At 36.3% G+C, this 114381-nt stretch carries 132 protein-coding genes, 1 pseudogene, 1 riboswitch and 1 other annotated feature (2 of these 135 only partly in view); of the genes and pseudogenes, 96 read left to right on the forward strand and 37 right to left on the reverse strand.

The window, feature by feature from the left end:
- The 4 genes from MRBLBA3_RS01285 to MRBLBA3_RS01300 all read left to right on the forward strand — a co-directional run.
- On the forward strand, positions 1–376 hold the 3' portion of the coding sequence (locus MRBLBA3_RS01285) for a hypothetical protein (RefSeq protein ID WP_363379571.1). Its footprint begins 347 nt before the window's first position; only the last 376 of its 723 coding nucleotides appear in the window; the start codon falls outside the window, past its left edge; its stop codon occupies positions 374–376.
- Positions 373–771, forward strand: coding sequence for a hypothetical protein (locus MRBLBA3_RS01290; RefSeq protein ID WP_363379573.1), 399 nt, complete (start codon positions 373–375; stop codon positions 769–771). The genes MRBLBA3_RS01285 and MRBLBA3_RS01290 overlap by 4 nt, the downstream gene beginning before the upstream one ends.
- 422 nt (positions 772–1193) lie before the next feature.
- Positions 1194–1316, forward strand: coding sequence for a sporulation initiation factor Spo0A C-terminal domain-containing protein (locus tag MRBLBA3_RS01295; protein WP_390829288.1), 123 nt, complete (start codon positions 1194–1196; stop codon positions 1314–1316).
- A 251-nt stretch (positions 1317–1567) separates the two neighbouring features.
- A complete protein-coding gene (locus MRBLBA3_RS01300; protein WP_000727129.1) occupies positions 1568–2140 on the forward strand; it encodes a PRK06770 family protein in 573 nt (190 codons plus the stop codon).
- A gap of 148 nt (positions 2141–2288) precedes the next feature.
- Here the strand turns inward: MRBLBA3_RS01300 and MRBLBA3_RS01305 are convergent, their stop codons facing one another.
- Positions 2289–2435 carry a YycC family protein gene (locus tag MRBLBA3_RS01305; RefSeq protein ID WP_001247671.1) on the reverse strand — a complete coding sequence of 49 codons (147 nt, stop codon included), beginning with the start codon at positions 2433–2435 and terminating at the stop codon, positions 2289–2291.
- Positions 2436–2485: 50 nt separating this feature from the next.
- On the opposite strand from MRBLBA3_RS01305, the gene MRBLBA3_RS01310 reads away from it, so the two are divergent.
- Positions 2486–3214 (forward strand): glycerophosphodiester phosphodiesterase, encoded by a 729-nt coding sequence (locus tag MRBLBA3_RS01310; RefSeq protein WP_000172552.1) that lies wholly within the window; start codon positions 2486–2488, stop codon positions 3212–3214.
- A gap of 51 nt (positions 3215–3265) precedes the next feature.
- On the opposite strand, the gene MRBLBA3_RS01315 is transcribed toward MRBLBA3_RS01310, so the two are convergent.
- Entirely contained in the window at positions 3266–3499 is a 234-nt protein-coding gene (locus MRBLBA3_RS01315; RefSeq protein ID WP_001190193.1) for a DUF2627 domain-containing protein, read from the reverse strand.
- Positions 3500–3636: 137 nt separating this feature from the next.
- Here MRBLBA3_RS01315 and MRBLBA3_RS01320 point away from each other — a divergent pair, with 137 nt between their 5' ends.
- From MRBLBA3_RS01320 to MRBLBA3_RS01405, 18 genes are all read left to right on the forward strand, one after another.
- Positions 3637–5709: a sigma 54-interacting transcriptional regulator gene (locus tag MRBLBA3_RS01320; protein WP_328021278.1), complete on the forward strand. Its 2073-nt coding sequence runs from the start codon at positions 3637–3639 to the stop codon at positions 5707–5709.
- 195 nt (positions 5710–5904) lie between these two features.
- Complete coding sequence (gene yqiS, locus MRBLBA3_RS01325; RefSeq protein WP_044737766.1) at positions 5905–6804, forward strand: phosphate butyryltransferase; 900 nt, start codon at positions 5905–5907, stop codon at positions 6802–6804.
- Positions 6805–6839: 35 nt separating this feature from the next.
- Positions 6840–7940 (forward strand): leucine dehydrogenase, encoded by a 1101-nt coding sequence (locus tag MRBLBA3_RS01330; protein ID WP_000171358.1) that lies wholly within the window; start codon positions 6840–6842, stop codon positions 7938–7940.
- Positions 7941–8027: 87 nt separating this feature from the next.
- Entirely contained in the window at positions 8028–9131 is a 1104-nt protein-coding gene (buk, locus tag MRBLBA3_RS01335; RefSeq protein ID WP_000056192.1) for a butyrate kinase, read from the forward strand.
- Positions 9132–9135: 4 nt separating this feature from the next.
- On the forward strand, positions 9136–10557 hold the full coding sequence (gene lpdA / locus MRBLBA3_RS01340; protein WP_001051283.1) for a dihydrolipoyl dehydrogenase: 1422 nt from the start codon (positions 9136–9138) through the stop codon (positions 10555–10557).
- 27 nt (positions 10558–10584) lie between these two features.
- Positions 10585–11586 carry a 3-methyl-2-oxobutanoate dehydrogenase subunit alpha gene (bfmBAA, locus tag MRBLBA3_RS01345; protein WP_000852551.1) on the forward strand — a complete coding sequence of 334 codons (1002 nt, stop codon included), beginning with the start codon at positions 10585–10587 and terminating at the stop codon, positions 11584–11586.
- Positions 11587–11599: 13 nt separating this feature from the next.
- Entirely contained in the window at positions 11600–12583 is a 984-nt protein-coding gene (gene bfmBAB, locus MRBLBA3_RS01350; RefSeq protein ID WP_000290070.1) for a 3-methyl-2-oxobutanoate dehydrogenase subunit beta, read from the forward strand.
- A 15-nt stretch (positions 12584–12598) separates the two neighbouring features.
- Positions 12599–13915 (forward strand): dihydrolipoamide acetyltransferase family protein, encoded by a 1317-nt coding sequence (locus MRBLBA3_RS01355; RefSeq protein ID WP_363379579.1) that lies wholly within the window; start codon positions 12599–12601, stop codon positions 13913–13915.
- 340 nt (positions 13916–14255) lie between these two features.
- Positions 14256–15434: an FtsW/RodA/SpoVE family cell cycle protein gene (locus MRBLBA3_RS01360; protein WP_000831206.1), complete on the forward strand. Its 1179-nt coding sequence runs from the start codon at positions 14256–14258 to the stop codon at positions 15432–15434.
- 107 nt (positions 15435–15541) lie between these two features.
- Complete coding sequence (locus tag MRBLBA3_RS01365) at positions 15542–16240, forward strand: DUF421 domain-containing protein (protein WP_000546914.1); 699 nt, start codon at positions 15542–15544, stop codon at positions 16238–16240.
- A gap of 70 nt (positions 16241–16310) precedes the next feature.
- Positions 16311–16769 carry an NUDIX hydrolase gene (locus tag MRBLBA3_RS01370; RefSeq protein WP_000542547.1) on the forward strand — a complete coding sequence of 153 codons (459 nt, stop codon included), beginning with the start codon at positions 16311–16313 and terminating at the stop codon, positions 16767–16769.
- 143 nt (positions 16770–16912) lie between these two features.
- Complete coding sequence (locus tag MRBLBA3_RS01375; RefSeq protein WP_002015097.1) at positions 16913–17326, forward strand: BrxA/BrxB family bacilliredoxin; 414 nt, start codon at positions 16913–16915, stop codon at positions 17324–17326.
- A 248-nt stretch (positions 17327–17574) separates the two neighbouring features.
- Positions 17575–18357, forward strand: coding sequence for a transporter substrate-binding domain-containing protein (locus MRBLBA3_RS01380; RefSeq protein ID WP_000735477.1), 783 nt, complete (start codon positions 17575–17577; stop codon positions 18355–18357).
- Between the two features lie 36 nt (positions 18358–18393).
- Positions 18394–19053: an amino acid ABC transporter permease gene (locus tag MRBLBA3_RS01385; protein WP_001046912.1), complete on the forward strand. Its 660-nt coding sequence runs from the start codon at positions 18394–18396 to the stop codon at positions 19051–19053.
- Positions 19046–19768 (forward strand): amino acid ABC transporter ATP-binding protein, encoded by a 723-nt coding sequence (locus MRBLBA3_RS01390; RefSeq protein WP_000598460.1) that lies wholly within the window; start codon positions 19046–19048, stop codon positions 19766–19768. The genes MRBLBA3_RS01385 and MRBLBA3_RS01390 overlap by 8 nt, the downstream gene beginning before the upstream one ends.
- Positions 19769–19868: 100 nt before the next feature.
- Complete coding sequence (locus MRBLBA3_RS01395) at positions 19869–20837, forward strand: aromatic acid exporter family protein (protein WP_000488397.1); 969 nt, start codon at positions 19869–19871, stop codon at positions 20835–20837.
- Between the two features lie 16 nt (positions 20838–20853).
- Positions 20854–21414, forward strand: coding sequence for a L,D-transpeptidase (locus MRBLBA3_RS01400; protein WP_001146552.1), 561 nt, complete (start codon positions 20854–20856; stop codon positions 21412–21414).
- 213 nt (positions 21415–21627) lie between these two features.
- Positions 21628–21867 (forward strand): DUF3894 domain-containing protein, encoded by a 240-nt coding sequence (locus MRBLBA3_RS01405; RefSeq protein WP_000281171.1) that lies wholly within the window; start codon positions 21628–21630, stop codon positions 21865–21867.
- A 91-nt stretch (positions 21868–21958) separates the two neighbouring features.
- On the opposite strand, the gene prli42 is transcribed toward MRBLBA3_RS01405, so the two are convergent.
- Positions 21959–22051, reverse strand: coding sequence for a stressosome-associated protein Prli42 (gene prli42, locus MRBLBA3_RS01410; protein WP_000549036.1), 93 nt, complete (start codon positions 22049–22051; stop codon positions 21959–21961).
- Positions 22052–22239: 188 nt separating this feature from the next.
- Between prli42 and MRBLBA3_RS01415 the strand changes: the two genes are divergently transcribed.
- Together MRBLBA3_RS01415 and MRBLBA3_RS01420 are read left to right on the forward strand one after the other, a co-directional pair.
- Positions 22240–22785: a GNAT family N-acetyltransferase gene (locus tag MRBLBA3_RS01415; protein ID WP_033656621.1), complete on the forward strand. Its 546-nt coding sequence runs from the start codon at positions 22240–22242 to the stop codon at positions 22783–22785.
- Between the two features lie 127 nt (positions 22786–22912).
- Positions 22913–24031: a tripeptidase T gene (locus MRBLBA3_RS01420; RefSeq protein ID WP_000609796.1), complete on the forward strand. Its 1119-nt coding sequence runs from the start codon at positions 22913–22915 to the stop codon at positions 24029–24031.
- A gap of 46 nt (positions 24032–24077) precedes the next feature.
- Here the strand turns inward: MRBLBA3_RS01420 and MRBLBA3_RS01425 are convergent, their stop codons facing one another.
- Positions 24078–24284 (reverse strand): hypothetical protein, encoded by a 207-nt coding sequence (locus MRBLBA3_RS01425; protein ID WP_328021264.1) that lies wholly within the window; start codon positions 24282–24284, stop codon positions 24078–24080.
- A gap of 142 nt (positions 24285–24426) precedes the next feature.
- Between MRBLBA3_RS01425 and MRBLBA3_RS01430 the strand changes: the two genes are divergently transcribed.
- Positions 24427–25665 carry a DNA polymerase IV gene (locus MRBLBA3_RS01430; protein ID WP_001208846.1) on the forward strand — a complete coding sequence of 413 codons (1239 nt, stop codon included), beginning with the start codon at positions 24427–24429 and terminating at the stop codon, positions 25663–25665.
- Between the two features lie 154 nt (positions 25666–25819).
- Here MRBLBA3_RS01430 and MRBLBA3_RS01435 read toward each other — a convergent pair whose 3' ends face one another.
- Positions 25820–26071, reverse strand: coding sequence for a DUF3932 family protein (locus MRBLBA3_RS01435; RefSeq protein WP_000656495.1), 252 nt, complete (start codon positions 26069–26071; stop codon positions 25820–25822).
- 188 nt (positions 26072–26259) lie between these two features.
- Between MRBLBA3_RS01435 and rnz the strand changes: the two genes are divergently transcribed.
- From rnz to sdaAA, 4 genes are all read left to right on the forward strand, one after another.
- Complete coding sequence (gene rnz / locus MRBLBA3_RS01440) at positions 26260–27183, forward strand: ribonuclease Z (protein ID WP_000397460.1); 924 nt, start codon at positions 26260–26262, stop codon at positions 27181–27183.
- Between the two features lie 561 nt (positions 27184–27744).
- Positions 27745–27882, forward strand: coding sequence for a hypothetical protein (locus MRBLBA3_RS01445; RefSeq protein ID WP_232290577.1), 138 nt, complete (start codon positions 27745–27747; stop codon positions 27880–27882).
- Between the two features lie 45 nt (positions 27883–27927).
- Complete coding sequence (gene sdaAB / locus MRBLBA3_RS01450) at positions 27928–28587, forward strand: L-serine ammonia-lyase, iron-sulfur-dependent subunit beta (RefSeq protein WP_000877440.1); 660 nt, start codon at positions 27928–27930, stop codon at positions 28585–28587.
- Between the two features lie 18 nt (positions 28588–28605).
- Positions 28606–29484: an L-serine ammonia-lyase, iron-sulfur-dependent, subunit alpha gene (sdaAA, locus tag MRBLBA3_RS01455; RefSeq protein ID WP_000489469.1), complete on the forward strand. Its 879-nt coding sequence runs from the start codon at positions 28606–28608 to the stop codon at positions 29482–29484.
- A gap of 57 nt (positions 29485–29541) precedes the next feature.
- Here the strand turns inward: sdaAA and proI are convergent, their stop codons facing one another.
- Entirely contained in the window at positions 29542–30381 is an 840-nt protein-coding gene (gene proI, locus MRBLBA3_RS01460; RefSeq protein WP_363379586.1) for a pyrroline-5-carboxylate reductase ProI, read from the reverse strand.
- A 165-nt stretch (positions 30382–30546) separates the two neighbouring features.
- Between proI and MRBLBA3_RS01465 the strand changes: the two genes are divergently transcribed.
- Positions 30547–31500: an MBL fold metallo-hydrolase gene (locus tag MRBLBA3_RS01465; RefSeq protein ID WP_044737773.1), complete on the forward strand. Its 954-nt coding sequence runs from the start codon at positions 30547–30549 to the stop codon at positions 31498–31500.
- A 9-nt stretch (positions 31501–31509) separates the two neighbouring features.
- Positions 31510–32304: an SDR family oxidoreductase gene (locus tag MRBLBA3_RS01470; protein ID WP_000147785.1), complete on the forward strand. Its 795-nt coding sequence runs from the start codon at positions 31510–31512 to the stop codon at positions 32302–32304.
- A gap of 29 nt (positions 32305–32333) precedes the next feature.
- Here the strand turns inward: MRBLBA3_RS01470 and MRBLBA3_RS01475 are convergent, their stop codons facing one another.
- Positions 32334–32519 (reverse strand): YqzH family protein, encoded by a 186-nt coding sequence (locus MRBLBA3_RS01475; protein ID WP_044737774.1) that lies wholly within the window; start codon positions 32517–32519, stop codon positions 32334–32336.
- A gap of 224 nt (positions 32520–32743) precedes the next feature.
- Here MRBLBA3_RS01475 and argC point away from each other — a divergent pair, with 224 nt between their 5' ends.
- The 7 genes from argC to MRBLBA3_RS01510 all read left to right on the forward strand — a co-directional run bounded on the left by argC (position 32744) and on the right by MRBLBA3_RS01510 (position 39043).
- The gene (gene argC / locus MRBLBA3_RS01480) at positions 32744–33781 is read left to right on the forward strand and encodes an N-acetyl-gamma-glutamyl-phosphate reductase (protein ID WP_000861260.1); all 1038 of its coding nucleotides are present in this window, start codon (positions 32744–32746) and stop codon (positions 33779–33781) included.
- 10 nt (positions 33782–33791) lie between these two features.
- Positions 33792–35015 (forward strand): bifunctional glutamate N-acetyltransferase/amino-acid acetyltransferase ArgJ, encoded by a 1224-nt coding sequence (gene argJ, locus MRBLBA3_RS01485; RefSeq protein ID WP_363379589.1) that lies wholly within the window; start codon positions 33792–33794, stop codon positions 35013–35015.
- 11 nt (positions 35016–35026) lie between these two features.
- Positions 35027–35794 (forward strand): acetylglutamate kinase, encoded by a 768-nt coding sequence (argB, locus tag MRBLBA3_RS01490; protein WP_044737775.1) that lies wholly within the window; start codon positions 35027–35029, stop codon positions 35792–35794.
- Positions 35791–36951 (forward strand): acetylornithine transaminase, encoded by a 1161-nt coding sequence (locus MRBLBA3_RS01495; protein WP_000200537.1) that lies wholly within the window; start codon positions 35791–35793, stop codon positions 36949–36951. Before argB ends, MRBLBA3_RS01495 begins: the two co-directional genes overlap by 4 nt.
- 12 nt (positions 36952–36963) lie before the next feature.
- Complete coding sequence (argF, locus tag MRBLBA3_RS01500; protein ID WP_363379591.1) at positions 36964–37914, forward strand: ornithine carbamoyltransferase; 951 nt, start codon at positions 36964–36966, stop codon at positions 37912–37914.
- Between the two features lie 300 nt (positions 37915–38214).
- Positions 38215–38766 carry a DUF2062 domain-containing protein gene (locus MRBLBA3_RS01505; RefSeq protein ID WP_142344322.1) on the forward strand — a complete coding sequence of 184 codons (552 nt, stop codon included), beginning with the start codon at positions 38215–38217 and terminating at the stop codon, positions 38764–38766.
- A gap of 58 nt (positions 38767–38824) precedes the next feature.
- Positions 38825–39043: a hypothetical protein gene (locus MRBLBA3_RS01510; protein ID WP_212087964.1), complete on the forward strand. Its 219-nt coding sequence runs from the start codon at positions 38825–38827 to the stop codon at positions 39041–39043.
- 24 nt (positions 39044–39067) lie between these two features.
- Here the strand turns inward: MRBLBA3_RS01510 and MRBLBA3_RS01515 are convergent, their stop codons facing one another.
- Together MRBLBA3_RS01515 and MRBLBA3_RS01520 are read right to left on the reverse strand one after the other, a co-directional pair.
- On the reverse strand, positions 39068–39514 hold the full coding sequence (locus MRBLBA3_RS01515; RefSeq protein WP_000445823.1) for a MarR family winged helix-turn-helix transcriptional regulator: 447 nt from the start codon (positions 39512–39514) through the stop codon (positions 39068–39070).
- Positions 39515–39586: 72 nt separating this feature from the next.
- A complete protein-coding gene (locus MRBLBA3_RS01520) occupies positions 39587–40366 on the reverse strand; it encodes a GDSL-type esterase/lipase family protein (protein ID WP_363379594.1) in 780 nt (259 codons plus the stop codon).
- Between the two features lie 272 nt (positions 40367–40638).
- Here MRBLBA3_RS01520 and cpdB point away from each other — a divergent pair, with 272 nt between their 5' ends.
- On the forward strand, positions 40639–43050 hold the full coding sequence (cpdB, locus tag MRBLBA3_RS01525) for a bifunctional 2',3'-cyclic-nucleotide 2'-phosphodiesterase/3'-nucleotidase (protein ID WP_363379596.1): 2412 nt from the start codon (positions 40639–40641) through the stop codon (positions 43048–43050).
- Positions 43051–43101: 51 nt separating this feature from the next.
- On the opposite strand, the gene nhaC is transcribed toward cpdB, so the two are convergent.
- Positions 43102–44475 (reverse strand): Na+/H+ antiporter NhaC, encoded by a 1374-nt coding sequence (gene nhaC / locus MRBLBA3_RS01530; RefSeq protein WP_363379598.1) that lies wholly within the window; start codon positions 44473–44475, stop codon positions 43102–43104.
- Between the two features lie 277 nt (positions 44476–44752).
- Positions 44753–44972 (reverse strand) — a binding site (T-box leader).
- 142 nt (positions 44973–45114) lie between these two features.
- On the opposite strand from nhaC, the gene MRBLBA3_RS01535 reads away from it, so the two are divergent.
- The 8 genes from MRBLBA3_RS01535 (at position 45115) to MRBLBA3_RS01570 (ending at position 51878) form a co-directional block, all read left to right on the forward strand.
- Positions 45115–45471 carry a hypothetical protein gene (locus MRBLBA3_RS01535; protein ID WP_002094419.1) on the forward strand — a complete coding sequence of 119 codons (357 nt, stop codon included), beginning with the start codon at positions 45115–45117 and terminating at the stop codon, positions 45469–45471.
- A gap of 122 nt (positions 45472–45593) precedes the next feature.
- Complete coding sequence (bioA, locus tag MRBLBA3_RS01540; protein ID WP_000217824.1) at positions 45594–46982, forward strand: adenosylmethionine--8-amino-7-oxononanoate transaminase; 1389 nt, start codon at positions 45594–45596, stop codon at positions 46980–46982.
- A complete protein-coding gene (gene bioD, locus MRBLBA3_RS01545; protein WP_044737782.1) occupies positions 46982–47710 on the forward strand; it encodes a dethiobiotin synthase in 729 nt (242 codons plus the stop codon). Before bioA ends, bioD begins: the two co-directional genes overlap by 1 nt.
- Complete coding sequence (gene bioF / locus MRBLBA3_RS01550) at positions 47676–48863, forward strand: 8-amino-7-oxononanoate synthase (RefSeq protein WP_363379601.1); 1188 nt, start codon at positions 47676–47678, stop codon at positions 48861–48863. Before bioD ends, bioF begins: the two co-directional genes overlap by 35 nt.
- Complete coding sequence (locus tag MRBLBA3_RS01555; protein WP_044737783.1) at positions 48860–49600, forward strand: alpha/beta fold hydrolase; 741 nt, start codon at positions 48860–48862, stop codon at positions 49598–49600. Before bioF ends, MRBLBA3_RS01555 begins: the two co-directional genes overlap by 4 nt.
- A complete protein-coding gene (gene bioC, locus MRBLBA3_RS01560) occupies positions 49566–50375 on the forward strand; it encodes a malonyl-ACP O-methyltransferase BioC (protein ID WP_363379603.1) in 810 nt (269 codons plus the stop codon). Before MRBLBA3_RS01555 ends, bioC begins: the two co-directional genes overlap by 35 nt.
- 1 nt (position 50376) lies before the next feature.
- Positions 50377–51375: a biotin synthase gene (bioB, locus tag MRBLBA3_RS01565; protein WP_000815853.1), complete on the forward strand. Its 999-nt coding sequence runs from the start codon at positions 50377–50379 to the stop codon at positions 51373–51375.
- A gap of 182 nt (positions 51376–51557) precedes the next feature.
- Positions 51558–51878 carry a hypothetical protein gene (locus tag MRBLBA3_RS01570; protein WP_000280031.1) on the forward strand — a complete coding sequence of 107 codons (321 nt, stop codon included), beginning with the start codon at positions 51558–51560 and terminating at the stop codon, positions 51876–51878.
- 23 nt (positions 51879–51901) lie between these two features.
- Here the strand turns inward: MRBLBA3_RS01570 and ribH are convergent, their stop codons facing one another.
- From ribH to MRBLBA3_RS01595, 5 genes are all read right to left on the reverse strand, one after another.
- Positions 51902–52363 carry a 6,7-dimethyl-8-ribityllumazine synthase gene (ribH, locus tag MRBLBA3_RS01575; RefSeq protein ID WP_000230895.1) on the reverse strand — a complete coding sequence of 154 codons (462 nt, stop codon included), beginning with the start codon at positions 52361–52363 and terminating at the stop codon, positions 51902–51904.
- Positions 52364–52381: 18 nt separating this feature from the next.
- Entirely contained in the window at positions 52382–53575 is a 1194-nt protein-coding gene (gene ribBA, locus MRBLBA3_RS01580) for a bifunctional 3,4-dihydroxy-2-butanone 4-phosphate synthase/GTP cyclohydrolase II (RefSeq protein ID WP_000469015.1), read from the reverse strand.
- A 12-nt stretch (positions 53576–53587) separates the two neighbouring features.
- Positions 53588–54232, reverse strand: coding sequence for a riboflavin synthase (ribE, locus tag MRBLBA3_RS01585; RefSeq protein WP_044737785.1), 645 nt, complete (start codon positions 54230–54232; stop codon positions 53588–53590).
- Positions 54214–55326 carry a bifunctional diaminohydroxyphosphoribosylaminopyrimidine deaminase/5-amino-6-(5-phosphoribosylamino)uracil reductase RibD gene (gene ribD / locus MRBLBA3_RS01590; RefSeq protein ID WP_363379607.1) on the reverse strand — a complete coding sequence of 371 codons (1113 nt, stop codon included), beginning with the start codon at positions 55324–55326 and terminating at the stop codon, positions 54214–54216. Before ribD ends, ribE begins: the two co-directional genes overlap by 19 nt.
- 309 nt (positions 55327–55635) lie before the next feature.
- Positions 55636–55779: riboswitch (FMN riboswitch) on the reverse strand.
- A gap of 188 nt (positions 55780–55967) precedes the next feature.
- Positions 55968–56174 carry a CDGSH iron-sulfur domain-containing protein gene (locus MRBLBA3_RS01595; protein WP_001151582.1) on the reverse strand — a complete coding sequence of 69 codons (207 nt, stop codon included), beginning with the start codon at positions 56172–56174 and terminating at the stop codon, positions 55968–55970.
- A 139-nt stretch (positions 56175–56313) separates the two neighbouring features.
- Between MRBLBA3_RS01595 and MRBLBA3_RS01600 the strand changes: the two genes are divergently transcribed.
- Positions 56314–56559, forward strand: a complete 246-nt coding sequence (locus MRBLBA3_RS01600) for a YqkC family protein (protein ID WP_000358701.1) — start codon at positions 56314–56316, stop codon at positions 56557–56559.
- A 10-nt stretch (positions 56560–56569) separates the two neighbouring features.
- Here MRBLBA3_RS01600 and MRBLBA3_RS01605 read toward each other — a convergent pair whose 3' ends face one another.
- Positions 56570–57493 carry an alpha/beta hydrolase gene (locus MRBLBA3_RS01605; protein WP_044737787.1) on the reverse strand — a complete coding sequence of 308 codons (924 nt, stop codon included), beginning with the start codon at positions 57491–57493 and terminating at the stop codon, positions 56570–56572.
- An 82-nt stretch (positions 57494–57575) separates the two neighbouring features.
- Here MRBLBA3_RS01605 and MRBLBA3_RS01610 point away from each other — a divergent pair, with 82 nt between their 5' ends.
- Entirely contained in the window at positions 57576–58052 is a 477-nt protein-coding gene (locus MRBLBA3_RS01610; RefSeq protein WP_363379610.1) for a GNAT family N-acetyltransferase, read from the forward strand.
- A 114-nt stretch (positions 58053–58166) separates the two neighbouring features.
- A complete protein-coding gene (locus MRBLBA3_RS01615) occupies positions 58167–59093 on the forward strand; it encodes a LacI family DNA-binding transcriptional regulator (RefSeq protein ID WP_363379612.1) in 927 nt (308 codons plus the stop codon).
- 25 nt (positions 59094–59118) lie between these two features.
- Here the strand turns inward: MRBLBA3_RS01615 and MRBLBA3_RS01620 are convergent, their stop codons facing one another.
- Positions 59119–60438: a Na+/H+ antiporter family protein gene (locus tag MRBLBA3_RS01620; RefSeq protein ID WP_000994775.1), complete on the reverse strand. Its 1320-nt coding sequence runs from the start codon at positions 60436–60438 to the stop codon at positions 59119–59121.
- Between the two features lie 116 nt (positions 60439–60554).
- Positions 60555–61556: an alpha/beta fold hydrolase gene (locus tag MRBLBA3_RS01625; RefSeq protein ID WP_000898959.1), complete on the reverse strand. Its 1002-nt coding sequence runs from the start codon at positions 61554–61556 to the stop codon at positions 60555–60557.
- Between the two features lie 131 nt (positions 61557–61687).
- Between MRBLBA3_RS01625 and MRBLBA3_RS01630 the strand changes: the two genes are divergently transcribed.
- Positions 61688–62164 carry a ribbon-helix-helix domain-containing protein gene (locus MRBLBA3_RS01630; RefSeq protein ID WP_328021232.1) on the forward strand — a complete coding sequence of 159 codons (477 nt, stop codon included), beginning with the start codon at positions 61688–61690 and terminating at the stop codon, positions 62162–62164.
- Positions 62165–62210: 46 nt separating this feature from the next.
- Here the strand turns inward: MRBLBA3_RS01630 and MRBLBA3_RS01635 are convergent.
- From MRBLBA3_RS01635 to MRBLBA3_RS01645, 3 genes and pseudogenes are all read right to left on the reverse strand, one after another.
- Positions 62211–62489, reverse strand: a pseudogene (locus tag MRBLBA3_RS01635) (ferritin family protein); the annotation flags it as partial.
- Between the two features lie 137 nt (positions 62490–62626).
- Positions 62627–62812, reverse strand: a complete 186-nt coding sequence (locus tag MRBLBA3_RS01640; RefSeq protein WP_002099563.1) for a hypothetical protein — start codon at positions 62810–62812, stop codon at positions 62627–62629.
- A 165-nt stretch (positions 62813–62977) separates the two neighbouring features.
- A complete protein-coding gene (locus MRBLBA3_RS01645; protein ID WP_363379615.1) occupies positions 62978–64567 on the reverse strand; it encodes a bifunctional metallophosphatase/5'-nucleotidase in 1590 nt (529 codons plus the stop codon).
- 201 nt (positions 64568–64768) lie between these two features.
- Here MRBLBA3_RS01645 and MRBLBA3_RS01650 point away from each other — a divergent pair, with 201 nt between their 5' ends.
- The 3 genes from MRBLBA3_RS01650 (at position 64769) to MRBLBA3_RS01660 (ending at position 66582) form a co-directional block, all read left to right on the forward strand.
- On the forward strand, positions 64769–65032 hold the full coding sequence (locus MRBLBA3_RS01650; protein WP_000727554.1) for a YqkE family protein: 264 nt from the start codon (positions 64769–64771) through the stop codon (positions 65030–65032).
- 68 nt (positions 65033–65100) lie between these two features.
- Entirely contained in the window at positions 65101–65625 is a 525-nt protein-coding gene (locus tag MRBLBA3_RS01655; protein ID WP_001227196.1) for a GrpB family protein, read from the forward strand.
- 129 nt (positions 65626–65754) lie between these two features.
- On the forward strand, positions 65755–66582 hold the full coding sequence (locus MRBLBA3_RS01660; RefSeq protein WP_000548010.1) for an aldo/keto reductase: 828 nt from the start codon (positions 65755–65757) through the stop codon (positions 66580–66582).
- A gap of 29 nt (positions 66583–66611) precedes the next feature.
- Here the strand turns inward: MRBLBA3_RS01660 and lolS are convergent, their stop codons facing one another.
- Together lolS and mciZ are read right to left on the reverse strand one after the other, a co-directional pair.
- Positions 66612–67526: an aldo/keto reductase gene (gene lolS, locus MRBLBA3_RS01665; RefSeq protein WP_000747238.1), complete on the reverse strand. Its 915-nt coding sequence runs from the start codon at positions 67524–67526 to the stop codon at positions 66612–66614.
- Between the two features lie 72 nt (positions 67527–67598).
- Complete coding sequence (gene mciZ / locus MRBLBA3_RS01670) at positions 67599–67733, reverse strand: Z-ring formation inhibitor MciZ (protein ID WP_044737793.1); 135 nt, start codon at positions 67731–67733, stop codon at positions 67599–67601.
- Between the two features lie 74 nt (positions 67734–67807).
- On the opposite strand from mciZ, the gene MRBLBA3_RS01675 reads away from it, so the two are divergent.
- A complete protein-coding gene (locus tag MRBLBA3_RS01675; protein WP_363379618.1) occupies positions 67808–68347 on the forward strand; it encodes an NUDIX hydrolase in 540 nt (179 codons plus the stop codon).
- Between the two features lie 25 nt (positions 68348–68372).
- Here MRBLBA3_RS01675 and MRBLBA3_RS01680 read toward each other — a convergent pair whose 3' ends face one another.
- A complete protein-coding gene (locus MRBLBA3_RS01680; RefSeq protein WP_000803499.1) occupies positions 68373–68924 on the reverse strand; it encodes a GNAT family N-acetyltransferase in 552 nt (183 codons plus the stop codon).
- Between the two features lie 126 nt (positions 68925–69050).
- On the opposite strand from MRBLBA3_RS01680, the gene spoIIM reads away from it, so the two are divergent.
- The 9 genes from spoIIM to corA all read left to right on the forward strand — a co-directional run bounded on the left by spoIIM (position 69051) and on the right by corA (position 77083).
- Positions 69051–69698, forward strand: a complete 648-nt coding sequence (gene spoIIM / locus MRBLBA3_RS01685) for a stage II sporulation protein M (protein WP_000269098.1) — start codon at positions 69051–69053, stop codon at positions 69696–69698.
- 106 nt (positions 69699–69804) lie between these two features.
- Positions 69805–70260: a Fur family transcriptional regulator gene (locus MRBLBA3_RS01690; RefSeq protein ID WP_000392654.1), complete on the forward strand. Its 456-nt coding sequence runs from the start codon at positions 69805–69807 to the stop codon at positions 70258–70260.
- Positions 70261–70363: 103 nt separating this feature from the next.
- Positions 70364–70594 (forward strand): YqzK family protein, encoded by a 231-nt coding sequence (locus MRBLBA3_RS01695; protein WP_001250436.1) that lies wholly within the window; start codon positions 70364–70366, stop codon positions 70592–70594.
- Between the two features lie 6 nt (positions 70595–70600).
- The gene (gene xerD, locus MRBLBA3_RS01700) at positions 70601–71491 is read left to right on the forward strand and encodes a site-specific tyrosine recombinase XerD (RefSeq protein WP_363379620.1); all 891 of its coding nucleotides are present in this window, start codon (positions 70601–70603) and stop codon (positions 71489–71491) included.
- 143 nt (positions 71492–71634) lie between these two features.
- On the forward strand, positions 71635–72363 hold the full coding sequence (locus MRBLBA3_RS01705; RefSeq protein ID WP_363379622.1) for a FixH family protein: 729 nt from the start codon (positions 71635–71637) through the stop codon (positions 72361–72363).
- A gap of 365 nt (positions 72364–72728) precedes the next feature.
- The gene (deoB, locus tag MRBLBA3_RS01710) at positions 72729–73913 is read left to right on the forward strand and encodes a phosphopentomutase (protein WP_001046076.1); all 1185 of its coding nucleotides are present in this window, start codon (positions 72729–72731) and stop codon (positions 73911–73913) included.
- 12 nt (positions 73914–73925) lie between these two features.
- A complete protein-coding gene (locus MRBLBA3_RS01715; protein WP_001078440.1) occupies positions 73926–74747 on the forward strand; it encodes a purine-nucleoside phosphorylase in 822 nt (273 codons plus the stop codon).
- A 7-nt stretch (positions 74748–74754) separates the two neighbouring features.
- The gene (locus tag MRBLBA3_RS01720; RefSeq protein WP_001243088.1) at positions 74755–76059 is read left to right on the forward strand and encodes a pyrimidine-nucleoside phosphorylase; all 1305 of its coding nucleotides are present in this window, start codon (positions 74755–74757) and stop codon (positions 76057–76059) included.
- Between the two features lie 61 nt (positions 76060–76120).
- Positions 76121–77083 (forward strand): magnesium/cobalt transporter CorA, encoded by a 963-nt coding sequence (gene corA, locus MRBLBA3_RS01725; RefSeq protein ID WP_002094422.1) that lies wholly within the window; start codon positions 76121–76123, stop codon positions 77081–77083.
- Positions 77084–77114: 31 nt separating this feature from the next.
- Here corA and MRBLBA3_RS01730 read toward each other — a convergent pair whose 3' ends face one another.
- On the reverse strand, positions 77115–78404 hold the full coding sequence (locus tag MRBLBA3_RS01730; protein ID WP_000676230.1) for an NCS2 family permease: 1290 nt from the start codon (positions 78402–78404) through the stop codon (positions 77115–77117).
- Between the two features lie 134 nt (positions 78405–78538).
- Positions 78539–79210 (reverse strand): SIMPL domain-containing protein, encoded by a 672-nt coding sequence (locus MRBLBA3_RS01735; RefSeq protein WP_001190569.1) that lies wholly within the window; start codon positions 79208–79210, stop codon positions 78539–78541.
- Between the two features lie 160 nt (positions 79211–79370).
- Between MRBLBA3_RS01735 and MRBLBA3_RS01740 the strand changes: the two genes are divergently transcribed.
- Together MRBLBA3_RS01740 and MRBLBA3_RS01745 are read left to right on the forward strand one after the other, a co-directional pair.
- Positions 79371–79790, forward strand: coding sequence for a MarR family winged helix-turn-helix transcriptional regulator (locus MRBLBA3_RS01740; protein ID WP_001004995.1), 420 nt, complete (start codon positions 79371–79373; stop codon positions 79788–79790).
- A 100-nt stretch (positions 79791–79890) separates the two neighbouring features.
- A complete protein-coding gene (locus tag MRBLBA3_RS01745) occupies positions 79891–80436 on the forward strand; it encodes a hypothetical protein (protein WP_044737794.1) in 546 nt (181 codons plus the stop codon).
- A 24-nt stretch (positions 80437–80460) separates the two neighbouring features.
- Here MRBLBA3_RS01745 and MRBLBA3_RS01750 read toward each other — a convergent pair whose 3' ends face one another.
- The 4 genes from MRBLBA3_RS01750 to MRBLBA3_RS01765 are packed head-to-tail and all read right to left on the reverse strand — an operon-like array spanning position 80461 to position 83855.
- Positions 80461–81525, reverse strand: coding sequence for an ABC transporter permease subunit (locus MRBLBA3_RS01750; protein WP_212087942.1), 1065 nt, complete (start codon positions 81523–81525; stop codon positions 80461–80463).
- Between the two features lie 12 nt (positions 81526–81537).
- Positions 81538–82599 (reverse strand): ABC transporter permease, encoded by a 1062-nt coding sequence (locus MRBLBA3_RS01755; RefSeq protein ID WP_000468543.1) that lies wholly within the window; start codon positions 82597–82599, stop codon positions 81538–81540.
- Positions 82589–83470, reverse strand: coding sequence for an ABC transporter ATP-binding protein (locus MRBLBA3_RS01760; RefSeq protein ID WP_097810837.1), 882 nt, complete (start codon positions 83468–83470; stop codon positions 82589–82591). The genes MRBLBA3_RS01755 and MRBLBA3_RS01760 overlap by 11 nt, the downstream gene beginning before the upstream one ends.
- The gene (locus MRBLBA3_RS01765; RefSeq protein WP_000548047.1) at positions 83436–83855 is read right to left on the reverse strand and encodes a GntR family transcriptional regulator; all 420 of its coding nucleotides are present in this window, start codon (positions 83853–83855) and stop codon (positions 83436–83438) included. The genes MRBLBA3_RS01760 and MRBLBA3_RS01765 overlap by 35 nt, the downstream gene beginning before the upstream one ends.
- Positions 83856–84022: 167 nt before the next feature.
- Between MRBLBA3_RS01765 and dacF the strand changes: the two genes are divergently transcribed.
- From dacF to MRBLBA3_RS01835, 14 genes are all read left to right on the forward strand, one after another.
- A complete protein-coding gene (gene dacF, locus MRBLBA3_RS01770) occupies positions 84023–85213 on the forward strand; it encodes a serine-type D-Ala-D-Ala carboxypeptidase DacF (protein ID WP_000831978.1) in 1191 nt (396 codons plus the stop codon).
- A 165-nt stretch (positions 85214–85378) separates the two neighbouring features.
- Positions 85379–85729: an anti-sigma F factor antagonist gene (spoIIAA, locus tag MRBLBA3_RS01775; RefSeq protein ID WP_000059128.1), complete on the forward strand. Its 351-nt coding sequence runs from the start codon at positions 85379–85381 to the stop codon at positions 85727–85729.
- Positions 85730–86170 carry an anti-sigma F factor gene (spoIIAB, locus tag MRBLBA3_RS01780; RefSeq protein ID WP_001243400.1) on the forward strand — a complete coding sequence of 147 codons (441 nt, stop codon included), beginning with the start codon at positions 85730–85732 and terminating at the stop codon, positions 86168–86170. It begins immediately after the preceding gene.
- Positions 86171–86182: 12 nt separating this feature from the next.
- Positions 86183–86941, forward strand: a complete 759-nt coding sequence (gene sigF, locus MRBLBA3_RS01785) for an RNA polymerase sporulation sigma factor SigF (protein ID WP_000350730.1) — start codon at positions 86183–86185, stop codon at positions 86939–86941.
- A gap of 138 nt (positions 86942–87079) precedes the next feature.
- Complete coding sequence (locus MRBLBA3_RS01790) at positions 87080–88606, forward strand: sodium-dependent transporter (protein WP_044737798.1); 1527 nt, start codon at positions 87080–87082, stop codon at positions 88604–88606.
- Positions 88603–88704 (forward strand): methionine/alanine import family NSS transporter small subunit, encoded by a 102-nt coding sequence (locus MRBLBA3_RS01795; protein WP_002094424.1) that lies wholly within the window; start codon positions 88603–88605, stop codon positions 88702–88704. The genes MRBLBA3_RS01790 and MRBLBA3_RS01795 overlap by 4 nt, the downstream gene beginning before the upstream one ends.
- Positions 88705–88819: 115 nt before the next feature.
- Complete coding sequence (locus tag MRBLBA3_RS01800) at positions 88820–89440, forward strand: stage V sporulation protein AA (protein WP_000438373.1); 621 nt, start codon at positions 88820–88822, stop codon at positions 89438–89440.
- Positions 89433–89849, forward strand: a complete 417-nt coding sequence (spoVAB, locus tag MRBLBA3_RS01805; RefSeq protein WP_000572940.1) for a stage V sporulation protein SpoVAB — start codon at positions 89433–89435, stop codon at positions 89847–89849. Before MRBLBA3_RS01800 ends, spoVAB begins: the two co-directional genes overlap by 8 nt.
- Before the next feature lie 14 nt (positions 89850–89863).
- Complete coding sequence (gene spoVAC / locus MRBLBA3_RS01810; RefSeq protein WP_000918878.1) at positions 89864–90322, forward strand: stage V sporulation protein AC; 459 nt, start codon at positions 89864–89866, stop codon at positions 90320–90322.
- 13 nt (positions 90323–90335) lie between these two features.
- The gene (spoVAD, locus tag MRBLBA3_RS01815; RefSeq protein WP_044737799.1) at positions 90336–91352 is read left to right on the forward strand and encodes a stage V sporulation protein AD; all 1017 of its coding nucleotides are present in this window, start codon (positions 90336–90338) and stop codon (positions 91350–91352) included.
- Between the two features lie 3 nt (positions 91353–91355).
- A complete protein-coding gene (spoVAE, locus tag MRBLBA3_RS01820; protein ID WP_000345912.1) occupies positions 91356–91706 on the forward strand; it encodes a stage V sporulation protein AE in 351 nt (116 codons plus the stop codon).
- A 5-nt stretch (positions 91707–91711) separates the two neighbouring features.
- Positions 91712–92281, forward strand: coding sequence for a stage V sporulation protein AE (locus tag MRBLBA3_RS01825; protein ID WP_001254419.1), 570 nt, complete (start codon positions 91712–91714; stop codon positions 92279–92281).
- Positions 92268–93740, forward strand: a complete 1473-nt coding sequence (gene spoVAF / locus MRBLBA3_RS01830) for a spore germination protein SpoVAF (RefSeq protein ID WP_016130216.1) — start codon at positions 92268–92270, stop codon at positions 93738–93740. The genes MRBLBA3_RS01825 and spoVAF overlap by 14 nt, the downstream gene beginning before the upstream one ends.
- A 96-nt stretch (positions 93741–93836) precedes the next feature.
- Positions 93837–94640, forward strand: coding sequence for a Cof-type HAD-IIB family hydrolase (locus tag MRBLBA3_RS01835; RefSeq protein ID WP_044737824.1), 804 nt, complete (start codon positions 93837–93839; stop codon positions 94638–94640).
- Positions 94641–94670: 30 nt separating this feature from the next.
- Here MRBLBA3_RS01835 and MRBLBA3_RS01840 read toward each other — a convergent pair whose 3' ends face one another.
- Positions 94671–95537, reverse strand: a complete 867-nt coding sequence (locus tag MRBLBA3_RS01840) for a DUF1002 domain-containing protein (RefSeq protein WP_044737825.1) — start codon at positions 95535–95537, stop codon at positions 94671–94673.
- Positions 95538–95724: 187 nt separating this feature from the next.
- Between MRBLBA3_RS01840 and MRBLBA3_RS01845 the strand changes: the two genes are divergently transcribed.
- Positions 95725–96162, forward strand: a complete 438-nt coding sequence (locus MRBLBA3_RS01845) for a peptidylprolyl isomerase (RefSeq protein WP_000853785.1) — start codon at positions 95725–95727, stop codon at positions 96160–96162.
- 484 nt (positions 96163–96646) lie between these two features.
- Complete coding sequence (ribT, locus tag MRBLBA3_RS01850) at positions 96647–97015, forward strand: GNAT family N-acetyltransferase RibT (RefSeq protein ID WP_000908403.1); 369 nt, start codon at positions 96647–96649, stop codon at positions 97013–97015.
- Between the two features lie 20 nt (positions 97016–97035).
- Here the strand turns inward: ribT and MRBLBA3_RS01855 are convergent, their stop codons facing one another.
- Both MRBLBA3_RS01855 and MRBLBA3_RS01860 read right to left on the reverse strand, forming a co-directional pair.
- Positions 97036–97554 carry a DUF309 domain-containing protein gene (locus tag MRBLBA3_RS01855; RefSeq protein WP_000283579.1) on the reverse strand — a complete coding sequence of 173 codons (519 nt, stop codon included), beginning with the start codon at positions 97552–97554 and terminating at the stop codon, positions 97036–97038.
- 99 nt (positions 97555–97653) lie between these two features.
- On the reverse strand, positions 97654–97749 hold the full coding sequence (locus tag MRBLBA3_RS01860; protein WP_000510193.1) for a YjcZ family sporulation protein: 96 nt from the start codon (positions 97747–97749) through the stop codon (positions 97654–97656).
- Between the two features lie 169 nt (positions 97750–97918).
- Here MRBLBA3_RS01860 and scpA point away from each other — a divergent pair, with 169 nt between their 5' ends.
- From scpA to phnF, 6 genes are all read left to right on the forward strand, one after another.
- Positions 97919–98662, forward strand: coding sequence for a segregation/condensation protein A (scpA, locus tag MRBLBA3_RS01865; RefSeq protein ID WP_001199766.1), 744 nt, complete (start codon positions 97919–97921; stop codon positions 98660–98662).
- A 158-nt stretch (positions 98663–98820) separates the two neighbouring features.
- The gene (gene scpB, locus MRBLBA3_RS01870; protein ID WP_000375161.1) at positions 98821–99393 is read left to right on the forward strand and encodes an SMC-Scp complex subunit ScpB; all 573 of its coding nucleotides are present in this window, start codon (positions 98821–98823) and stop codon (positions 99391–99393) included.
- A 78-nt stretch (positions 99394–99471) separates the two neighbouring features.
- A complete protein-coding gene (locus tag MRBLBA3_RS01875) occupies positions 99472–100374 on the forward strand; it encodes a ComEC/Rec2 family competence protein (RefSeq protein WP_001215093.1) in 903 nt (300 codons plus the stop codon).
- 207 nt (positions 100375–100581) lie between these two features.
- Positions 100582–101724, forward strand: coding sequence for an N-acetylglucosamine-6-phosphate deacetylase (gene nagA / locus MRBLBA3_RS01880; RefSeq protein WP_044737826.1), 1143 nt, complete (start codon positions 100582–100584; stop codon positions 101722–101724).
- Between the two features lie 4 nt (positions 101725–101728).
- The gene (gene nagB / locus MRBLBA3_RS01885; RefSeq protein ID WP_001024197.1) at positions 101729–102517 is read left to right on the forward strand and encodes a glucosamine-6-phosphate deaminase; all 789 of its coding nucleotides are present in this window, start codon (positions 101729–101731) and stop codon (positions 102515–102517) included.
- Positions 102447–103178, forward strand: a complete 732-nt coding sequence (gene phnF, locus MRBLBA3_RS01890; RefSeq protein ID WP_098764788.1) for a phosphonate metabolism transcriptional regulator PhnF — start codon at positions 102447–102449, stop codon at positions 103176–103178. The genes nagB and phnF overlap by 71 nt, the downstream gene beginning before the upstream one ends.
- A gap of 73 nt (positions 103179–103251) precedes the next feature.
- On the opposite strand, the gene MRBLBA3_RS01895 is transcribed toward phnF, so the two are convergent.
- Positions 103252–104058: a Cof-type HAD-IIB family hydrolase gene (locus tag MRBLBA3_RS01895; protein WP_000594218.1), complete on the reverse strand. Its 807-nt coding sequence runs from the start codon at positions 104056–104058 to the stop codon at positions 103252–103254.
- A gap of 165 nt (positions 104059–104223) precedes the next feature.
- Here MRBLBA3_RS01895 and glcT point away from each other — a divergent pair, with 165 nt between their 5' ends.
- From glcT to ptsP, 4 genes are all read left to right on the forward strand, one after another.
- On the forward strand, positions 104224–105072 hold the full coding sequence (gene glcT, locus MRBLBA3_RS01900) for a glucose PTS transporter transcription antiterminator GlcT (protein ID WP_000073853.1): 849 nt from the start codon (positions 104224–104226) through the stop codon (positions 105070–105072).
- Positions 105073–105412: 340 nt separating this feature from the next.
- Positions 105413–107476: a PTS glucose transporter subunit IIABC gene (ptsG, locus tag MRBLBA3_RS01905; protein ID WP_044737828.1), complete on the forward strand. Its 2064-nt coding sequence runs from the start codon at positions 105413–105415 to the stop codon at positions 107474–107476.
- A 135-nt stretch (positions 107477–107611) separates the two neighbouring features.
- Positions 107612–107875 carry a phosphocarrier protein HPr gene (gene ptsH, locus MRBLBA3_RS01910; RefSeq protein WP_000411079.1) on the forward strand — a complete coding sequence of 88 codons (264 nt, stop codon included), beginning with the start codon at positions 107612–107614 and terminating at the stop codon, positions 107873–107875.
- Complete coding sequence (gene ptsP, locus MRBLBA3_RS01915; RefSeq protein ID WP_000174202.1) at positions 107875–109587, forward strand: phosphoenolpyruvate--protein phosphotransferase; 1713 nt, start codon at positions 107875–107877, stop codon at positions 109585–109587. The genes ptsH and ptsP overlap by 1 nt, the downstream gene beginning before the upstream one ends.
- 87 nt (positions 109588–109674) lie before the next feature.
- Here ptsP and MRBLBA3_RS01920 read toward each other — a convergent pair whose 3' ends face one another.
- The 3 genes from MRBLBA3_RS01920 to MRBLBA3_RS01930 all read right to left on the reverse strand — a co-directional run bounded on the left by MRBLBA3_RS01920 (position 109675) and on the right by MRBLBA3_RS01930 (position 111303).
- Complete coding sequence (locus MRBLBA3_RS01920; protein WP_044737829.1) at positions 109675–110034, reverse strand: DUF3915 family protein; 360 nt, start codon at positions 110032–110034, stop codon at positions 109675–109677.
- Between the two features lie 196 nt (positions 110035–110230).
- Positions 110231–110449, reverse strand: coding sequence for a hypothetical protein (locus tag MRBLBA3_RS01925; protein WP_044737830.1), 219 nt, complete (start codon positions 110447–110449; stop codon positions 110231–110233).
- Positions 110450–110685: 236 nt separating this feature from the next.
- Complete coding sequence (locus tag MRBLBA3_RS01930) at positions 110686–111303, reverse strand: nitroreductase family protein (RefSeq protein ID WP_000183653.1); 618 nt, start codon at positions 111301–111303, stop codon at positions 110686–110688.
- A gap of 331 nt (positions 111304–111634) precedes the next feature.
- Between MRBLBA3_RS01930 and MRBLBA3_RS01935 the strand changes: the two genes are divergently transcribed.
- The 3 genes from MRBLBA3_RS01935 to MRBLBA3_RS01945 form a co-directional block, all read left to right on the forward strand.
- Positions 111635–112927, forward strand: coding sequence for a GGDEF domain-containing protein (locus MRBLBA3_RS01935; RefSeq protein WP_001023180.1), 1293 nt, complete (start codon positions 111635–111637; stop codon positions 112925–112927).
- A 91-nt stretch (positions 112928–113018) separates the two neighbouring features.
- A complete protein-coding gene (locus MRBLBA3_RS01940) occupies positions 113019–114149 on the forward strand; it encodes a serine hydrolase domain-containing protein (protein ID WP_000727169.1) in 1131 nt (376 codons plus the stop codon).
- Between the two features lie 4 nt (positions 114150–114153).
- Positions 114154–114381, forward strand: partial view of an NAD(P)-dependent oxidoreductase gene (locus MRBLBA3_RS01945; protein WP_000428552.1) — the 5' end (the start) only. Its footprint extends 651 nt past the window's final position; only the first 228 of its 879 coding nucleotides appear in the window; the start codon lies at positions 114154–114156; its stop codon lies off the right edge, out of view.

The raw sequence follows: 114381 nt of genomic DNA on the forward strand, positions 1-114381 counted from the left end.
TGAGCTAAACACTTCTAATAGGTACTTTGAACTATTAGATACGGCTGAAAATGGTGCGGACATTGACGTATTAACAGGACTAGCTGAAGCTCCTCAGAGTGACAATCCTTATAAAGCAGGATTCGATAAGGAAGCTTGGAAGCATTACGCTACAGCAGAGGATAGAGCATCAATGGTACCTTCAGGAGTTCGCAACCATATGAAGAATCGCTCAGAGGAAACATATGTGGAACTATCTAAGAAGCTATTTGCTCTAGAGGATCAACTACAAGCAAGCATCAACTCAAATGAGATTGCACCATATGTAGAAGTGGTAACTGGTGTGGATGCTCTTGCTAACTTAGGACAAGCTTCAGAGGGAGATTCAGCCGAATGATTACCGTAAATAACAATGATAATAACAACGTAAATGAATTACTCTTCCCTGTACAATCAACTGAAGGCTATAACTTTATAGTTCCTCAATATGAATACCTCAAATTGAAACCTTCCATTAATTCTTCAAAGACATTCTCAGAGCTTCTATTCTACAGAGATATAATCCTATCAGATCGAAAACGGATGAGCCGAGAACTTAAAAGAGGGTACAAGCCTTTAAGGGTTCTAGAGGAGAATGATTTACTCCTATGGTTTGTACGCAAGGAACTCTTTAAAGAGACTGTAGCAGTTGATATCCGAGAGCGAATTGATTTCACTTATGAAGATAGATTAATTCTTGCAGGTGTCATGGATGAGCAAACAAATAAAATACTCTCAAAAGGTCTCCAGTAATGGAGGCTTTTTTTATAGACAAAGTCAAATTGCATTTAAATAGGAAGAAACATGATTAAGTAAATTAATCCCGCAAAAGGGGTTGTAATGGTTTGCGAAATACAATATTGATATCTTATAAAGTAAATATACTAAGCCTTCAAAGGAAAGCGGATCAGGAAGATGTGTAGCGACCCTTGAAGCTAGTGGCACACCCGATCATCCCTCATCCTCCTTTTGGTTTATATTATGAATTCTAACAGTTAAAGAAGAAAGAGAATTTGAGGAAGTCTTAAGAGAGTGCTTTGTGTGAAAATTTGAAACATATAAGTATTGACTCATTAGTAATAGGGAGTTAAACTGTTTTTAACGGGTAGAGAAAGCTAACCTATAAAGTATAAAGTTGTAAGCTGATAAACTACTGAAAGAACGGAAAAGATAAATTGCTTGAAAACGTTAATGTAACAATGCCTTATACAGTATCCATGTCAAAAGCAAAACCTACGAATTCTGAGTTTATCGCAATGGTTGCGGATAAGCTAATACTTGAACATAAGGCTAGTTGAGAGTAGTATATTCAAAATAAATTTTTTTTATAAAAGATCAAGGAGTTTAAAACACTCGTTGATCTTTTATTTTGTTATAAGAATAATATTGAAGTCGTATTTCATAAGAAATATGATTATGACACATTCAAAGGTGATTTATTGATTTATATGGAAAATAAAACATATATTTAGTAAAATTATCTATAAAGGGATATTTCTTGATATAGAATTTGTTAAGGAACAAACTAGAAATATTTGGGGGTATTTATATGAAAAAGAAAATTTTAATTTGGATTGGATGTGCAATAGGCTTAGTCGGGCTTACTGCTGGTATAACTTTTGGAATGTTGGAACTTGCAGATAATCCGGCGGAAAAACAAGCTAGTGCTGAAATAGATACAAGCGAATATAAAACAGTTCCAAAAGAAAAAGAAGCGCAGTTTGGTGAGATTGGTGGTGCAAGTGCGAAACTCCAAATTACAAAAGATTCTACTGAAGAAGAAGTAGTTAAAGCGATGCACAGTATGACCCACCAAAAAGTAATAGCTGAGCAAAAATGGGGAGCAATCCCGATGTCTAAAGAGAATGCTGAAAAAGTAAGAAGTATCTTAAATGAGAGTGCTTTTGAAACGAAAGAAGAACTTTTAGCGATTGCTGAAAGATGGATAAACAAAGATTTTAGTAAAGTTGTGGACGATCATAACTACTTTTGGAAACTGCAAGGTGGTAATATCGGAAAAGCGATAGGAGTTATGGACTCGCTAGAAGAGCAAACTTTTTCTTTAAACAATTTTGGAGATGTAGTAACAGGTGAATTACATAAATCTGGAGACCTTCAATAGATTGGTGGAACTTAAAATTGCAATTTGTGGAAAAAGGCTTCTCTATAGAGGCTTTTTATTTTGTTGTTCCATGCATTCATAATTTTAGTGGGTAAGTTATCCATGATATAATAGATGATAATAAAAAGCCCTGCAAAACAGGACTATATTATTCTTCGTCTTTATTTTGTTTTTCTAATTCAACTAACTTTTGGATTAAAATATGCTGTGGCATATGCATAAGTTGTTCAAGTGGAACACCTAACGCTTTTGATAGGCGGACTGCAGTGTCTGGAGAAATTTGTAATGGTCTCATAGAAGTACCTCCTTTTTCGTATAGTATAGCATAAGATTGGGGGAGTGAGGATGACTCTTATATTTGCACATCGTGGTGCAGCGGGAACATATCCGGAAAATACAATGATTTCATTTGAAGCGGCGGAGGCTTTCGGAGCAGATGGAATTGAACTCGATGTTCAATTCACGAAAGACGGAAAAGTTGTCGTCATTCATGATGAAACGGTGGATCGGACAACAAATGGAAAAGGTGCGGTTCGAAATTATTTATATGAAGATTTATGTAAGTTGGATGCGAGTTATAAATTCGGTGACAAAGTAGGTTTTTGCAAAATACCTCTTCTAGAAGAGGTGTTAGAATGGCTCGCAAAAACGACATTGCTACTCAATATTGAACTGAAAAATAATAAAATCCCATACAGAGGTTTAGAAGAAGAGGTTATAACACTTGTACGTAAGTTTAGTCTAGAGGATCGGATTGTATTTTCTTCTTTTAATCACTACAGTATGAAGCGATGTCATATGATGGCTCCTGATATTCAAACAGCTATTTTATATCGTGAAGGTTTGCATAGCCCGTGGGCATATGCAAAAAAGATGGGTGCTACTGCAGTACATCCGAATTATCGTTATCTTCAAGATGCTATCGCTGAATTAACGATGGAAAGTGGTGTGGAGGTTCGTCCTTACACGATAAATGAAGAAACGCTTATGCGTAAATATTTTGATATGAATATATCAGCGATTATTACTGATTATCCTGAAACAGCAAGAACTTTATTACCGATAAAAAAATGAGACCTAATATAATGGTCTCATTTTTTATTTATGATATGTGAAAACTTTGTTTTATCTTCTGAAGCGTGCTTGTACTTTATTTCTCTTACGATCTCTGTGTAAGACGAAGCCGCCGAAGATATAAAACCCGAGTGCGAAGCAAAGAGCGCCGATTAAAAATTGTAACCATAATATAGGGATTGGGGAGAACAAAATCCCAAATACAGTATCTCTCATTAGTTTAATACCAAGCACGGCTAATGAAATGGGGATGAGTGCTAATAATAGAGCGAGGTAACGCTGCATACATAACGCTCCTTTTCAGATTATTTTGTTTATTTTAATGATGTTATATGGAATGGGGGTTTGTCAAGAGGTTGCTGAACGAGTAAGATAAGAATGTGAAAAATTTTGCAGAGATACTTCGAGAGGAAGTGTAATGTATGAAACAAAAAGTGTTAATTGTTGGAGCGGGTGAAGGTGGGAGTACACTGCTGAGTCTGTTGCAAAATTCGAATATATTTCAAATTATAGGGGTTATTGATATTAATCCAATTGCGAAAGGATTACAAATCGCAAAGGAATATGGGGTTCCGATTGGTGATAGTGTAACTCCGTTTCTTTCTATGCATATTGATGTAATGTTTGATATGACAGGTGATTATGATTTACATAAAGTGTTATTGGGAAGTAAGCATAAAGATACTCTTCTTATACCAGGGGATATTGCGAAAATTGTTACGAGATTAGCGCATGAGAAGGAAGGTTTGATCGGACAGCTAGAGGAACAAACGCAACAAGGGAATTTAATTTTAAATTCAACGCATGACGGTATGATTGTTATAGACCAAGAGGGACAAGTTCGTCTGTTTAATAAAAGTGCAGAGCGTATTATCGGATATAAGAAAGAAGAGGCGATAGGAAAATATATTTTAGAAGTTATTCCAACGAGTAAGTTGCTTCGTATTATACGCACGAAAAAAATAGAAGTGAATCATGAACTGACGTTAGAGAATGAGAAAAAGATTATTACAACGCGTATTCCGATATTAAAAGAAGGCGGAGAGGTTCAAGGGGCATTTGCGATTTTTAAAGATATTACAGAAGTTGTAGATTTAGCGGAAGAAGTTACAGACTTAAAAGAAATTCAAACGCTACTTGAGGCGATTATTAACTCATCTGAGGAAGCGATTTCGGTTGTTGATGAGAAAGGAAGAGGACTAGTTATAAACCCTGCTTATACGAAGTTAACGGGTTTGACGGAAGAAGATATTCTTGGGCAGCCAGCTACAACTGATATTGTAGAAGGTGAAAGTATGCATATGAAAGTACTTCGGACGCGCCGAGCAGTACGAGGGATACATATGAAGATTGGGCAAAAAAAGCGAGATGTAATTGTAAACGTAGCGCCGGTTATTGTTGATGGAATATTGAAAGGAAGCGTCGGGGTAATTCGCGACGTATCAGAAATTCAAAAGTTAACAAATGAATTGAATAGGGCAAGACAAATTATTCGAACGTTAGAAGCGAAATATTCATTTGATGATATTGTTGGCGATTCAGATGAAACGACGGCAGCTATTGAACAAGCAAAACTTGGAGCGAATACACCAGCAACGGTATTACTTAGAGGGGAATCAGGTACAGGGAAAGAGTTGTTTGCACACGCAATTCATAATGGTAGTAATCGAAAATACAATAAGTTCGTCCGAGTAAACTGTGCTGCTATTTCCGAGACGTTATTAGAAAGTGAATTATTCGGTTATGAGGAAGGTGCGTTTTCTGGAGCGAAAAGAGGCGGGAAACGAGGGTTCTTTGAAGAAGCGAATAATGGAAGTATTTTTTTAGATGAAATCGGAGAGTTGTCTGCAAATACGCAAGCGAAGCTTCTTCGTGTACTACAAGAAAAAGAAATTGTGAAAGTAGGGGGAACGAAAGCGATACCTATTAATGTTCGAGTGATCGCTGCGACGCATGTGAATTTAGAAAAAGCTATTTTAGAAGGAAAGTTCAGAGAGGACTTATATTATCGTTTAAATAAAATCCCGATTCAAATTCCTTCCCTTCGTCAGCGTAAAGGAGACATACCAGCGATTGCAGAAAGGTTAATTCAAAAAATTAATCAAGATTATGGTCGTAATGTAGAAGGACTCACTAATTCAGCCATTTCGTATTTACAATCATATGAATGGCCAGGAAATGTTAGGGAACTTGAAAATATTTTAGGACGAGCCATTATCTTTATGAATTATAACGAGATATATATTGACGTACATCATTTACCGCCTTTACATAAAGAAGAACAAGTAGAGACGAAACAAAATAATTTATTACCTGAATTAGAAGAGAAGGCACTTGAACACCTAGTGACAGAATTTGAGGGGAATATTATCCGTGAATATTTAGATAAATTTGATGGGAACAAAACGAAGACTGCAAAAGCGTTAGGAATTTCAGTTCGAAACTTATATTACAAGCTAGAAAAGTACGACTGTGCAAAAAATAGCATGCAATAAATTGCGTACCGTGCAATTTATTGCATGGTATACAAAAAGCGACAAAACAAGACAGAATATTGCGTTGTTTTCCAAAGTATTGATTTTACTGCATTTTGAATGCGTTTTCATTATTGGTAAGACCACTTTGAAAAGTTGGCACGGTATTTGCTTTATAAATAAACGAGGGACGACGGAAAGGGTTGATTACAAAATATGAAGTTAGAACACTTAATTGATCAAGCAGCAGGACAGCCTAAAAAAACTGTAGCTGTAGCAGTAGCTGAAGATCATGAAGTAATTGAAGCTGTAGCGAAAGCGATTAAATTACAGCTAGCTCAATTTCGTCTATATGGAAATCAAGAAAAAATAATGGGGATGCTACAAGAGCATGGATTACAAACTTCAGAACACATTGAAGTGATCGCAGCAGCGTCAAATGCTGAGGCTGCAGAGCTTTCTGTTAAATCTGTGAGAAACGGTGAAGCAGACGTGCTTATGAAGGGCAACATCCCGACAGCAAATATTTTAAAGGCTGTGTTAAATAAAGAGTGGGGGTTACGTAAAGGTAGCGTACTTTCACATGTAGCAGCATTTGAAGTTCCAAATTACGATCGTCTTATTTTCGTTACAGATGCAGCGATGAACATCGCGCCTGATGTAACACAAAAAGCTGCCATTATACAAAATACTGTAGAAGTTGCCCGGGCAATAGGAATAGATTTGCCGAAGGTAGCGCCAATTGCAGCGGTAGAGGTTGTTAATCCTGCGATGCAAGCGACAATTGATGCAGCGATGTTAACTCAAATGAATCGCCGCGGACAAATTAAAAATTGTGTCGTTGATGGACCACTTGCTTTAGATAATGCAGTATCACAAATTGCAGCAGAACATAAAGGCATAGTAAGTGATGTTGCAGGTAAGGCAGACATTTTACTCGTCCCAACGATTGAAGCTGGAAATGTGCTATATAAATCACTCGTATACTTTGCAGATGCAAAAGTAGGAGCTATGATTGCTGGCGCTAAAGCACCGATTGTTTTAACATCACGTGCTGATTCAGCAGAAACAAAAGTATATTCATTAGCATTGGCAGTTGCGACTGCTTCAAAATAAACCAAATAGGGTAAAACAATTAGGGGGAAACGACAATGACATTAGAAATCTTCGAATACTTAGAAAAATATGATTATGAGCAAGTGGTATTTTGTCAAGATAAAGAATCTGGTTTAAAAGCAATCATTGCAATCCATGATACAACACTTGGACCAGCTCTTGGTGGAACAAGAATGTGGACATATGATTCTGAAGAAGCGGCGATTGAAGATGCATTGCGTCTTGCAAAAGGGATGACATACAAAAATGCAGCAGCTGGTTTAAACTTAGGTGGTGCAAAAACAGTAATTATCGGTGATCCACGTAAAGATAAAAGCGAAGCGATGTTCCGTGCATTAGGACGCTACATTCAAGGACTAAACGGACGTTACATTACAGCTGAAGATGTTGGTACAACAGTAGATGATATGGATATTATCCATGAAGAAACTGACTTTGTAACAGGTATTTCACCTTCATTCGGTTCTTCTGGTAACCCATCTCCAGTAACTGCATACGGTGTTTATCGTGGTATGAAGGCAGCTGCAAAAGAAGCGTTCGGTACAGATAACCTAGAAGGAAAAGTAATTGCCGTTCAAGGTGTTGGTAACGTAGCATATCACCTATGCAAACATTTACACGCTGAAGGAGCAAAATTAATCGTAACAGATATTAATAAAGAAGCTGTACAACGTGCAGTAGAAGAATTCGGTGCATCAGCAGTTGAGCCAAATGAAATTTACGGTGTTGAATGTGATATTTATGCACCATGTGCATTAGGCGCAACAGTTAACGATGAAACTATTCCACAACTTAAAGCAAAAGTAATCGCAGGTTCTGCAAATAACCAATTAAAAGAAAATCGTCACGGCGACCTCATTCATGAAATGGGTATTGTATACGCACCAGACTATGTTATTAATGCAGGTGGCGTAATTAACGTAGCAGACGAATTATATGGATACAATAGAGAACGTGCACTAAAACGTGTTGAGTCTATCTATGACACAATTGCAAAAGTAATCGAAATTTCAAAACGCGATGGCATAGCAACTTATGTAGCAGCAGATCGTCTAGCTGAAGAGCGCATTGCAAGCTTGAAAAACTCTCGTAGCACATACCTACGCAACGGTCACGACATTATTAGCCGTCGCTAATCATTCATATATAACTTTTACAAAAGGTGTGGTTACCTCTTATGAGGTTTCCACTTCCTTTTGAATTTATTAGTGGAGGTAGCAACAGTGTCTTTAAATCGAATTCTTGTTATTAATCCGGGTAGTACATCCACAAAAATTGGTGTTTTTGATAATGAAAGACCTGTTTTAGAAGAAACTATTCGTCATGACGAAGAACAAATTGGAAAATATAAACGAATTATCGATCAATATGAGTTTCGTAAAGAAACGATTTTAGAAGTTCTACATTCTCACGGTATTAACATTTCAAAATTGAACGCTGTTTGTGGACGTGGTGGATTACTTCGTCCAATCGAAGGCGGTACGTATACAGTAAACGATTCAATGTTAGAAGATTTAAAAAAAGGATTTAGCGGTCATCACGCTTCAAATCTTGGAGGCATTTTGGCTTATGAAATTGCTTCTGGATTAAACATTCCGGCATTCATTGTGGACCCTGTCGTTGTAGATGAAATGGATCCGATTGCTCGTATTAGCGGTATTGCTGGTATGGAACGTAAAAGTATTTTCCATGCATTAAACCAAAAAGCAGTTGCTCGTAAAGTGGCTGAACAATTAAATCACAAATATGAGGATTTAAATTTATTAGTTACACATATGGGCGGAGGCATTACAGTTGGTGCTCATAAAAAAGGAAAAGTTATCGATGTTAACAATGGCTTAAACGGAGAAGGACCATTTAGTCCAGAACGTGCTGGTACAGTACCAGTAGGACAACTAGTTGAAATGTGTTTCTCTGGTGAGTATTACCGAGACGAAATGGTTAAAAAACTTGTCGGACAAGGTGGACTTGTAAGTCTTATCGGTACAAACGATGCAATTAAAGTAGAACAAATGGTTGAAAAAGGTGATCCTGAAGCAACGCTTATTTATAAAGCAATGGCATATCAAGTTGCAAAAGAAATTGGCGGAGCTAGTGCTGTACTTCACGGGAAAATCGATGCAATCGTATTAACTGGTGGACTTGCATACAGTAAAATTCTTGTCGATGAAATAAAAGAACGAGTAGATTGGATTGCAGATGTTATCGTGCATCCAGGAGAAGATGAATTACAAGCATTAGCAGAAGGGGCACTTCGTGTATTACGTGAAGAAGAAGCTCCAAAAGAATATGTTGTACGTGAAAAAGAAACGGTAGCTAGGGGTTGAGATAATGGCAAAAGAATATGATTTAGTCATCGTTGGCGGCGGTACTGGTGGATATGTTGCTGCTATTCGTGCATCACAACTAGGTTTAAAAACTGCACTTGTTGAAAAAGAAAATCTTGGTGGTACTTGTTTACACAAAGGATGTATTCCTAGTAAAGCTCTTTTACGTAGTGCGGAAGTATACGCAACTGCTAAAAAAGGAGAAGAGTTTGGGGTTATTGCAAGTAATGTAGAACTAAACTTTGCTAAAGTACAAGAGCGTAAAGAGAAGATTGTAACGCAGCTTCATAAAGGCGTTCAACACTTAATGAAACAAGGTAAAATTGATGTGTTTGAAGGTATTGGCCGTATTCTTGGCCCATCTATTTTCTCTCCGATGCCAGGGACAATTTCAGTTGAACTTGCAAGTGGAGAAGAAAATGAAATGTTAATTCCGAAAAATGTACTTGTTGCTACAGGTTCTCGTCCAAATTCATTACCAGGATTAGAGTTAGACGGAGAGTATGTAATGTCTTCAGATCATGCTTTAAAAATGGAAACGCTTCCTAGTTCGATCATTATTGTTGGTGGCGGTGTAATTGGTATTGAGTGGGCATCTATGCTTGCTGACTTCGGTGTAGAAGTTACTGTATTAGAATATGCGAAAAACATATTACCACTAGAAGATAATGACGTTTCAAAAGAAATGCAACGTCTATTCAAGAAAAAAGGTATTAAAGTGGTAACTGGTGCAAAAGTATTACCAGAAACATTGGTAAAAGATAATGGAGTAACAATTCAAGCTGAACATAACGGTGAGAACAAAGCATTTAAAGCAGAAAAAATGCTTGTATCTGTAGGAAGACAAGCAAATACGCAAAATATGGGCTTAGAGAACACAGATATTGTTGTGGAAAAAGGATACATTCAAACAAATGAGTTTTATCAAACGAAGGAATCTCATATTTACGCAATTGGAGATGTAATCGGTGGCTTACAACTTGCTCACGTTGCTTCTCATGAAGGAATTGTAGCAGTAGAACATATCGCTGGTAAAGAAGTTACACCAATTGATTATTCTATGGTATCAAAATGCGTATATAGCAGTCCAGAAGTTGCTTCTGTAGGCTTAACAGAACAAGAAGCGAAAGAAAAAGGCTATAAGTTAAAAGTAGGTAAGTTCTCATTCCGTGCAATCGGAAAGGCGCTTGTATACGGAGAATCAGATGGATTTGTAAAACTTGTAGTTGATGAAGAAACAAATGACATTCTTGGTGTTCATATGATTGGACCACATGTAACAGATATGATTTCTGAAGCTGGTCTTGCAAGAGTACTTGATGCAACACCTTGGGAAGTAGCACATACAATTCATCCGCATCCATCATTATCTGAGGCGATTGGTGAAGCTGCACTTGCTGTAGATGGAAAAGCGTTACACGCATAAAAATGTGGATTTAGGAGGTTATGAAAAATGGCAGAAGTAAAAGAAAAGCGCCATGAAGAGCTTGGCTTAAGTGATGAGCAAGTATTAGAAATGTTCCGTACGATGTTACTTGCACGTAAAATCGACGAACGTATGTGGTTATTAAACCGTGCAGGTAAAATTCCATTCGTAATTTCTTGTCAAGGACAAGAGGCTGCACAAGTTGGAGCAGCATTCGCTCTTGATAGAGAGAAAGATTATGCATTACCATACTACCGTGATATGGGTGTTGTACTAGCGTTTGGCATGACAGCTAAAGAGCTTATGTTGTCTGCTTTCGCGAAAGCTGGGGATCCAAACTCTGGTGGTCGTCAAATGCCTGGTCACTTCGGTCAAAAGAAAAATCGTATTGTGACAGGATCATCTCCAGTAACAACGCAAGTACCACATGCAGTTGGTATTGCATTAGCTGGAAAAATGGAAAAGAAAGATTTAGTAACGTTTGTTACATTTGGAGAAGGTTCTTCAAACCAAGGTGACTTCCATGAAGGGGCAAACTTTGCTGGTGTACACAAACTACCTGTTATTTTCATGTGTGAAAATAATAAATACGCAATCTCTATTCCAGTTGAAAAACAATTAGCATGTAAAAACGTATCAGATCGTGCAATTGGTTACGGTATGCCTGGGTATACAATAGACGGAAACGATCCGCTTGCAGTATATAAAGCTGTAAAAGAAGCAGCAGACCGCGGCCGACGTGGTGAAGGCCCAACTTTAATTGAAACAGTATCATATCGTTTAACAGCACATTCTAGTGACGATGATGATCGTGTTTATCGTGATAAAGAAGAAGTAGAAGAAGCAAAGAAAAAAGATTCAATTATAACATTTGCAGCTTATTTAAAAGAAGCAGGCGTGTTAACTGAGGAATCTGAAAAACAAATGTTAGACGAAATTATGCATATCGTAAACGAAGCAACAGAATATGCAGAAAATGCTCCGTATGCAGCACCTGAAGATGCATTGAAGCACGTATACGCAGAATAGGGGGGAACGTTTCATGGCTGTAATGTCTTATATTGATGCTATTACATTAGCAATGCGCGAAGAAATGGAACGCGATGAGAAAGTATTCGTTTTAGGAGAAGATGTTGGTAAAAAAGGTGGCGTATTTAAAGCGACACACGGATTATATGATCAATTTGGTGAAGATCGTGCGCTTGATGCACCGCTTGCAGAATCTGCAATCGCTGGTGTAGCAATTGGTGCAGCAATGTATGGTATGCGTCCAATCGCTGAAATGCAGTTTGCTGATTTCATCATGCCAGCAGTAAACCAAATTGTTTCTGAGGCAGCAAAAATTCGTTATCGTTCTAATAATGATTGGACTTGTCCAGTTACAATTCGTGCGCCATTTGGTGGGGGTGTTCACGGTGCGTTGTATCATTCACAATCTGTAGAAGCGATGTTTGCAAACCAACCAGGTTTAAAAATTGTTATCCCTTCTACACCATATGATGCGAAAGGCTTATTAAAAGCTGCAATTCGTGATGAAGATCCAGTATTATTCTTTGAGCATAAACGTGCATACCGCTTAATTAAAGGTGAAGTGCCAGAAGATGATTACGTATTACCAATTGGAAAAGCAGATGTAAAACGTGAAGGTGATGATATTACTGTTATCACATACGGATTATGTGTTCATTTTGCTCTTCAAGCAGCTGAAAAGTTAGCACAAGATGGTATCTCTGCACACATTCTTGATTTACGTACTGTATATCCATTAGATAAAGAAGCAATCATTGAAGCAGCTTCTAAAACAGGTAAAGTTCTTCTTGTAACAGAAGACAATAAAGAAGGAAGTATTATAAGTGAAGTGGCAGCAATTATTGCTGAAAATTGTCTGTTTGATTTAGATGCACCAATTGCACGTCTTGCAGGCCCAGACGTTCCGGCAATGCCATATGCACCAACAATGGAAAAATTCTTTATGGTAAATCCAGATAAAGTTGAAAAAGCAATGCGTGAACTTGCGGAATTTTAATCGGGGGGACTATACATGGCTGTAGAAAATATTACAATGCCTCAGCTCGGGGAGAGCGTTACAGAGGGCACAATTAGTAAATGGCTCGTTAATGTTGGCGATCACGTAAATAAGTATGATCCGCTTGCAGAAGTAATGACTGATAAAGTAAATGCTGAAGTACCATCTTCTTTCACTGGTATTGTGAAAGAGTTAATCGCTGGTGAAGGTGATACGTTAGCTGTAGGTGAAGTAGTTTGTGTTATTCAAGTAGAAGGCGCAGATGAAGTAGCAGCAACAGCTGTTGAGGAAAAAACAAAAGAAGAACCAAAGGTAGAAGTAGCTACGCCTGAAAAGGCACCGAAAGCAAGACAACCAACTGATGGAAAACCACGTTTTTCACCAGCTGTGTTAAAACTTGCGGGTGAGCATAACGTTGATTTAGATCTAGTAGAAGGTACGGGAGCAAATGGCCGTATCACTCGTAAAGATATTTTAAAACTAGTGGAATCTGGAAATATTCCGCAAGCTGGTGCGAAAAAAGAGGAAGCGGTAGCAGCAGTAGTAGAAGCGCGTCCAGAAGCACCAAAAGCAGCGCCAGTAGCACAAAAAGTAGAAGCTGCGAAACCAGTTTCTGTACCAACAATGCCTGGCGATATCGAAATTCCAGTAACAGGTGTGCGTAAAGCAATTGCAGCGAATATGTTACGTAGTAAACATGAAGCGCCACATGCTTGGATGATGATTGAAGTAGATGTGACAAACCTTGTGTCATATCGTAATTCAATTAAAGGTGATTTCAAAAAGCGCGAAGGTTTTAACTTAACGTTCTTTGCTTTCTTCGTAAAAGCAGTAGCACAAGCGTTAAAAGAATATCCTCAAATCAATTCAATGTGGGCTGGCGATAAGATCGTTCAGAAGAAAGATATTAACCTTTCTATCGCTGTTGCAACAGAGGACGAACTGTTTGTACCAGTAATTAAACACGCGGACGAGAAGACGATTAAAGGTATCGCTCGTGAAATTACAGAGCTTGCAGGAAAAGTACGTACGAAATCGTTAAAAGCGGACGAAATGCAAGGCGGAACATTTACAATTAATAACACAGGATCATTCGGTTCTGTTCAATCTATGGGTATTATTAATTACCCACAAGCGGCTATTTTACAAGTTGAATCAATTGTAAAACGCCCAGTAATTATGGATAATGGTATGTTCGGTGCTCGCGACATGGTTAACTTATGTTTATCACTTGATCACCGTGTACTAGATGGCTTAATTTGTGGTAAGTTCTTAGGACGTGTAAAAGAAATTTTAGAAAATACGTCAGAAAACAATACATCTGTATATTAATAAAAAGCTCGCTTATGCGAGCTTTTTATCATCTTATTTCTTCATCTGCATCCTACTATATGTACAAAACTTTTCCCAGTAATCTTACAATGAATGATTATGTATTAGGAATTTACGAAAATACATTGCTGATATATGGTATATAGATATAAAATAAGAAAAGAATAATTTTTTTGGCAAATCTTACTGATGAAACTGTAGTATAATATATTGTATTGTATGAAAAAGAGAGTTATTCTATATAAGTGTTTTATAGATAATGTGTAATCAGTCGTCAAAACATGAAGAATGTTGACTCCTGGTTTTTTATTTTGCTGTAACAATGTTTCAGGAGGATGTCATGAAAAGAAGTACCGAGTTTCTAAGAAGTTTAGATGTAAAATTAATTTTAATTCTGTGTGCACTATGTGTTACGAGTATAGCTGCTATATATAGCAGTCAGCAAACTGGACAGTATGGAGAGGCAAACTTTGCTATGAAGCAGGGAGTTAACTACATAATTGGGGTTGTATTGTTACTTCTTGTTGCTAGCATCGACTTAGATCAGTTGCAAAAATTGTCTTGGCCGCTTTATATTGCTGGGTTTGCTTCACTTATTCTTTTGAAAATATTACCACCATCAGGTTTCACACCTGAAAAATTAGGGGCAAAAAGGTGGTTTGTTTTTCCAGTAGCTGGACAAATTCAACCATCTGAATTTTTTAAGATTGCATTGCTTCTCGTAGTAGCAAGTATAGCAGTGAAGCACAATGCACAGTATATGGCAAGGACATTCCAAACGGATTTAAAATTAGTAGGTAAAATTATGCTAGTATCACTTCCGCCTATGGCTGTTGTATATAGCCAACCGGATACAGGTATGGTGTTCTTATATGCTGCTGCCATTGCATGTATTTTATTTATGTCAGGTATTCAGAAGAAATTGATAGCGTTATGTACAGTTATTCCGGTTACCATATTATCCGCGTTAATATTTATTTACGTAAGGTATGAGGATTTCTTCTTTAATAATTTAGTTACTTTACTAAAACCTCACCAACAGTCGCGTATTGTAGGTTGGTTAAATCCATTTGAAAATGCAGATCAAGGTTATCAAACGCAGCAATCGATTTTAGCTGTAGGTAGTGGAGGTATGGAAGGGAAAGGGTTTGGCGAAGGGAACGTCTATATCCCGGAGAAACATACTGACTTTATTTTCGCTACAATTGCCGAAGAAGGTGGATTTATAGTAGCAGCGTTAGTCGTGTTCTTGTTCCTATTACTACTATATCGAACAATTATTATCGGTTATTCTGCTGATAATTTATTTGGTACATTATTATGTGCTGGATCAATAGGAATACTAACGGTTCAAATATTCCAAAATATTGGTATGATTGTTGGATTAATGCCTGTAAAAGGTATCGCATTACCTTTCTTATCGTATGGGGGAAGTTCCTTATTCTCGAATATGATTATGATGGGGCTTATATTATCGGTACGGAAAACGTATAAAAAATATATGTTTTCAGTTAAGTAAAAAAAGCTGGTTCGTTAAAAAACGAATCAGCTTTTTTACATATATGCCCTTAAACGTTGCAAACTAAGACAGAATTGTAGTTTGCGACGTTTAAGGAGTGCAAAGTTATGCATATTTTTGAAGGAGCACGGCATCTTTCTAATGGCGAATGGGTTATCCGAGCGATTATAGCTTATATATTTTTAATTCTTGTTGCGAAAGCGATGGGGCAAAGGTCCATTGCGCAACTAAGATTTTTAGACGTTGTATTAGTGCTATTATTAGGGGGGAATATTTCTAACGCATTATCTGATGAAAAGGTTGGATTACTCGGTTCAATGATTACAACGTTCATACTCGTTGTATTACATATTGTAAGCTCTGTTTTAATGTTGAAATGGGATAGATGGAGACGCTTTTTAGAGCCAGCACCTATTATTCTTATACACAATGGTTCCATTGATTTTAGCAATTTGAAAAAAGCGAGAATTACGGTGGAATATTTATTTTCGGAACTTCGCATGCGAAATGTGAGCGATATTCAAACGATTAAATTAGCATTATGGGAAGCGAGCGGTGTTGTTTCTCTATTTCAGTATCCAGAATATGAAGCAGTTTCGCGGCTTGATCTTAAAGTGGCGGGAAAAAAATCTCCAGTTTCTTTTGTATTAGTAAAGGATGGGAGGATTCAGCAAGATGTTCTTGCTTTATTAGGAAAAACAGAAGAGTGGGCGAGAAAATTTCTAGAGGAGAGTACAGAAGTCGAATCTATTATGTTAGCTACAGTAGATGAAGCACATAAAATAAATATTTTGTTAAAAAAATGAAAAATATACGCATTTTGTCGTTTCATACATATGATACAATAGTGTGGACAACGAAAAAGGAGGCGATACGATGGGATATGTAGAAGAATTACGAAAAATAGTTGGTCATCGCCCTTTAATTTTAGTTGGTGCTGTTGTACTCGTTATAAATGAAAATGGATATGTATTATTACAGCAACGAACAGAGCCGTACGGAAAATGGGGGCTGCCTGGCGGGCTCATGGAACTTAGTGAATCACCAGAAGAAACAGCTTACCGCGAAGTATATGAAGAGACAGGGATAGAAGTGAAGAACTTACGATTAATTAATGTATTTTCTGGAGCGAACTATTTTACAAAATTAGCAAACGGTGATGAATTTCAATCTGTAACGACAGCTTATTATACCGATGAATATGAAGGGGACTTTGTTATGAATAAAGAAGAAGCGGTTCAGCTTAAATTCTTCCCAGTAACAGAACTACCTGACTATATTGTAGGATCGCATAAAAAAATGATTGGTGAATATATGAAGATTATGGAAAAGTGACAAAAAGGTGTTAGAGCAGGACTCTAACACCTTTTCTATGCCTAAATACAAGTAAACTTACTTGTATTTCATAAACATTAACTGGTAAGATACAAATAGGTAGTTTTAGAGGAGGGAAAAGATTGATTAATTTTAACTTTTTTATGAATGATGTTGTCCGCCAAGCGCGTGAAGAGATTGTCTCTGCTGGATATACAGAATTGACGACGCCGGAAGCAGTAGAAGAAGCATTTAAAAGAAATGGAACAACACTTGTAATGGTAAACTCTGTATGTGGTTGTGCAGGTGGCATTGCTCGCCCTGCTGCTGCACATTCCGTACATTATGATAAACGTCCTAACCACCTTGTAACGGTATTTGCGGGGCAAGATAAAGAAGCAACAGCAAGAGCTCGTGAATATTTTGAAGGGTATCCACCTTCATCTCCATCATTTGCTTTATTGAAAGATGGAAAAATTGTAACGATGGTAGAACGTCATGAAATTGAAGGACATGAACCAATGCAAGTAATTGCAAAACTACAATCTTACTTCGAAGACAATTGCGAAGAACTATAAGGAAGAGAAAAAGCGGTACGTTCACGAACAAGTGGACGTACCGCTTTTTTATTTAGTTTTTATAATGATTAGACATGCATAGGATTGTTATTTTATGCATGTTTTTATGCAGCTAAAACGAACTTAATAATGTTTTTGTGTTTATTTTTATTTTAAATGTTGCATAAAAATAAAAGTGCTGATACAATACAAACATCGAATAAATATTCTATTAAACTTTTAAATATACATTATTAGGGGGAAGAAATATGAAGAAGTTATTATCAATATCATTTGCACTTATTTTAATCGTAAGTATGTTCAGTGCTTGTAGTAATGGGGAAGAAAAGTCGGCGGATAGCAAAAATAAAAAAGTACTCGTTATGGGGACTTCAGCAGACTATAAACCGTATGAATACGTGGAAGCTTCAAAAAGTGATGAAATTATCGGTTTTGATGTTGATATTGCCAAATATATCGGAAAAGAACTTGGATACGAAGTGAAAGTGAAAGACATGGATTTTGGCGGATTATTAGCATCTCTTAATTCAGGAAAAGTTGATTTCGTTATGGCGGGAATGACGCCAACTGCAGATCGTAAAAATAATGCTGATTTCACAGATATATATTTTGTTGCAAAAAATATGATTGTTTCAAAAAAGGGCTCTAATATTAAATCGTTAGAAGATTTAAAAGGGAAAAAAGTAGGGGTACAAACAGGGTCAATTCAAGAAGAAAAGGCAAAAGAATTTCAGAAACAAGTCGATTTCAAAGCTGAGGGACGTGACCGTATACCAGAAATCGTACAAGAAATTAAAGCTGGTCGTTTTGACGCTGCAATTATAGAAGACACGGTTGCAAAAAATTATTTAGAAAAAATGAAAGAACTACAAGGAATTGAAATTCAAGAAGCACCAGAAGAAGTAGGTGCAGCGATTGCTCTTCCAAAAAATAGTGATAAAACAGAAGAATTTAATAAAGTAATTAAGAAAATGCAAGAAAATGGAGAAATGGATAAATTAGTGAAGAAATGGTTTGGCAGCGGAAAATAAGCTGCCTTTCACTTTTCTGTGAGGGGAATGAAAAGGATGAATTTAGATTTTTCGGCAATTACGCCTTCAATACCATATATATTAAAGGGCTTAGAAGTTACATTAAAAATTGTAGCTGCATCAGCTCTAGCAGGATTTATTTTAGGGACGTTATTAGCGCTTTGCAAAATTGCTAGAATCCGAGCATTAAATATTGCAGCAGATATATATACTTCAATATTTCGTGGTACACCGCTAGTATTGCAATTAATGATTATTTATTTCGGTGTTCCGCAAATGATTGGATATGAGATACCAGCCTTTTTAGCAGCTGTACTTGCATTTAGTTTAAATTCAGGTGCATATATGTCAGAAGTAATTCGTGCCGGCATTCAAGCGGTTGATAAAGGACAAACAGAAGCAGCTATGGCTTTAGGGATTCCTTACGGGAAAATGATGAGAAATATTATTTTTCCTCAAGCTTTAAAAAATATATTACCAGCACTTGTAAATGAATTTGCGACTCTTACGAAAGAATCGGCTGTAGTAACTGTAATTGGAGCAACAGATTTAATGCGCCGTGCTTATATTGTAGGCGGTGAAACGTTTAAATATCTTGAACCATTACTGTTTGTTGGACTTATTTATTATATATTAGTAATTATTCTTACATTAGTCGGGAAAGCCATTGAAGGGAGAATGAAGAAAAGTGATTAAAGTTGAAAACCTTCATAAGTCATTTGGAAAAAATGAAGTATTAAAAGGAATTACGACAACGATTGAAAAAGGAGAAGTTGTTGCAATTATCGGACCGTCTGGATCTGGAAAGTCAACATTTTTACGCTGTATGAATGTACTAGAAGCACCGACAAATGGTCACATTTGGATTGGAACGGAAGAAGTAACGAATCCGAAAACAAATATTATGCACGTTCGTGAAAATGTCGGAATGGTATTTCAACATTTTCACTTATTCCCTCATATGACTGTATTAGAAAATATTACGTATGCTCCTATTAATGTAAAAGGAGTAACGAAGCAAGTGGCTGAGAAAAAGGCTCAGGAACTTTTGGATAAAGTAGGACTGCTTGATAAGAAAGATTCATATCCAAATCGTCTTTCAGGGGGACAAAAGCAACGTGTAGCAATAGCGAGAGCGTTAGCGATGGAACCAGAAGTGATGTTATTTGATGAACCAACATCTGCGCTAGATCCAGAGATGGTGAAAGAAGTGTTAGAAGTTATGAAATCATTAGTTACGACAGGAATGACGATGGCAATCGTTACACATGAAATGGGATTTGCAAAAGAAGTAGCAGACCGCGTTCTCTTTTTAGATGATGGAAAGCTTGTAGAAGATAGTGCGCCAGCAGAATTTTTTGCAGCACCGAAAAGTGAGCGTGCGCAACAATTTTTACAAAAAATATTGTAATATGTCAAGGTTACGTGAATAATAAGTAGAAAAGGATGACATTGTGTCATCCTTTTTTTATACTAACTGTAAATACGTTTATACATATAGGAGCAATGCTATGTTCAGAATTGGATACCGTACAGTAAAAACAGCAATAGGGACAGGCGCCGCAGTTTTTATTGCTCAGTTATTAGGGTTAGAATTTTATAGTTCAGCGGGTATTTTAGTTATATTATGCGTGCAAAATACGAAACGAAAATCCGTTCAAGTATCGTTGCACCGTTTTTTAGCTTGTGTATTATCAATGGTATTTGCGTTTTGTATTTTTGAAACGATTGGTTATACACCACTTGCGATTAGCGTATTACTACTTACCTTTATTCCGACTGCAGTTATGTGCAAAATTCAAGAAGGCATTGTCACGAGTTCGGTTATTGTTATGCATCTGTATTCATTAAAGCAAATTACATGGTCTATAGTTGGTAATGAAATTGCTATACTAACGATTGGAATTAGCGTCGCTTTATTAGTAAACATGTACATGCCAAGCAGTGAGAATAAACTGAAAGAGTATCAAGAAAAAATAGAAGAGCATTTCAGAACAATTTTGTTTGAAATGGTCGTTTATTTACGAAATCGAGATAGTAATTGGAGTGGAGCCGAATTAATTGAAACAGAAAGGATGCTGAAAGAAGCAAAAGATTTATCATTTAAAAAACTTGAGAATGAGTTTATGCGTGAAGATGACTATTATTATCGTTATTTTGATATGCGCATGCAACAATTTGAAATTTTGGAGCGCATGATACCATTAGCTGCGTCACTATCTTGGACGTATGAACAAGCCGATATGATTGCAGATGTAATTGAGAATATAGGGAACTCTATTCGTCCTGAAAGTACAGGGGTCATTTCGTTAAGACAACTTCAAGAAATGCGAGAATTATTTAGAGACATGCCATTGCCAGTTACACGTGAAGAATTTGAGATACGTGCGAAACTTGTTCAACTTGTGTATGAAATGGAGCAATATTTACTCATTAAAAGTCGCTTTAAGGGAAAGGATAATATAAAAGAACTTATATAGAAGGTAGGAATTACATATGCCGTATCTTCTCTCTTTCATATTATGTCTTTCTTTATCACCGATCTGGCCTCTTGGTGATAATCCGCGTACCGGAGATCCTTTTATTATTGTAAATAAAGCGACGAATAAGTTAGCTTATATTGACGATGGGAAAATCCAAAAGGTTTTTCCAGTAGCGACAGGAAAAACGAATGAATTAACCCCAGAGGGAACTTTTGATATTGTAATGAAAGCAAAGGATCCGTATTATATTGCGAAGGATATTCCAGGTGGATCACCGAAAAATCCACTTGGGTCAAGGTGGATTGGATTTAATGCACGAGGAACTGATGGGAGTAAATATGGAATACATGGAACAAACCAACCTAGTTCAATTGGAAAGTATATTTCACAAGGATGTATAAGAATGAAGAAAAACGATGTGGAGTATTTATTTGATCGTATTCCAATTGGAACGAAAGTATGGATTGTGAAATCGAAAAAATCATTTCAGCAATTGGCAAAAGAAAAAGGAGCCATTGCATATGAAAAAGCCGACACAAAAGTTGGCTTTTTCTTTTATTATAAGTTGTCTTGACATGTGTACATAACCATGCGTTAATGAAAATATAGAAAGATAAAGTGAAACTTTAATCAGTGGGAGGTTATTACCCGCTGATTATTAGTTGAACCAATCGGGCATTTACGGGCAGTTGATCTCTCGCCTAACTGCTTTGCCCTAGCCAAATTTTGAGGTGGGAGTCTTACTGCCCGTTAATGCGGGATAAAAATAGGTAAAGGGGTTGCTCATATGTACTTGAATCCGAGAATTTCTTATATGCAGTTTTTTGTGGGTTTTCTATTTGTTATTACATTCATATTGGCAACTTTTAATATATGTTCTTACGTTGTAGCGATTGTATTTATGGCATTACTCAATCTTACTTTTGTTATTGGGGCATTTCAGCAGAAACAATATACAAGCTTTGTAATAGCGCTTGTAATGGCTTTTTCCTTTAGTATTGTAGCAGTTGTACTATATATAAAATAAAATATTCATTAGAAGATAGACTATCTCGATTTCGAGATGGTCTATTTTGTATGTGTAAAACAGTAAAAAAAGGACGAGTGAATCGTCCTTTTTACCAAAACATACTTGCGCCAGTAAGTAGTGTTGTTACAAGCATAGAAATTAGCATTATATAAACCATAATTTTTTGAGCTTTTTTATGCATCGTTAAACCTCCTTGCAAATCAGTACAATTTCATTGTAACGAGAAATGAAATTGTGGACAAGGGGAGAGAAAGGACAAAATTCGGGAAGGGGGTGCAAAATATAACAGGAAATTTGAGCATACGTAGAGAATATGTTAAAAGGTAGATTATTAGTTTTTGTTATGCGAGCATGAAGAATGGAGATACGATGATGAAAATATACGAAACAGAGCGTTTACATTTAAGGGAAATTGATGAGTCGTATGCGGAAAAAGTTCTTCAATATTACGACAAAAATCGTGATTTTTTAAAAGCGTGGGAAGAGTATAGACCGGATGATTTTTTCACGTTAGATTACCAAAAGAAAAAGTTACAAAAGGATAGAAAAGAGTTCGCGGAAGGTAAGATCATCAGGCTATGGATTTTTAAAAAGGGTGATGATACAAAAATTATTGGATGTATTTCATTTAATCTAATTGTTCGCGGAATTTATCAATCTTGTGTACTTGGCTATAAATTAGATAAGGAAGAATTGAATAAAGGTTACACAACAGAAGCGCTTAGAAAAGCAATTCAAGTTACCTTTAAAGAATTTCATTTACATCGTATAGAAGCGCCGATCATGCCGCGTAATTTAGCATCTATACAAGTAGTGACGAAAATAGGATTTCAATATGAAGGTGTATCTCGAAAAATGCTAATGGTTAATGGTGTTTGGGAAGATCATATGCGCTGGGTGTTGTTAAACGAGTAATAGAAGGCAGATGGGTATCTAGATGTATGAACCATCTGTTTTTTGTCTTGTATTTCGAAACTTTTGCGAAATTCTGTTATAATTAATATTGTTACATACATAATGGTAGTGCAGGAGGCGCAGTCTTATGATTAATCAAGAACGTTTAGTAAATGAATTCATGGAGTTAGTACAAGTAGATTCTGAAACAAAATTTGAAGCAGAAATTTGCAAAGTGTTAACAGAGAAATTTACTGCTTTAGGTGTAGAAGTATTTGAGGATGACACGATGGGCGTGACTGGTCATGGTGCAGGTAACTTAATTTGTACTTTACCAGCAACAAAAGACGGTGTTGATACAATTTATTTCACTTCTCATATGGATACAGTAGTTCCTGGTAATGGAATTAAGCCTTCTATTAAAGATGGATATATCGTATCAGATGGGACTACTATTTTAGGAGCGGATGATAAAGCTGGTTTAGCATCTATGTTTGAAGCAATTCGTGTTTTAAAAGAGAAAAACATCCCTCATGGTAAAATTGAGTTTATTATTACAGTTGGAGAAGAATCTGGTCTTATTGGTGCAAAAGCGTTGGATCGCGAGCGAATTACAGCAAAATATGGTTATGCATTAGATAGCGATGGAAAAGTTGGTGAAATCGTAGTTGCAGCGCCAACACAAGCGAAAGTGAATGCAATTATTCGTGGGAAAACAGCGCACGCTGGCGTAGCACCAGAAAAGGGTGTATCTGCAATTACTATCGCAGCAAAAGCAATTGCAAAGATGCCACTTGGTCGTATCGATTCTGAAACAACTGCAAATATTGGGCGTTTTGAAGGTGGCACACAAACAAATATCGTTTGCGATCATGTTCAAATTTTTGCAGAAGCTCGTTCTTTAATCAATGAGAAAATGGAAGTACAAGTTGCAAAAATGAAAGAAGCATTTGAAACAACTGCAAAAGAAATGGGTGGTCATGCAGACGTTGAAGTAAACGTTATGTACCCAGGTTTTAAGTTTGCTGATGGTGATCACGTTGTAGAAGTTGCGAAACGCGCTGCTGAAAGCATTGGCCGTACACCTTCTCTTCACCAAAGTGGTGGCGGAAGTGATGCGAACGTAATCGCAGGACACGGTATCCCAACAGTTAACTTAGCGGTTGGTTATGAAGAAATTCATACAACAAACGAAAAGATTCCTGTTGAAGAATTAGCGAAAACAGCAGAATTAGTTGTAGCTATTATTGAAGAAGTAGCGAAGTAAGTAATAAAAAAGACGTGTGAACCAATTATGGTTTACACGTCTTTTTTTATTTTGATTCAATTGCTTTCACAAGGCGGATAAGCCAATATAAGAAGACCCACGGAAGTACATAAGTTGTTGTAAAACGTATGAAATGAGAGAAGATTCCTAAAGCGTAAATGTTAATGTTAAAAAGGGGAAGTAACAAATAATTAATCGCAAGGATTACTATAATAGTAATAAATACATAATTGAGTTTATTATGTTGTTTCATAACGATTCATCTCCTTTACAATAATATCCATTTGTTACATACAGTATAACAAAAAATAGATAGAGAAAAGCCAATAATTATTATAACGTGTAAAGAAATTTGATATAATGAAGGAACAAATGTTCTTTAAGGGGTGAGTAGTATGCGAGAAATGTATCCGAAAAATGGTCGTGTTATTTTACATGTAGATATGAATTGTTTTTTCGCATCTGTTGAAATTGCTCATGACCCATCATTACAAGGAAAGCCATTAGCGATTGCCGGGAATGAAAAAGAGCGAAAAGGGATTATCATAACATGTAGTTATGAGGCGAGAGAATATGGAATACGTACGACGATGCCCCTATGGGAAGCAAAGCGATTATGTCCGCAATTAGTTGTGAGGCGTCCTAATTTTACATTATATCGAGAAGCTTCATTTCAAATGTTTCAAATTCTTTCCCGTTTTACAGAAAAAATACAACCGGTTTCTATAGATGAAGGGTATTTAGATATTACAGATTGCTATGCGCTCGGTACGCCCCTTGAAATAGCGAAGATGATTCAAGGGGCGTTATTAACAGAGTTACAGCTTCCGTGTAGCATCGGAATTGCTCCAAACCTTTTCCTAGCAAAAACAGCTTCTGATATGAAAAAACCTCTCGGTATTACCGTGCTTCGAAAACGAGATATTCCAGAAATGATTTGGCCACTTCCAGTAGGAGCAATGCATGGAATTGGAGAAAAAACAGCTGAAAAATTAAATGATATTCATATACAAACAATTGAGCAGTTAGCAAAAGGAAACGAACATATCATTCGCGCTAAAATTGGAAAGCACGGTGTTGATTTGCAACAGCGGGCAAAAGGTATGGATGATAGGGAAGTTGATCCGGATCAAATAGGACAGCATAAAAGCGTTGGTAATTCGATGACTTTTTCAAAGGATATGGACGAAGAAAAAGAATTACTTGATATGTTAGACAGATTATCGAAATCAGTAAGCAAAAGGCTACAAAAACGAACGCTTGTTAGTTATAACATTCAAATTATGATTAAATACCATGATAGGCGGACGGTTACACGGAGTAAGCAATTGAAAAATGCAATTTGGGAAGAACGTGATATTTTTCAAGCGGCATCACGTTTATGGAAGCAGCATTGGGATGGTGATTCTGTTCGCCTGTTAGGTGTTACGGCTACTGAAATAGAGTGGAAAACAGAATCGGTGAAACAATTAGATTTGTTTTCATTTGAAAAAGATGCGAAAGAAGAGCCGCTACTTGCTGTGATTGATCAAATTAATGATAAGTATGGAACACCGCTTTTACAACGTGGTAGTCAATTATTACGTAAGCAAGAGAAGTCTTTTCAGCAAAAATTAGAAAATAAGTTTATGTAGAAGGTGTCATGGATTTAACTTTTCTTTTTTAGATGGAAGAGAGAATTCAACCATGCTTAGAAGCGGTCAAATCTTTTTTCGGGTTCATGCCAAGTTAAAACAAAAAGTATGGATATAAATAAAAAGCACTGATTACAGTGCTTTTTATTATAGATTATGAGATTGTAGCATTTTCAAAAATAACAATTTCTGAACTGTTTGTTGTTGAAACGCGTTGTGCGTAATATGTTAAAGCTGAAGAAATATATGTTGGTAACGAATCATTTGTATGTGTTGTTGTATATTCATGGATTAATTCTTTCAAAGTCGTCCATTCTAATTGTGCTGGGTGATCAGACACGAAAGAACTTACCCAGCGATCAAATGAAGATGAAAAATCAGTTTGTAAACGAAATGCTTCTTTCATAATAAAACGCTCCCTTAAAATGTAGTATAATCATTTTAACATAAAACACGAACGATTGCTAAGTTTTTAAGTGTAACGTTCGTGTTATATAGTTGTCTAGATGATTGGTTATGCAAATTCAATTTGCCATTTGAAATAACATTCCGTAAGATGAAAGGTAGATTATATAAAGAGCTGGAGGAAAGAAAGTGGAATTTGTATTTTTAGGAACTGGTGCAGGTGTTCCTTCGAAAGGAAGGAACGTTTCAGCAATTGCTTTGCAATTGTTAGAAGAACGAGGACAGACTTGGTTATTTGACTGTGGTGAAGCGACTCAGCATCAAATTTTACATACATCTGTGCGCCCAAGACGCATTGAAAAAATATTTATTACGCATTTACATGGCGATCATATTTTTGGGTTGCCTGGTTTATTAGGAAGCCGTTCGTTTCAAGGTGGAACAACAACGTTAACGGTGTACGGACCAAAAGGAATTAAACAATTTATTGAAGTAGCATTATCAGTAAGTACGACACATGTGAAATATCCACTTGAAATCGTTGAGATAACGGAAGAAGGTACTGTGTTTGAGGATAATGAATTCTATGTAGAAACAAAAAGGTTATCACATGGAATCGAATGTTTCGGATATCGTATTGTAGAGAAAGATATACAAGGTGCTCTTTTAGTCGATAAGCTGCTGGAGATGGGTGTGAAACCCGGTCCACTCTTTAAACGTTTAAAAGATGGAGAAGTAGTTGAATTAGAAAATGGTACGATACTAAATGGAAAAGACTTTATTGGTCCGCCTCAAAAGGGAAGAATCATTACTATTTTAGGTGATACAAGATATTGTGAAGCGAGTAGAGAGCTGGCACAAGACGCTGACGTACTTGTTCATGAAGCAACTTTTGCGGCAGAAGATGAACAACAAGCGTACGATTATTTTCATTCCACATCTAAGCAAGCTGCGAGTATTGCACTTCAGGCAAATGCAAAACGCTTAATATTGACTCATATTAGTTCTCGTTATCAAGGAGATACATATAAGGAATTATGGAAAGAGGCAAGAGAGCTATTTTCTAATACAGAAATAGCTACGGACTTGAAATCATTTCCAGTAGAAAGATAATAATGGCGTAAAAAATGGTGACGAAAGGTTGCCATTTTTTTATTTCTAAAAAAATTTTAAAATAAAACTGTTATCATTTTATGTTTATATTGGATGAAACAGAAAGTTTTAATGATGTGAAGAGATAGGATAAAAATACATAAGACCGATTGTTTAGAAAAACTGTTATATAAGTCAGACGACATACGAGTGGTACAAATAGCAAAAACAGATTGTTATTCAGAACTTTTAAAATTCATTAAAAGTAAGCGTTTTATTAAAAACAAGCTATAATGAGGGCAGATTATAATTTAAGTGTAGGCTACATGCGTTTTAGCCATTTGTCGTAACAAGTGAAGTTGACTAAATCGTGAGAGAGCAACATGGAAATTATAATAGGAAGGATATTACTATTATTTGTACTAAGTCTTTTTTCACTTTTTAGCTTTAAAACACCAAAAGGTATGAAAGCAATGGGAGTTTCACTTGTTTATGCTATGCTTGTAAGGGGTTCTGTGTTAAACTTTGGATTGCTACCAGACTTTATTGTGGATTATCTTATATTATTTTTAAATGAAGGTAATGCTAAGTTTCTTATTTATTATTATAACTGGTATTATTTCAGGATATATTGCTTCACTGTTATTCAAAAACTATCCAATTCGTACAGCGGAACAAATTCGTGGTACGACTGGAACAGCAACCGATTCGGTAGCTTAATAGAATAGTAAAAAATTTTTTCATAGAGGTTTAGGGGGAGTTATGATGAAGTATCGCTCAGTATTTGATATTATTGGTCCAGTTATGATTGGTCCGTCAAGTTCACATACAGCAGGCGCAGCAAGAATGGGGCAAGTTGCTCGCCAGCTGTTTCGTCATGAACCAGAAAGAGTAAGCATTTCATTATATGGATCATTTGCAAAGACGTATCGAGGACATGGTACGGATGTAGCGCTAATCGGTGGAATATTAGGATTTGAAACAGATGACTTACGTATTCCAGAGGCGCTAGACATAGCAAAAGAACGCGGAATTGAAGTGGAATTCATTGAGGAAGATGCAAATGCTCCTCATCCAAATACAGCGAAAATTCGTCTGTATAAAGGAGAAGAGGAAATTGAAGTCGTTGCTTGTTCAATCGGTGGTGGTAAAATCGAAGTTGTAGAATTAAATGGATTCGATCTTCAACTATCAGGAACGAGTCCAGCGCTACTTATTGTAAATAACGATCGCTTCGGTGCTATCGCAGCTGTAGCTTCAATCCTTGCAAAACACGAGATTAACATTAGTACAATGAGTGTTTCTCGTAAAGAAAAAGGAAGAAGAGCGCTTATGGTCATTGAAACAGATGAATTATTAGCAGATGAAGTAATCGCGGAAATAAATGGGCAACAAAATATTTGTCAAGTAACTATTATGGATTAATTGCAGGGGGGACACACCATGTTTCGGAACGCAGCGGAACTAGTGGCGCAAGCTAAAGAGCAAAATGTAAAAATCGCAGAAATTATGATTCAATGTGAAATGGAAACAAGAAGTATCACACGTGAAGAAGTAATTGCTGGAATGGAAAAGAACTTAGTCGTGATGGAACAAGCAGTAGAACGCGGTATTCGTGGTGTAAAATCACCAACTGGTTTAACTGGCGGGGATGCTGTGAAAGTCCAAGCGTATAGGCAGAGTGGAAAAGGCTTATCTGGAGATACGATTTTGGACGCAGTGAGTAAAGCTGTCGCAACAAATGAAGTAAATGCGGCGATGGGAATCATTTGTGCAACACCAACAGCAGGATCTGCTGGAACAGTGCCAGGTGTACTGTTTGCACTGCGAGAAAAATTACAGCCGACACGCGAAGAAATGATTGAATTTTTATTTACAGCAGGAGCTTTCGGTATGGTTGTTGCGAATAATGCTTGTATTTCCGGCGCGGCAGGAGGTTGCCAAGCTGAAGTAGGTTCAGCAAGTGGAATGGCAGCAGCGGCAGCAGTTGAGATGGCTGGTGGAACACAAGATCAAGCAGCTACAGCGATGGCGATTTCATTAAAGAATATGCTTGGTTTAGTATGTGATCCTGTTGCAGGGCTTGTAGAAGTACCTTGTGTAAAACGTAATGCAGCAGGAGCTGCGAATGCCATGATTTCAGCTGATTTATCATTAGCTGGTGTAACTAGTACAATTCCATGTGATGAAGTCATTGAGGCGATGTTTAGAATTGGACAAACGATGCCAGTAGCACTTCGTGAAACAGCAGAAGGTGGACTTGCAGCAACACCGACAGGTCGTCGTTTGCAAGAAGAGATTTTTGGTAAGAGTAATAAATAAAAGCATATCATATGATTAAAGTAAAAACGGAGCTCAAATAAAGTTGAGCTCCGTTTTTTATTTTTCTTTTGCTATTTTTTCTAATGTTTTTCCGAGATCGTGTGATCGTTTCGTTGCTTGTGTAATACAGGAAATTAATGTTTGTTGAAAATCATGCTCCTGTAACACTTCAATACCTGCTTCAGTTGTTCCACCAGGAGAAGTAATTTCTTTTCGCAAAATAGAAGGATGTTTTTCGCTTGCTTTTAGCATTTCAGCAGCGCCAATCATCGTCTGAAGAATAAGTGATTTTGCAACATCTTCCTTTAAACCAATTTTATTTGCGGCCTCTTCCATTGCCTCTACTACGTAATAAATATAAGCTGGTCCACTCCCGGATAATGCAGTGACAGCATGCATATCTTCTTCTTCTACAACAGAGACGAGACCAATCGTTTCAAATAACGATGTTGCAATGCGAATATGTTCCTCCGTTGTGTGTTCTGAAGGTGAGATAGCGGTAGCGGATTTTAAAATGGCCGCAGATGTATTTGGCATTGCACGAATAATCGGAACGTCTTTTTGAAGGAGGTTTCTAATTGAATGAGTAGAAACACCTGCTAATAACGAAATAATAAGCAAGTCATTATGTATGTATTCTTTAAGAGGAATCATCGCTTCTGCGACATCTTTTGGCTTCATAGCCAGAAAAAGAATATTTGCATCAGCAAGTAATTCCTTTTTATTATGTGTACCTTTAACACCGTATTTTGTATGTAACTCCTGTAATCTGGTCTTATTAGAACGATTACTTACAGTAATATGTTCCCCTTTAACAACATTTGCGTTTAATAAACCACCAATAATCGCTTCGGCAATAGAGCCTGCACCGAGAAAGGAAATGTTTTGAATAGACATGATGTTCCTCCTTTAAATTTGGTTAGAAATGCTTATAAATGTACATACATTCGTTTTTTTACGGAAAACACCTCTTTTTATCTGAAAATAATGACAAATTTATAGGGAAGTTGTAAACTGAAGAGGTATTCATTTTTGAACCGGAAAAAGACAGGGGGGCTAAGCATGACGGCGATTCATCGAATGGAGATTCCTGTTCCATTTGCAGTTGAGACAGTGAACGTGTTTTTAGTTGAGGGAGAAACATTAACGTTAATTGATACAGGGACAAATACAGAAGAAGCAAAGAAGGCACTAGAAAGTCAATTAGGTGCATTAGGGTATAAGATAGAAGATATTGAAACAGTAGTGATTACGCATCACCATGCGGATCATTGTGGACTTTTAAATACATTTTCTGAAAAAGCAAAGATTATTGGACATCCTTGGAATGAACCGTGGATCACGCAGAATGCCGAATTTTTAAAGAGGTATCATGAATTTTTTAAAGAGACGGCCTTGCAGTTCGGCGTTCCAGCAGCATTTTTGAATGGTGAGGCGTTATTGACGACGAAGACACTTAAATATTCTTGTAATAGGTCGTTAACACATACTGTGAGAGAGGGAGATCGTATAGATTCGTTACCTGGATTTACAGTGATTGAAACCCCAGGTCATGCTTCCACTCATATTTCATTATATAGAGAATCAGATGGAATATTAATTGGTGGGGATGCTCTCATTAGTCATATTTCTTCAAATCCAATATTAGAACCACCATATGAAGGACAAACAGAAAGAGCGCGTCCTTTATTGCAGTACAATCAAACGTTAAAACGTTTAAGTGAAATGAATATTTCACGTATTTTATCCGGGCATGGGGAAGATGTTCTGAATGTGAAACAACTTATTGAAACAAGATTACAAAAGCAAGAGACACGTGCTTTTAAAGTGCTGGAGCTATTAAAGGAAAAGCCAATGACAGCATTTGAAGTATGTGTAAAATTATTTCCGGTATTATATAAAGAGCAATTGCCACTTACTATCTCAGAAACTGTTGGACAATTAGACTTTTTAGCATATAATCAACAAGTGATGATTGATGAATCTTCACAACAATGGATTTATTATGCAAAGTAGGTGACAGCAATGACTGGACGTTTACAAGAAAAGGTAATCGTCATTACAGGTGCTTCAAGTGGAATTGGGGAGCAAGTTGCAATGCAGGTTGCGGAGCAAGGGGCGACGCCGGTATTAATGGCTCGAACAGAAGAGAAGCTACAAGCATTAGCAGACAAAATTAAAGCAACTTATAATACGCCTTGCTATTACTATGTATTAGATGTAAGTGAAGAAACGAAGGTACAATCTGTTTTTTCAAAGGTATTACAAGAAGTAGGACGTATTGATATATTGGTAAACAATGCGGGATTTGGTATTTTTAAAACGTTTGAAGATGCATCAATGGATGAAGTAAAGGATATGTTTCAAGTAAATGTATTTGGATTAGTAGCTTGTACGAAAGCGGTATTACCTTATATGGTAAAAAAGAACGAAGGGCAAATTATTAACATTGCTTCATTAGCTGGAAAAATTGCAACTCCGAAGTCGAGTGCTTATGCAGCAACAAAACACGCTGTATTAGGATTTACGAATAGTTTACGCATGGAGTTATCTAATACAAATGTTTTTGTAACGGCAATTAATCCAGGACCGATAGATACGAACTTTTTTGAAATAGCCGATCAATCAGGTACATACGTAAAAAATATGGGACGTTACATGTTAAAACCAACATATGTAGCAGAACAAATCGTAAAGGCGATGCAAACGAAAAAACGTGAAGTGAATTTGCCGAAGTGGATGGGAATGGGGCCAAAGCTCTACGCATTATTCCCAGGTTTATTTGAACGCGTTGCAGGCAAATCATTAAGTAAAAAATAGGAGATTTCCATATGGAAATCTCCTATTTTTTATTTTCCAGTCACATAATCGTAAACGATATCCTCAACAGCCTCGTATACATCAATTTCAGTATTTGAATGAATTATCATTTGAATATGTTTAATTAGCATTTCCTGATCCTCTTTTGAAACATGATTACATTGATATTGCCGAAAACTTTTTATAATCATTTTCTCAATTAATTTTTTATCCATGTTTTTCCCCGCCTGTATGTATACATGTATTGTTTTATTGTACTTGAAGTGAAATGAAAATACTAATATGCACTGTTTTTGTATAAAAATCCACTTGTATATATTGCTTTCATAGTGAAATTAACATTTTGAAGTTTTTAAAAATTATAAATATTTAATTGACTTTATAATTATGCAATATTATAATCATACTTAATTTAAAGAATAGATATGAGGAGGAGCTTATGAAAGTCGCAATTATTGGAGCAACTGGATATGGAGGTATTGAGTTAATTCGGTTATTAGAGCAACATCCATATTTTTCGATAGCATCTCTCCATTCTTTTTCACAAGTTGGTGAATTTATAACAAATGTATACCCGCATTTTCGAAATATTCTTGTCCATACGTTACAAGAAATTGATGCGGAGAAAATAGAGAAGGAAGCTGAAATTGTATTTTTAGCAACCCCAGCAGGAGTATCCGCAGAGTTAACTCCGAAATTATTAGCAGTAGGTTTAAAAGTAATTGACCTATCTGGAGACTTTCGTATGAAAGATCCTTTGACATATGAACAGTGGTATAAAAGGGCAGCTGCAAAAGAAGAAGTTCTTAGGAAAGCAGTATATGGGTTAAGTGAATGGAAAAGGTCCGAGATTCAAAATGCTAATTTAATTGCAAACCCAGGATGCTTTGCTACAGCTGCATTATTAGCGATATTGCCGTTAGTACGTAGCGGCATGATTGAAGAAGATTCAATTATTATTGATGCGAAATCAGGAGTATCTGGAGCGGGAAAAACGCCAACAACAATGACTCACTTTCCCGAGTTATACGATAACTTGCACATTTATAAAGTAAATGAGCATCAACACGTTCCTGAGATTGAGCAAATGCTTGCAGAGTGGAATAGGGAAACGAAGCCAATCACGTTTAGTACACATTTAATACCGATATCACGGGGGATTATGGTTACACTTTATGCGAAAGTAAAACGAGAAATGGAAATAGAACAACTTCAAAAATTATATGAAGAAACGTATGAACGATCGACTTTCATTCGAATTCGCACACAAGGAGAGTTTCCAAGTCCGAAAGAAGTGAGGGGCTCAAATTATTGTGATATGGGGATAGCTTACGATGAAAGAACAGGAAGAGTGACGGTCGTTTCTGTTATAGACAATATGATGAAAGGTGCGGCTGGGCAAGCGATTCAAAATGCAAACATAGTAGCGGGACTAGAAGAAACAACGGGTTTACAACATATGCCGCTTTATCTATAAGGGGGACATGATGATTAAAGTAGAGTCTATTACAAAATTAGAAAATGGTTCAATTGTAATGCCAAAAGGCTTTTCGGCAATCGGTACTGCAAATGGTTTGAAAAAAGAAAAAAGGGATTTAGGTGTAATCATTTGTGAAGTGCCAGCATCATGCGCCGCCGTCTATACAACAAATCAAATACAAGCAGCACCCCTGCAAGTAACGAAAGATAGTATAGCGGCTGAGGGGAAATTACAAGCAATTATCGTCAATAGTGGAAATGCAAATGCTTGTACGGGAACGAAAGGATTACAAGATGCATACGAGATGCGCGCATTAGGGGCGGGACATTTTGGAGTGAAAGAAAACTACGTTGCAGTAGCTTCAACAGGTGTAATCGGTGTGCCTTTACCGATGGATATAATCCGAAAGGGAATTTCGACTCTTACACCGGCGAAGGCAGTAAGTGAAGCACATTCTTTTTCTGAAGCGATTTTAACGACGGATCTTATAACGAAAGAAACTTGCTATGAGATGATCATTGATGGGAAGAAAGTGACGATTGCTGGTGTCGCAAAAGGTTCAGGGATGATTCATCCAAATATGGCAACGATGCTAAGTTTTATTACAACAGATATCAACATAGAGCATGAAGTATTGCAAACAGCATTATCACAAATAACGAATCATACATTTAATCAAATTACGGTGGATGGAGATACTTCTACAAATGATATGGTCATCGTAATGGCAAGTGGATTATCAGAAACGAAACCAATAACTATGGAACATAAAGATTGGGAAACTTTCGTATTTACTTTACAGAAGGTATGTGAAGATTTAGCCAAAAAAATTGCGCAAGATGGTGAAGGGGCTACGAAGTTAATAGAAGTAAATGTGCTAGGAGCTCTAACAAATGAAGAGGCAAAGAAAATTGCAAAGCAAATAGTCGGTTCGAGTCTTGTGAAAACAGCGATATATGGTGAAGACCCAAATTGGGGGCGAATTATTAGCAGTATTGGACAAAGTGAAGTAGAGATTAATCCGAATACAATTGATATTACTCTTCAATCTATCGCTGTGTTAAAAAATAGTGAACCTCAAATGTTTTCTGAAGAGGAAATGAAAAAGAAATTACAAGAACATGAAATTATTATTGATGTGTATTTACATTTAGGAGAAGAGAACGGATCAGCTTGGGGCTGTGACTTAAGCTATGAATATGTGAAAATAAACGCTTGTTATCGTACATAAGGAGAGGGAAGATGAGCGATTATATTGTAGTGAAATGCGGCGGTAGTATGTTGGATCAATTAAATGATGTGTTTTTTGATTGTATAAAGAAATTGCAACAAAAGTATAAGGTAGTGATTGTTCATGGTGGTGGTCCAGAAATTGATGCCAAATTAAAAGATTGTAACATCAAAGTAGAGAAAAGAGATGGGTTACGAGTAACACCAAGAGAAGTTATGGATATTGTTCAAATGGTGCTATGTGGAAGTACGAATAAAAAACTCGTAATGAATTTACAAAAGCATAATTTACTTGCGGTAGGTTGTTCAGGATGTGACGGCAATTTACTTCAAGTTCAACCTGTCAGCAAGGAGATAGGATATGTGGGAGAAGTAAGTTATGTCGAAACAGCCTTACTAAAAGGGTTAATAAAGATGAATTATATTCCTGTTATTGCTCCAATCGGGATAAATGAAAATGAGATTTATAACATAAATGCGGATAATGCTGCAGCTGGAATTGCGGCAGCATTATCTGCAAAGGAACTCATTTTTATTACAGATGTAGATGGAATATTACATGAAGGAAAATTAGTAAAGAAAACGGACGAATTTGAAATTGATACTTTTATTGAAAAAGGGGTTATTACAGGCGGGATGATTCCGAAAGTACAGGCGGCACTAGCGTCATTAAAAATGGGAGTGCAAAAGGTAAGTGTCGTGAATGGTACAAAAGACTTTGCTGAAGTTACCGGAGAGTGTATTGGAACGACGGTAACGAAAGGAGTGAGTATTGTATGACAAGTCATCTTTTTCAAACGTATGGGAGAAGAACTATTGAGTTTGTAAAGGGAAAGGGAACGAAAGTTATTGATACAAATGGTAAGCAATATTTAGATTTCACTTCCGGTATTGGAGTGTGTAATGTAGGACATTGTCATCCTACTGTGATGAAAGCTGTACAAGAGCAACTTGATGATATATGGCATATATCTAACCTGTTTACAAACAGCTTACAAGAAGAAGTCGCGTCATTATTAACAGAAAATATAGCATTAGATCATGTATTCTTTTGTAATAGCGGGGCAGAGGCGAATGAAGCAGCTTTGAAGCTAGCCCGTAAGCATACTGGAAAATCTCTCGTCGTAACATGTGAGCAGTCTTTTCACGGGAGAACATTCGGAACGATGAGTGCGACGGGGCAAAATAAAGTGAAAGAAGGATTTGGTCCGCTCCTTCCGTCTTTTTTACATATCCCTTTTAACGATATAAAGGCGTTAGAGGAAGTAATGAATGAAGAAGTTGCGGCGATAATGGTAGAAGTTGTTCAAGGAGAGGGAGGAGTCATACCTGCTGATTTATCTTTTTTGAAAGCAATTGAAGCATTATGTAATAAGTTTGGCTCCTTATTTATTATAGACGAAGTACAAACGGGGATAGGAAGAACAGGAACACTATTCGCTTACGAACAAATGGGAATAAAACCTGATATCGTTACCGTTGCAAAGGCACTAGGAAATGGTATTCCTGTTGGAGCGATGATTGGTCGGAAAGAGCTCGGAACGTCGTTCACTGCAGGATCACATGGTTCAACTTTTGGCGGGAATTATATTGCGATGGCTGCAGCGAAAGAAGTATTACAAGTAAGTAAAAGACCATCGTTTTTAAAAGAAGTACAAGAAAAGGGCGAGTACGTATTAGAGAAGTTGCAAGAGGAATTACAACATGTCGAATATATTCAAAATATACGTGGTAAGGGGCTTATGATTGGAATTGAGTGTAAGCATGAAGTTTCAAGTTTTATAGAACAACTAGAAAAATCAGGACTTCTCGTATTACAAGCAGGGCCTAATGTTATAAGACTATTACCGCCACTCATTGTAACGAATGAAGAGTTAGAACAGGCAGTATATATGATAAAAAAAGTGGTTTGTACAAAAAATGCATCAATCATATAAGGGGGAAATTTCATGTCAACTGTACAAGTACCGAAATTAAATACGAAAGATCTTTTAACACTAGAAGAATTGACGCAAGAAGAAATCATTTCTTTAATTGAGTTTGCTATATATTTAAAAAAGAATAAGCAGGAGCCTTTATTACAAGGAAAAATATTAGGGCTTATCTTTGATAAACATTCAACTCGTACCCGCGTATCTTTTGAAGCAGGAATGGTACAGCTCGGAGGACATGGCATGTTTTTAAGTGGGAAAGAGATGCAAATTGGAAGAGGGGAGAGCGTTTCAGATACTGCGAAAGTATTGTCTCATTACATTGACGGGGTTATGATACGTACATTTTCACATGCCGATGTAGAAGAGCTTGCAAAAGAATCGAGCATACCTGTAATTAATGGATTAACGGATGATCATCATCCATGTCAAGCGTTGGCAGATTTAATGACGATTTATGAAGAAGTGAAGACATTTAAAGGAATTAAATTGGCTTACGTAGGTGATGGGAATAACGTATGTCATTCATTGTTGTTAGCGAGTGCGAAAGTCGGAATGAATATGACTGTTGCAACGCCTGTAGGGTATGAACCGAATGAGGAAATTGTAAAAAAAGCATTAGCGATTGCTGAAGAAACAGGAGCTGAAATTGAAATTTTGCATAACCCTGAATTAGCGGTAAATGAAGCAGACTTTATTTATACTGACGTTTGGATGAGCATGGGGCAAGAGGGAGAAGAAGAGAAATATACATTATTTCAACCTTACCAAATTAATAAAAAACTTGTTATGCATGCGAAGCAAACGTATCGTTTCTTACACTGTTTACCTGCCCATCGTGAAGAGGAAGTAACAGGAGAAATTATAGATGGACCGCAGTCTATCGTCTTTGAGCAAGCTGGTAACCGATTGCATGCGCAAAAAGCATTATTAGTAAGTTTATTTAAAAATGTAGAAGAGCCTTCCTAAAAGGGAGGTTTTTTTATATTGAAATGTCGGATGTATATTTAGTTAATTATCTCTATATCATTTATAATAAAAAGAGAAAACTAATTTTATCCCGCATTAACGGGCAGTAAAACTCCCACCTCAAAATTTGGCTGAAGCAAAGAAGTTAGGTGGGAGATCAACTGCCCGTAAACGCCCGATTGGTTCAACTAATAATCAGTGGGGGATGAACAAAACCTCCACTGATTATAGTTTCACTTTATTTTTCATATCATGTAAGGACATACTAGATAAAAAAATATAGTTAAAGAGATGATGAATTTGAAAACAACTAAGAAAACATATTCGTTTTTTCAGCGAATGTGGAGAATATTAAAGTTTCAATATTTTAAGTTGCTTCGATCGCCAGAAGGAGCAAAGAAAGTGTCGTTAGGTTTTGCGATTGGATTTGGTTTAGAAATGTTGGTAATTTATACGGCATCGCTCGTATATTTAATATTTTATCCGATCGTTCGATTAGCAAAGGGATCTTTTCCTGCTGCGGTTATTGGCAATATTATTGGGAAAATATCGTTTCTACCGGTATTTTTATTCCCGTTTGCTTATGCGTTAGGGAAAATGATTTATCCATTTGATGTACAGAAAATACATCATGAACCATTTACGATATCAGATTTGTTTTCGAGCCATATTTTTACGATGTTAAAGAGCTTATTACAGAGTGAAGTATATGTATTAATTGGTATGACGATAATAGGAATTGTGTTTGGGGTAATTTCATATTTCGTTGTGCATTATTTATATGAAAAGAATCGTAAGTTACGTTTGAAGAAAAGAAAGAAACAAGTGAGAGAACCACTTGTGCAAATATAAAGAATGTCACATTCATTTTCCCCTTTGAATATGTTTAAGGAAAAGGGGGAGAGAATGAATGTATTATTACTATGTACCTCAAGTATATCCATATATAAATTATTATCCTGTAAATGATATGAGGCAGCAATTCGGCGTATATCCGCAGCAACAAATACAGCAAATGCAACAGCCGCAGCCTCAACAGCTCGAGCAGCAACCTGTTCAAGAACGAAAGCCGTATTTAATGACATGGCCATATTCAAATGTATACTATGGTAATTATTACGAATCATAAAGCTGCTTCTATTTAGAAGCAGCTTTATGCGTTTGTTTTCAAAATTAAATTTTGAATGGTTTGAAGAGAATGAATGAGCTTTTCGCGCTCTTCCTCAGATAATGTTTGAAAATTTTCTTTTAGTTTGTCTAAAATGAATTGTTGATACTGATTTACTAGTAATTTCCCTTCAGTTGTTAGGGAAATTAAAATGACACGTCGATCCTTTTCGCTATAATGACGCTCTATTAGTTCTTCTTGAATAAGTTTGTTTAATAGAGGGGTCATGTTAGGCCGTGAAATCGCTAGCCGCTTGCCAATTTCTGAAACTGCTAATGTACCATTTTCATGCAAAAGCAGTAACACTTGCGTATGTGATGGCGGCATATGTCTTTGAGAAGAAAACTCTCCAGGAAGCATAAATTTGCGATAAAAAAGAGGCACTAGCGAAAGAAGATGATCAACAATACGTTCCCACTCGCGTGATTCCATATAACGGCCCCCTTCCACTATCATTGTAACAAAAAAGACAAGGTATAAAAATAGAATTGTTTCACGGTAACCTTAATATTTGTAGGATAACACTTGTTTTGTAAATGTATTGGCAATAATCGCATAACCTTTATCATTTGGGTGTACTTGGTCAAATAGTAAATCTTTTTTATCATTCGATATTAATTTGCGAATTGGTAAAACGATCGACGGTTGATTTGCTTTTGAAATAGAATAAACAGAATTATTCCAACCATCTAAAAACATATCTGCATAACTTGAGATGGAGTCATCTAGTTGTAAAGGGTTATAGAGTTCAGAGAGAATGAGTAAAGCATTCGGATTTTGATCTCGAACAGTCTTTACAATATTTTTTACATCCGTTTCAAAACGGGCTTTTTCCTTATTTAAAATTTTAATACCATCTATAACACCTACATCACGATTTAAGCGGAATAAATTATTTCCTCCAATATTAATAGTAATTATATTTGCTTCCCTAATCTTTTGTTGAACTTCTTCTGACTGGACTTTTTTAGCGAGACGATCTGTAGTGAGACCATTTACACCGAGGTTTTCTACCGTAATTGGTTTATGAATTTGTCCTTCAAGTTGTCTAGAGGCTAATTCGGCAAATCCCCCTTGTGTTGAGCCGTATCCTTTTGCAAGTGAATCACCTAATACGAGGTGATAAAAAGAGTCGTTCGTTTGTTTATCAATCCAATTTGGGGCAGATGTTTTTTCTGTTTTTCCTTCATTTTCTTTTTGTTTTGTCTCATCGTTCTTTTCAAAATTAGAATAAGAGATGATTAGAAGGAGGAGACAAACAATTGTTAAGATGACTTTTTTCATAAATTCATCCTCCTTGTAATTGGTAATTGTATCATATTCAGCAGTATAAGCAATGTAAGGGCATAGTATATGTTTATGAAAACTTTACAATAACTTTACAGAAAATTTGTAGAAGTGTGTCAAAAAATATTGACGATATGAAAGTACTTTAGATATGATAATGTCAGATAAGGTGAAGATCATTGCTCTAATAGAAGAAAAAAGGTATGTGGTTAGGGACTGATAGAGATTCACTTCATTATTTTGGGGTAATCGTATAAGGGGGATTTTTTGTGAAAAAGTCAAAAAAAATGTTAGCTGGAGCAACACTTGCTATTGGTGTTATAGCACCGCAAGTGCTGCCAACAACAGCTCAAGCAGAGGAAAAAGCTGGGGAGAGTACAGTTAACTTACGAATTTTAGAAACATCAGATATTCACGTTAACTTAATGAATTACGATTATTATCAAACGAAAACAGATAATAAAGTAGGTCTCGTGCAAACTGCAACACTTGTTAATAAAGCGCGTGAAGAGGCGAAGAACTCTGTCTTATTTGATGATGGGGATGCATTACAAGGTACGCCACTTGGGGATTATGTGGCGAATAAAATAAATGATCCGAAGAAGCCTGTGGATCCGAGTTATGTACATCCATTATATCGTGTAATGAATTTAATGAAGTATGACGTCATCTCTCTTGGGAACCATGAATTTAACTACGGTTTAGATTATTTAAACAAAGTGATTGAAAAAACGAATTTCCCGGTTATTAACTCGAATGTCTACATAGATGACCATGATAAGGATGATACGAACGATAAACATTACTTTGAACCATATCATATTTTTGAAAAAGAAGTAGAGGATGAATCTGGCCAAAAACAAAAAGTGAAAATTGGTGTAATGGGATTTGTTCCACCTCAAGTTATGAACTGGGATAAAGCGAATTTAGAAGGAAAAGTCAAAGCACATGATATTGTTGAAACAGCTGAAAAGTTAGTTCCAGAAATGAAGGCAAAAGGTGCGGACGTTATTGTTGCACTAGCTCATTCAGGTGTTGATAAGAGTGGGCGTATCGCTGGAATGGAAAACGCATCGTTTTATTTAACAGAAGTTGAAAATGTAGATGCAGTATTAATGGGACATTCACATACTGAAATGAAGGATATATTTAATGGAGTTCCAGTTGTAATGCCTGGTGTGTTTGGAAGTAATTTAGGTATTATTGATATGCAATTGAAAAAGGTAAACGGAAAATGGGAAGTACAAAAAGAGCAATCGAAGCCGCAACTTCGTCCGATTGCTGATAGTAAAGGGAACCCATTAGTACAATCTGATCAAAAATTAGTTAATGAAATTAAGGATGATCATCAAGCGACAATTGATTATGTGAATACAGCTGTAGGAAAAACGACAGCGCCAATTAATAGTTATTTCTCATTAGTACAAGATGATCCTTCTGTACAACTTGTGACAAATGCACAAAAATGGTATGTAGAAAAGCTATTCGCTGAAAACGGACAATATAGTAAATATAAAGGAATTCCAGTATTATCTGCAGGAGCACCATTTAAAGCAGGTGGCCGAAACGGTGCTACATATTATACAGATATTCCAGCAGGAACGTTAGCGATTAAAAACGTAGCCGATTTATATGTATATCCAAATACATTATATGCTGTAAAAGTAAACGGGGCACAAGTAAAAGAATGGCTTGAAATGTCCGCTGGTCAGTTTAATCAAATTGATCCAAAGAAAACAGAAGAACAGCCACTAGTAAATATAGGTTATCCTACATATAATTTTGATGTTTTAGATGGCTTAAAATACGAAATTGACGTGACGCAACCAGCGAAATACGATAAAGATGGTAAAGTTGTAAATGGAAATACGAATCGTATTGTAAATATGACGTATGAAGGTAAGCCTGTAGCTGACAATCAAGAGTTCATTGTAGCTACAAATAACTATCGTGGAAGTAGCCAAACGTTCCCTGGTGTAAGTAAAGGTGAAGTTGTATACCAATCGCAAGATGAAACACGTCAAATTATTGTGAAGTACATGCAAGAAACACCAGTTATTAATCCAACAGCAGATCAAAATTGGGCGTTTAAGCCGATTGTTGCAGATAAATTAAATACAACATTTGACTCTTCACCAAATGCACAAAAATATATAAAGACAGCTGGGAAAATATCATATGTTGGACCATCTGAAAATGAATTTGCTAAATATGCAATTGATATAACGAAGAAGAATGATGATAAGGAAACTGGTGGAGAGAATCCAACGACGCCACCAACAGGTGAAGGCAATAACGGAGAGAATCCAACGACACCACCAACAGGTGAAGGCAATAACGGAGAGAATCCAACAACACCGCCAACAGGTGAAGGCAATAACGGAGAGAATCCAACAACACCACCAACAGGTGAAGGCAATAACGGAGAAAATCCAACGACACCACCAACAGGTGAAGGTAATAATGGAAATGAACCAAAACAAGATGGAAATAATGCAGGATCTGGACAAACTACAACGGATAATCAAAACTCAAAAGAAACAACAACTGTAAGTGAAAATAAAGAAGAACGTGATTTACCGAAAACAGGTACAAGTGTTGTTTCTACAATTGGAGCAGGTTTGGCGTTTGTTGGAGCGGGATTACTTCTGTTATTTAGAAGAAAGAAAGCAAATAGATAGTAAAGCATAAAAAAGGATTACCGTAATCGGTAATCCTTTTTTATGTGTATATTATGGAACAGGTACTGCTTTTTCTTTCTTCCACGAAAGACCAAATCCAGTGAAACCAACAATAATTGTTAAGACTGGGCAAGCTAAACAGAAAATTGCGAATGGAAGGTAATCAAATGTCGGAACGCCAAGGACATTCGATAAGAATACACCACTTACTCCCCATGGTACGAGCGGGTTAATAACTGTACCTGCATCTTCTAATACCCGTGATAAATTACGACGTTCTAAACCAATTTCATCGTATTTATTAGCAAATGCTTGTCCTGTTAAAACGATTGATAAGTACTGCTCACCAAGTAAGAAGTTTACACCAATTGCAGTTGAAGCAGTAGAAATAATTAAGCGTGTGCTATTTTTTACAAAGCTAGAGATGATATTCATCAGCTGCGCTATAATACCCATTCCTTGTAATAAACCTCCCATACAAAGAGCTAGGAAAATAAGGGCAATCGACATCATCATACTTTGTAGACCACCGCGAGATAGCAAGCTATCAATGTCTTTAATACCAGTTTTAGAAACGTAGCCGTCTTGCATAATTTTCATTAAATCAGCTAAAGAAGTGCTAGGATTAAAAATAAAGAGAATAATAATTCCTACCACAATTCCTGCAAGCAATGTTGGAACTGCTGGAACTTTTTTAAATGCGAATAGGAACAGTAATAAAATTGGAATAAGTGTAACGATAGAAATCGTTGCGTTTTTTTCTAATGTGCTAATAAAGTTTGTGAAGTCAACATCGCCACTAGTGCCGCTTCCTAAAATGAAAAATGCGATAAAAGCAATAATGAAAGCTGGAACTGTTGTCCAAAGCATGTTACGAATATGCTCAAATAAATCTACACCCGTTACAGCAGGAGCTAAGTTTGTTGTATCAGATAAAGGAGACATTTTATCTCCAAAGAATGCACCAGAAATAATTGCACCAGCGATCAGAGCCGGATCGTATCCGAGAGCACTACCCATGCCCATAAAGGCAAGTCCTACAGTTGCGGCAGTTGTAAAGGCACTACCGATACTTGTTCCAACAATTGCACAAACAACAAAAACAGTTGGAACGAAAATTTTAGGAGATACAAGCTGAAAGCCGTATACCATTAAAGTTGGAATTGTTCCAGCAGCGATCCAAACACTAATTAATACGCCTACAAGTAAGAAAATAAAAATAGATGGAATACCAGCTGAAATACTACTGATCATCCCTTTTTCCATAGTAGACCAAGAGATTTTTTTCATAAATCCAAATGCTAATAAAAGAACGATACCAAATAAAATTGGGATGTGTGGTGAAACTTCTAATTGGATAACACTAAAGCCAATACAGAAAAAGATAAATAATGTTAAAAGAACAGATTCAATTTTTGAAACCATTGTTTTCCCCTCCTAAGTAATCTAAAATAGCTCTTTTTTATATAAAATTCGCCAATATTGTTTATTTCCTTCTAAATTTTAGAATTTTGTGACAAATTACCGGTAATTGTTGGTCCTTCAATATGATACGGAAATGATTGGATAAAAAAACGTCCCTGCATATAATTATGCAGGGACGAAGAAATCGCGGTACCACCCTAGCTTGTGAAATGAATGTATCACAAAATAAAGGGTCGTATGATATGCGCTAATAAAATAAAAACGCCCCTGCAATATATGCAGGGACGAAAAATTCGCGGTACCACCCTAAATTGTGAAACAGTGTCGTTTCACCACTCTTTAGATATAACGGTCTATAACCGTCTTTCACTACTCCGTACGTTTCGCAAAAGAAGCTCCAGGGGGTAATTCATAATTCGCTCTGTACTGGTTCGCACCGACCACCAGCTCTCTGAAATCAGAAATCGAAATACTACTAATCCTATCAATGCCGATTCATATGATGTTAGTTAAATTTTTATCATATATTCGTCTTACATGTCAATAAAAATGTTCAATATTTTTTTAGGGAAATAAAGGAGAAATGTTTTTCATACTGTAAAAATGTGCGTTATAATGAATTTGAAAGGGGAGGAAAGAGTGAAGAAAAAAATAATTCTTTTTACCACCTTACTAGTCGTTGGCGGAAGTGCTGGAATTTACACAGCTTTTGCAGCTGAATCAGAGCAGTCGAAACAAAAGCAAATACAGCAGTCAGAAGTGAAGAAAGTGAAAGAAGCTGAAGAGAAGCAATCGATGGAAAAAGCAACTGAGAAACTAGGAGTTTCTACTGAAGGGAAAACAAAAGAAGAGGTTACGAAAGAAGTAGATAAAGCTAGGTTTGAGCAGCGCCATGATTTATTAATTGAGCATGCTAAGCAACTTGGAATTGATACAGAAGGAAAAAAAGATGAAGAGATTATTTTAGAAATCGGAAAGATACAACACGGAAAGTAGAACAACTTATCGTATGATAAGTTGTTCTTTTTTAAGAACTATTTGATTTAAAAATAATTGACAGTCATTTATTTTTAATGTTAACTATATTTATAAACTAGTTAACATTAGGGGTGACAATTGTGACTGTTAATAGTAATACGACTGAAAAATCGTCTTATACATATGAAGAATTATCAGAGAAAAATAAAGCTTATGTATGGCACCCATTTACACAAATGAAGGATTATTTAGAAGAAGATCCTGTCATTATTGAACGTGGAGAGGGAAGAAAGCTATACGATGTAAATGGAAATGAATATTGGGACGGTGTTTCGTCTATTTGGTTAAATGTTCATGGACATCAAGTACCAGAATTAGATGAGGCAATTCATGAGCAATTAAATAAAATTGCTCATTCTACTATGCTAGGGCTTGCTAACGTTCCATCTATTTTATTAGCAGAAAAAATAATTGAAGTTGTACCAGAAGGATTGAAGAAAGTATTCTATTCAGACTCCGGTTCTAGCGCCGTTGAAATTGCAATTAAGATGGCATTTCAATATTGGCAGCATAAAGGAAAACCGAAAAAACAAAGGTTTGTTACATTAAAAGAAGCATATCACGGTGATACGATAGGTGCTGTTTCAGTAGGAGCAATAGACTTGTTTCACCAAGTGTATAGTTCACTATTATTTGAGGCAATTAAAATGCCGTATCCATATACATATCGTTCTCCTTATGGAGATAATAAGGAACAAATTGTAAAGAAACATTTAGAAGAAATGGAAGAATTGCTACAAGAAAAACATGAAGAAGTAGCAGCTATTATTGTGGAGCCATTAATGCAAGGTGCTGGTGGGATGATTACAATGCCAAAAGGATACTTAAAAGGGCTTCGCGATTTATGTACAAAATACAATGTATTATTTATTACAGATGAGGTAGCGACTGGATTTGGGCGTACCGGGAAAATGTTTGCATGTGAACACGAGGATGTGACACCAGACATTTTAACTGCGGGAAAAGGCTTAACAGGTGGTTATTTACCGCTGGCAATTACGGTAACGACAGATGAAATTTATAATGCCTTTTTAGGGGACTATGAAGAACAAAAAACATTCTTCCATGGTCATAGTTATACAGGGAATCCATTAGGGTGTGCCGTAGCAATTGCAAATTTAGAACTATATGAAAAAACTAATTTAATAGAAGATGTTGCGCATAAAGCAGAATATGTAGCAGCACAATTAGAACCCCTTAATGAATATAAGCACGTAGGAGATATTCGTCAGTGTGGGCTAATGGTTGGTATTGAACTTGTGAAGAATAAGGAAATGAAGGAATCATTTGAATGGACAGAAAGAGTCGGTGTTCAAGTGTGTAAACGCTCAAGAGAGTTAGGGATGATTTTACGTCCACTCGGTAACACTATTGTATTTATGCCCCCTCTTGCATCTACGGTGGCTGAGATTGATGAGATGTTACGCATTTTATATAAAGCAATCTCGGATGTTACGGAGGGAGAGTAATGAGTGGTTTCTTTATAACAGCAACGGATACAGAAGTTGGCAAAACGGTAGTGACAGGAGCATTGGCAGGTATATTTCGAGAGCGTGGACATAATGTTGGTGTATATAAACCGTTGCAAAGTGGACATGTTGCATCAAATCCTGAGGGTGATGCAGCAAGATTAAAAGCGTTATCGGGTGTACCGACAAAAGAAGATAAAATTTGTCCTTATTCCATTGAAGAACCACTTGCTCCGAGACTTGCTATGAAAAGAGCTGGAAGGGCAGTAACGTTAAAAGAAATTACTGATCACTATAATGAACTATTAAAAGAGTTTAATAGCCTATTTGTAGAAGGGGCTGGTGGGCTTGCTGTCCCATATACAGAAGATGCTTTAGTGATTGATTTTGCAAAAGAATTACAGCTTCCTCTTATTGTAGTAGCGCGTCCTACCCTTGGGACAGTTAATCATACTATTTTAACAATTTCTTATGCAAAAGCACATGGATTAAAAGTAGCAGGTGTAATTTTATCTGGATGTAAAGAATATGAAAAAGAAAGAGTGCAAGAAAATAAAATAATGATTGAGGAGCTAAGTGGAGTGCCGGTTTTAGGGTTATTACCATTCCTTGAAGGAGAGTTTACAAAGGAAGAATTATTAGAATCGGCAAAAGAGCATATTATGATTTCAAAATTAGAGGAGCTCATCCAAAATGAATCAAATGTGGCACGCGCATCTTCAATCTAAAGTAGAACAATTAAAGGAGCAAGGGCAGTATCGTAATTTACATGTAACAGAGCAATCCGAAGAGACATGGCTTATTCGAAATAAGAAAAAGATGCTAAATTTAGCATCGAATAATTATTTAGGATTAGCTGGAGATGAAAGGTTGAAAGAAGCTGCTATTGCCTATACAAGAAAATATGGAACTGGAGCGACAGCATCTCGTCTCGTTGTAGGAAATTATCCACTGTATGAAGAGGTTGAGAGAAGTATATGCGATTGGAAAGGCACTGAAAAAGCCTTAATTGTAAATAGTGGATATACCGCGAATGTTGGGGCGATTTCTTCGTTAGTTGGTCGCCGCGATATTGTTTTTAGTGACAAATTAAATCATGCAAGTATCGTTGATGGGATTATATTAAGCGGAGCAGAGCATAAAAGATATCGCCATAATGATTTGGATCATTTAGAGAAGATGTTGAAAATAGCGTCACCAGAAAAGAGAAAATTAATCGTAACAGATACAGTTTTTAGTATGGATGGGGATATTGCATATTTGAGAGGCTTAGTTCAGCTTAAAGATAAATACGGAGCAATCATTATAGTTGATGAAGCACATGCAAGTGGAATATATGGGATCGGTGGAGCTGGACTATCTCATATAGAAAAAGATATTGCTCAAAAAATTGATATACATATGGGGACGTTTAGTAAGGCTTTAGGGTGTTATGGTGCGTATTTAACGGGTGATTCCATTTATATAGAGTATTTACAAAATATGATGAGAAGCTTGATTTTTACTACAGCTTTACCACCAGGAACATTAGGGGCGATGCGAAAAGCAATTGAAATTGTGAAAGAAGATAACGAAAGAAGAGAGAGACTTATAGAGAATGGTGCATATTTCAGGACGCATTTACAAGAAGCTGGTTTTGATATTGGGAATAGCTCAACTCATATTGTACCGATTGTGGTTGGGTCAAATGAAAATACTTTACGGTTTAGTGAAAGGTTACAAGAGGTAGGTATCGCAGCCATTGCAATTCGTCCGCCGACTGTTCCGGTTGGTAGTTCTCGAGTCCGTTTTGCAGTTACGTCACAACATACAATAGCCGATTTAAAATGGGCTATTCAGCATATTATACGCATTGGTAAAGAAGAGGGGTTTTTAGTATGAAAGAGCTAAAACTTATTTTTATTCCAGGATGGGGAATGGAAGAAGGTGTTTGGACTTTAGTTCTGCCGTATTTTAAAGGATATTCTGTTCAATGCATAGATTGGCGTAACGTGAAAGAACAAAGTGAATTTGCGGGGCGAATAATAGATGTAGCGCAGGATGAAAATGTAATTTTAGTTGGATGGTCACTAGGAGCGTTAGCAGCAGTACAAGCTTATAAAAAGATTAAGGCGAAAGGTATGGTGCTAATTGGTGGTACCGCTAAATTTACCAATACAAGTGACTATACAAGTGGATGGAATTCCCTACATGTAGAACGTATGAAAAAGAATTTAACGAGAAAGAAAGAAGATACTTTGAAGCGTTTCTATGAAAATATGTTTACAAAAAGTGAGCTGAGGGAGAATACGAATTTTGAAGAGATTGCGCTGAAGTTTAAAGGAGATTCGATTCAGTCTTTACAATTAGGCTTAGATTATTTAATAGGAACAGATATGAGAAACGAATTAACAAGTGTAAAAGTCCCTTTGTTACTTCTTCATGGAGAACAGGATGTGATATGTCCATTATCCGCAGCTCATAGTATGACAGAGAATACGAATGCTACGTTAAAAGTAGTAAGCGAGGCGGGGCATGCATTATGTGTAACGAATTTTGAATATTGCGCAAATGAAATCATTCAATTTGTAGAGGGGATACGACATGATCAACAAAACGTTACTGCAAAAACGGTTTAACGGGGCGGCTGTATCCTACGATCAATATGCAAATGTACAAAAAAAGATGGCGCATTCGTTACTTTCTACATTGAAGGAACGATATAGTGAAACATCATCGATACGTATTTTAGAACTTGGGTGCGGGACAGGATATGTAACAGAGCAATTATCAAATTTATTTCCGAAGGCGCATATTACAGCTGTGGATTTTGCCGATGAGATGATTGCGGTCGCGAAAACTAGAAAAAATTTGGGAAATGTGATGTTTCGATGTGAAGATATTGAACAATTAAAATTAGAAAATTCATATGATGTCATTATTTCAAATGCTACATTTCAATGGCTTAATGATTTAAAAGGGGCAGTGAAAAATTTATTTAACTATTTGTCTGAAGAAGGAATATTATTATTTTCCACGTTTGGTAATACGACTTTTCAAGAATTGCATACGTCTTTCCAGCGTGCTAAGAAAGAAAAGGGGATACACAATTGTACTTCAATAGGACAACGATTCGTTTCGAAAGAACAGTTAGTGAATATATGCAAAAATCCATTAGGAAATGTACATGTTTCTGAAACGTGTTACATAGAAAGCTTTACAGAAGTTAGGGAGTTTCTACATTCTATTCGAAAAGTAGGGGCAACCAATAGTAATGAAGAGTCTTACTGTCAAAGCCCTTCACTCTTTCGTACGATGATTCGTATATACGAAAGAGACTTCACGGGAAAAGAAGGGATAATGGCAACATATCATGCTTTATTTACGTATATAACAAAAGAGGGGAAGAGATGAAATGAAACAAGTACAAACAAAAAGGGATTGGAAAAAACTTGCATACGACGTAGTTGAAGAAAAAATGATTACGAAAGAAGATGCAATTGCAATATTAGAAGCTGATGATACAGAAGTTTTAGAAATTATGAATGCAGCTTACATCATTCGCCATCATCATTTTGGTAAGAAAGTAAAGTTGAACATGATTATAAATACAAAATCTGGATTATGTCCTGAAGATTGCGGTTATTGTTCACAGTCTATTATTTCAGAAGCACCGATTGATAAATATGCATGGTTAACACAAGAGAAAATTGTTGAGGGAGCACACGAAGCAATTCGTCGTAAAGCAGGTACATATTGTATTGTTGCATCTGGTCGTCGTCCGACAGATAAAGAAGTAAATCACGTTATTGGAGCAGTTAAGGAAATTCGTGAAACGACAGATTTGAAAATTTGCTGTTGTTTAGGATTTTTAAATGAAGATCAAGCAGGTCAGTTAGCAGAAGCTGGTGTGCATCGTTATAACCACAACTTAAATACACATGCAAATAATTACGATAGCATTTGTTCAACGCATACGTATGACGATCGTGTTGATACAGTCCAAAAAGCGAAGCAAGCTGGTATTTCTCCATGCTCTGGGGCAATTTTCGGAATGGGAGAAACGATTGAACAGCGTGCTGAAATTGCATTTGAATTACAACGTTTAGATGCGGATTCTATTCCATGTAATTTCCTTGTTGCTGTAAAGGGTACTCCGCTTGAAGGACAAAAAGAATTAACACCTGTAGAATGTTTAAAAGTGCTGGCAATGATGCGTTTTGTAAATCCAACAAAAGAAATTCGTATTTCAGGCGGTCGAGAACTTAATTTACGTTCTGTTCAGCCACTTGGTTTATTTGCAGCAAACTCTATCTTTGTCGGGGATTATTTAACAACAGCTGGACAAGAGCCGACTGCGGACTGGGGTATGATTGAAGATTTAGGTTTTGAGATTGAAGAATGTGCGCTATAACGTAGATGAAAGGCAAACTCTTTAAAGGGTTTGCTTTTTTTTGTAAATAAAATGTAATAAAAGGCCATTGAGGCTTGATAGTAGTGGCTTTTGAGCGAAAAAAATAATTTTTGTGGACGAATTTTCCAAGCCCAAATTGTACATAGTAAAAATGTAATTTATATCGGGGCGGAGGATTTTACATGTACAAATACATATTAGCCATTATGACTTGTCTGATTTTAATAAAAGCGATAAGTGCTGATCCAGTTAAGGCGGCTGAAAATCCTGAACAAAAAGAAATGCAACAAAGAATTGAACAACATTTTCGAACAAAAGCTGAACATTTTGGGCTTGAAACAGAAGGAAAAGATTTAAAAGAAGTGAGGAAGGAAATTTCTATTATAGAAGAAGCGAAAAAGAGAGAAAATGTGTGGAGAACAGCACAAGCTCTTCGTATAAAAACAGAAGGAAAATCGATGGATGAATTAATAAAAGATGTACGAAAAAAGGTAAAGAAATAAAAAGAGGCCGTAGCCTCTTTTTATTATGCCCATTGTTTTGACAAGTGAGCCATTTCAATTGCAGCAACTGCTGATTCATATCCTTTATTACCAGCTTTTGTACCTGCACGTTCAATCGCTTGTTCAATTGTTTCTGTCGTTAATACACCGAAAATAACTGGAATGTCCATTTGTAGTGATAAAGAGGCAACACCTTTTGCTACTTCATTACAAACGTAATCGTAATGCGTTGTAGCACCGCGAATTACTGTACCTAATGTAATAACAGCATCATACTTTCCGCTACTAGCCATCTTTTTAGCGATTAAAGGAATTTCGAATGCACCAGGAACCCATGCAACATCAATATCATTTTCTTCTACACCGTGACGCTTTAATCCGTCTAAAGCACCGCCAAGTAACTTGCTTGTAATAAATTCATTAAAACGTCCAACAACAACCCCAACTTTTAATCCTGTACCAACTAAATGACCTTCGAATACCATAATTTATCTCTCCCTTAATTATAAGTTTAGTAAATGTCCTAGTTTGCTTACTTTCGTTTGTAAATACGTTTTATTTTCTTCTTTTGTTGGCATTTGCAACGGTACACGCTCGGTTACTTCTAAATCGTAACCTTGTAAGCCAGCAATTTTTCGTGGATTATTCGTTAATAATCGTAAACTTTGTAAGCCTAAATCTTTTAAAATTTGAGCGCCAATACCGTAATCACGAAGATCAGCTGGGAACCCAAGCTTTTCATTTGCTTCTACAGTATCTAGCCCTTCTTCTTGTAACTTATAAGCACGAAGCTTATTAAGAAGGCCAATGCCGCGTCCTTCTTGTCTCATGTAGAGAAGAACACCTTTTCCTTCACGCTCAATTTGAGCAAGTGCAGCATGTAGCTGTGGTCCACAATCACAGCGGCACGAACCAAATACATCTCCTGTTAAACATTCTGAATGAACGCGTACAAGTACAGGTTCGCCTGTTGAAATATCACCTTTTACGAGCGCGATATGTTCTTTCATATCTAATGAGTTAGAATAGCCAATTGCATGAAAAGTGCCGAAATCTGTAGGTAATGTAATTTCCACTTCTCTCGTCACAAGTGTTTCATGATGGCGGCGATAAGCAATTAGATCTTCAATTGTAATCATTTTTATATCAAATTGTTTGGCGCACTCTAGTAAATCAGGTACACGTGCCATCGTCCCATCTTCATTTATAATCTCGCAAATGACGCCAGCTGGCTCAGCTCCGCAAAGTTTTGCTAAATCGACAGCAGCTTCTGTATGACCCGCGCGGCGAAGGACACCACCTTCTTTCGCAATTAATGGAAAGATATGTCCAGGGCGGTTAAAATCAGTTCCTTTAGATGCGGGATTTAATAATTCCTGTATTGTCGTAGCGCGCTCATGAGCACTAATGCCTGTTGTTGTAGAAACGTGATCGATGCTTACTGTAAAAGCAGTATGATGTGAATCCGTATTATGAGAAACCATTGGTTCTAACTGTAGACGTTTTGCGTACCCTTCCGTAATTGGTACGCAAACGAGACCACGACCGTGTGTAATCATAAAATTAATCGTTTCTGGTGTAATGTACTCTGCTAAAGCAATAAAGTCGCCTTCATTTTCTCGGTTTTCATCATCACATACGATAACGACTTTTCCTTGTTTTAAATCTTCTAGAGCTTCTTCAATACGATGAAACATTGTGCTTCCCCCTTATAGAAATCCGTTTTCTTGTAAAAAGCTTTCGGTCATTGAATCAGTTCTTTTTGCGGGCTTTGAAATAAAGCGTTCAATATATTTTCCAATCATGTCACACTCAATGTTTACGATGTCCCCGGCTTTTTTTTCTCCGATGACAGATTCGCTTACTGTGTGCGGGATGAGTGAGATTGTAATTGAAGATTCGTCTATATCAAATATTGTTAAGCTAGTGCCATCAACAGCAACGGATCCTTTATGCAAACAATAGCGTAGTAATTCATCAGAAATTGCTATTTTGTAATAGATGGCATTGTAATGTTGTTTTTTAGTTATAATCGTACCGATGCCATCGATATGTCCGGTGACGAAATGTCCACCGAATCGTCCATTTGCAGCCATCGCCCGCTCTAAATTCACTTTGGCACTGGGCTTTAGCATACGAAGTGATGTTGCTTTCATTGTTTCAGGCATTGCGTCGACAGTGAATGAAGTAGTCGTAAAAGTAGTTACTGTTAAGCAAATGCCATTAACTGCGATACTATCGCCTAATTTGACATCTGATAAAATTTGGTTTGCGTTAATAGTTAGCTTCATTGCTTCACCACTTTGAGTCATGCTTGATATCGTTCCTAACTCTTCTACGATTCCTGTAAACATTCCGTCACCTCGCTTTTTAAGGTTGCAACAATTTTTATATCATTACCGATTTGTTTCATCTCTTGAATTGTTAAGGAAAGTGCATCTTGTAACTTCGAAAAACCAGCTCCGCCAAATAAGGTGGGTGCATCTTTTCCGCCAATTAATTTTGGGCTTATATAGGTCACAATTTCATTAAAACTATTTGTTTTTAAGAAGTTTGCATGCACCGTTTGACCACCTTCAACGAACAGAGAAAGAATTTGTTTCTCACCGAGTAGGGATAGGACATCTTGTATTTCAATTTGCTGTGTTTTCATTTGGAATACAGCTATATTGTTAGATTCATAAGACGCTATTTTCTCTTTGTTTACATCCTTACCGACAATAATCCATGTCGGAGCTAAACCATCTGTTATGACATGAGAAGATGGCGGCGTTCTTAAGTGGGTATCTAAAATAACGCGTATAGGATGTTTACCTCCGTTTGGAATTCGTGTTGTTAAGTGTGGATTATCAGTTAGAACTGTATTCACACCGACTAGGATAGCATCATGCATATGACGATATTGGTGAACATCAGCGCGTGCTTCTTCGCCTGTAATCCATTGGCTTTCACCGGTTACAGTTGCTGTTTTTCCATCTAAGCTCATTGCTGTTTTTATTGTTACAAAGGGACGCTTCGTTTTCATATAGTGAAAAAAGTATCGATTTAATAAAGTGGCTTCCGCCTCAAGAACACCAGTAGTTACCTCGATTCCAGTTTCTTCTAATCCCCTTTTTCCATTGCCGGAAACGAGTGGATTGTAATCAAGAGTAGCAATTACAACACGCTGAACTCCCTTTTCAATGAGTAATTCACAGCAAGGGGGTGTTTTTCCAAAATGGCTACATGGTTCAAGTGTTACATAAACAGTAGCGCCTTTTGCTCTTTCACCAGCCATGTGAAGAGCATGAACTTCAGCATGTTCTTCACCAGCACGCATGTGGGCACCCATTCCAACAATTTTTCCATCTTTAACAACAACGGCACCAACCATAGGGTTTGGACTGGTCTGTCCTGATGTACCTTGTGCTAACTGCAAGGCAAGCGCCATATATTCTTGATCAGTCATTCTCTTCACCTCTCCTGAAAAAATCAAAAAACCCCAAGGATATAAAATCCTTGGGGTTTGGGAGACGTGATTTCTAGAAATATAGTTCGAATACGAAAGTATAGGAAAGAAACCTAACGATGACTGATATTTTGGCATAAGGAAAAAACCTAGCAAAATATCAAATTCTTTCAACGCTAGTCGTATCTTTTTATTTCAGTATAGAAACATAAGTATACAAAATAAAACATATATAAAGATTCAAAATGAAACTTTAAAAATATGCATACTGAAATAAAAGTGTATTCGCTATATAAAATTACTAGAAAACATATCCTTCTCCCATCCAGACTATACTGTCGGCCCTAGAGTTTCACTAGATCCACCGTTTTCGAGTTGAAAACGGGTCACGGACTTAGAAGCTCTCGCTTCATCACCGCCGGTTGGGAATTTCACCCGACCCCGAAGGATGTTGTTTGCTCACATTATAGCACAAAAAAGAAAAAAGCAAAGTGAAAAATATTCGAATGTGAAGAATTGTGTGAAAATACATGTAAGTTGGAATGAGGACAAAAGTATGAGAAATGTTGTAAGGAAAAGGGGGGAGGAGAGTTAATGAAAAGAAAAAACATGCACAAAAAATGTGCATGTTACGTACAAAACTATTCTGCCTCTGGTGCTCTAACAACAGATTCAAATTTGCCTTTATGCGAAGCATCGCAATAAGGCATGTTTTTCGATAAACCACAACGACATAAAGAAAATGCTGGTTTTGCTGGGAATACATTCCCTTGTGAGTCAACTAATTCCACGTCCCCTGTAACGCGAAAAGAGCCATTATCATTTACTTTGATTTGTACTTTTGCCAACCTAATCCCTCCTTCCCAAACGCTTAATCTCATCATATAATCAGGGAGGGTACTTGACAATACAAAAAGAGCACTTTGTTTGAGAGAGAAGAGAGTGTTATAATAGTTTTTATAACTGACTAGAGTAAGGTGACGAAAGATGGATAAAAAATTACGAACACTACAAAATATTGCAAATGAGCGCACATGGGCATCATTTTTGAATGATAATCATCCATATAGTTTACTTCATTGGTCAATCGCAGGTGTAGGACAAGAACCGAAAGATGTTTGGTTACTGCAAGATGAGGTGACCTTTCAAACGACGGAATTTCCGACGCTAGATGAGGCAATAAAGTGGATTTCTGAAAACATGGAACAAGTTACAGACGTTTTAGCGCAGTAAAAAAACAGGCTTATGCAAGCCTGTTTTTTGTTTCTTTTACATATGAGTTTAAAAATTGATCAACGGCTGCTTCATATTCTTCTTTATTTTCGTTATAAGAGCAAGCGTGTGCACCGTGTTCTGCAATATAAAGTTGTTTATTATTTTCTTTCGCTTCATATAACGCTTTCGTCATATCAGCTAAAATATAGTCATCCTCTTTACTGTGTATAAAAAGAACAGGATTATTAATGTTTTTTATACAATCAATTGGTGAAACTTCACGAATTGTATAGCCGTCACGAACTTTTAAAAAGGCATTTGCTAAAGGTAATAAAGGCCATTTTGGCAAATGGAATTCAACTTTTAAACGATGTTGTAATTGTCCGTAAAAATCCGAGAAAGGGCAATCTGCAATATAAAAATCGGCACCATCTTCTACAAGCCCTGCATATTGAAGAAGGGTTGCAGCCCCCATAGATTCACCATGAATTCCAAGGGTAATATTCGTTCCAAAACGACCTTTTAGCCAGTCAACTACTGACTTTAAATCGTGTTTTTCATAGTATCCATAGCTTGTTGTTTTACCACCTGTTTTACCATGGCGGCGATGATCATAAATAAATACGTTATATCCTCTGCTTAAAAATAAGTTTGCATACTTAACGGAATTCATTTTATTTACAGTCACACCGTGGCAAAAAATCATAAATTTATTGGAATGCCCAGCTGGCATGTAGTATCCGTGAAGTTCGTATCCAAATTGAGAAGAGATGTGAATTTCTTCTTTTTGAATAGCGTTAAAATCGTCCAAATGAAAATGCTTTTTCGTTTCGCGCTCTAAAACTTCTTCCTCTGTCTTTTTCTTCAAGTACATAACTTTATTTGTAAAGAAAATCCCAATCGCAGTTATTGCACCTAGTATAGTAAACAATGCTGTAAAAAAACGTTTCATACTTTACCTCATCCTCCAAATACCTCTACATATGATACACTTATATTGTATCACAATGATATAAAAAGGGGAGAAATCGTATATGGTTCATATACAAAAAATTACACCAGAAATGAAAGAAACAATTTGGGGGTTTATGTGTGAAAACTGGGGGAGTTCAATGATGGTCTCGCGAGGCAGAGCACATCAATTAGAACAATTACCTGGTTTTATCGCATTTGAAAATGACAGAATAGTGGGAATTATAACGTGTGAAGTGCTAAAAAACATGTGTGAAATTGTGTCGTTAGATAGTTTTGAGGAAGGAAATGGGATTGGAACAGAACTGGTGGATTGTGTATTGCAAATGGCAAGGGAAAATGAGTGTGAAAAAGTGTGGCTCATTACGACGAATGATAATATGAACGCACTCCGATTTTATCAAAAACGTAATTTCATAATGACGAACTTATACATGGACGCCGTAAAGGAAGCACGAAAAATAAAGAAAGAAATTCCATTTATTGGTCATGATAATATTGCAATTTTACATGAAATTCAGTTGGAGTATATTTTGTAAGCAAAGTGAAAGTTGTGTAACAATTTTCAGAAATATAAAACAATATTCTTGACGAATGTTATATTTTGGTTTAGTTTAAAATTGTAATCTATTACCATATTAAGGGGTGACGATGTGGCAACTATACGTGATGTTGCAAAATTAGCCGGTGTTTCAGTTGCAACCGTTTCAAGAGTTATTAATGAAAAAGGATATGTCCATGAAGATACGGTAAAACAAGTAAAGCAAGCAATTGAAGAGTTACAATATAGACCGAATGCTACAGCAAAGCCTTTATTTAAACAACCTTCAACAATGATTGCATTACTGGTAGATAATTTGCATAATCCATCATACATCACTTTGCTCCGTTTCGTTGAGGAAATAGCATATAAAGAAGGGTATCAAGTAGTAGTTTGTAATATAGAAAATAAGAATAGATACATAGATATGTTGGTGCAAAATAACATTGCAGGCGTTATAATGACGAAATCTGTTTTTCAAAGTATAGGAGAAATCTCACTGCCTTTCGCTGTGCTTGAAGAACGACAATCTCTGACTAGTTATTATGAAAGTGGGCAGAAAGCTGTTTCTTTATTGAAAGAGAAAGGCTGCCGGTTTCTTGCTTATATTGGCGAGGGAGTAGAAAGTGAAGAAATGGAAGAGCATGTGGCAGGGTTTTTAGATACTGCTTGGAAAGAAGGACTTTCTTATCGAGAGGAAATTGTACAAGGGTATACGAATCAACAGTTTCTTGAATTGTTACAAAAACATCCATACATAGATGGGGTTGTAGCTTCAAGTGATAAGATCGCTATTGAGCTAATCAGGGCGGCGAAAACGCTTAATATTCATATACCAGATAAGTTGCAAATCATTGGATTTAACGGGAGTGCAGAGGGTGAATGGATAAGCCCATCGTTAACGACAATTGGAAGTTATATCGAAGAAAATGGGGAAATAGCATTTCAGCAGTTAATAGGAAAAATAAAGAAGAAACAAGTGGGAAAAGAAGAAGTGGAAACAGAATTTAGATGTATTGAGAGAGAAACAACAAAGTAAAAGGTGCGTTTTTAAAACGCACCTTTTATAGTGTAATTGCGGCAATAAATCCGAATATAAGTAACGGTATATTATAGTGTAGAAAAGTTGGTACACATGTATCCCATATATGGTGGTGCTGACCATCAGCATTTAAACCGGACGTTGGTCCAAGTGTACTATCAGATGCTGGAGAACCTGCATCACCTAGTGCACCAGCTGTACCGATAATGGCGATTGTTGCCATTGGACTAAATCCAAGCTGGACGCATAATGGTACGAAAATTGTTGTTAAGATTGGGATGGTTGAAAAGGAAGAACCAATTCCCATCGTAACGAGAAGTCCAATAACGAGCATAAGAAATGCAGCAAGCGGTTTATTATTTCCGATTATATGTGCACTCGTTTGCACAAGAGATTCAACATGTCCAGTTTTTCGAAGAACAGCGCCAAATCCAGCGGCAGAAATCATAACAAATCCGATAAAGGACATCATACGCATTCCGCTCGTTAAAATAGCATCGGCTTCTTTAAGAGGGAGACTACCGCTAACTGATAAGACGATAATACCTGCTAAAGCACCGAAAATCATTGATTCTGTTGCTAATTGAACAGTTAATGTAGCGATTATTGATAATAAACCAAAAGTAATGCTTCTTTTTGTATAGGGAACGATTTCATTATGTGTAGCATGAACTTGTTCCGTTTCATACGTACGTGGTTTTCGATATGTAATGAAAACCGCTACACATAATCCGATAATCATACCGATTGCTGGAATAGTCATTGCTTTTGGAATAAGAGCGACATCAAATGTAAGCCCGCTTTGCGCAGCGTTTGTTTGCAATACGTCATGATAAATTTTTCCGAACCCTGCTGGGACCCACATGTAAGGGGTAATTAATCCAAATGTAATAAGACATGTTACAAGCCTACGATCCACCTTCAGCTCATTTAATACTTTTAAAAGTGCTGGAATTAAGATCGGGATGAAGGCGATATGAACAGGGATAATATTTTGTGAGAAACAAGCCATTGTTAAAATGATAAATAATATGAGTATTTTAGAATAGACTTGTTTTTTCGTGTCTTGTTCGTTGCCGATCCATTTTAAAGCTGATTGGATCATTGCATCAGGAAGTCCTGTTTTTGAAAGTGAAATAGCAAATCCACCGAGCATTGCGTAGCTTAATGCGATAGGAGCACTGTTCCCAAGACCGGTTGTAAAAGTACTAATTGTTTCTGAAATACCGAGTCCGCCGATAAGTCCGCCTGTTAAAGCTCCAACGATAATGGCGACAATGACTTGGACACGTAACAAACTAAGCACTAGCATGACTGCTACTGCGATGAGTACAGCGTTCATAATAAATGTAATCTCCCTAATTTTTATTCTGTTAAGGCAAGCAAATGTTTGCAGTGACATATACTTGCGACATATTATTATAAAATGTTTTTTATGAAATGTAAAAGAGCCTGTCGTTATGCATGTTGAAAAGATAGCTCTTGTTTAATTGATTGTAAAGATTGAGCGAATAGTTCAGGCTCTTCTAAATCTGGAGAGTGTGCCGAGTTTGGAAACCAAATCATTTTTTTTATCGGAGCGTGAATAATATCGCAATATTGTTGAACGAGTGCGTAAGGAGTTTGATAATCATAGCGACCAGAACAAAAATAAACCGGAACAGATAAACTTGAAATAGACGAAAAGAAATCGATTGTTAGCATCTCTTCCCATAAAACTCCTGACTTTAAATTTCCTGCGAGAAATTTGAACCAATCTAATAGCGTATATTCAGGAGAAAAGAAACCTTTTCGTATGAAAGAAAAGGAAGATCCGTTTTGGATTGCTCCGCCGAATGTGCCAAGCCACTTTCTTTGAATGATGAGACGTCGTGTATCTAAAAAGGGCGGTTTCCCTAATTTTAAAAGAGAAGCTAATGCTTTTTTATGGTCATGTTTTTTTGCAGAGCTAATTAAATGTTGATATAGTAATTCTTCGTTTTGCTTCATATGTACGATTTGACCGATGCCGATGTATGCTTCGATATATTCAGGGTATTGACTAGCGACTTTTAGTCCGATAATACTTCCCCATGAATGACCGGCAAGAATTAATTTTTTCTTATTGAACCTTTTAAGAAGATATTGAATGACTTCTTTTGCATCTGAAACAAATTGATCAATCGTAAAATTTGTTTGGATATCTCGCCATAAAAAGGATTTACCAGCCCCGCGTTGATCCCAATTAATAACGATAAAGTGCTTTTCTAACTCTTTTTGAAAATGACGAATAAAGCCAATTTGTGCCATACCAGGCCCGCCGTGACAGCATAATAAAATAGGCTGTTCCACGTTTTGCCCGCGTATAAGGAGAGATTGTTTCCGGTCATTAATCATAACGCTTTCTATCGTAGCGATACTGTTAGGGATTAATTGCTTCTTTTCGTTATAAAACTGAGGTGTATAGCTACGAAAAAGCATATGTAAACCTCCTTTTCTTAAATGGTATGAAGCGCACAGGCTCTTTCTTTTGCATATACTACTAGAAAATCATTGTATCATAACATACTGGTCAGGTTTCAAGTTTAGGCGATTAAGAGAGGAGGGAGAATGTGACGATTGGAGAAATTATTGATTCTTTAAATAGACGCGAATCAATCGCAATTATAGCAAAACGGCTTGAAATGAGCCCATATACATTATCAAAGAAATTAAGAATGATTGGATATGAATATGATGGAGGACAGAAGAAGCGCATCTTTATAGGTGATGGAGAAGAGCCGCGTCATTTACAAATCCAAGAAGCTACTGCCCTTCAATCTGCAAAAATAGATTATCAATTATTAATTTATGAACAATTACAAAGCATTTATGAGTTGTTAAGCAAAAGAGAAGAGGGGCATGTTCAAATTATAAATAAGAGTACGGAGAAAAAGAAACGAACCTTTTCTCTTAATACAGAAGTATTAGCAAGACTAGATACTATATCGGAATCGAAAGGGATTCAAAAATCTAAAATTGTGGAAGAAGCGCTACAGAGATTTTTACAACGGTATGATATAGATGATGAATCACACATAGAGAAATAAAAGAAAGGATACTAAGTTCCTTATAAGAGCGTGTATCCTTTTTAGCTTATTTTTTGTTTTGTTTCGAAAAGTAATATAAGAACCAAACCGCATGATTTTGTTCATCAGCTGCTACACGCCGAAATACTTCTTTTATTTGCTGGTCTGTCGCTTCATCTGCAATTTCTAAGTAAAAATCAACTGATCGCTGCGCATCTTGTATAGCGAATTCTAATCCGTTCAAATAAAGAGTTGGACATTCTTCCGTAATTTGGGGCTGAGGATTTTTACTCGTTAAAAGAGTGTAGATTTGTACAAATTGATGGAAGTGTTTTATCCCGCTATTTGCGGGCAGTAAAACTCCCACCTCAAAATTCGGCTGAAGCAAAGAAGTTAGGTGGGGGGGCGGGCTGCCCGTAAACGCCCGATTGGTGAAGGCTAATAATCAGTGGGGGATGAACAAAACCCCCACTGATTATAGTTTCACTTTATTTCATCTTGCCGGATTTCAAGGATTTGAATTAGCTCATTTATGTCGAGAGCTAAATGAGCTAATTTAGCATAACAATGAATGGCGTAGTATTCTCCATTAATTGCCTTTTCAATATTACGAATGAGTTTGTCGTTTTGTCGATATAAAGCATCGTAATTGTTTGGTTGGAAATACATATGAACCCTCCTAATATATCTTCTATATACTACGAGGAAATAAGGGCTATGTGCTTATCCATTACTACACTAGAAGAATACAAAAATATGAAACTAAAAGAAGAAGCTCATTGTATATAAAAAGAGCTTCTTCTTTCGATTGTTACGCACTAGTTCGCATAATATTTAATTGATTTTTTGAATACGTCCATCAATAATCGGCTGAATTGGTTCTTTTATTTGTTTTACATAATCGACTAACGCTTCAAAATCGTTTGGACCAGTTTCAGCATTTTTTCCATTTTTAAAGGATACAAACCCGTCACCGCCAGAAGCTAGGAAAGCATTTGCAACTACGCTATACGTTTTGGAGGAAACTAATTCTTCCCCATTTGTTAAACGGATATTCGTAACCTTTTCGCCAGTCGGTTTATTTGCATCCCAAGTGTATCGGATACCTGAAATTTGGAGCATTCTCGTAGCTCCTTTTTGCCATTGTTGATTTAAAATATCACGAATATCTTGACCTGTTAAATCTACTTTAATTAATTGATTTCCGAAAGGCTGAATACCATATAATTCGCCCCATGTAATATCTCCAGCGTCTAGATCGTTACGAATGCCACCAGGATTCATAAGAGCAATTTGCGTTTGCATTGTTTGGCGCTGTGCGTCGGCAATTAAATTTCCAAGAGTAGATTCACCAGCGTCGTTTTGTTTCCGGTCGATAGGTGCTGTAGACTTTCCGACTACTTCATTTACAAGTGGTGCAATTTTTTCTTTATATTGATTTAACTTTTGTTGTACTTGTTTATCAGGCTCTACACCTTCATGATATGTTGTAATAACTTCAGCTTTTTTCTTTACAACATCTTTTGTTTTACGATCAATTGTTACATCTACATCTGAGAAAGCCGTTCCGTAAGAGTTCGCTTGGACGATAAGTTTATTATTAACTGTACCATTTACATACGTATGACTATGTCCGCCGAAAATAACATCAACTTCTGGATCTGTTTCATTTGCAATTCGAGTGAGGTCTCCATTTGTTACACCAGACTCATCAGTTGTTCCGCCGACATGTGCAAGGACTACGATAGATTTAACGCCGAGACGCTTTAATTGTTGTGTGGATTTATTAATAGCTTCTACTTCATCAGTGATTTCTACATTTTTAAGCATAGTAGGCATAACGACATTTGGTGTATCCGTTGTAACAACTCCAATGAACCCTACAGGAACTCCGTCAACCATTTTTACAGTGAATGGTGGTAAAAATAAGCGGCCAGTTGATTTATTATAGAAGTTTGCAGCGACATAAGGGAAGTTTGCTCCTTTGAAATTCCCTGTTTTTTCGTGATATCCACCGTAAATGAGGCGTTTCATTTCATCGATACCTTCATCAAATTCATGGTTTCCGATTGTACCAACATCAAACTTTAAGTCATTTAAAAATTCAATTGTTGGTTCGTCTTGTAATAATGCGGAAACTGGTGGGCTGGCTCCGACAATATCACCGGCATGTACGAGAAGTGTATTAGGGTTTTGTTTTTTACGTTCTTTTAAATAAGTAGCTAAATAATCAGCGCCACCAGCTTCTTTATTGTTAACTTTTTTTACAGTATCTAGTTGACCATGTAAATCATTAATACCAAGCATTTGTACGTCTATGTATCGGTTTTGTTCGACAGGAGTCTGAGATGGAGGAGCAGCGAATACGCTTGAAAAAGTAATAGTACTTAAAACAGCAACAGCAGGAATAATTTTTTTCCACATAATTAATTTCTCCTTTTTTTATAATCTGACATCATACGACATAATTTTAATAGATTCATAGGATTATATCTATATAAAAATTTAGTTTTTTCGAAAAATTAACATATTTACAAAAGATGAATAATAGAGTAGGGAACCTTTTTTATTGTCGATTTCCCTATGTATCCTCTATAATGGAGAAAAAAGTAAAAGGTGAGCATTATGAAGAAAAAGAAGCAAAGACAAATGCAAAGACAATCTCAAGTGAATCAACCAGAGAAAGAATCGCTTACACTAGGTGATCAATTGAACGATTCACTCATGCAACAATTAAAGAATAAGAAAAAAGAGTTGCAAGTGAGAGAAGAGAAAAAAGAGGCAGCGGAGCAAGAAAGAAAGCGTAAAGAACAAAAAGAACGTGAAAAGAATAAATCATTTGAAGAACTGTTAAGTGAAAGTAACCTTACTTGGAAAGACTTTAAATAATAAAAAATGATCAGTGAAATGCCACTGATCATTTTTTGACGAGTGTGTGTAAGAAAAGGGGTGCTAAAATGAGGAAAATTGTAGTCGTTCCGTATGAAAATCACTGGAGTGAGAAATTTCAAATGGAGGCCGAAAGATTAAAATTGGCGATGCCAGAAACGGTGAAAATCCATCATATTGGTAGTACATCAGTGCCAGGACTGGCAGCTAAACCAATTATAGATATGATTATGGAAGTAGAGAGTATCGACAGAGTAGATCATTGGAATGAACGTTTTGAAAAGCTTGGTTATATCGTAAAAGGGGAAAATGGTATTTCAAGACGTCGTTATTTTATTCATGGGACGGAGGAAAAACGCTCGTATCACTTACACGTGTTTGAAAAAGGAAATCCTGAGATAGTAAGGCATTTAGCATTTCGTGATTATATGATGGTTCATTGTGAAGAAGCAGAGGCGTATGCGACTTTAAAGAAAGAACTAGCTGAAAAATATACATATGATGGCACGTTGTATACAGAAGGGAAAAATGAATTTGTACGTAATGTTGATGAAAAAGCGAAAGAATGGATAGAAAGTAACGTGAACGATTGAGTTCATGTTACTTTCTAAAGGGGTATAAAATTATTATGTAAACTGTACGTATGTTTTGACATTTTGAATGAATCTTGTTGAAATAAAGTTATGGTTTATAAAAATGTAACAATGAAAGGGAGAAAGACTGTGCATATTCCAACAACTACACTTCATAATGGTGTGAAAATGCCGATGATTGGTCTAGGCGTTTATAAAGCGAAAGAAGGCGACGAAGTTAAACAAGCAGTAAAAACAGCGTTAGAAGTTGGATACCGTTCGATTGATACAGCAACTGTATATGAAAATGAAAGCGGTGTCGGAGAAGCAGTTCGTGAATCTGGAATCCCGCGCGAAGACTTGTTTATTACAACAAAAGTTTGGAACGACGATCAAGGGTATGAGGAGACTCTTGAGGCGTTTGAAAAAAGTTTAAAGAAATTACAAATGGATTATGTAGATTTATATTTAATCCATTGGCCGATAAGAGGGAAGTATGTTGATACGTACCGTGCTCTAGAAAAGTTATATGAAGAAGGTAAAGTGCGTGCCATTGGTGTTTCTAATTTTCATAAACATCATTTAGAACTGTTATTACCAAATTGCAAAGTGAAGCCGATGGTAAACCAAGTGGAACTTCATCCAATGTTAGCACAATTTGAATTGCGTGATTTCTGTCAAGGTGAGCAAATTCAAATGGAAGCTTGGAGTCCTTTAATGAGAGGCGGCGAAGTATTCCAGCATCCGATTATTCAAGATATTGCTACCAAATATGAAAAAACACCTGCGCAAGTTATATTAAGATGGGATATTCAGAGCGGGGTAGTGACGATTCCTAAATCTGTTACACCATCTCGCATTAAGGAGAATTTTACTATCTTTGATTTCTCACTAACGGAAGAAGAAATGACTCAAATTAATACGTTAAATCGTAATTTACATGTAGGAACGAATCCTGATAAATATGATACGCTATAAAAAGACGCTACCAGTATGGTAGCGTCTTTTTAACGATGTAAAGCGTAGGTATCACATTTAGCAATTTGCTGAAGTTGTATATATTCTGCTGTTGTTAACTGTGTTTGTTTACTAGCCTGTACATTTTCCTGCAATTGTTGAATAGAGCTTGCACCAGGTATAACAGCTGCAACAGTTTCGTTATGTAAGCAATATTGAATAGCTGTTCCTGTTAAAGAGCTTTCTTGGGTTATTTCTTTTACACTCGCGAGTGTCGTATATAATTCATCGTAAGAATAAGAAAGGTAATCCTTTTCTTTTACTCTTTCTATCTTTCTTGCATTTTTGTCAGTTAGAATTCCTTTTGCAAGTGGTCCACGAGCAATAATGCTAATTTGATGTTCATTGAGAAGTGGGAACCATTCTTCAGGGCGACGATTTAAAAGGCTGTATTCCATTAGTACACTAACGATATTTGAACGTTTGGCATACTCACGGATGACATTTGGACGTATAGAAGAAATACCGTAATGGCGAATGATACCTTCTTTTTTTAATTCTTCAAAGGCTTCAATTGTTTCATCTATCGGATCTTCAATCGTCCCGCCATGCAGTTGATACAAATCAATATAATCTGTTTGAAGTCTACGTAAACTCTCTTTTACTTCGGCCTTTATGTAAGCTTTAGAAGGATCCCAAGACCAGCCGTTTTTTTCTTCTGTCCATCGATTTCCAACCTTTGTTGTAAGGACAATTTGATCTCGTTTTCCTTTCAGAGCTTTGCCGACAAATTCTTCATTTAATCCATAATCGTATAAGTCAGCTGTATCAAAAAAGTTAATTCCTAAATCGATAGCCTCATCGATAATACGCATAGCTTCAGCCTCAGATGTACCGAGAGACATACAGCCAAATCCAACTTCCGTAACATATAAATCTGAGTTTCCTAATTGACGTTTTTTCATAGGTCAACCTCCTTACCTTTATTGTACGCAAGGGAAAAGAGGTTGACAAACGTTTACTTTTTGCCCCACTGATTAAGGTTTCACTTTATTTGCTGTAATCCACTCTTGTACAGTTGTATACTCTTTTCCGTATTGTTTTAGCTTATGACGAATTTGCCACGCTTTGCCGACTAAAGTGACGCGATTTGGTAAAATATAAACTTTCATTTCTATCACGCTCCTTTCAATGTGGTAAAATGTATGAAGAACGATTAGGAAATAGAACAGGGAGATGAAGTAGTATGAGTAATCTTGCAGAAAGAACAGTAAAAACTGAACCGATTTTTGATGGTAGAGTTATAAAAGTTCGTGTTGATGAAGTAGTATTACCAAATGGAGAAATGAGTAAACGTGAAATCGTAAATCACCCTGGGGCAGTTGCTATTATTGCTATTACTGATGAAGGGAAAATTGTACTTGTCGAGCAGTATCGTAAAGCTCTTGAAAAGGCAATTGTAGAAATCCCTGCTGGGAAATTAGAACCTGGAGAAAAGCCAGAAGTAACAGCAGTTCGTGAATTAGAAGAAGAAACAGGATATGTATGTGAAAATATGGAGCTTATTACATCTTTTTATACATCACCTGGTTTTGCAGATGAGATTTTATATGTATATAAGGCGACAGGATTAAAACAACAAGAAAATAAAGCAGCTTTAGATGAAGATGAATTTGTGGAGCTAATGGAAGTGTCATTAGAAGAAGCGAATGATCTTATGAAAGACCTTCGTATTCATGATGCGAAGACGATGTTCGCTGTGCAATATTTACAATTACAAAAATAAAACACTCGCCTTGGCGAGTGTTTTTTTAATTAATTTTTGCATATACACGTGCATCGCGTAAGCTACCATCTGGTGCTAGGAAATCATTTTCCATAGTACCTTCTAAAATGAATTCTAGACGTTCTGCTAAGTTACATGCGTTCACGTTTGTTGCATCAGTACGAATTTCAATCCTTCTAGCACCTAGCTTATCAAAAGCGAATTGAATCGCACCTTTAACAGCTTCTGTCATGTAGCCTTGTTTTGTATAGGCGCTATGTAACCAGAAGTGAAGTGAAAACTTTGGAATGTCCCAGTTTTCAGGCTTAAGAGTAATAGCTCCGATGAATGTACCAGATACTTTATCGTATAAGTGAAAATCAAGTGTTTCACGAAGTAAAAACTGTCCGTGAGCTTCGCGAACAATTTCTTCCGCACTCTCTTCTGTTTCAGCTGTAATTGGCATCCACGGTAATAAATCTTCTAGAGAAGCTTGGATTGCTTCATATACTTCTGTACCGTCACCCGGAAACGGCTTACGTACTTGCAAGCGCTCAGTTTGAAATAACGTTGGAAAATCTAATAATAATGGTTTCAAGAGAAATCCCTCCTATTCTCTACTATTTAGTTTAGCAAAGTAGAGCGGAATTTCAATGTTAATTCGTCATACTTTTTTTCTTTCTTTCATACATTTTTAGTAAGAGTGTGAACGGAGGGAAGGAAAATGTGGCGAAAAACTTGGCAAGACCGTGTAATGTCTCACATACAGGAAAACTCTTCATTATATATATTTAATGCTGTTTTATTATTGATGGGAGTAATATTTGGAGCGATTCTTGTGAATAGTTTACAAATAAATCAAAAGCAAGATTTATCATTTTATTTACAACGTTTTTTTGGACAAGTTTCTAAAGGAGAATTTGCTATCGCGGGCGAAATGTTTCGAGAAAGTTACTTTTCGCAATTAAAATACATCGGCTTTATTTGGATTTTGGGGATTTCGATTATTGGGTTACCACTCATTTTCATCTTATTATTTTTAAAAGGAGTAGTTGTTGGATTTACAGTAGGTTTTTTAGTAAGTCAGCACGGATGGAATGGATTATTGTTAGCGTTTGTGTCTGTATTGCCGCAAAATTTAATTATAATTCCTGTATTTCTCATTATGACAACAATTGCTGCAAGCTTTTCCTTACGCATGATTAGGCATCAGTTTATTAGGAAAATAACCGAGCCACTATTACCATTATTAATTCGTTATACATGCTTCTTTCTAGTGATCGGAGCGGTATTAGCTCTTGCTTCTAGTGTTGAGGCATATGCATCACCAGTTTTAATGAAAGAAGTCGTGGAGGCTATTAACAAACAATAAATACTTTTTGAGAATAATTATCAATTTGTTTTTATTGTTTTTCTTTTGACAGAAGCCCTTCTTCTGATATAATGGTGTAAGAGTGGCGAGGAGGGAGTAGTACCGAATGGAAGAAAGAATTGAACGAATTAAGAAACAATTACATGCAGCGAGCTATAAATTGACACCACAACGTGAAGCAACAGTTCGTGTGCTGCTAGAGAATGAAGAAGATCATTTAAGCGCAGAAGATGTATACCTCCTTGTAAAAGAAAAGTCGCCAGAGATCGGATTAGCAACCGTCTATCGAACTCTAGAGTTATTGTCTGAGTTAAAAGTTGTCGATAAGATTAACTTCGGAGACGGTGTTTCGCGCTATGACTTACGCCAAGAAGGTGCACAGCGTTTCCACCATCATTTAATCTGTACACAATGCGGTGCTGTACAAGAAATACAAGAAGATTTACTTGGTGAAGTGGAGAATAAAGTAGAACGAGACTGGAGCTTTAAGGTGAAAGATCATCGTTTAACATTCCATGGGATTTGTAAAAATTGTCAAGAAAATGAAACGGATGAAAAATAACCTTTTCCTATTTAACTAGGAAGAGGTTTTTTATTTGAATAAGGTATAAATTGGTGAAAGCTTGGCATATGTTGTAATAACTTATATTTTGGAGGAATTTACAATGCGCCGAGCTTTAAAATTAACTTTTGATGGGATGAAAGTATTTTTATTATTTACGAGTTGTACGATTTTGTTTTATTTCGCTATACTATGGATAAATGAAGAATATGAAAGTTACCATCGTTATGAAAAGCCAAAAGAAGAGACTGTAGAAAAAGTATCAGGGAATGAGGAGCCGGCAAAGGATGCTTTCGTAAATAGAATGATGTTTTTCTATGAAAATGGGGAGTAGTGTATATTGGAAGATCAATTAAAAGATTTTATTCATTATATGATTGTTGAAAAAGGGTTAGCGAAAAATACAGTTGTATCTTATGAACGTGATTTGAAAAGCTATGTGAAGTATTTGCAAAATGTAGAACAGACGAAGACATTTCATGAAGTGATGCGCATACACATTGTTAACTTCTTGCAGTATTTAAAAGAAAACGGAAAATCTTCAAAAACATTGGCACGTCATATTGCATCGATTCGTTCGTTTCACCAATTTTTACTTCGTGAACGAGCGGTGGAGCATGACCCATCGGTACATATTGAAACGCCGCAAGGGGAACGGAAATTACCAAAAGTATTATCGATTGACGAAGTAGAAGCATTACTACAGACTCCGAAAGCGGTGAGTGCTTTTGGGATTCGTGATAAGGCAATGTTGGAGTTATTGTATGCAACAGGACTTCGTGTTTCAGAATTAATTGCATTAAATTTAGAAGATGTACACTTAACTATGGGATTTGTCCGCTGCATAGGGAAAGGGAATAAAGAAAGAATTATTCCATTAGGAAGCTTAGCAACGGAAGCAATTCAAAAGTATATTGAAAAAGGAAGAAGAGAACTAATGGGTAAAAAAGCAGTAGATGCACTCTTTTTAAACCATCATGGTAATCGATTATCAAGACAAGGATTTTGGAAAATTTTAAAACGATTAGCGAAAGAAGCGAATATTGAAAAAGAGCTTACACCGCATACTTTGCGCCACTCGTTTGCTACGCATTTATTAGAAAATGGGGCAGACTTACGTGCCGTGCAAGAAATGCTTGGACATGCAGATATTTCAACGACGCAAATTTATACGCACGTTTCAAAAGCTAGATTAAAAGATGTATATAAACAGTTTCACCCGAGAGCATAGCTACTATGCTCTTTTTTCATAGATTAAGAAGAGGAAACTGTTTCACAGAAACTTCACAAATATTTCGTATATTGTTTTCAGCAGAAGACTGGAATATTACAATGTATTTCCTCTATACTAAAGAAAGTATGAAGGAGGAAATGATGATGAAAAAATTTATTATGACGCTATTTATCGCGATGCTAGCATTGGCTGGCTGTAATACAAACAAAGAAGAACCGAAAAAAGAACAGAAACTTGAAGCTATAAAAGTAGCGGTTCAAACGAATCCGAAAGAAATTAAACCTGGTGAAAAAACAGAAGTACAAGCACTTGTTACACAAGGAAAAGAAAAAGTAACGGATGCTGATGATGTAAAGTTTGAGATTTGGAAAGATGGCGACGAGAAACACGAGATGTTAGATGGTAAGCATAAAGGAAAAGGTGTTTATGCAGTAGAGAAAACATTTGAAACTGATGGAGTATATCATATTATTCCTCATACAAATGCGCGTGAAATGCATGTTATGCCAGAAACAAAAGTCGCTGTAGGAAATGCAAAAGTTGAAGATGCGAAAAAAGAAGAAGGTCATGGAGACCATAAAAGTGATACGATGATACACCTTATGGCTGGGGATATTAAAGCGAATGCTGAATCAACAATGAAAGTTCATTTAAAACAAAAAGAAGAAGCGTTAACTGGTGCTGAAGTACAACTTGAAATTTGGAAAGACGGCGTTGAAAAGCATGAATTTATTCCAGCGAAAGAAGGGAATAAAGGAGAGTATGAAAGTAAACATACTTTCAAAGAGAATGGTGCTTACAAAGTGAAAGTTCATGTAAGAAAAGGCGAACTACATGAACATAAAGAAGAAACAGTAGAAGTAAAATAAAAAGCAGCTCTTTAGAGCTGCTTTTTATTTTTATATTAGGAAATATGTTATAAAATAATTAGCACTTCTTCGCAGAATGGATTACAATAGAAGTGTGAATAAAATAAGAAATTCTACGAAAATGTATTAAAAAGAAAGCGTAAACATGTTATGATATCAATATCAGATGTCTGACATCTGACTTAGAAAAAACTAGAAATGTTTTTGAGTCGTTTCAAGTAAAACGAAATAGGTTAGAGAATGATTTAAAGAAGTACTGTTTGACAATGAGAACGAAAGAGAATTCTTATTGAATAACAGTTTCACTTTATAGCGTTTTGAACATACTACAAGAAGTAGAACTGAACTTATAGGAGGTTGCAGTTATGAATAAATATAAACGTATATTCCTAGTCGTAATGGACTCTGTAGGAATCGGTGAAGCACCTGATGCTGAACAATTTGGTGATTTAGGTTCTGACACAATTGGTCACATTGCTGAACATATGAATGGATTACAAATGCCAAACATGGTGAAATTAGGTCTTGGTAACATTCGTGAAATGAAAGGTATCTCAAAAGTAGAGAAGCCACTTGGATATTATACAAAAATGCAAGAGAAATCTACCGGTAAAGATACAATGACAGGTCACTGGGAAATTATGGGCCTTTACATTGATACACCATTCCAAGTATTCCCTGAAGGATTCCCGAAAGAATTACTTGATGAATTAGAAGAAAAAACAGGCCGTAAAATTATCGGTAATAAGCCAGCTTCTGGAACAGAAATTCTTGATGAGCTTGGTCAAGAGCAAATGGAAACAGGCTCTTTAATCGTTTACACTTCTGCTGATAGTGTATTACAAATTGCAGCACACGAAGAAGTAGTGCCACTTGATGAGTTATATAAAATTTGTAAAATTGCCCGTGAACTAACGTTAGATGAGAAGTACATGGTAGGACGTGTTATCGCTCGTCCATTCGTTGGAGAACCAGGGAAATTCACACGTACACCAAATCGTCATGACTATGCATTAAAACCATTTGGTCGCACAGTAATGAATGAATTAAAAGATAGTGACTACGATGTTATTGCTATCGGTAAAATTTCTGATATTTATGATGGCGAAGGGGTAACGGAATCACTTCGTACGAAGTCTAACATGGATGGAATGGATAAGCTTGTAGATACATTAAACATGGACTTTACAGGTCTTAGCTTCTTAAACTTAGTTGACTTTGATGCATTATTCGGTCACCGTCGTGATCCACAAGGATATGGAGAAGCTCTGCAAGAATATGATGCACGTCTTCCAGAAGTATTCGAAAAACTTAAAGAAGATGATTTATTATTAATTACAGCAGACCATGGTAATGATCCAGTACATCCTGGTACTGATCATACACGTGAATATGTACCTTTATTAGCATATAGCCCAAGCATGAAAGAAGGCGGACAAGAATTAGCACTTCGTCAAACATTTGCTGATATTGGTGCAACTGTAGCAGAAAACTTCGGTGTGAAAATGCCAGAATACGGAACAAGCTTCTTAAACGAGCTAAAGAAATAGGGGGATAAACAAATGAATCGTGAACTTATTACAAAATCAGCTTCATACTTAAAAGAGAAATTTCAAGAAACACCACAAGTAGGACTAATCCTTGGATCTGGACTAGGTGTATTAGCAGATGAAATCGAAAATGCGGTAACAGTGCCTTACAGCGAAATTCCTGAATTCCCAGTATCAACTGTAGAAGGACATGCAGGTCAACTAGTATTTGGTACACTTCAAGGTGTACCTGTAGTAGCAATGCAAGGACGTTTCCATTTCTACGAAGGATATGACATGCAAAAAGTAACATTCCCAGTTCGTGTTATGAAAGAGCTAGGTGTAGAAACTGTTGTTGTAACGAACGCAGCTGGTGGTGTAAATACATCATTCGAGCCAGGTGACCTTATGTTAATTTCAGACCACATTAACTTCATGGGTACGAATCCATTAATCGGACCAAATGATTCTGAAATGGGTGTACGTTTCCCTGATATGTCTACATCATATACGCCAGAACTTCGCGAAATGGCGAAACAAGTTGCAGCAGACTTAAACATTAAAGTACAAGAAGGTGTATACGTTGGAATGACAGGTCCTGTATATGAAACACCTGCTGAAATTCGTATGCTTCGTACACTTGGTGGAGATGCAGTTGGTATGTCAACAGTACCTGAAGTAATTGTAGCTCGTCATGCTGGTATGAAAGTACTTGGTATTTCTTGTATTTCAAATATGGCAGCTGGTATTTTAGATCAGCCACTTCACCATGATGAAGTAATTGAAACGACAGAACGTGTTAAAGCAAACTTCTTAGCATTAGTAAAAGCAATCGTAAAACAAATGAAGGGGTGACTTCACAATGAGAATGGTGGACCTAATTGCAAAAAAACGTGATGGACAAGCATTAACGACAGAAGAGATTAACTTTATCGTTGAAGGATACACAAAAGGTGATATTCCTGATTATCAAGTAAGTTCACTTGCAATGGCAATTTTCTTCCAAGATATGAATGATCAAGAACGTGCAGATTTAACGATGGCAATGGTAAATAGCGGTGATACAATTGATTTATCAGCCATTGAAGGGGTAAAAGTAGATAAGCATTCAACAGGTGGTGTTGGTGATACAACGACACTTGTATTAGGTCCATTAGTAGCTGCTTTAGGTGTACCAGTAGCGAAAATGTCTGGACGTGGTTTAGGACATACTGGTGGTACAATTGATAAATTAGAAGCAGTTCCAGGATTCCATGTGGAAATTGAAAATGATGAATTCATGCGTCTTGTAAATGAAAATAAAATTGCTGTTATCGGTCAAAGTGGAAACTTAACACCCGCTGATAAAAAATTGTATGCACTTCGTGATGTAACGGCAACAGTAAACTCAATTCCGCTTATTGCAAGCTCGATTATGAGTAAAAAAATTGCTGCTGGTGCAGATGCAATTGTTCTTGATGTAAAAACTGGAGCAGGAGCATTTATGAAAACGGATGAAGATGCAAAGCGTTTAGCTGAAGCAATGGTACGCATCGGTAATAACGTTGGTCGTAATACGATGGCGGTTATTTCTGATATGAGCCAGCCGCTTGGTGAAGCAATTGGTAACGCATTAGAAGTACAAGAAGCAATTGATACATTACAAGGTAAAGGACCGAAAGATTTAGAAGAGTTATGTTTAACGCTTGGAAGTCAGATGGTGTACCTTGCTGGACAAGCTTCATCTTTAGAAGATGCGCGTGAAAAGTTAATTGAAGTAATGAACAATGGTAAAGCGCTAGAATCATTTAAAACGTTCTTATCAGCGCAAGGCGGCGATGCATCTGTTGTTGATGATCCTTCTAAATTGCCACAAGCACAATTTAAAATTGAAGTGGAAGCGAAAGAAGACGGTTACGTATCGGAAATCGTTGCAGATGAAATCGGAACAGCAGCAATGCTTTTAGGAGCAGGACGTGCAACGAAAGAGTCTGAAATTGATTTAGCAGTTGGTCTAATGCTTCGCAAAAAAGTAGGCGATAGCGTGAAAAAAGGTGACTCTCTTGTTACAATTTACGCAAACCGCGAAAATGTTGAAGATGTAAAAGCGAAAATTTATGAGAACATGAAAATCGCTAAAGACCACGTAGATGCACCAACTTTAGTACACGGTATTGTAACGAAGTAATAAAAAAAAGCCGAGGAGATTTCTCCTTGGCTTTTTTTACTATTTTTTGTTTATAATAATAATGGGTGAAATTATGATTAGAATTTGTGCAATAACGAAAAAAAATGAAGTTTTATATGATGTTTCGCTGGAAGACACGAAAAAAGAAAACATCGTATGGTATTGGCTTGATTTATATAAGCCGACGAAAGAGGAGTATACATATATTTTACAAGATCACTTCAAGTTCCATCCCCTTGCGATTGAAGATTGTGTAGAGTATGTGCAGAGGCCAAAGGTAGATTTTTATGATGGATATAACTTTTTAGTTCTCCATGCATTCGGAGAAGACGGATTAGAACCGCATGAAATCGATTTATTTGTTAGTGATCGATATATAGTTTCTTTCCACTTCTCTCATAATAATGCGATTGAAAGAGTATGGAAAACGCTCGGTGAGAAAAAACGTATTAAGAAGAGTCCTTTACATGTAGCACATACAATTATTGACCAAATTGTAGATGATTATTTCGCACCTGTTTATTACATTGAAGACCATTTAAATGCAATTGATGATAATTTAACGGGTGAGACAGCAGGAAGCGTGCTAGAAGAAGTATTTGATATTCGTGCAGATTTATCTAAGTTAAGGCGTACGATTATTCCGATGCGTGATTTATTGTATCGTATTTTAAATTCAACTCGTTTTTACGGTATAAGCGATCATGAAATTTACTTTAAAGATATACATGATCATTTGCTTAAACTGACTGAGATGATTGAAGCAAGCCGTGAATTAACAGCAGATATTCGAGATAGTTATTTTTCATTGAATTCCCACCATATGAACAATATTATGAAAACATTAACTGTTTTCTCAACTATTTTCATGCCGTTAACATTTATTGCAGGGGTATACGGCATGAACTTTTCGCATATGCCAGAGCTTGGCGGGAAGTATAGTTACTTTATTTGTCTATTAATTATGGCGTTAATTGGCGGGGGCATGATGGCATGGTTTTATAAAAAAGGTTGGTTTAAGTAAAAAACACCGAGGATTTCCTCGGTGTTTTTTACTAGCCAATAGCGTGTAATACGAACATGGCTAAGAATAAGCATGTAATGATATACATGGACGGTGCGACTTCTTTACGCTTTCCAAGAGCAACTTTCAAGATAGGATAAGCAATAAATCCGAACGCAATGCCATCAGCGATACTATATGTGAGCGGAATCATAACGATAATTAAAAACGCTGGAAATCCTTCTGAAAAGTCGTTCAGAGGAATTTGTTGAATGCTTGTAATCATCAGGCCGCCAATAATAATTAAGATTGGTGCAATGGCACTATCAGGAATTAGTTTGACAAACGGAAGCGCAAACAGTGACGCGAAGAATAACAACCCTGTAACGATAGACGTCAGACCTGTTTTTCCGCCTGCAGTAATACCTGCGGCACTCTCTACTGTTGAAACGGTAGGGCTTGTGCCAAATAGACCACATGTCATTGCTGAAATTGCATTTGCTTGGTAAGCACGTGGGAATTTACGGTCATCTTCTAATAAACCGTGCAGTAGTCCCATGTTCTCAAAAATAAGCACCATGCTTAAGGAGAATGTTGCAATCCAAAATGGTAAGGAAGAAAGTTTCCCGAATGACATAGCTCCAAACACATCGCCGTAATTAGCGAATGAAAATGAACTATTTCCCACTTGACTCGTATCAACAAGGCCAAATAGCCATGCAATACCAGTTCCAATTGCAATCGTCCATAAAAAGTTTCCACGTACGTTACGCACAAATAGCACAAGTGCCACAATAAGAGTAAGTAGTGTTGCAAGAACGACAGGACTACTTAATTTCCCCATTGCAACAGCAGTATTAGGATGCGAAACGACTAAACCACCTTTTTGCAAGCCGATGAAAGCTAAAAATAACCCGATACCGACAGTGATAGCTTCCTTTAATGACTTTGGAATCGATACCGAAAGCACGCGAGCAATCGGTGTAAAAGCAGCAATTGCAAAAATAATACCGGCGATAAAAACAGCTGCTAATGCTTCTTGCCAAGCTAGACCGAGCGTGTGCACAGCAGTGTACGTGAAGAATGCATTTACACCCATACCTGGGACAAGAATAGCAGGTGCATTTGCCCAAAATGCCATAAGTAGACATCCGACAAATGAACTAAAAACGGTTGCTAAAATTCCAGCTTCAAGCGGAATGCCGGCATCTGATAAGATTGACGCATTTACAATCATAATATAAACAATTGTGAAAAATGACGTAACTCCAGCTAAAACTTCTTGTTTTGGTGATGTTTGGTGTAAGTCTAATTTAAATGTTCTTTCAAGTATTCCTTTCATGTTAAACCTTCTTTTTCATATCCCTCTCCCACCCGTGATATCTCTTATATAAGAGCTCACCGTCCTTTATTATATCAGAACATCATGTTTTTACAACAACGAAAATGATAACGTTTACTTATAAACGAAATTATTTATAAATACGTAAAAATGGCTCGTATGGTTGAAATGATTTCTAGTTCTCCAGATTGAATGGGCGGGGCTGCTTGCGCATGTAAAGTAGCATAGGATGCAACCTCCCGTGGTAATTGGGCAGATTCTTCAACGAGTGAGAGGGGAACAGGATTAATGTTTAAATTGTATGTACTCGCAATAGCGCGAGCTTTTTCTACTGCTTGGTGTAGAGCCTGAATGAGAGCTTGCTCATAATATTTATTTGGATGAGATATTCGAAAACGTAACCCTTTTGCAACGTTTGCACCATTCGAAACGGCTATATCATATACTTCCCCTGCTTTTTGCACATTTAAAACGGTAATTTCATACAAATGCTCCACACGGTAGCCTTGCAGTAAAGCTTTATCATTTACATATTCGTACTGAGGGGTAATCGTATAGGAAATGGTTTCTATATCTTTATCGGCAATACCTAGCTGTTTGAGTGCATCAAGCAATTGTTTCGATTGCACTGCATTTTCTTCTTGCGCTTGTTTTACATTTTTACTATCTGTTCGAATGCCTAGTGTTAATATAACAACATTTGGTTTGGCTTTTATAATGCCTTCTCCTTGTACAGTAATAGTAGCTTCTTTACCAGTATTTGTCGTACGGATATTATGTAAATACGGATTCATTCCACTTTGCATTTATGCTCACCATCCTTTTTTACATGTATATGTGTGAACAAAAAAGAAAATCGTATGAAAAAAGTTACATAAATGAGAATGTTAAGGGAAGAAAGCATATACAACATAGGTATTTATAGATTATAATATGTGTAAATATGATAAAAAAGGGACGAGGCTAGTGAACGAAAATAGAGAAACACTGATTTTAGATTTATCTGCATCATTTCGAAAGATGATACGTTTATTACAAAATGATATTAATACACGTTTTTCAGAGCATATGCCATATAATGAATTCTCTGTATTACGTGCGTTATTTTTGAAAAGTCCACAGATGGCTTCGCAAATTGCGAGTGAAGTAAACGTAACCTCCAGTCATATTACAGCTGTAACAGATCGTCTCGTGCGAAAAGGGTTTGTTGAAAGAAAGAGATCAAATTCAGACCGTCGTATCGTATACTTAGAAATTACAGAAAACGGACGAGAAGTAACTGAAAAACTTGAAGCTGTGCGTAAAGAATATTATAAAGAGAGATTTAAAGGTTGGAGCGACCAAGAGATAGAAATGGTTTTAGAACTATTTGGCCGCGTCTTATAATAAATGAGGATAGGAAGCGAGAGCTTTCCTATCCTTTTTCTTTTGAATAAAAATATTTTGAAACTCCGATACTTTAATTAAAAAGATCGGAGGAAAGATTATGAAATATATTGCGGCACTTACCGTTTTACTTGGAAGCTTTTTCTGCTTTCATACGTTCATGTACGCCGATACCCCTATTCAAGTGGTGCAAAAAGAAGTGAAGTACATTGAAAACGATAATACGGTCCTGTATTCGAAATTATGGGTTCGTTCTATGCAAAACGCAGTATTATTTCATCATAGCGATAATGTTCGTAATCAGGACACTTTGCGTAATGTAACAAGTTCATCGCTCGTTAAAGCGAAGCAATTACCATTTAAGAAAGCATCAATGTACATTCCAAGATTATCGCAATACGTATCAAAAGCAGGGAAAGAAAATATTCAAGTGCATTACATTGCGGTGCACTATAATGTAAAAAAAGAAAATGCGTATCAATTAAATGGCATGAACTATTTTTTGCAAGTATTTGTGAAAGAGCGCGGCGAATGGAAAATTGCTGAAAGTGTAGTCGCGCCGACAGAGCAAATTGTGCAAAATGGTGATGGATTTGGGATGAAAGAAGAGATGGTGTATGGAGATAGGAGAGAGAATGTGAAATAACCTCCTCTTAGTGAGGAGGTTATTTTATTTGAAATTCCAAGAGACCTTCAATCTCAATATTTTAGATAGAAGAAAATAGCTAATTATGCTTGTTCCGAATAAACCAACGTAAAAATTAAGCAACGAATGGGTCCCACCAATTATTAAACCGCCGCTAATTCCAATACAGAAAATAGCGCAGACCATAAATGTTTTTTGAAGCTTTGGATATAGTAAGAAACTACCATTCCGCTCATTGGCTGAACGAACATATAAATATATACCGAGTGGTAATAGAATAATTATATTTACAATAGGTCCAATCAATGTTTTTACTGAAGGGATTTCTGTAAAGTTTGGTTCATTATGACGCACTCCATCTTTATCGGTATAAGCATTTTGTGGATCATAATCAAATCTAATATGAAAATTTTCTGCTGGACCCGAAATGCGTATGTTTTCCATAACACGATGAATATTGCCATTGCCCTCATGAAAGTCAGTATTCGAGTGAACAGCGATGACCGCTGAGATAAGGGATGGAAATAACAATGGAAACATGAATATAGCTGCAGTAAGAAGTCCCTGCGAGAGAATATTCCCAGTAATTGTTCCTATACATAATGCGAGCGTATAAATAGCGATTAACACAATTAACATGTATAGAAAATAAGTATGAAATGGTGAAAATATTTGATATTTATTATGAAAAGTTGTTTTTTTCATAATGGCGAATAGTCCCCAGTTTAATACGATGATTGCTGTAATGTTGCAGATCCCAAACAACCACTTTGTTATATAGATGTGTGAACGTTTAAATGGCATAGACCATAGCAAGTCACTAGAGTTATTTTGTCTTTCCCAACCAATTAATGTACAAGCTAGAACGATAAGTACACCACCTAACAGTAGGGCAGGGTCTATAAGTGTTAAATCAAAGTGGTAGTGATATACATAGTTCCACTTTTTAATGTCATTTAGAAAGTATAGCTGTTGAATAGAAGCCATATAGTATTTATAGGATAAAGTATAGAAGCTAACGAACCAAAATAACCACACAACATATTTACTTTGTTGATATGTTCTTAGCCATAGTGCTTTTTGAAACATAGGCCCCCTCCTTTAAAAAACTTTATAATTTGTTAGACGTGATAGTACAAAATAAGTAATGATTCCAGCGAGAAGCAAACTGATATAGTAGTTAAGTAAAAAATTAAATTGATTTATTTTATAGCCACCTAGTAATGCAAAATAAATGGTTGTCCCCCATACCCATATTCGTAAATGCTTTTGGAAAATAAATATCTTTTGAGTGTTTTCATTTGGTGATCGTGTGTATAAATATGTGCCAAGTAGTAAATAGAACATCGTATAGAAAATAGGAACTAGCACTGACTTAGCTGAATAATACGTATGATTTGCCGGATCTCTTAAAGTGGTTGGATCGTTTTCTTTCTTACGTGATTTTGGATCATAGTGGTAACGAATCGCATAATTATATATTGGTGCAACTATATTTGTTTTTTGATTGATTTCATGAAGTTGTTCATACAAGTTGTTATTTCTAGTATCTGTAGCATGTAAATGGTTTATTGTAAAAGTGTACACTAATGGAATAAATGTAAGCCCCATTAGAAGCCACGGAATACAAAAAACGACTTGCGAAACAACGCTTCCAGTAAAAGTACCGATACATAATGCAGCCGTATATACTGCAATATAAGAGACAATTGCATAAAGAAAGTATCGATGAAATGGTCCGAATGATTGATAATCAAAATGAATTGTTGTTCTATAAATAACATACATAAGGATCCAATTTATAAGTAATGAACCTACAATACAAAATGAACCCAAAGCCCATTTTGATAAAAAAACATCTTTTCTTTTAAATGGCATCGTCATAAGTAAAGTATTAGACTGGTTACTACGTTCCCATCCCATCAATAAACAAGCTAAAGCAATGATAAGAACAGTTAACCAAAGGCTATTACTTTCCCCAAATCCAAAATAATAGAAATAATAGTACGTTCCCTTTTCTTGCAAATCGTGATATTCAGCAAGTTGTCGATCGGCTGCTTTATAGTATCCGAAAGATAAAAGATAAAGTGAACTAAAGAAAAAGAGTAACACAGCATATTTTCCGCGCTTCCAATTCCACATCCACAGCGCCTTATGAAACATACTCATCCCCCTCAAGTGTCGTAACGAAGACATCTTCAAGTGACATTGTTAGTTCTTCAATGAGTATAGGTTGCTCTTTATAAAACTTCTCCAGTGTTGTAGCCACATTTCCCTCAATTAAGATTGTATATACTTTTCCTGTTTGGTTTAATATTTTAATATTACTTAAGTTTTCTAGTTTTTGAGGTAGTGATCGTTCGTAAGCTACTTGTATTTTGGCAAATCGTGATTTTGCATCATCTAGTGACGTAATAGAAGATATGGTATGGCCTTTTAATATAATGATTGTATCGGCAATTTGTTCAACTTCATCTAAGTGATGAGTTGAGATGAAAATGGTAATCTCTTTTTCTGCAACTTCTCCAACGAGAAACTGGAGGATTTGCCTTTTAACGATAGGATCCAACCCGTTTGTCGGTTCATCTAAAATGATATATTCTGCTTTTGCAGCAACGGCTAAAATGATCGCAAGCAGTGCTTTCATTCCTTTTGAATAACTACGAATTCGCTTGTTTGGTAAATTGAACCGCTCTAATAATTCGTAGAAATACTGTTCATCAAATGCTGTATAAACAGCTTTATAAAACTTTACAATTTCTTTCACTGTATATCCGTTCAGTATGTTAGTAGAATCCGGAACATATACGATTTTTTGCTTCATTTCAGGATGCTTATGAATATCCGTATCCTCATATGTAACAGTTCCTGCATCAGGGTCTAAAATGCCGACCATCGTTCGTAATAAAGTCGTTTTCCCCGCACCGTTTCTTCCGAGTAATCCGACGATACTACCTTTTTGTAATGTGAAAGAAACATCGTCTAAAATCGTTTGATTATCAATTGTTTTCTTCAGGTTTGTCACTTTCAGCATCTGTATTTCCTCCAATCTCTTTGTAGTATGAATCTATCCAATCGTGAATTTTATCTTTCGTAACCCCGAGATAAGAGGCTTCTAATAGTAATTGATGAAACTGTTTTTCAACCATAGCGATTTTCCTTTCGTCTAATGTTGGGGTAATCGATTGGGATACAAATGTTCCTTTTCCTCGCAATGTTTCAATAATCCCTTGGCGTTCTAACTCTTGGTACGCTTTACTAACTGTATTTGGATTTATAACGAGTAAAGAAGCGAGCTCGCGCACAGAAGGAAGCTTATCACTTGGAGCTAATATGTTTTTTAATACGAGTTCTTTTATACTTTGAACAATTTGTTCCCATATCGGAGTGTTGCTTCTTGGATCAAGTTGAATATGCAAGAGCAATGTCTCCTTCCTGTTATGTATTAGGTGTACTAATGTGTGTAATACACTTAATACAATATAGGCGATAAATGTATTTGTCAACTGAAAAATGATAGAAAAATATGGTATTAAAAAATGAAAAATTGGAAAAAATAGGTTTGATATAGAATGGAGGGTTAGTCATGAAGCGAGTTTTTGGAATACTTGTTTGTTTCATGTTATTTCTTTCTGGTACTTCAGTTAGTTTTGCGCAATCTGAGAAAACGAAGCAGGAGAAAACAGAAGAAACCACGCCGAAGTTAGCGGAACAAGCGTCGTCAGCAATCGTAATTGAGCAAGATACAGGTAAAGTTTTATTTGATAAAAATCCGAATGAAAAGTTACCACCTGCCAGTATGACGAAGATTATGACAATGCTATTAATTATGGAACAAGTTGAAAAAGGAAAACTAAAACTGACCGATAAAGTTAGAGCAAGTGAACACGCAGCTTCAATGGGTGGATCACAAATCTTTTTAGAACCTGGGGAAGAGATGACCGTAAATGAAATGCTAAAGGGCATTGCCATTGCATCTGGAAATGATGCATCTGTTGCAGTAGCTGAGCATATCGCTGGTTCAGAAGAAGGATTCGTAAATATGATGAACAAAAAAGCGAAAGATTTAGGACTGAAAAATACACATTTTCAAAACCCAACAGGTCTCCCGGCCAAAGATCATTATTCTACAGCAAATGATATGGCTATAATGGCGAGAGAATTGATGAAGTATCCACTTATTCGCAAATACACAGGTAAATATGAAGACTATTTACGTGAAGATACGGATAAGAGGTTTTGGCTTGTTAATACGAATAAGTTAGTACGTTTTTATCCTGGAGTAGATGGTGTGAAAACGGGCTTTACGACAGAAGCGAAATATTGTTTAACTGCATCAGCTGAAAAGAATGGAATGCGTGTCATTTCAGTTGTTATGGGAGCACCTACATCAAAAGAGCGGAACAATCAAGTAACGAAGCTTCTTGATTATGCATTTGGACAATATATGACAAAGAAATTGTATACACGTGGTGAAAAAATTAAGACTGTACAAGTAGGAAAAGGGAAAGAAGAAAAAGTAGATTTAGTTGCGTCAGATAACGTATCTCTTCTTATGAAGAAGGGCGAAAATATGGACAAAGTAAAACAAGAAGTAATTGCTGAAAAGAAAGTGAAGGCACCGATTAAAAAGGGTGACGCACTTGGCACACTTGTCATTAAAAAAGATAAAGAGGTTTTATTAAAACAAACCATTGTAGCGAAAGAAGATGTTGCTGCAGCGAGTTGGTGGGAGTTATTTAAAAGAAGCTTTGGGATGTTTTCAACATCAAAATAGCGGCAAAAATTTTGCCGCTTTTCTGTTCATATTTACTGGAATAATTGCTGAACGGTTTCACATTATGACGAAATAGTTCTTCTTTTGTCAGTAGGAAGGATTCTTATTTTATATCACGAAAATCTTATGTTAAAGAGTAAAGTTTGAGCATAAGGAGGAAATCGTGTGAGTCTTTCCATGCATTTAGAAGTAAAACGTGACGTCTTATGTGTGAGGCTGGAGGGTGAATTAGATCATCATACCGCTGAAGAGTTGCGAACGAAAGTAACAGATATGATTGAGACACATGGTGTTCATCATATTGTTTTGAGCCTAGAGAACTTATCATTTATGGATAGTTCTGGTTTAGGTGTTATATTAGGCCGATATAAACATGTAAAAGGATTAGGTGGAGAGATGGTTGTTTGTGCAATTTCACCGCCTGTTAAACGTTTATTTGAAATGTCAGGTCTATTCAAAATTGTTCGTTTAGAAGAAAGTGAAGCGCATGCGCTCGCGACGTTGGGGGTGGCATAGATGAGAAATGAAATGAACCTTCAATTTTCAGCGTTAAGTCAGAATGAATCATTTGCTCGTGTTACGGTAGCTGCTTTTATTGCGCAATTAGACCCGACGATGGAAGAACTAACAGAGATTAAAACAGTTGTGTCAGAAGCGGTTACAAATGCAATTATTCATGGGTATGAAGGAAATGCAGAAGGTGTTGTTTATATTTCAGTGATTTTGGAAGAAGCGATGGTGAAACTCACGATTCGAGATGAAGGGATTGGTATCTTTAACTTAGATGAAGCAAGACAACCCCTTTTTACAACTAAACCTGAATTAGAGCGTTCCGGAATGGGATTTACTATCATGGAAAACTTTATGGATGAAGTAGAAGTTATTTCAAACGAATCTTTCGGGACAACAATCCATTTGACAAAATACTTATCAAATAGTAACGCTCTATGCAATTAAGGAGAATAGCCAATGGACATAGAGGTCAAAAATGAGAAGAAGAAACCTCAGTTAAAGGACCACGAGCTAAAAGCGTTAATTCAAAAGAGTCAAGATGGAGATCAACAAGCGAGAGACACAATCGTTCAAAGTAATATGCGTCTCGTATGGTCGGTTGTGCAGCGATTTCTTAATCGAGGATATGAACCAGACGATTTATTTCAAATTGGATGTATTGGACTCTTAAAATCGGTAGATAAATTTGATTTATCTTTCGACGTGAAATTTTCAACATATGCAGTTCCAATGATTATCGGTGAAATACAGCGATTTTTACGTGACGATGGATCAGTGAAAGTAAGTAGATCTTTAAAAGAAACAGGAAACAAAGTCCGAAAGATGAGAGACGAGCTTTCGAAGGAATTTGGAAGGGCTCCAACGATTAATGAGGTAGCAGAGGCTCTTGAACTAACGCCGGAAGAAGTTGTTCTGGCGCAAGAAGCGAGTCGTGCTCCTTCATCAATACATGAAACTGTGTATGAAAATGATGGAGATCCAATTACTATTTTAGATCAAATTGCAGATCAATCGGAAACGAAATGGTTTGATAAAATTGCTTTAAAAGAAGCAATTAGAGAATTGGATGAACGAGAACGGCTAATTGTGTATTTGCGCTATTATAAAGACCAAACCCAATCAGAAGTAGCGGAGCGCATAGGCATTTCGCAAGTACAAGTTTCCAGACTGGAAAAGAAAATATTGAAACAGATGAAAGATCGAATAGATGAATAGCTATCTATTCGATTTTTTTTATTGTAATGAAAAGGAGAAGATTCCAACTATTGTTAAAAAGTTTACAGAATTTATTGATAATTTAGTTAATTTAAAATATAATCCAAGTATGAACTTGTCACAAAGGGGGAAGGAAACATGGAAACGAGGCAACAATGGGGAACGAGGGCTGGATTTATTTTCGCAGCGGTCGGCTCTGCCGTTGGATTAGGAAACATATGGCGTTTTCCTTATACAGCGTATGAAAACGGAGGAGGCGCATTCTTTTTACCGTACTTATTCGCATTATTAACAACTGGTATTTCATTATTAGCATTCGAGTTTGCTCTTGGGCATCGTCATCGTGGTTCGGCACCACTTACATTCTTCCGTATTCATCCACGTGCTGAATTTATTGGATGGTGGCAAATGTGTGTAACATTTATCGTTTCAACATATTATGCAGTAATTATTGCTTGGTCTATTTCGTATACGTACTTTGCGATTACTGGAGCATGGGGGAAAGACACGCAATCATTTTTATTTAAAGAATATTTACATGTTGCAGATAAGCCAGGACAGTTTGGGGGGCTTGTGCCGGAAGTATTAATTCCGTTAGCTCTCGTTTGGATTATTGTGCTTGGTGTTGCGTTTAAAGGAGTTAAAAAAGGAATCGAAGTTGTTAACCGTATTTTTATTCCTTTACTAGTTGTTATGTTCCTTATTATCGTTGTTCGTGCAGTGACGATGGAAGGTGCGATGCAGGGGTTAGATGCATTTTTCAAACCAGATTGGAGTCGTATTTTTGATGGGAAAGTATGGCTTGCTGCTTACGGTCAAATTTTCTTTAGTTTATCTTTAGCATTCGGAATTATGATTACGTATTCTAGTTATTTACCGAAAAACTCAGATACAACAAACAATGCTTTTATTACAGGATTTGCAAATTCAGGATTTGAATTATTGGCAGGTATTGGTGTATTTGCAGCTCTTGGATTTATGGCGAATAACATGGGGGTACCGGTTGATAAAGTAGCTAGTGCTGGTGTGGGACTTGCGTTCGTAGTATTCCCGCAAATTATTAATGAACTACCGATGTCACCGTTATTTGGAGTATTATTTTTCTTATCTTTAACCGTTGCTGGAATTACATCACTCATTTCACTTGCGGAAGTATGCTTTGCTGCTGTATCTGAAAAATTCAGCTTGAGTCGTCCAAAGACGATTGGAATTATGGGAACACTTCTCGTGTTAGTTTCTCTTGTTTTTGCAACGCGTGGTGGACTTATGTTCCTAGATGTTGTTGATTACTTCGCTAACAATTTTGGATTGATTACAATTGCACTCGCTGAAGTAGTTACAATAGGACTAATCTTACGCCGTTTACCAGTTTATCAAAACCATGCAAACTTTGTATCTGATATAAAGCTAGGAACGTTTTGGAGAGTGAGTTTACTCGTTATTACTCCACTTATGTTAGGGTATATGTTAATTGATGGTACAATCCAAAACATTAAAAAGAACTACGGAGATTATCCGACAGAGTTTGTTGTAACGTATGGTTGGTCGATAGCGGCAGCATTCCTTCTAGTTGCGTTAGTTATTGGTCTGAAAAAATGGAATGCACAAATACATTCAGACTCTGCCCAGCTTGAAAAAGAATGGAAGGATCGAGGTGTTTCATGATGAGCGGATCAGCAATTATGATGATGGTTATAGGTATGGTAGTCATTTGGGGAGGGCTCGCATTAAGCATTGCAAATTTATTTAAGAAAAAGGCTTAGCAGAAAAACATCTGTACCAAAACGGTACAGATGTTTTTTTATGAAAAAATTGTATTAGAAAAAATTCCAATAACCATACTACAACTACGAGGAAGAGTGAAGGGGTGAATGGAAATTGGAACAAACGATTTATATTAAAATGCGCAATCGATTAAAAGTGTCTCCTACGTATGAAGTAAAACTGAGCGATGTAGCTCAACTTGCTGGAGATTCTTTGGTAGTTGAGTCGTTACAAAATGAGATAATTTACAAAATAACAGCGCATGATAAAACACATGTTGTAATTGATGTTATGAAAGTGATTGAGATTGTTCAACAAAAAGCGGCTCACTTACAAATTAATTTACTTGGTTCTGGACAAACCCTTGTTGAAATTATATATGAAAAAAAGAAAGTGCATCCGGTTTTCTTCGGACTTGTATGGTTGTTACTCTTCATTGGAGCAGCACTTGCAATTATTTATTTTCATGAAGATGTAAGTATGCAACAAGTACACCAACGGTTATATTACATGATTACTGGAGAATTTAAGGCGCAACCACTTTTATTTCAAATTCCTTATTCATTGGGTCTTGGAGTAGGTATGGTTTTATTTTTTAATCATGTATTTCAAAAGCGAATTAATGAAGAGCCGAGCCCGTTGGAAGTTGAGATGTTTCAATATCAACAGTCGCTTGATCAATATGTAATTGTTCATGAAAACAAGGATAATATGAAACAGCTTACCGATGATTGAGTCTGGATTCGTGATTTTAATTGGTTTAGCTGGAGGGATTGCTGTAGGTAGCGGATATGTTGCGTTTTTAGCTGTACTTGGTATAATCCCTCGTTTAGCTCAATTAACGAGAAGTGGAAAGCATATTCAATATTTTGAGTGGGCAGTTATTGCGGGTACTTTAACAGGGGCTTGGTGTAGTTTAAAGAACATTACATTTCAAACGTCGCAGTATTGGCTCGTAATATTAGGGTTATTTTGTGGCACATTCATTGGAATGCTAGCTGCGGCGTTAACGGAAGTGTTAAACGTTTTACCTATTTTAGCGAAACGGGTAGGGGTAGAGGGGAAAATTATTATTTTACTTGTTGCTCTTGTACTTGGAAAAGTAATAGGCTCATTGTTTCACTGGATTTATTTCGTAAAGTAGGAGGCAATATATATATGGCAGGGCGAAAACTGAAAGATGATTACATAAATAAAGTGAAAGAGTACCATCCAAAACCGAACTATTTAATAAATTGTGTGAAGGCATTTCTTGTTGGGGGATTCATTTGTACCGTCGGAGAAGTATTGATGAAATTTTATATACATTACTTTCACTTTAGTGAGCAAGAGGCAGGAAACCCTACAGTTGCAACTCTCGTTTTACTATCAGCGATTTTAACAGGTTGTGGTGTTTATGATAAAATCGGGCAGTTTTCTGGAGCGGGCTCAGCAGTACCAGTTACTGGATTTGCGAATTCTATGGCAAGTGCTGCGCTAGAACATAGGAGCGAAGGGATTGTTCTAGGAATTGCTACAAACATGTTTAAGCTTGCAGGAAGCGTCATTGTGTTTGGCGTCGTCGGTGCATACATTATTGGATTAATAAGATATACATTTCAAATTTTAATGTCTTAAAGGAGGGGTAGGTATGAGATTGACAGGAAAACAAACGTGGGTATTTCAAAATGATATCTTCGTGAATGCAACTGGTACCGCTGTCGGTCCGAAAGAAGCTGAAGGCCCTCTTGGAAAGGATTTTGATATTTCATATTCAGACTTACATTGTGGAGAGGAAAACTGGGAACTTGCTGAACGAAGGTTAATGTCAGACTCGATTCAACAAGCATTGCAAAAAGGAAATATAAAACCATCACAAATTGATTTCTTTTTAGCAGGTGATTTATTAAACCAAACAGTGACAGCAAATTATGTTGCTCGAGATTGTGGTATTCCTTTTTTAGGGATGTTCAGTGCTTGTGCGACGTCAATGGAAACTTTGGCGGTTGGATCAGCATTTATAGATGGTGGATTTGCGAATCGTGTCTTAGCGACAGTAAGTAGTCATAATGCGACGGCTGAAAGACAATTTCGTAATCCAACAGAGTACGGAGGACAAAAGCCTGGGACAGCAAACTCGACTGTTACCGGAGCAGGATCCATATTAATTAGCAATGAAGAAAGTGCAATTAAAATAACAGCAGCAACAATCGGAACAGTACAAGATTTAGGAATTGCTAATCCTTTAGATATGGGATCGGCAATGGCGCCAGCTGCTGCTCATACAATTCAACAGCATTTTGAAGATTTAAGAAGAAGTGCCGCTGATTATGACCTTATTGTTACTGGTGATTTATCAGCTGTGGGGACACCAATTGCGAAACAACTTTTATTTGAGGAAGGGTATGATCTTGGACATATATACAACGATTGTGGGTTAATGATTTACAATTCAAATCAAGAAGAAGTGTTTGCAGGTGGCAGTGGTTGTGCTTGTTCAGCTGTTGTAACATACGGTCATTTATTGCGTGAAATGCAAAAAGGGAATTTACAACGGATTTTTGTCGTTGCAACGGGAGCTTTATTAAGCCCGGTGATGATGCAGCAGAAGGAAACGATTCCAACGATTGCGCATGGTGTTGTGTTTGAAAGAGTTAAAGGAGAGTGAATTGTGGATTTTATATATGCATTTCTTGTAGGAGGAGCTATTTGTGTCATTGGACAAGTGTTGCTAGATTTTGCAAAGTTAACACCAGCACATTTAATGGCAACTTTTGTAGTCGTCGGAGCTATTTTAGACGGATTCGGATTGTATGATAAGCTTATAAAATTTGCAGGTGCTGGGGCAACGGTCCCTATTACAAGTTTTGGACATTCACTATTGCACGGGGCAATGCATGCGGCAGAAAAACATGGATATTTAGGAATTGGAATCGGTATGTTTAGCTTAACGTCTGCGGGGATTTCAGCGGCGATATTATTTTCATTTTTTGTTGCACTTATATGTAAACCGAAAGGATAAATCAAATGAGACGAAGGGTTGTTTTGGTCACAGATGGAGATGAATATGCAAAGCGGACAATTGAGCTGTTGACAAAGGAATTTGGGGGAAGGTGTATTTCAGCATCGCAAAGTAATCCGACCAAATTGACAGGGAAGAAAGTTGTTGAGCTTATTATGCAAACGCCATATGACCCTGTATTTGTCATGTTTGATGACAGCGGATTTATAGGAGAAGGATCTGGTGAAAAGGCGTTAAAGTATGTCGCAACACATAAACAAGTTGATGTACTTGGCATTTTAGCAGTAGCGTCGAATACACATCATTGGGAATGGGCGCGTGTAGATGTAAGTGTAGATCGGAATGGGAATTTGACAGAATACGGTGTTGATAAATTTGGACTTCCAGATGGTGAAATTGGGAGGATTAGTGGGGATACGATTTATTGTTTAGATGATCTGAATGTTCCAGTCATTGTGGGGGTCGGTGATATTGGCAAGATGTGTGGAAATGATGAATGGGAGAGAGGATCACCTATTACTAGAAAAGCGATTCAATTAATTTTGGAAAGGAGTGGGTTTTATGACGAAGCCTAAAAAAGTGAATATCCCGATTTCATCTTTTTTAAGTGATAATGAAAATTACTTAAAGCAAACAGTTGGATTGGGTGTCACATACGATGTTGGTATTCGTAAATTTCAAATTTTAAATAAAGAAATTGGTGTGTTATTTGTAAATGGGCTTTGTGATACGAATTATATTATCCCTATTTTAGAAGAAGCAGTGGATACAAATGAAATAAGGGATGTAGAAGAAGATACTGTAAAGCTTTTAGAGAATCGTTTAATTCACCAACAAGTAAGTAAAGTAAAAACGATGGATGAGGTAATGCTCCAAGTATTATCGGGACTTATTGTTATATTTGTAGAAGGTGAAACGGAAGCGTTCGCAATTGATGTTCGTAGTTATCCGGGGCGGACACCGACAGAACCAGATACAGAAAAGGTAGTACGTGGTGCAAGGGATGGCTTTGTTGAAAATATCGTTGTAAATACAGCTTTAATTCGTAGAAGGATACGCGACCCGCGTCTTCGAAATGAAATGGTTCGAGTAGGGGATAGATCGCAAACGGATATTTGTATTACATATGTACAAGATGTTGCAAATCCGGATTTAGTGAAAATTATAAAACAAGAATTAAAAAATATTGAAGTAGATGGGATTACGATGGCGGATAAAACGGTAGAAGAATTTGTAGTCAAACAAGGTTATAATCCATTCCCGCTTATTCGATACACAGAAAGACCAGATGTAGCAGCAAATCATCTGTTAGAAGGACATGTGTTAGTACTTGTTGATACATCACCAAGTGCCATGATCACTCCAACAACATATTTCCACCATTTACAGCATGCAGAAGAGTTTAGACAAAATCCAGCTGTAGGTACATTTTTACGTTGGGTACGTTTTTTAGGTGTTATATTTTCGCTGTTCTTGTTGCCGTTTTGGTTAGTTTTTGTATTTGATCCAACTCTTTTACCGGAAAAGCTTGCTTTTATTGGACCAAACAAGATGACGCATTTACCGATTTTATTACAAATTTTGATGGCGGAAGTCGGACTCGAATTTTTAAGGATGGCTGCCATTCATACGCCGACATCACTGTCGTCGGCAGCAGGATTAATTTCAGCTATATTAATTGGTCAAATTGCAATTGATGTAGGTTTATTTGTACCAGAAGTTATTTTGTATGTAGCGGTTTCTATGATTGGATCATTTGCAACTCCGAGTTATGAGCTTGGACTTGGAAATAAGATCGGCAAATTATTTGTCATTATTTTAACCGGCATCTTTCATGAGATGGGATTTGTAATCGGGATGACGATGTTGATTTTATTTTTAGCGTCTATAAAAAGCTTACAAACACCGTATTTATGGCCGTTTTTACCGTTTGATTGGGGCGCGTTAACGAAAATTTTACTCCGTCCAACTATGTCTAGTTTAAAAGTGCGTCCTAGTATTGTACGACCCCAAAATGTAAGAAGACAAAAATAAACGGGATTATGCTCCCGTTTATTTTTTTATTGAAAATTTATTTTTTTTTAACAAAAACCAAACATTTTTTGTGTACACTTAGAGTAGATATTGTGTATGAGAGGGGAAGAGGACATGATTAAATTATTTGTAAGTGATTTAGATGACACGCTCGTTTACAATGTGAATGATATGCAAAAAGAAGATGAACGTGCACTTTGTTGGCTAGCTGAAAAAGGGACAAATATTTGTTTTGCCTCTGGCCGCTTTACTCACCGAATTGATGAAGTCGTAAAAAGGTTTTCATTCCCGTATTACACAACAGGTTTAAATGGGGCGACAATGTTACTGCCGGACGGTAAAATATTTTATGAATCAAGTTTTGAAGATAGTGTTGCCCAGGAAATATATCGATATATACATAACAAGGGACTAGCAGATATTGTTTGTGCAAATGAGCAGCGATATACAAAAAGAAAGAATGAAAATCATCATACTTTTGAAGAGTATATGGGGGTACATATTGCTGAAATAGAAGCGTTAGAAGAAGAATTTGGTAAGACTGTACATCCAGCGAAATTATTTGTATTTGGAGAAGAAGAGAAAATTGTAGCATTAGATCAAGAGTTACGAGATACGTTTCACAGCGAAGCGGAAGTTTTTATATCAGGTAAACGCTATGTTGATATTATGCCAAGGGGTGTAAGTAAGGGGAGTGCTTTAAGGCGACTAATGGAACATTTAAAAATTGAAGCAAATGAGGTTGCCTGCATTGGAGATTCTTTTAATGACATTTCAATGTTTGAAGTAACCCCGCACTCATTTACTCTTCATCATGCTCATCCATATGTGAAGGAGAAAGCAAATCATGTTGTTCGTTCGGTTGAAGAAGCGGTTATGAAATTACCGTTACTTGTATAAAAAAGAAGCTCGTCACTGACGAGCTTCTTTTTACTTGAATAAAGATTTAACAAAATCAATGATACTAGAGAAGAAATCTTTAACTTTATCTAGGAAACCTTGCCCTTCTTCAGACCCTAAAAAGGCAGAAACGTGTTCTTTTGCTTTATTTAATTGACTGCCAACTTGATTCCAATCGATATTAAGATTTTTCATTTTATCAAATAACGCTACTAAGTTATCCAACTGTTCATCCGTTAATGTAATGCCGAGTTGATCAGCAATTTTTTTAATTAATGAACGTAAATCTTCCGTCGTTTTTGGCTGCTCTTTTGCAATCTCTTCTTTAATTTTTGCAACAAGTTGAACTGCTTTTTCCTCACCAATTTTATCGCCGAGCTGGGCCGTTTGCACCATTTCTTCATTGGCTACTTTTTTTACTTCCTCAGGAATTGCTTTGTTCGATGTTGTTTCATAGGCCTTCATTAAACCTGTTAAAGCAGCAGTTCCTGAGACTTTAAATGGTGCAGTAATTTGAATCTCTGCATCTTTCACGCCTGCTGTAATAAGTGCGTTTGTGTACATTGCATCTGTTATCGAATTAATGTTTTTTGAACGTACAATGAGACCAGATCCTGGCTTTGTGTATGTAATCATAGAAGAGGAAATTGCTCTCGTACCAATTTGTGCTTTTGGAACAATTCCTTCTAGAAATTTATGTTCTTCCGCATTAGACACAGTAATAATTGTAGCATCTTTCGGTGCTTTCATTTCTTTTAACAGATCTTGTTTTTGTTGTTCAGATAAGTTCTCTCCTAGTGTGACAATTGATTCTCCCTCAATGATGTCTGCAAATGAAGCTGTTGGTATCATAAATACGGCTACAGCCAATAGCAGAGCTAGTAATTTCGTTTTCACGAAAAATCGCTCCCTTTCTCTTTCTAAAATTTTCGGGCAACACAGTTATTATAGTATATTTTTCTTATTTGTCACCTAGCTTCTTCCACATTTCAAAAAAGAAGTATGTAGATTGTCGGATTCTTTTTGTTTCTCGTCATGAATATGGTAATATAGTGCTGAGATAGTTGAAAGGAGACATATACGTATGAAAACTTTAGGATACATATTAATGGAAAATGGTGAAAAAATCGATTTAGAATTTTTCCCAGAAGAGGCACCGAAAACAGTAGAAAACTTTAAAAAATTAGCAGAGCAAGGATTTTATGATGGTGTGACATTCCACCGCGTTATTCCTGGCTTCGTAAGCCAAGGTGGAGACCCAACAGGCACAGGAGCAGGTGGCCCAGGTTACTCTATCCCATGTGAAACTGATGGAAATCCTCATAGACATCTTGTTGGCTCACTTTCTATGGCACATGCTGGCCGTAACACAGGTGGTAGCCAATTCTTTGTTGTTCATGAGCCACAACCGCATTTAGATGGCGTACATACTGTATTCGGTAAAGCAACAAGCGGTATTGAAACAGTATTAAACATGCGTCAAGGCGATGTAATGAAAGAAGTTAAAGTTTGGGAAGAATAAGTTACGAGAAAAGAGAGCGATTTTGCTCTCTTTTTTTATTTCGTATAAACAGTAATTGGTATATATTTCGAAATATATGGTGCAAATAGGACGGCTACTAACGTTAAAATATATTGTTCATGAGAACACAATTTTAACAAAATACATAGAATGGAGTACCAATTATATGTTTCAATAAATAGATTTCTCTTAACATATTATTTTTAATAGAACTATTTCGTTCAAAAGTGATTAATAATTAACATGTGATGAGCGGGGGGATTCTCCTTTTAGTTTCTAAACAGTATTGTCTCTATTCTGAGCGGTATAATAGAAAAAATAGCTTGGAAACATATATTTGACTTTCTTCTTAACGCTTTGTATGATTATCAAGTTGTTTCAGCCTCTTCTCACTCTGGTAAAAATATTGTAGAATGAATGTGATATGAAAAGAGTGACTGAGGGGATAAATAGTTTGTAACTTTTGTAAGAAGGGATAAGGGTTATGTTAATTCGTTTTAAAAAAAGTTATGAAAAAATTGCAATGGGGCTTCTTTCATTTATGCCAACTGAAAAAGATGTGAAAACATTACAATTGACAATGAAAGAGTATGAGGCGAAAGAAGATTGGCAATTGTATTTGTGGAAACAAAATGAAGATTTTGTTGGGATAATGGGGATTATAAAAAAAGAAGATCAGGTATTGGAAATTCAGCATTTGAGCGTGAATCCGTCTCACCGTCATATGGGTATTGGGACGAAGATGGTTCAAGAGCTTAAGAGTAAATTTCTTGAGTTTACAATTTGCGGAAATGAGCAAACAGCAAGTTTTTGCAAAAAGTGTAAAGAGCTTGAACAGAATATACATTCATGAAAGCAGGGATAAGTATTTTATTATCTCTGCTTTCTTTTTTGTAGTTGTTCGTGTCGTTCAGAAATGACTTCTGTTCGATCACGCAATGTGTGCTTATTTATGATGTATTCATCAGGAACGACGTTCGCATCTTTCCAAGAGAGGTTTTGTTTCTTACATAACTGTATGCATTGTTTTTCTAACGATACGTCTAATAATGGTAAAAATAACGGGGCGAAAGTTTCCTTTTTGTGGATAGATTGTAATCTTTCATTTAATAAAAATATAAGTTGTTTATGATCTATTCCGAATTGATGTAATTGCGCGCTGTTCTTTTCTAAAATTGTTATTGCGCTTTTTATCATCTTCTCTGCACCATTCCAATTGGATCGTCTATGATGGTATGAGGAAACAGCAATTTGAATGAGACCGACTAAGTAATTGTCACGTTCTCCTCTAGGCTTTAATTTCCAATACTCTTCTAGTATTTCATGACATTCAAAATAATCATAGTCTCCGTGAAAATGAATTAAAAATTGTATGTACTCGGTAGGATACATTTTTTTCGCTCCTGTCTAACGGTTATATGTACAGTGTATCATAGAAATATTAACAATAAGCGACTAGGGAAATATCCCTAGTCGCTTTATTGCTTCATATTAGCAGAAGCAAGCTGCTCCTACAATGATTAGTAAAATGAACAGTACAACAATTAATGCGAATCCACCGCTAAAACCGCAATCAACGTGACCCATAGTTTTTTGACCTCCTACATTGTTCTTACTACATTGTTATCATATGAAGCGGTGGGCATTATGACATGGGCATAGGTCTATTTTTAATTAAATTTCTTAAAAAGGTTGGATAGAACATGAGTATGCTCTATACTTATGTTGTTATAGAAAAAATGTGGTGGGATGCTTTGTGCAGTATAATTTTAAAGTAGAGGCTTTTGAAGGGCCTTTAGATCTATTGTTACACTTAATACATCGTTACGAAATTGATATATATAATATTCCTGTAGCGGAAATTACAGAGCAATATCTATCTTATGTCCATACGATGAAAGAACTACAATTAGATGTTGCCAGTGAGTATTTAGTAATGGCAGCAACGTTATTACAAATTAAAAGTAAAATGTTGTTACCGAAACAAGAAGAAGATGTACCTGATAACGGTGAAGACTTTATAGATGACCCTCGTCAAGAATTGATGGAGAGGTTAATTGAATATAAGAAATATAAGCAAGTTGCTACTGAGTTAAAAGAAAGAGAACAAGAAAGAGCACAGCTATATACACGTCCGCCAATTGATTTTACATCATTTCAACAAGAAGAGGAGACAAGTTTACCTCTTGATGTTACGTTATATGATATGTTAGCGGCATTTCAAAAGCTAATGCGCCGTAAAAAAGCAAAGAAACCCGTAACAACGCGAATTACTCGCCAAGAAATACCAATTGAACAGCGAATGACTGATATTCTACAACAGTTAGAAGTAAAAGGCGGTCGTCAAAGCTTTTATGATTTGTTTGCTGATGAAGAACGTGAAATAATGGTTGTAACATTTTTAGCAGTTCTTGAGCTGATGAAAAATCAACAAATCATAATTGAACAAGAACATAATTTTGATGAAATTTTCGTATCAAGCTCTAGTAAATCCGTATAGAGCCAGCATGTGAAGATGGGATAGAAATATTTTATCTCAAGTTAGGTTTTAATGTATCGTTTGGAACGAGAGAAGAAATATTGAACCGAACGCATTTACTGTGATTCGGTTTTTTTATGTGTATTTTTATAGAAAAATAGGAGGAAGGAGTTCGTAAAATGGATAGAAAAGAACAAAAAGCGATTATTGAAGGGCTTTTATTTGTTGCAGGTGACGAAGGGATTTATCCGGAACAGATAGCTAAAGTTCTGGAAGTTGAAGTGGAAGAAGTAATAAACAGTATAGAGGAAATGCAAAAAGAATGTGAAGGATCGAATCGCGGTCTGCAAATTGTACAATATGCAAAAGTGTATCGTTTTGCAACAAAGAAAGAACATGCGGCATACTATCAAAAGTTAATAGATACCCCAACAACGGCTTCACTGTCTCAAGCAGCTCTTGAAACGTTGGCAATCGTTGCGTACCGTCAACCGATTACAAGGACAGAAATGGAAGAGATTCGAGGAGTGAAAACAGATAAGGCATTACAAACGTTAGTTTCACACTTACTTATAAAAGAAATGGGAAGAGCAGAAGGACCGGGGCGTCCTATCTTATACGGAACGACGAAAGAGTTTTTAGATACGTTTGGATTGAAAACGTTAGATGATTTACCACCTCTTTCGGAAGAAAATGAACAAATGAATGAAGCAGATTTATTCTTCGGTTCTTTACAGGAATTATCAAAATAAAAGCTTAGCATTTTGCTAAGCTTTTTTTGTATATCAATTACAGAGCGTGCCATACTAAATGAAAAAAGGAGACGAGTTATGAGAGGTGTACGGAATATTCTATTGTTGGTTTCTGTTTTATTATGTTTTTCGTTAAACAGCGCATCGGCTAAAAGATATATGATGTCTATTCATACTGCGTCTTCTATACATATGCAGCGGCAACATTTTGGCAAAATGAAAGTGAGTTTTTTAAAAGTTGGACAAGGTGATGCGACACTTATTACATTGCCAAATGGTCAAACGATGTTAATAGACGGGGGTCCTTATGAAGCGGGAGAGGTCATTATTCAAAAACTAATTGAAAAAAGAATTAATCATTTAGATGTAATTGTAAGTACTCATCCTGATATGGACCATATAGGAGGACTTATTCCAATTGTAGAGCAAATGCCAGTTTCCCTCGTATTAGATAGCGGGAAAACATATAGTTCATTTACTTATCATACGTATCGAAATAACATTAAAAAAAGGGGCATTCCTTTCATTTCAGTTAAGGAGGGACAATACATACCGCTAGATCCACATGTTTCTATACAAGTATTGAACAATGGGAAATCGAAAGACGAGAATAACGAGTCTTCAATTGTATTAAAGATTCGATATGGTAAAGCGGACTTTTTATTAATGGGTGATGCTGATATACGGACAGAAAATGAAATATTAAAGCAATTTGATGTACATGCAGATATATTAAAAGTAGGGCATCATGGCTCGTATACTTCAACGAGTGAAACATTCTTAAAAAAAGTAGACCCACAATTCGCTATTCTTTCGTACGGGAGTAGAAATCCATATGGACATCCTCATCAAAGTGTTGTAAGACGATTAAAACAGCGTGGTATAATGATATACGGAACAAACAAGCGTACAGTAGAAATAGAAACAGACGGTGAACATATTACTATGGGGTCGAGTGGTCTTATGCCACTACTTAAGTAATTAATTATATAAGAGGGTATTTTCCATTTTGGAAAAAATGAATAACATATATTATAATGAAAAAGAAATAAATTTCCTTTTTTCTGCTGAATGAAGAGGAAATTTCATTAGAATGTATAGACAACTACTCGTGTGTATATTAAGATGGAATTAGGCGAATAAGGTAATAATAACAAGTAGGTATTTCATGGGAAAGGATCGATGAAAATGAAAACGCAAGTTGTCATCAATGCCAAAATTTATACAGGTACAGAAGTAGTGGAAAACGGATTTATTCGTTACGCAGAAACAATTAAAGAAATTGGTTTGATGGCTCAATATGTATCACAAGAAAATGAAACTGTGTTAGATGCGGCAGGAAAGATTGTGATTCCAGGTATGATTGATGTTCATATTCATGGTGGATACGATATTGATGCGATGGATGCAAATAGCGATGGATTAGTAACTCTTGGTAAAGAAATGTTAAAAGAAGGAGTTACAACTTACTTCCCAACAACAATGACACAAGCTCCAGAAGCGATTGAAGCGGCGCTAAGTGCTGCGAAGGAAGCGAAAGATAAGGGAGCACATTTCGAATATATTCACTTAGAAGGACCATATGTTTCAAAAAAACGTGCGGGTGCACAACCACTTGAACATATTGTTCCTGCGAGTATCGAGCAATTTAAACAATGGCAGGTAGCAAGCGGTAATCTAATTAAATTAGTAACATATGCACCGGAAGAAGAAGGTGCGTTAGAGTTTGAACAGTATCTTGCTGAAACAGGTGTTGTTGGCACAATGGGGCATACAGATGCGATTGATGCACAACTGAAAAATAGAAAAATTACACATGCAACACATTTATACAATCAAATGCGTGGATTACATCACCGTGAACCAGGAGTTGTTGGTCATGTGTTATTAAATCCAGATGTAATGGTTGAAGTAATTACAGATGGTATTCACATTCACCCTGATATGGTGAAATTAGCATATAAATTAAAAGGACCGAAAAAAGTAAGTGTCATTACAGATGCAATGCGTGCAAAAGGTCTTGAAGATGGATTATATGAGCTTGGCGGACAGCCAGTGCATGTAAAAGATGGCAGTGCCCGATTAGAAGATGGAACGTTAGCTGGTAGTATTTTGAAAATGGATCAAGCTTTCCGAAATGTAATTGAATTTACAGGATGTTCAATCGAGGATGCAGTACTCATGACATCGGTTAACCAAGCAGAAGAGTTTGGGTTAAATAATAAAGGTGCGTTAGCGGCAGGTAAAGATGCAGACTTTGTTGTTATGACTGAAGAATTACATGTATATGATACGGTTCGTTTAGGAACTCATATGAAGGAAGGGAAGTAATTAGATGAATATTCTTGTTGTAAAAACTCCAGAAGAATTAGCGGAAGCAGGTTTCAAGTTAATTGAAGAGGTTGTAAAATCAAAAGAAAATCCAACATTAGGAATGGCTACAGGAAGCTCTCCATTAGGTATTTATGCAGAAATGCGAAAAAATAAACTTGATACAAGTCATACAACCACTGTAAACTTAGATGAGTACGTAAATTTACCACACGAAGATAAAAACAGCTATCACTATTTCATGCAAGAACAGTTGTTTGATCATCTTCCATTTAAACAAACTTATGTACCAAACGGGATGGCAAGTGATTTAGAGGAAGAGTGCAAGCGTTATGAAGGCATTCTATCGGCTAACCCAGTTGACTTACAGATTCTTGGAATCGGTGAAAACGGTCACATCGGATTTAATGAGCCAGGAACATCATTTAATTCTCCAACTAACATTGTTGAATTAACAGAATCTACACGCCAAGCAAACCTTCGTTTCTTCGAAAAAGAAGAAGATGTGCCAACTCATGCGATTACAATGGGAATTGGAAGCATTATGAAAGCGAAACAAATTCTACTTGTTGCTATGGGGCCTAAAAAGGCAGAAGCACTTAAAGAGTTATTGCAAGGTGAATATAGTGAAGCGTGTCCTGCTACTGTTTTACAACGTCATCCGAATGTAACCGTAATCGCTGATCAAGAAGCTCTATCTTTATGCAGTGAGGCGATTGCTGATGAACATCGACAAGTATTCACCATTTCCGATCTATTATCAGATTCAAGAGTGGGTGAAACAGCTAATTGAGGACGGCGAATGGAAGCCGGGAGACAAAATCCCATCTGAGAATGAACTTTGTGATAAGTTCGAAGTGAGTCGTATGACAATCAGACAGGCGATTAATAATTTAGTGGAACAAGGCTATTTATATCGGAAACGTGGAATTGGAACGTTTGTCCAACTTCCGAAAGTGGAACAAAAATTGCAAGGAATGACGGGATTCACAGAAGATATGATTTCTCGTGGGATGAACCCAAGTAGTCAATTACTTAGTTTCCGCCTAGTTCCAGCTACTGCGAAAATAGCAGACCGGTTGAGAATACAGGAGGGGGAGTCGGTTTATGAAGTGAGGCGTATTCGCTTAGCTGATGATGAACCGATTGCTTTTGAGACGACATATTTGTCGCCAGCTCTTGTAAAAGATATTAACGAAGAAATATTGCAACAATCTTTATATGAACATTTAGAGAAAAAACTAGGCTTTAAGCTTGTTAGCGCTACTCAATCAATTGAAGCTTCCATTGCAACGGATAATGAAGCTGACCATCTGCATATTCCTAAAAAGGCGCCTGTGCTTGTAATGCGCCAATGGTCATATTCAGAAGGTGAGATACCGTTAGAGTATGTGAAATGTATTTATCGTGGGGATCGTTATAAATTTATTACAAACATCGCACGTAACAAATAATATATTTCAGTTTGTAAAGTACAGTGAATTTTAAAGTGTTTAACATGTAAAGAAATAAAAATACGACTCATCCTTATAAGGAGTGAGTCGTATTTTTATTATGAGCGATTACGTGGTTAACAGCATCTTTAACCGTATTTACTACATAGTGAGCGTGCTCTTTTACTGCGTCATCTGCTTGAGACATAGCAAAACTGTGAGGAGTTAAAGAGAACATTGGAATATCATTATAAGAATCCCCTATGCAAGCAATTTCCTCTGGTTGTATTTGAAATTCTTTTAATAAAATAGAAATAGCAGAACCTTTACTAATATTAGGTGGCATTACATCTAAACATTGTTCTGCTGAAATGAAGGTGCTAACTTTTCCGTGAAATTTTTCATCAATTTTGTTCTGAAGGAGTTGTAAGCTTTCCTTCGTTCCACCGACAGAAATTTTATTTGGAAAAATTGTATCATCAATTTTCTGTAATAGATTAGGTTCTTCAACAGAAGTCATCGTTACTTGTTGTTCAAGTTCATGAATAAACGGTGTTTTTTCTTCAATGTAGTAGTTATGTTCATCACTTACATAACGGAAATAAGGGTCTTCATTTGTCATAGCTAACAAATCTGGAAGAATGCTGGAATCGAAAGTTGCAGATAATAGCTGCTTATTTTCATGTGTATATACAAAAACACCATTTACACTAATGCGATGGAAATTTGTATTAACCGCTCTCATTAAGTCTGCAATTTCATTATCAAGTCTTCCAGAAGCAAAACAAAGAATTACATTTTGTTCAGCTAAGCTGCGTAAAGCGATAACATCTTTTTCGTCGATAAAACCTCCGTGTTGCATCATCGTTCCATCAATATCACTTACAAACATTTTAATCATGTTGCAATCTCCTTTCTATGTACAGTTGCCCTTACATTATACGCATCATATACAAACATGTCTAAAAAATGAATTTTTATTAAATGGTAGATGTTTTATATTGACGAAAAAGAAGAATGTTCTGTAACATAAAAGCAGGCTATTTAAGTACGAGGGTGGTGTTATATGAGTAATTATCTAGAAATTAAAAAAGTTTTAAATAATAATGTCATCATTGCTAGCCATCCTGAACACGAGGAAGTAGTAGTGATCGGTAAAGGAATTGGATTTGGGAAAAAGGCTGAAGATGTGTTGGAGCAAGAACAAATTGAGAAAATGTTTGTTTTAAAAAATGAACGTGATCGAGAACAATACAAACTTTTAGTACCACATGTGAGTGAAAAGCTAATTGAATTGATGAATGATATTATGTTATATATTCAAGAAAAAGCGGAGTCTCCATTAAATGAACATATTCATATCGCTTTAACAGATCATATTTCTTTTGCAATTAAAAGGCTGAAACAAGGACTTACAATAGATAATCCTTTTTTAGTTGAAACGAAAATGCTATATCCAGAGGAATATAAAATTGCTGAAGGCGTTGTGCAACTTTTAAATTCTCGTTTGCAAATTACATTGCCAGAAGGGGAAGTTGGCTTTATCGCACTTCACATTTACAGCTCGCTTACAAACTCTGATTTATCTTCTGTTAATCAAAATTCCCGTCTTATTGCACAACTTGTGTCTTTAATTGAGACAAGCCTACAAATTACATTAGACCAAGAAAGCATTCATTATTTACGCCTTATTCGCCATTTACAATATGCTATTGAGCGGGTGAAAAAAGGAGAAAAAGTAGAAGAAGCACAGAGTTTTGCTGATTTATTGAAGTTGGAATATCCAGTTTGTTATAATTTGGCGTGGAAACTAGTCAAAGTAATGCAGAAAGAATTACAACTTCCTGTATATGAAGCGGAGAGTATTTATTTAACGATGCATTTACAACGATTAGTGAAAGCAGAACATGTGTAAAAAGACATATATTTTTGTCTAAAATGAAAACGTTAAAAAAAATGATTGAATCGCTTACAATAGTTATGTATAATAACTATTGCAAAGTTATACAAAATTCGACAAACACATTAAGGTGAATAACGAAAACGTTTGCCTTAATTATAGTGAACTTATACGTAATCCTATTTTTGACACGTGTTACTGATTCGATCAGGCATGAGTGGAGAAAAGTTGGGAATGTAAGCTAAATAAAGGGACATACTACCCTTTGTATAGCTATCGTTCTATCTTTTTTTTCCTCATGCCTTTTTGGCGTTTGTCGAAAAGTATCAATATAGATAAGAGAGGAAGGGTTTCCATGTTTAAGAAGATCTTTGGTGTTCTTCAAAAAGTCGGAAAAGCGCTTATGCTTCCAGTAGCGATTTTACCGGCAGCAGGTATTTTACTTGGATTTGGTAATGCATTTCAAAATCCACAGCTAACAAATGTTATTCCTGCTTTAAAAGCAGATTGGTTCGTAATGGTTGCAAAAATTATGGAACAATCGGGTGATATTATTTTCGCTAACCTTGCATTATTATTCGCAGTTGGGGTAGCAATCGGTTTAGCTGGTGGAGACGGAGTAGCTGGTTTAGCAGCATTCGTCGGCTACTTAATTATGAACAAAACGATGAGTGTGTTCTTAGAAGTAGATAAGCTAGTGAAAGTAACAAGTTCTGGAACAGATCCAGTGAAAATTGGATTTGCAGATCCAGCATATGCAAACGTATTAGGAATTCCAACGCTACAAACAGGAGTATTTGGTGGTATTATCGTCGGGATAGTAGCTGCATATTGCTACAATAAATACTTCAACATTGAATTACCATCATACTTAGGTTTCTTTGCAGGTAAGCGTTTCGTACCGATCGCAACTGCAACATTCTCTTTAGTAGTAGGTATTATCATGTGCTTCGTTTGGCCATACATTCAAGGTGGCTTAAATACGTTCTCACATCAAATGATTGATGCAAATAGAACGTTAGCAGCATTTATATTCGGTTTAATCGAACGTTCATTAATTCCATTTGGATTACATCATATTTTCTATTCACCGTTCTGGTTCGAATTCGGTCAGTATACAAATGCAGCTGGCGAATTAATCCGTGGTGACCAAAAAATCTTTATGGCACAGTTAAAAGACGGCGTAGAATTAACAGCTGGTACATTTACAACTGGTAAGTATCCGTTCATGATGTTCGGTCTTCCAGCAGCAGCTTTAGCAATGTACCATGAAGCACGTCCAGAAAATAAAAAATTAGCAGCTGGTATTTTAGGGTCTGCTGCATTAACATCTTTCTTAACAGGTATTACAGAACCGCTTGAATTTTCATTCTTATTCGTAGCACCAGTATTATTCGGAATCCATGCAGTATTCGCTGGTCTATCATTTATGACAATGCAAATTTTAGGTGTTAAAATTGGTATGACATTCTCTGGTGGTTTAATTGACTTCATATTATTCGGTGTACTACCAGGTCGTACGGCATGGTGGTGGGTAATTATTGTTGGTCTTGTACTAGCAGTGATTTACTACTTCGGATTCCGTTTCGCAATCCGTAAATGGAACTTAAAAACACCTGGTCGTGAAGTAGCGAATGCTAATGAAGGCGCAGGGAAAACAGAAGCAGGAGAACTTCCACGTGAAGTATTAGTAGCACTTGGTGGTAAAGAAAACATCGCTTCTTTAGATGCTTGTATTACTCGTTTACGTGTACAAGTTAACGAACAAAAGAATGTAAATAAAGACCGCTTAAAAGAGCTTGGAGCAGCTGGTGTACTTGAAGTTGGAAATAACATTCAAGCTATTTTCGGACCGAAATCTGACACATTAAAATCACAAATTCATGATATTATGTCAGGTCGTACACCTCATGTTGAAAAAGAAGAGCCTGTAAAAGTGGAAGAAACTCCTCAACAAGTTGATGAAAATGAAACAATCGTTTCACCAATTGAAGGGAAAATTTTATCGATTACAGAAGTACCTGACCAAGTATTCTCAGGGAAAATGATGGGAGATGGATTTGCGATTGAGCCAACAGAAGGAACAGTAGTTTCTCCAGTTAATGGTGAGATTGTAAATGTATTCCCTACAAAACATGCGATTGGTATTCAGTCTGAAGGTGGAAAAGAAATTTTAATCCACTTTGGTATTGATACTGTAAAATTAAATGGTGAAGGCTTTGAAGCGCTTGTAGCACAAGGTGATAAAGTGAAGCAAGGACAACCATTATTAAAAGTAGATCTTGCATTTGTAAAAGAAAATGCACCATCTATTATTACACCAATCGTCTTTACGAATTTACAACAAGGGCAACAAGTCGAATTGAAAAAAGATGGAAATGTTATAAAGGGCGAAAACGCTATTATTGACATTCAATAGGAATTTGACGCAAAATGTTTATAATTATAATAGGCGATGTGGTTGACCGAACATCGCCTATTATATACAATAGATGATGTAGTACTCACGTCTATACAACTAAAAAAATACGTAATTTAAAGGAGATAAATTATCATGGAAAAAATCTTTAAAGTAACTAGCGATTCAGGAATTCATGCTCGTCCAGCAACTCTACTTGTAAACACTGCAAGCAAATTTGGTTCTGACATTAACTTAGAGTATAACGGAAAAAACGTTAACTTAAAATCAATCATGGGTGTTATGTCTTTAGGAATTCAACAAGGCGCGGAAATTAAGATCACTGCAAATGGTGATGATGCAGCTCAAGCACTAGCAGCTATCGAAGAAACTATGAAAAACGAAGGATTAGGAGAATAATGACTCTTAATATTCAAGGGATCGCTGCATCAAGTGGGATTGCTATTGCAAAGGCTTTCAGACTTGAGAATCCTGAATTTAACATTGAAAAGAAATCAATTACGAACGAAGCTGCAGAAATTGCACGCTTAGACGCTGCGCTTGAGAAAGCAAAATCTGAACTAGAAGCTATTAAGGACCACGCTTTTGCTGAGCTAGGTGCTGATAAAGCTGCTATCTTTGAAGCACATTTATTAGTATTAAATGATCCGGAATTAGTAAATCCAGTAAAAGATAAAGTAAATAGCGAAAAAGTAAATGCTGAATTTGCAATGGATGAAGTTGCATCAATGTTTATTTCTATGTTTGAAAACATGGATAACGAATACATGAAAGAACGTGCTGCGGATATTCGCGACGTAACAAAACGCGTTCTTGCACATTTACTAGGAATTAACTTCTCAAATCCTGGTACAATTTCTGAAGAAGTAATCATTATTGCTGAAGATTTAACACCATCTGATACAGCTCAGTTAAACCGTAAGTATGCAAAAGGTTTCACAACTGATATCGGTGGACGTACATCTCACTCTGCAATTATGGCTCGTTCTATGGAAATTCCAGCTGTTGTTGGTACGAAAGTTGTTATGGAGAAAATCCAAAACGGCGATATCGTAATCATTGACGGTTTAGATGGAGAAGTAATTGTAAATCCATCAGAAGAAACTCTTCGTTCGTTTGAAGAAAAGAAAGCGAAATTTGAAGAGCAAAAAGCTGTATGGGCAAAATTAAAAGACCAAGCTACTGTAACGAGCGATGGACATCACGTTGAGCTTGTTGCTAATATCGGAACACCAAATGATGTACAAGGTATTATCGATAATGGCGGAGAAGGCGTTGGTTTATACCGTACAGAATTCTTATACATGGGCCGTGACAATCTTCCAACAGAAGAAGAGCAGTTCGATGCGTATAAAGCAGTTCTTGAAGGTGTAAAAGAAGGTCAACCTGTCGTTGTTCGTACACTTGACATCGGTGGAGATAAAGAGCTTCCATACTTACATTTACCAAAAGAAATGAACCCATTCTTAGGATACCGTGCAATTCGCTTATGTCTTGATGAGCAAGATGTGTTCCGTACACAACTTCGTGCATTACTTCGTGCTAGCGTATACGGTAACTTAAAAATTATGTTCCCAATGATTGCAACTCTTGATGAGTTCCGTCAAGCGAAAGCAATCTTATTAGAAGAGAAAGCAAAACTTGTAGAAGCGGGTACAACTGTTTCTGATTCTATTGAAGTTGGTATGATGGTTGAAATTCCAGCTTCTGCAGTATTAGCAGATCAATTCGCAAAAGAAGTTGATTTCTTCTCTATCGGAACAAATGATTTAATCCAATACACAATGGCTGCGGACCGTATGAACGAACAAGTAGCTTACTTATACCAACCATATAACCCATCTATTTTACGTCTTGTAAAAATGGTTATCGATGCTGCTCACAAAGAGGGCAAATGGGCTGGTATGTGTGGTGAGATGGCGGGAGATTCACTTGCTATCCCATTATTATTAGGATTAGGCTTAGATGAGTTCAGTATGAGTGCAACATCTATCCTTCCTGCAAGAACACAACTAAGCAAGTTGTCAAAAGCAGAAATGGAAACATTAGCAGAAAAAGCATTAACAATGTCAACTGCTGAAGAAGTTGTTGAATTAGTTAAAAGCATATAATAGTAAAAAAACCTGAGTCGATTTGAAATCGGTCTCAGGTTTTTTTTGTTACATATACCTTAGGTGATTTTATTGATTAAACTTATCTTAAAGAGCAATTGCGATAACATCCTCTGGGCAAACACGTAAAATCCCTTCAAATCTATCGTCATTACGATTGTTTCCATTCTTATCATCTTTGTTGTTGTCTTTGTCTTCATCTTTTCTTAATGCAGAGAATAGAGCAACACCGTTACAGAACCCCTCAAAAACTAAATTGCGGAATGTTCCATTTCCTTTTAGTTTAAGAAGCGAAACCTCAGTTCCTATAGAAAGATTTGCAAGTACGTTACATACAGCATGTCGTTGTGGTCTAACTTCTTCTTTCTCTTTCTCACGACGGTTGTGCTCTCTTTCATGATGATGACAGTCTCTAAAGTTATCACAGCATCCAAATGATCCAAACATAATCCTCATCACCCCCTTCACACTTATAATCTATGTAAGTTCGGTAGTCGGTGACTGGACAGATAATGAAAATTTTTCTAGGGGATTTTCTCATTTTAAATGACTAGATGGGTATTTAGTATGGAATGATGTTTAAAATAGGGGAAATATCACAAAAAAATGTAAAGACCACCGAAATGAATGAAATAGGTAGCCTTTACACTTTTTTACTTTTATATAAAACGATGATATATACAGGAAGAGCTAGGAGTAGCGGTGCAATGGATCGTGCAGTATGTTTTTCTGCTTCTGATTGGAATACTTCTTCTTTTGGGAATTGTAACACTGATATGTTTGCAGCATCGCCAATAAAATATAGCAGTAGTACAGTTACTATGTAACTTAAAAATGCGATAAAGCTTCCGTATGAACTCAATGAAAATCCCTCTCTTGTTATCTATTTGTTATCATTGTATCACAATTGTAACAAAAATACACGGTTATCTTTCGGTGGTTTAACAAATTTCGACACGAAACGCCATATTTATTTATGGAGATAGCATGAAAATTACGATTTTTCTATGTGTAGATGTCGAATAATACATTGTAATATTACGGATGTGTGACAGAATATAAAAAAACGAAGGTAATGAAATTACCTTCGTTTTTTTATTATTTCGCCCATTCACTCACTTGTTCTACGCTCATGCGCGGTGCAGGGTGACCTTTTAAAGTGGATTCACCAATTGTAATAAGCATAATTGGTATGTAACGAGATGAAACATTGAATTCTTCCATTAATGCTTGTGGGTTGAAGCCACCAATAGCGCAAGTATCCCAACCAGTTGCTTTAGCTGCAAGCATAAGTTGCATTGCTGCTAAAGCAGCATTTGAAAAGGCAGCATCTCGTGGGTATTGCTCACGAGTATATGCAGATTCAATGTTTTTAGCTAAGCGCTCTTTTGCCTCTTCTTTCATAAATCCTTGTTCTACAATTGGACCGTAAACAGGTTCAACATTTTTATATGCTTCTAAATCACCTAAAATAGCGACTACGGCAGAAGCATCAAGAATTTGTTGTTGGTTATAAGCAATTGGATGTAATCGTTTTTGTACGTCTTCGCCTTGGAAAACAAGGAATTTCCAGTGTTGCAAGTTCCAAGCAGAAGGTGCTTGTGCAGCGGCTTTTAAAATTTCATGTAATTCTGTAGATGAAATTTCTTTTTCGGGGTTGAATGCACGTGTAGATGTGCGTTCATATAAAACGTTAAAAAAGTCATTGTTTGTCATTATATATCCTCCAAATTACATATCAACTTAATATAAAATAAATGTAATATATTCTACTTACATTTCGTAAGTTATTGAATTTAAGAATATAATAAATTTATTTTAATTGTCAAGTTTTAAGTAACGAGATGGGGCATTCATACAAACGATACAACTCTTATAATCATACACTAAAAAAGGAATTTCTAGAGTAGATAAGCGAAGATAACATTCTCAATTAGCTTGTTAATATGTATTCCTCACTAATCGGATTTTTTTGAGAACTATTTTTTATAAAATGATTGTGAGGAATTCAGTAGAACAAGATATATGAAGTGAGTGAAGACTAGTGATGAACATACTACATTTTTTATTAGAGAATACTGTTTTCCAAAATGTATTACAAGATCTTCAGTTGAATGTCCTTTATATAGAAGATGGATGTACACATCAACAAACGATAGAAAACGTCCATCCAAAATGTATGTTTATAGCAAATAGTTTTGAAGAAGGAGAAATGTTGTTTCATAGAACTAGACCGCATATTGTAATTATGTATGTAACAGATTTTGCTCAAATAAAATATATAAAGAATATATATAATTCACAGAGCACATTCATTATCATTTGGGATCAACAGATAAACAATGAGTTTGCAGATTTACTACTGTTAGGAATACGTAATATTGTTATAGCACCAGTAACCCCACAAGTAGTACTAGAGGAAGTGAATAAGAGTTTATATCAGCTTTCTTTAGTGCGGCAAGTAAGTTTACAACAGGAATTACTTCAAACGATGTTTGATTTTCAAAATGATTTATTATTTATAGTAGAAGATGATGAGATTGTTGATTGTAATACAAATTTTTTAGAGTTTTTCGGATATGATAATTTATTTACCTATCGTGAACAACATTTAGTATTTGCAGAACATCTTATAAGAGAGACCGGATATTATTCGACGACTCACGATGTAACATGGCTGGATGATACTTTATCAAATGGAAGAAGAATTAAGATGCACAATTATGAAGGGGAAGCCTCTACCTTTTTATTACGTGCGACACCATTACCAGAAGACTTATCGCGATTTATAGTAAAATGCACAGAGATTACAGAATTAGATGAAATCTATCAAGAGCAAGAAAGACTGGCTATGATAGATTCATTGACAGAAATATATAATCGTTTGAAATTCCAACAAATATTGGAGACAGAGTGGGAGAATGTAATACGTAATGATGAAAAAATAGCACTTATTTTGTTTGATATAGATAATTTTAAATCAGTAAATGACACATATGGTCATGATTTTGGCGATTTAGCATTAGTACAACTTGCAGATCTTATGAAATCTAAAGTTGAACATCAACATATATTTGCAAGGTGGGGAGGAGAAGAATTTATAATATTAGTGACAGATACGGTAGAGAAAGAAGCGTTTCAAGTTGCGGAATCGTTACGATTTTTCATTGAAACAAAGCAGTTCTCTGGAATTTCGAAATTAACAGCGAGTTTTGGAGTTGCGTTATATGAGCAAGGAATTACTAAAGAGGAATTAATGCAAAGAGCGGATATTGCATTATATGAAGCAAAAAAAAATGGGAAAAATCAAGTATGTATATATAGAAAGGAAAAAATGTGATTTTTCGCAACAAATTGTTGCGATTTTTTTTTATTGCCTGATAATAGAATATGGGGGACCATTCTTCACGAAGTAATTATGGAGGAACAATATGAAAAAAAAAATAATGATTATGGCTTCACTGTCTGCTGTAGTTTGCGGCGGAGTATACTATTTTCTCTATAGTCCCGATCTAAAGGAACAAGCAGTATTAACAACAAAGGTAACTCCCGCTATTGAGTCAGAGGTACAGGATAATATAGAAGAAGTACAAAAAATTGATTATGCTAGTATATCTCAAAAGTTAGATCAATATTTAGTAGGAAAGCAATTTAATGGGACAGTTTTGGTGACAGATAAAGAACATGTTATATTGAATAAAGGATATGGATATGCTGATGTTCAAAATAAAGTAGAAAATACACCTCAAACAAAATATCGTATCGGTTCTATTACGAAAACAGTTGTTGCTACATCCATTTTACAGTTACAAGAACAAGGGAAGTTAAATATCCAAGATAATGTAAATAAATACATTCCTTCATTTCCAGCAGATAAAAATATCACGCTATTTCACTTGTTAACGCATACATCTGGTTTACCGGAAAATGGGAAAGGAAAGGTCAATGTAGCTTCACGTATAAATTTAGTAACTTGGATTGGAAGTCAAAAATTAGAGTTTCCACCAGGAACAGGTTGGAAGTATACGGATTATAATTATATGGTGCTCACTTATATTATAGAAAATATAACGAAAAAGCCTTTAGGAGACTATATAAAAGAAAATATATTTACAAAGGCCGAGATGCATGAATCAGGTATGGGAAATATGGTGCCTGGAGATAAAAACTTCACGAAGGGTTATGTGAAGAAAGATCAAGAGCTTGTGCCAGCACAAAAATTAGGGATGGACTGGTTATATGGATCGGGTGAGATGTATACGACAGTAGGGGATATGAAAAAATTAGATGAAGCGATTATAAATGGAAAGCTTCTTTCTGAACAAAGTATACAAGCGATGTTTACACCTTCACAAGAAAGAAAATATGCATTTAGCTTTTACATATATCCAGATTATTTCCATAACCATGGTGTACTATCTGGTTGGAATACGTTTAATAATTTCAATAAAGAAAAAGGAACGTTTGTTATTTTATTCTCAAATGTGAAGAATGGTTTGGATGATGATTTTAATAAGGAATTTCGAAAGATGGTAAATGATTTATTAGAACAAAGGGGATGAGAAGATGGAAAATAAAAATTTATCAATAGGTTTCATTGGTATTGGTGTGATGGGAAAAAGTATGGTGCGTCATTTAATGCAAGACGGTCATAAAGTATATGTATATAATAGAACGAAAATGAAGACAGATTCTTTAGTGCAAGATGGTGCAACTTGGTGTCATACACCGAAAGAGTTAGTGAAGCAAGTTGATGTTGTAATGACTATGGTTGGATATCCACATGATGTAGAA

It is taken from the genome of Bacillus sp. LBA3-1-1.1, assembly GCF_040676495.1.
GTDB classification, from domain to species: domain Bacteria; phylum Bacillota; class Bacilli; order Bacillales; family Bacillaceae_G; genus Bacillus_A; species Bacillus_A nitratireducens.

Coding starts and splice junctions, on each gene's coding strand:
- MRBLBA3_RS01290 (WP_363379573.1), top strand. CDS start 373: ATGATTACCGTAAATAACAATGATAATAACAACGTAAATGAATTACTC.
- MRBLBA3_RS01300 (WP_000727129.1), top strand. CDS start 1,568: ATGAAAAAGAAAATTTTAATTTGGATTGGATGTGCAATAGGCTTAGTC.
- MRBLBA3_RS01305 (WP_001247671.1), bottom strand. CDS start 2,435: ATGAGACCATTACAAATTTCTCCAGACACTGCAGTCCGCCTATCAAAA.
- MRBLBA3_RS01310 (WP_000172552.1), top strand. CDS start 2,486: ATGACTCTTATATTTGCACATCGTGGTGCAGCGGGAACATATCCGGAA.
- MRBLBA3_RS01315 (WP_001190193.1), bottom strand. CDS start 3,499: ATGCAGCGTTACCTCGCTCTATTATTAGCACTCATCCCCATTTCATTA.
- MRBLBA3_RS01320 (WP_328021278.1), top strand. CDS start 3,637: ATGAAACAAAAAGTGTTAATTGTTGGAGCGGGTGAAGGTGGGAGTACA.
- yqiS (WP_044737766.1), top strand. CDS start 5,905: ATGAAGTTAGAACACTTAATTGATCAAGCAGCAGGACAGCCTAAAAAA.
- MRBLBA3_RS01330 (WP_000171358.1), top strand. CDS start 6,840: ATGACATTAGAAATCTTCGAATACTTAGAAAAATATGATTATGAGCAA.
- lpdA (WP_001051283.1), top strand. CDS start 9,136: ATGGCAAAAGAATATGATTTAGTCATCGTTGGCGGCGGTACTGGTGGA.
- bfmBAA (WP_000852551.1), top strand. CDS start 10,585: ATGGCAGAAGTAAAAGAAAAGCGCCATGAAGAGCTTGGCTTAAGTGAT.
- bfmBAB (WP_000290070.1), top strand. CDS start 11,600: ATGGCTGTAATGTCTTATATTGATGCTATTACATTAGCAATGCGCGAA.
- MRBLBA3_RS01355 (WP_363379579.1), top strand. CDS start 12,599: ATGGCTGTAGAAAATATTACAATGCCTCAGCTCGGGGAGAGCGTTACA.
- MRBLBA3_RS01360 (WP_000831206.1), top strand. CDS start 14,256: ATGAAAAGAAGTACCGAGTTTCTAAGAAGTTTAGATGTAAAATTAATT.
- MRBLBA3_RS01365 (WP_000546914.1), top strand. CDS start 15,542: ATGCATATTTTTGAAGGAGCACGGCATCTTTCTAATGGCGAATGGGTT.
- MRBLBA3_RS01370 (WP_000542547.1), top strand. CDS start 16,311: ATGGGATATGTAGAAGAATTACGAAAAATAGTTGGTCATCGCCCTTTA.
- MRBLBA3_RS01375 (WP_002015097.1), top strand. CDS start 16,913: ATGAATGATGTTGTCCGCCAAGCGCGTGAAGAGATTGTCTCTGCTGGA.
- MRBLBA3_RS01380 (WP_000735477.1), top strand. CDS start 17,575: ATGAAGAAGTTATTATCAATATCATTTGCACTTATTTTAATCGTAAGT.
- MRBLBA3_RS01385 (WP_001046912.1), top strand. CDS start 18,394: ATGAATTTAGATTTTTCGGCAATTACGCCTTCAATACCATATATATTA.
- MRBLBA3_RS01395 (WP_000488397.1), top strand. CDS start 19,869: ATGTTCAGAATTGGATACCGTACAGTAAAAACAGCAATAGGGACAGGC.
- MRBLBA3_RS01400 (WP_001146552.1), top strand. CDS start 20,854: ATGCCGTATCTTCTCTCTTTCATATTATGTCTTTCTTTATCACCGATC.
- MRBLBA3_RS01405 (WP_000281171.1), top strand. CDS start 21,628: ATGTACTTGAATCCGAGAATTTCTTATATGCAGTTTTTTGTGGGTTTT.
- prli42 (WP_000549036.1), bottom strand. CDS start 22,051: ATGCATAAAAAAGCTCAAAAAATTATGGTTTATATAATGCTAATTTCT.
- MRBLBA3_RS01415 (WP_033656621.1), top strand. CDS start 22,240: ATGATGAAAATATACGAAACAGAGCGTTTACATTTAAGGGAAATTGAT.
- MRBLBA3_RS01420 (WP_000609796.1), top strand. CDS start 22,913: ATGATTAATCAAGAACGTTTAGTAAATGAATTCATGGAGTTAGTACAA.
- MRBLBA3_RS01425 (WP_328021264.1), bottom strand. CDS start 24,284: ATGAAACAACATAATAAACTCAATTATGTATTTATTACTATTATAGTA.
- MRBLBA3_RS01430 (WP_001208846.1), top strand. CDS start 24,427: ATGCGAGAAATGTATCCGAAAAATGGTCGTGTTATTTTACATGTAGAT.
- MRBLBA3_RS01435 (WP_000656495.1), bottom strand. CDS start 26,071: ATGAAAGAAGCATTTCGTTTACAAACTGATTTTTCATCTTCATTTGAT.
- MRBLBA3_RS01445 (WP_232290577.1), top strand. CDS start 27,745: ATGCTAAGTTTCTTATTTATTATTATAACTGGTATTATTTCAGGATAT.
- sdaAB (WP_000877440.1), top strand. CDS start 27,928: ATGAAGTATCGCTCAGTATTTGATATTATTGGTCCAGTTATGATTGGT.
- sdaAA (WP_000489469.1), top strand. CDS start 28,606: ATGTTTCGGAACGCAGCGGAACTAGTGGCGCAAGCTAAAGAGCAAAAT.
- proI (WP_363379586.1), bottom strand. CDS start 30,381: ATGTCTATTCAAAACATTTCCTTTCTCGGTGCAGGCTCTATTGCCGAA.
- MRBLBA3_RS01465 (WP_044737773.1), top strand. CDS start 30,547: ATGACGGCGATTCATCGAATGGAGATTCCTGTTCCATTTGCAGTTGAG.
- MRBLBA3_RS01470 (WP_000147785.1), top strand. CDS start 31,510: ATGACTGGACGTTTACAAGAAAAGGTAATCGTCATTACAGGTGCTTCA.
- MRBLBA3_RS01475 (WP_044737774.1), bottom strand. CDS start 32,519: ATGGATAAAAAATTAATTGAGAAAATGATTATAAAAAGTTTTCGGCAA.
- argC (WP_000861260.1), top strand. CDS start 32,744: ATGAAAGTCGCAATTATTGGAGCAACTGGATATGGAGGTATTGAGTTA.
- argJ (WP_363379589.1), top strand. CDS start 33,792: ATGATTAAAGTAGAGTCTATTACAAAATTAGAAAATGGTTCAATTGTA.
- argB (WP_044737775.1), top strand. CDS start 35,027: ATGAGCGATTATATTGTAGTGAAATGCGGCGGTAGTATGTTGGATCAA.
- MRBLBA3_RS01495 (WP_000200537.1), top strand. CDS start 35,791: ATGACAAGTCATCTTTTTCAAACGTATGGGAGAAGAACTATTGAGTTT.
- argF (WP_363379591.1), top strand. CDS start 36,964: ATGTCAACTGTACAAGTACCGAAATTAAATACGAAAGATCTTTTAACA.
- MRBLBA3_RS01510 (WP_212087964.1), top strand. CDS start 38,825: ATGTATTATTACTATGTACCTCAAGTATATCCATATATAAATTATTAT.
- MRBLBA3_RS01515 (WP_000445823.1), bottom strand. CDS start 39,514: ATGGAATCACGCGAGTGGGAACGTATTGTTGATCATCTTCTTTCGCTA.
- MRBLBA3_RS01520 (WP_363379594.1), bottom strand. CDS start 40,366: ATGAAAAAAGTCATCTTAACAATTGTTTGTCTCCTCCTTCTAATCATC.
- nhaC (WP_363379598.1), bottom strand. CDS start 44,475: ATGGTTTCAAAAATTGAATCTGTTCTTTTAACATTATTTATCTTTTTC.
- bioD (WP_044737782.1), top strand. CDS start 46,982: ATGAGTGGTTTCTTTATAACAGCAACGGATACAGAAGTTGGCAAAACG.
- bioF (WP_363379601.1), top strand. CDS start 47,676: ATGAATCAAATGTGGCACGCGCATCTTCAATCTAAAGTAGAACAATTA.
- MRBLBA3_RS01555 (WP_044737783.1), top strand. CDS start 48,860: ATGAAAGAGCTAAAACTTATTTTTATTCCAGGATGGGGAATGGAAGAA.
- bioC (WP_363379603.1), top strand. CDS start 49,566: ATGATCAACAAAACGTTACTGCAAAAACGGTTTAACGGGGCGGCTGTA.
- bioB (WP_000815853.1), top strand. CDS start 50,377: ATGAAACAAGTACAAACAAAAAGGGATTGGAAAAAACTTGCATACGAC.
- MRBLBA3_RS01570 (WP_000280031.1), top strand. CDS start 51,558: ATGTACAAATACATATTAGCCATTATGACTTGTCTGATTTTAATAAAA.
- ribH (WP_000230895.1), bottom strand. CDS start 52,363: ATGGTATTCGAAGGTCATTTAGTTGGTACAGGATTAAAAGTTGGGGTT.
- ribBA (WP_000469015.1), bottom strand. CDS start 53,575: ATGTTTCATCGTATTGAAGAAGCTCTAGAAGATTTAAAACAAGGAAAA.
- ribE (WP_044737785.1), bottom strand. CDS start 54,232: ATGTTTACAGGAATCGTAGAAGAGTTAGGAACGATATCAAGCATGACT.
- ribD (WP_363379607.1), bottom strand. CDS start 55,326: ATGACTGATCAAGAATATATGGCGCTTGCCTTGCAGTTAGCACAAGGT.
- MRBLBA3_RS01600 (WP_000358701.1), top strand. CDS start 56,314: ATGGATAAAAAATTACGAACACTACAAAATATTGCAAATGAGCGCACA.
- MRBLBA3_RS01605 (WP_044737787.1), bottom strand. CDS start 57,493: ATGAAACGTTTTTTTACAGCATTGTTTACTATACTAGGTGCAATAACT.
- MRBLBA3_RS01610 (WP_363379610.1), top strand. CDS start 57,576: ATGGTTCATATACAAAAAATTACACCAGAAATGAAAGAAACAATTTGG.
- MRBLBA3_RS01620 (WP_000994775.1), bottom strand. CDS start 60,438: ATGAACGCTGTACTCATCGCAGTAGCAGTCATGCTAGTGCTTAGTTTG.
- MRBLBA3_RS01625 (WP_000898959.1), bottom strand. CDS start 61,556: ATGCTTTTTCGTAGCTATACACCTCAGTTTTATAACGAAAAGAAGCAA.
- MRBLBA3_RS01640 (WP_002099563.1), bottom strand. CDS start 62,812: ATGTATTTCCAACCAAACAATTACGATGCTTTATATCGACAAAACGAC.
- MRBLBA3_RS01645 (WP_363379615.1), bottom strand. CDS start 64,567: ATGTGGAAAAAAATTATTCCTGCTGTTGCTGTTTTAAGTACTATTACT.
- MRBLBA3_RS01650 (WP_000727554.1), top strand. CDS start 64,769: ATGAAGAAAAAGAAGCAAAGACAAATGCAAAGACAATCTCAAGTGAAT.
- MRBLBA3_RS01655 (WP_001227196.1), top strand. CDS start 65,101: ATGAGGAAAATTGTAGTCGTTCCGTATGAAAATCACTGGAGTGAGAAA.
- lolS (WP_000747238.1), bottom strand. CDS start 67,526: ATGAAAAAACGTCAATTAGGAAACTCAGATTTATATGTTACGGAAGTT.
- mciZ (WP_044737793.1), bottom strand. CDS start 67,733: ATGAAAGTTTATATTTTACCAAATCGCGTCACTTTAGTCGGCAAAGCG.
- MRBLBA3_RS01675 (WP_363379618.1), top strand. CDS start 67,808: ATGAGTAATCTTGCAGAAAGAACAGTAAAAACTGAACCGATTTTTGAT.
- spoIIM (WP_000269098.1), top strand. CDS start 69,051: ATGTGGCGAAAAACTTGGCAAGACCGTGTAATGTCTCACATACAGGAA.
- MRBLBA3_RS01690 (WP_000392654.1), top strand. CDS start 69,805: ATGGAAGAAAGAATTGAACGAATTAAGAAACAATTACATGCAGCGAGC.
- MRBLBA3_RS01695 (WP_001250436.1), top strand. CDS start 70,364: ATGCGCCGAGCTTTAAAATTAACTTTTGATGGGATGAAAGTATTTTTA.
- MRBLBA3_RS01705 (WP_363379622.1), top strand. CDS start 71,635: ATGATGAAAAAATTTATTATGACGCTATTTATCGCGATGCTAGCATTG.
- deoB (WP_001046076.1), top strand. CDS start 72,729: ATGAATAAATATAAACGTATATTCCTAGTCGTAATGGACTCTGTAGGA.
- MRBLBA3_RS01715 (WP_001078440.1), top strand. CDS start 73,926: ATGAATCGTGAACTTATTACAAAATCAGCTTCATACTTAAAAGAGAAA.
- MRBLBA3_RS01720 (WP_001243088.1), top strand. CDS start 74,755: ATGAGAATGGTGGACCTAATTGCAAAAAAACGTGATGGACAAGCATTA.
- corA (WP_002094422.1), top strand. CDS start 76,121: ATGGGTGAAATTATGATTAGAATTTGTGCAATAACGAAAAAAAATGAA.
- MRBLBA3_RS01730 (WP_000676230.1), bottom strand. CDS start 78,404: ATGAAAGGAATACTTGAAAGAACATTTAAATTAGACTTACACCAAACA.
- MRBLBA3_RS01735 (WP_001190569.1), bottom strand. CDS start 79,210: ATGCAAAGTGGAATGAATCCGTATTTACATAATATCCGTACGACAAAT.
- MRBLBA3_RS01745 (WP_044737794.1), top strand. CDS start 79,891: ATGAAATATATTGCGGCACTTACCGTTTTACTTGGAAGCTTTTTCTGC.
- MRBLBA3_RS01750 (WP_212087942.1), bottom strand. CDS start 81,525: ATGTTTCAAAAAGCACTATGGCTAAGAACATATCAACAAAGTAAATAT.
- MRBLBA3_RS01755 (WP_000468543.1), bottom strand. CDS start 82,599: ATGTTTCATAAGGCGCTGTGGATGTGGAATTGGAAGCGCGGAAAATAT.
- MRBLBA3_RS01760 (WP_097810837.1), bottom strand. CDS start 83,470: ATGCTGAAAGTGACAAACCTGAAGAAAACAATTGATAATCAAACGATT.
- dacF (WP_000831978.1), top strand. CDS start 84,023: ATGAAGCGAGTTTTTGGAATACTTGTTTGTTTCATGTTATTTCTTTCT.
- spoIIAB (WP_001243400.1), top strand. CDS start 85,730: ATGAGAAATGAAATGAACCTTCAATTTTCAGCGTTAAGTCAGAATGAA.
- sigF (WP_000350730.1), top strand. CDS start 86,183: ATGGACATAGAGGTCAAAAATGAGAAGAAGAAACCTCAGTTAAAGGAC.
- MRBLBA3_RS01790 (WP_044737798.1), top strand. CDS start 87,080: ATGGAAACGAGGCAACAATGGGGAACGAGGGCTGGATTTATTTTCGCA.
- MRBLBA3_RS01795 (WP_002094424.1), top strand. CDS start 88,603: ATGATGAGCGGATCAGCAATTATGATGATGGTTATAGGTATGGTAGTC.
- spoVAB (WP_000572940.1), top strand. CDS start 89,433: ATGATTGAGTCTGGATTCGTGATTTTAATTGGTTTAGCTGGAGGGATT.
- spoVAC (WP_000918878.1), top strand. CDS start 89,864: ATGGCAGGGCGAAAACTGAAAGATGATTACATAAATAAAGTGAAAGAG.
- spoVAD (WP_044737799.1), top strand. CDS start 90,336: ATGAGATTGACAGGAAAACAAACGTGGGTATTTCAAAATGATATCTTC.
- MRBLBA3_RS01825 (WP_001254419.1), top strand. CDS start 91,712: ATGAGACGAAGGGTTGTTTTGGTCACAGATGGAGATGAATATGCAAAG.
- spoVAF (WP_016130216.1), top strand. CDS start 92,268: ATGACGAAGCCTAAAAAAGTGAATATCCCGATTTCATCTTTTTTAAGT.
- MRBLBA3_RS01835 (WP_044737824.1), top strand. CDS start 93,837: ATGAGAGGGGAAGAGGACATGATTAAATTATTTGTAAGTGATTTAGAT.
- MRBLBA3_RS01845 (WP_000853785.1), top strand. CDS start 95,725: ATGAAAACTTTAGGATACATATTAATGGAAAATGGTGAAAAAATCGAT.
- ribT (WP_000908403.1), top strand. CDS start 96,647: ATGTTAATTCGTTTTAAAAAAAGTTATGAAAAAATTGCAATGGGGCTT.
- MRBLBA3_RS01855 (WP_000283579.1), bottom strand. CDS start 97,554: ATGTATCCTACCGAGTACATACAATTTTTAATTCATTTTCACGGAGAC.
- MRBLBA3_RS01860 (WP_000510193.1), bottom strand. CDS start 97,749: ATGGGTCACGTTGATTGCGGTTTTAGCGGTGGATTCGCATTAATTGTT.
- scpB (WP_000375161.1), top strand. CDS start 98,821: ATGGATAGAAAAGAACAAAAAGCGATTATTGAAGGGCTTTTATTTGTT.
- MRBLBA3_RS01875 (WP_001215093.1), top strand. CDS start 99,472: ATGAGAGGTGTACGGAATATTCTATTGTTGGTTTCTGTTTTATTATGT.
- nagA (WP_044737826.1), top strand. CDS start 100,582: ATGAAAACGCAAGTTGTCATCAATGCCAAAATTTATACAGGTACAGAA.
- nagB (WP_001024197.1), top strand. CDS start 101,729: ATGAATATTCTTGTTGTAAAAACTCCAGAAGAATTAGCGGAAGCAGGT.
- phnF (WP_098764788.1), top strand. CDS start 102,447: ATGAACATCGACAAGTATTCACCATTTCCGATCTATTATCAGATTCAA.
- MRBLBA3_RS01895 (WP_000594218.1), bottom strand. CDS start 104,058: ATGATTAAAATGTTTGTAAGTGATATTGATGGAACGATGATGCAACAC.
- glcT (WP_000073853.1), top strand. CDS start 104,224: ATGAGTAATTATCTAGAAATTAAAAAAGTTTTAAATAATAATGTCATC.
- ptsG (WP_044737828.1), top strand. CDS start 105,413: ATGTTTAAGAAGATCTTTGGTGTTCTTCAAAAAGTCGGAAAAGCGCTT.
- ptsH (WP_000411079.1), top strand. CDS start 107,612: ATGGAAAAAATCTTTAAAGTAACTAGCGATTCAGGAATTCATGCTCGT.
- ptsP (WP_000174202.1), top strand. CDS start 107,875: ATGACTCTTAATATTCAAGGGATCGCTGCATCAAGTGGGATTGCTATT.
- MRBLBA3_RS01920 (WP_044737829.1), bottom strand. CDS start 110,034: ATGTTTGGATCATTTGGATGCTGTGATAACTTTAGAGACTGTCATCAT.
- MRBLBA3_RS01930 (WP_000183653.1), bottom strand. CDS start 111,303: ATGACAAACAATGACTTTTTTAACGTTTTATATGAACGCACATCTACA.
- MRBLBA3_RS01935 (WP_001023180.1), top strand. CDS start 111,635: ATGAACATACTACATTTTTTATTAGAGAATACTGTTTTCCAAAATGTA.
- MRBLBA3_RS01940 (WP_000727169.1), top strand. CDS start 113,019: ATGAAAAAAAAAATAATGATTATGGCTTCACTGTCTGCTGTAGTTTGC.